The organism is Methylosinus sp. sav-2, from assembly GCF_004366495.1.
Taxonomy (GTDB): Bacteria; Pseudomonadota; Alphaproteobacteria; order Rhizobiales; family Beijerinckiaceae; genus Methylosinus.
Map to the genome: position 1 here is coordinate 337,540 of NZ_SOEJ01000002.1, position 107,886 is coordinate 445,425.

A 107,886-nucleotide genomic window follows, 5' to 3' on the forward strand; every position below is an offset into this window, starting at 1 on the left:
TGAGATTTTGCGCCGCCGCGTCGCGCGGCTGGCGCTGCAGGTCGCCGCCGCCGGAGAAGAGGGCGGCGCTTCTGGACAATTGCTGGAGCCGGCGCAATGACTGACGAGCATTGGGGCTATATTCTGCTGGCCTATGGCCTGACCGCCGCCACCATCCTCATCATGGCCTTTCGCATTCTGCTGGAGCATAGACGCCTTGCCGCCGAGCTCGCGCGGCTCGAGAAGAACGGCTCCGGCGAGAGAGGGGAGGCGCTATGAGCGCCGAGGAGTCCGCGCCGCGCAGCCGTCTGGCGCTATTCCTGCCGCTCGCCGTCTTTGCGGCGCTCGCCGGTCTCTTTCTCGTGCGGCTGTTCTCGGGCGACGCCTCGCGCCTGCCTTCGGCGCTCATCGGCAAGCAGGCGCCGCAATTTACGCTTCCCGCTTTGCCGGGGCTCGCGGGCGTCGGCGGCCTTTCCGGCGACGATCTGCGCAAGGGCCGCGTCAGCGTCGTCAATGTCTTCGCCTCCTGGTGCTCGCCCTGCCGGGCGGAGCATGCGCAATTGCTCGCCCTCGCCAAGGATCCAGCGCTCGCGCAAAAGGGCGTCGCGCTCGTCGGCCTCGCCTATAAGGACGAGCCGGCCAATTCGCTGCGCTTCCTCGCCGAGGTCGGCAATCCCTTCGTGGCGGTCGGCGTCGATCTTCCCGGACGCGTCGCGATCGACTTCGGCGTCTACGGCGTGCCGGAGACTTTCATCATCCGTGGCGACGGCGCCATCGCCTATAAGTTCGTCGGGCCTTTGACCCGGCAGGCTCTGGAAGAGACCTTGCTTCCCGAGATCGAGAAGGCGCTCGCCAATACGCGCGCCGCAGCGCTCGCCGACGCGCAGAAGTAGGTTTCTATTAACCTTAACTTAACGTCGGCTGAGCCATTTTAGCTTCTGGCGGCGGTTCAGGATTCTCAGTCGTCCGGGCCTCGTCGCGCGGGGCGGGCGGTCGATCGGCCGCGTCTGCGCGCGCTTCCGGCGCGTCGCGAATTATTGCTTGCGGATAGGCGCAAATTAAAAGGGTGATCGGCTTGCGCGCTATTGTTCCGACGGGGTTGCGAATGCGGTCGGCCGTGCTGCTGTCCATCATCGCCGCCATCGCATTCGCGCAGGCCGTCGTGAGCTGGCTTCTGTTCGCCGGCGGCCTGGACACGACGCGCGATCCGAGATTGGCGGCGCTCTTCGTCGGGCCGGTCCTCATCGCGCTTCTCTGCATTCTCGGCGCCGTGGCCGTGCGCACGCGCATTGTCCGGCCGCTCGTCGCCGTGACCGAGGCGGTCCGCCACCTCGCTGATGGCGACACTTCCTATCGGCTCGAGATCGAAGACTGTTCCGAGAGCGTGCGGCGCCTCGCCGACGCTTTCGTGAATCTTCGGCAGGTCATCCTCGCGCATCGCGCCGATGAGCATCTGATCGCCGAGGCCAACGCCACTCAGGCGCGCATCGTCCAACTGCTCGGCGACGGTCTGGCCAAGGTCGCCGAGAAGGATTTGACCTATCGGTTGACCGACGAGGTTCCCGGCTCCTATCGCCGGCTGCAGACGGATTTCAACACCGCTGTCGGCCAATTGTCGGAAGCGATCGGCGAGATGGCCGACAGCACGCGGCTGCTGGGCTCCGGCATGCAGGAGACCGTCGCCGCGGCCGATGATCTGTCGCGGCGCACGGAGAGCCAGGCCTCCAATCTCGAGGAGACGGCGGCCGCGCTCGCGCAGATCACCGAGACGGTCACACGGACCGCCGAGGACGCCGGCAATGCGCGGCAGATCGTCTCCAATATGAGCTCGGAGGCGCAGGCGAGCGGCGGCATCGTGCGGCAGGCCATCGGCGCCATGGGCGATATCGAGCAATCGTCGAAGAAGATCGCGCAGATCATCGGCGTCATCGACTCGATCGCGACGCAGACGAATCTTCTTGCGCTGAATGCGGGGGTGGAAGCGGCCCGCGCCGGCGAGGCGGGACGCGGCTTCGCCGTGGTGGCGGCGGAGATTCGCGATCTCGCGCGCCGCAGCGCCAAGGCCGCCAAGGAGATCGACACATTGATCTCGGTCTCCAACGCGCAGATCGGCCGCGGCGTCTCGCTCGTCGGCGATACGGGCGAAGCCTTGTCGCATATCGTCGAGGAGATCGCCCGCGTCAATGGCGTGGTGGCGGAGATCGCCGATCGCGCGCGCCAGCAGGCCGCGGCGCTGAACGAGGTGAATGGCACCGTCCGCCAGATGGATATGATCACGCAGCAGAACGCTGCAATGGCGGAGCAGACCACCGCCGTCAGCCATGGGCTGAGCGAGAAGACGCGGCGGCTGATCGAGCTGGTCTCGCGCTTCCGCATCGCCCGCGATCTCGACGCCGCCGCGCGCGCGGCCGGGCCGCGCCTCGTCGCCTCGGGCGGCGAAAGCTTCTACGAGCCGCGCCGTGTCGGAGCGCCCGACCGGCGGCTCGGCGCGAGCGACCGTCGCAGCAGAGCCTGGACGGATTTTTGAACGCGCATGACAATGAGAGCGAAGCAATTCACCCGCATCCTTCCGCGCCGCGCCGTCTTGGCGCTGGCGGCCGCGCTCGGCCTTTCGGCCTGCGCCAAGACAACATGGGACATAGAGCCCGCGCCGGTCGATCCTGCGCTCTTCGTCGGGACCGATTGCGCGCATCTCGTGGCGCGGCGCGCCCGCATCTCGCAGGCGCTGATCTTCGCCGGCTCGGCGCAGGACCAGCTCGCCGCGGACGATCGCATGCGCACGCTCGGCGTTCCGACGCCGATGGGCACGCCCTTCGGCGACGATCGCGAGCCGCAGATCGCGCGGCTCAAAGGCGAGCTGCACGCCGTCAACGCGCAGATGGACGCGCAGCGCTGCGGGCCGGACTTCCGATGACGCAAGACGCGAATCGGCGGCGTCGCCGCAACGACGGGTTGTCCCGTGGATTGATTATGGTGGGGCCTTGCTATAGGGCTCGAAGAGAGCGGCTGTCGCAGGTCAGCGTTTGGAGGTCGCCGTGACGCGTGTCGATCCACCGTCCTCGCCGGGCGGTGACGCAGGGTCGCCCTCCCAGGGCGGACTTGGACCTATTTCTATCGCCGAATGCCGCGAGCTCACGCCGCAGCTGCGTCGTGATTTGGAGACGCTCGATTACGAGCTGCGCGGCGCCGCCAATCGCTTGCTGGCCGAGGTGGACGACGCCAAGGGAGACGCGGCGACCTTCCTGCGCGCGGCGACGACCGTGCTGCTGTCCGTCGCCGCAGGGCTGATGGAGACGGCCTCCGAACGCGCGCATGAGCCCGTCGACGTCGCCGCGTTCAAGAACGCCGCCGAGGATGCGGCGCAATGGGCGAAGAGCCGCAAGCTGCGCGATCTGCTCGCCGACGATGAATGAGCGCGCGATCGGCGCTCAGAAGAATTCCAGCTCGCCGGCGGGGTGATCCGTTCGCCCGTCGTCGTCATGATCGCCGAGGCGCGCCGCCAGCTCCGCGAGCTTGACGCTGCGCGCCGCCGCGCCGCCGCAGACCTGCCAATCTGCCGGCGCCAGCTCTGCGAGCGCGCAGACGAAATCCGATAGTCCCGAGAGCGTCTGCTCGATCGAGTCGATCGCCTGCGCCGAGTGGATGAGCTCGTGCTTCTCCTCCACATTGCTCCATTCGACGCCGTCGACCAGGCAATGAAGGCGGTCCGTCTCCTTGGCCGCGTTGCGCAGCTCTGCGGCCAGCCGCGAGAGGACCTCGACCAGCGGTTGGGATCGCTCATGCGCGCCGCAGGGCGAGGTCGTCTTCGGCTCCGTCATCAGAACAGCTCCAGTGAGCCCGCGGCCGGCAGCTTCGGCATGACGACCGGCGCCGGAGCGGCGTGCGGCGTCGGACCGGAGAGAAGGCTCTGCCGCGCGCGTCCGGACACGGGCTCGTATTCGACGCGCCGCCCTCTGTCGCCGCCGAGATGCTCGGCGACGAGGCGAATGCCTTCGTTCCTCAGAAAGCGCTTCGCGAATTCGGCGTTGCGCGCGCCAATGTCCGAGAGGCCTTCCATCATGCGCGCGCCGCCGAACAGCTTCCCTTCGAGACGGTCGCGGCGCGCGCCTTTCTTCAGTAGGCCGTTGACGAGCAGCTCCATGAGATGCACGCCGTAACGCTCGGCCTCGCCATTGCGCGACGAGGTGAAGTCGCCGGGCAGCAGGAAGTGGTTCATCCCTCCGACGCCGGCGCCGGCGTCGCGGAGGCAAGCGGCGACACAGGAGCCGAGCACCGTCGCGAGGACGGTGGTGGGATCGTCGACCACCCGATACTCGCCTTGGATGATGTGGACTCGTTTCATGGCTGCGTTCATTTGCGTCACGCGATTTTGCCGATGATCGCTTCGAGCGCTTTTTTGAGAGCCGGAACGGTGAAGGGCTTGGTGAGGAAGTTGTTGACGCCGAGCTTCACCGCATTCTCGAGCAGCGCCTTGTCGGCGCGTCCCGTGAGCATGATGAAGGGGACTTTCTTGGTCGGATTGTAATTGCGGATCGCCTTCAGCAGGCCGAGCCCGTCGAGCTTGGGCATGTTGAAGTCGGAAATGACGAGATGCGCGGGAGTGGCCATCATGAATTGCAGGGCCTGCTCGCCGTCGCCGGCAAAAAAAATGTTGCGAACGCCGAGTTCCTCGAGACCGTCGCGAATGAGCATCCGGCTCGTGCTCGTGTCGTCCACGATCAAGACTCTCAACTGGTCGGCGATGGACATGGAATTCCCCCGTACTGTTACTGGTTCGTCGAAGTGAGGATATGGGCGGCGATGCGCTGCAGCGTGAGCTGCTTGCCGACGCCGCCGATCTCGAAGGCCGCTTTCGGCATGCCGTAGACGAGCGAGCTCGCTTCGTCCTGGCCGATCGTCTCCGCGCCGATCTTGCGCATGGCCAGCAGGCCTTGCGCGCCATCGCGGCCCATGCCGGTGAGGATCACGCCGAGCGCGTTGCGACCCGCGCTCTGTGCGACCGAATTGAACAGGACATCCACCGACGGACGATGCCCGTTCACCGCTTCCGCATTGGTGAGGCGGCAACGGTATCCGCCGGCGCTTTTCACCACCTCGAGATGCGCGGCGCCGCCGGGCGCGAGATAGACGCGGCCGGGCAGGATCGGCGCGCCATCCGTGGCCTCGGCGACCTGCGGCTTGCACATGCGGTCGAGCCGCGCGGCGAAGCTCGCCGTGAACACCGGCGGCATGTGCTGGGTGACGATGGTCGGCGGACAATTTTCCGGAAAATGCGAGAGAATGGTGAGCAGCGCCTCGACGCCTCCGGTGGAGGAGCCGATGGCGACGAGACGTCCGTCCGGCGCATAGCGCGACGTGGCTGTCGGCGCCTCGCGTCGCGCCGCCGCGGCGGGCTCGACGCGGATCGGCTCGCCGCGCAGCGGCTCGTGGCGGCCGATGGGCGAGGCGGCGATCGCCTTGATCTTCGCGGGCAGCTCGTCGAAAGAGCGCGGATCCTTGGACGACGGCTTGGCGACGCAATCGAAGGCGCCGATCTCGAGCGCCTTGATCGTCGTCGAAGCGCCGCGCTCCGTCATGGTGGAGACCATGATCACGCGCGTCGGACGCAGCCGCATGATCTTCTCGAGAAATTCGAGCCCGTTCATGTTCGGCATCTCGACGTCGAGCGTCACCACATCGGGATCGAGCGTCTTGATGGCCTGGCGCGCCTCCAGCGGATCGGCGGCCTCGCCGACGACCGAGATGGCGGGATCACGACAGAGGGTCGCTGCGATGAGGCCGCGCATGGTTGCGGAATCGTCGACGATCAGCACACGAACAGGCATCTTACGAAATTCCTCTGGAACGAAGCCGATAAGTGGTGACGCCGTCATATTCGAAGGCGGATGTGGCCGCGCCGGACACGCGCTCGGAATGGCCGATGTAGAGACGCCCCTCCGGATTGAGGAGAGGAACGAAGCGGCTCCATATGTTCTCTTGCGTCTTCTCCTCGAAATAGATCACCACGTTTCGGCAGAAGATCGCATCGAAGCGGCCGCTCATCGGCCAATGGCCGATGAGATTGAGCTCGCGGAAGGAGACGAGCGAGGCGAGCTCCTCCGTCACGCCCCATTCGTCGCGGCCGCCGCCGAGCGGCGTGAACCAGCGGCTGCGCAGATGCGGCGGCACCGCTTCCATGATCTCGCGGCCATAGACGCCATTGGCGCCGGCGGCGACCATGTTCGGATCGATATCGGTGGCGAGAACCTTGACGTCGAGATCGGCCGCGTCCGGTATGACGGAGAGGATCGACATGGCGATCGAATAGGGCTCCTGGCCGTTGGAGCAGGCCGCCGACCAGATGCGCAGCCGAGCGCCCTTGCGCACGGCGGCGGCGTGCTTGGCCAGCACATTCTCCTCGAGATGCTTGAAGTGATGCGGCTCGCGGAAGAAGCGCGTCACATTTGTGGTGAGCGCCGCCATCATCTTCTGCCGCTCATCGACGCCATCCGCGCTGACGATGAGCGCGCAATAGTCGCGGAAGCTCTCGAGGCCGAGGCTGCGCAGCCGCTTGGCCAGACGCGAATAGACGAGCGTGGCTTTCGAGTCCGGAAGATAGATGCCGGCGTCCTCGTGCAGGATCGAGGCGATGCGCCGGAAATCATCCTGCGTCAGCAGAAATTCCCCAGGGACGAGCGGAGCCGTGGCGAGGTGGCGGGTTTTCATTCGGCTGCTTGCGATTCTATCTGGAGTGGCGCCCCACGCGAGGCGGGGCGCGATGTTGGCGTCGAGGCGGCCTATTCCGCCGCCGCCGGCATTTCCGCGACGATCATATCGGCGCGTGGCCGCGCGACGATCGCATCGACGTCGAGAATGAGAGCGACGCGGCCGTCGCCGAGGATCGTCGCGGCGGCGATGCCATGCACATGGCCGTAATTGGTCTCGAGGCTCTTGATGACGACCTGGCGCTGACCCTGGATCGCATCGACGAGCAGCGCGCATTTGGCGCCGCTCTCGGACTCGACGAGAAGCGCGACTTGCGACGTCGGCTCGATCGGCTCGTCACGATAGAGCAGCACGGCCCCGACATCGATCAGCGGCGTGAAAGTGTTACGGGTGGCGATCACGCGCGAGCCGGTGCCGAGCTCGTGCACGCTCTCCTTCTTGGGCTGCAGCGTCTCGATGATCGCCGTCAGCGGAATGACCAGCGTCTGTCCGCCGACAGTGACGACCATGCCGTCGAGAACCGCGAGGGTGAGCGGCAGGCTCATCGAGAAGGTGGAGCCGCGGCCGGGAACGGAGGAGATGGAGATGCGGCCGCCGAGCGCCTGAATCGCGCGCTTGACCACATCCATGCCGACGCCGCGCCCGGAGATGTTGGAGACGGAGGAGGCGGTGGAGAAGCCGGGCAGGAAGATGAGATTGTCGATCTCATCGTCGGTGAGATTGGCTTCCGCCGGTATGAGCCCCTTGGAGACCGCGATCTGCCGCACGCGCGCGCGATTGATGCCCGCGCCGTCGTCGGCGACCTCTATGACGATACGCCCCGAGCGATGCGTCGCCGAAAGTCGCAGCGAGCCTTCCTCCGGCTTGCCGGCGGCGATCCTGTCTTCCGCCTTCTCGATGCCGTGATCGACGGCGTTGCGGATCATATGGGTGAGCGGATCGGTCAGGCGCTCGATGACGGTCTTGTCGACCTCGGTCGTCTCGCCGTCCATGACGAGGCGCACGGCTTTTCCGGTCATCGACGCGACCTCGCGCACCGTGCGCGACATGCGTTGGAACACCGGCTTCACCGGCTGCGCGCGAATCGCCATCACGCTGTCTTGAATGTCGCGCGTCAGCTGCTCGAGCTCGTCGAGGCCGATCACGACAGAGGAGGCGCGCGAGAGGCCAGCCTCCGAAACGCGCTGCGACAGCATCGCCTGATTGATGACCAGCTCGCCGACGAGATTGATGAGGCGATCGACGCGATCGAGATCGACGCGGATCGTCGCCTGCACGGAGCCAGAGCCTTCGCCCTTCGCCGATTCCGCCTTAGCTGCGGCAGGATGCTCGTCGCTCGGCGCGGCGAAGGACGCCGGCGCGGGATCGATGGCGACGCTCGTCTGCTTGGGCTCCGCGACGGCGACGGGCGCCTCGGGCGCCTCATGCGGCTCGAGCGACTCCTGCAGAGCCTCGAGCAGCTTGCCGACATCGGCCGTCTCGACCGATAGCTCGCAATCCCATTCGACGAACTCGAACACCTCGCGCACCTCCGCTTCGGAAGCGGTCGTCGTCAGACGAATCGTCCAGCACAGATAGGCGCCTTCCGGATCGAGCTCCGTCAGCTGCGGGATCTCCGATATGTCGCATTCGACGCTCATCTCGCCGAGGCTGCCGAGCTCGCGCAGCAGGCGCAGCGACTCGTTGGCCTTGGCGTAGAGCCCTGCGCTCGGCTTGAACCGAACGATGAAATCCTGCGTCGCCGGCGCCTCCGGCTCGCCGATGTCGAAGATCGAATCGAGCGAGATGCAGACCGGCTGGAAATCGAGCGCCTCGACGCTGACCTTGCCATCATCGTCGCCATGTCGCGGGGCGCCGCCGAGCAGAGCGCTGAGCTCGTCCGCGATGACCTTCACCGCGCCGGCGTCGGCGCTGCCGTCTTCACGCGCGGCGCGAACGAGATCGGCGAGCACGTCGGAAGCGCGCAGCAGCGTCTTGGTGACGGCCGGCGTCGCGGCGAGCTTGGCGGATCTTATGAGATCGAGCGTGGTCTCGAAGACATGGACGAATTCCACGAGCTCGTCGAAGCCGAATGCGCCCGCGCCCCCCTTGATCGAGTGAACGGCGCGAAACACGGCGTTGACGGTTTCGAGGTCGTCGTCTCCATCCTCCATTCGGAGCAGCCCGCTCTCCAGCTCGACGAGCTGCTCCTCACATTCTTGAAAGAATGTCTGCTTGATGGCGGCCATCGGATCCACGGGCGATCTCCCTTGCAACGCTACGCTTTACACAGCCACGCGGCGAATCGCGTCCACGAGCTTCACGGGATTGAACGGCTTGACGATCCAGCCCGTGGCGCCGGCGCGGCGCGCGCGGTCCTTCTTCTCGCCGTCGCTCTCTGTCGTCAGCACCAGAATCGGCACGCCGCGATGCTTCTCGTGCCGGCGCACGCCTTCGATGAAGCCGAAGCCATCCATGCGCGGCATGTTGATGTCGGTGACGATCACATCGGGCGTCGCCTTCTCGAGCACTTCCAGCCCATGCACTCCGTCTTCGGCCTGCACGACGCTGAAGCCGGCGTCGGACAGTGCGAGCATCAGCATCTCGCGCATGGTTCGGGAATCGTCGACGGTCAGAATAGTCTTGCTCATTTCGTGCTTTCCTGTTCGGAAATATCGGTGAAGGGAATGCCGAGCGTCTCCAGGGCGTCGAGGAGAGGCTCGGACGGATGGACGACATTCAGGGGCAATCCATCCGCCGTCCAGGTCGCATGCGCGGACAGCAGGACTTGGATGCATTGCGCGCCGACCTTGGCGACGCTCGAGGCGTCGATCATCAGCGGATTGCCGCGCGCTTGCAGAAGCTCCGTGGCGAGCGGAGAGGCCGCGCGAATGTCGAGGATCTCGGGTAGGCTGACAGTGACCATCGGCTCGTCTCTATGTCGTTGCGGGGGAGGGCGAGGCTATGGCTCAAGCCGCGTCGAGAACCGGCTCCGGCAACAGATTCTGGATGGTCAGCACGCTGATCATCTCGTCGCCCGCGGCGACGACTCCCTTCACGAATGTCCGCGCGATCTCGGAGGCGACCTCCGGCGTCGGCTGAATCGCGTCCTGCGTCAGCGTCAAAATATTCGACACCGCATCGACGAGGAGGCCGACGACCTGTCCGGCCGATTGCACGACGATGACCGCATGACGCGCCGTCGGCTCGCTCTGCATCAGTCCGAGGCGCGTGGCGAGATCGATGACCGGCAGCACGGCGCCGCGCAGATTGATGACGCCGCGCACGAAAGTCGGCGCATGCGGCAATGGCGTCGCCGGCGTCCAGCCGCGAATTTCGCGCACCGCCATTATGTCGATGCAGAATGTCTGGGCGCCGATGTGAAAGGCGATGAACTCCTTCGCCTCACTCGTCGCCACGCGGGAAATCGTCTCGGCCATGATCAGAACTCCTCCCAGCCTTCCTCGACCTGCGCAGGCTGCTCTTTCGGAAGCGCGCCGCCACGCGTCGTGACGCGCCGCGGCTGCGGCGGCGCTTTGTTCGTCGAAAGCGGCTTTTGCCGCTTGGGCGCGAAAGCCGCGGCCTCGCCACGCTCGCCGAGATCGAAGGCGGCGACGGATGTAGCCAGCCGCTCGATGTCGCTCTTCAAGCCATGGCTCGCGGCGGTCGTCTCCTCGACCATTGCGGCGTTCTGCTGCGTGAACTGATCCATTTGCGCGACGGCCGTGTTGACCTCGGCGAGGCCGGTCGCCTGCTCGCGCGCGCCATTGGCGATCTCGACCACCACCTTGTTCGCCTCGACCACCTGGTCGACGATACGACCGAGCGACTTGCCGGTCTGCGCGACCAGCGCCACGCCATCCTCGACTTGCGAGGAGGATGTCGAGATGAGGCTTTTGATCTCGCGCGCGGCTTCCGCCGAGCGCTGCGCGAGCGCGCGCACCTCGGAGGCGACGACGGCGAAGCCGCGTCCCGCCTCACCCGCGCGCGCGGCCTCGACTCCTGCATTGAGCGCGAGAAGATTGGTCTGAAAGGCGATCTCGTCGATCACGCCGATGATCTGCCCGATTTGGCGCGAGGAGGTCTCGATGCGCCCCATCGCCTCGATCGCATTGCGCACGATCTCGCTGCTGCGCGTCGCGTCGGCCTGCGCCTCTGAGACGACGCCGGCTGCGCGCTGCGCGCCATCCGACGTCTTGTGAACTGTCGCGGTGATCTCCTCGAGCGCCGCGGACGTCTGCTCGAGGCTCGCCGCCTGCTGCTCCGTGCGCTGCGCCAGCGCATCCGCCGCTCCCGCGATCTCGCCGGTCCGTGAGGTGAGGCCGTCGATATGGCCGAGCATATCCGCGAAGGCGCCGCGCAGCTTGTCGAGCGCGACATTGTAGCAATGCCGAATCTTCTCGTAATCGGACGAGAAAGGATCGTTCAGCCTGTGCTTCAGATTTCCGGCCGCGAGCCGCTCCAGCCCTTCCGTGAAGGACTTCATGAAGAATTCGTGCGCCTCGACATAGCCGCGCGACTCGGCGTCCTGCGATGCGCGGCGCTGGGCCGCCGCGCGCTGCTCCGCGCTCGCGGCGTCGGCGCGACGACGGACATCGCTCTGCAATGTGGCGCGAAGATTTTCCAGCGCGTCGAAGACGGCGCTCAGCTCGCCGCTCTTGCCGCTTTTCACCACCGGAGTCTCGAGATCGCCATTGCGAATGCGATCGAGCGTCGCGACGAGAGACGTCGCCGGGCGAGACACGCGGCTCGAGATTACGCGATAGGCGGCGATCGCGCCGATGAGCGAGACGCTCGCTCCGGCGGCTCCCCATAATGGATCGAAGGAGGCTCCGCCTTGCAGCAGATGCGGACCGAGGGATAGGAGCGGTCCGACCGCGATCCCGATGACGGGCGCAAGAAGTGTCGCGTATGTTTTCACCGCTCTGCCCCCGCTGCTGATGTAACGAAGATCGGGTTCCGCCACGGCGGACGACCTCGCGATCACTGAGGCAGGCGAAAGGACGCGAGGTCCCGTCACGCGCGCAGGGCTCTCGCGCAGAGAGCGGCGTCGCGTTGGTTCGACTGATCGTGCGGAAGGAGGCGCCCCCACGGGGACATGCCGGATCGCCGGCATATCGAGGCAGCTTCATGCTTTTGACCGACGTTTGAACGGTCAACCCGATATGCTTCGAGCCTAGCGATGGGCGGTTAAATCTTCATTAGCGGGCAATAGAGGCGCCCGCCGCGGGCGGACGCCGTGATTCGAGACAATGGACACGCCGCTGCGCCGAAGAATAGGCGCATCGCTCCACGCCTGGATCAGGCCACGCGATGCGCGGGAATATAAGGCGTGACGCGCGGGGAAGAGGCCCCAATGTCGCTCTTGTGACGATTGTCGAGCGCCGACACTGTCGGCTTGTGCATGGGAGACTCGCTCGCTTGACCGTTGGAGCTGTCATAGATGCTCGACAGCTCGCCGATGAACCGCTCCATGGCCTTCAACGCCTGATACTCGGGAATCTGCGTGAGCTGTTCGATCATCTGCTCGCGAAGCTGCTTCAATTCATTGATCGGGTGCATTGTGGGGTCTCCCAGGAACGGCGGGTCGTTAAGAATTTAGTAATCAAATCTGGTGCGAGCCTTGCGCCGATCCCGCGCTACTCATTGAAGTGAATAGTACGGGCCGCTCATCCGCAGGAGCAATTTCTCATTGTGCGGCCAGCGGCCCTTCATTCGACAGCCGGCGTCGACGCCATTCTGCCATATCACATTGGCGGACAGCAGAGCCCCTTGCTGATCGTCGTAGAGAATGATGGAGCGCGGCAGCGGCACACGCTGCGCGAGGCGCAGCCTGATGCCGCCGCCAGTCTTGTTCTTATAGAGAAACTCCGTCAGGAAGCGCTCGCCGCCGTCGAGGATCTTGCCGGACTGCAAATGCACCGGACGCCGCGCCTCTCGACGACGCTCGATGAACGACGGCGGCTCCTCCACGACGACAGAATAAGTGACCACGCCCTCGCGCGGAAGCATGCGCGACGTGACCGAGCGAAGCCAGGCGCCCGCGCCCATGTCCCGCGCCTTCATGCCGTTCAAAAGCGGCTTGATCGCATCTCGTCTCGTCAACTCCAACGCCCCTCTATCGATCGCGCCGAACATTTCGAGAAGTCGAGCCTCTCGTCGGCGTGTCAAAGATAGGAGCGCGATATTATTTCAAGGTTAACCGTTTTCACCGAAAGCTTCATTCGCGCGCAGTCGACAGCCTCACGCAAGCCTGGAGACTTCTAATCCCGGCGTCTCACGGATATGAAGGAATGACAGATGACGGCGAGCGCGCTTTTCAACACGTCGGTTATGGGCATGTCGGCGCAGACCACGGCGCTCAGCGCGGTCGCGGAGAACATCTCGAACTCGAACACGGTCGGCTATAAAGAGGCGACCACGCAATTCCAGACTCTGTTGACGAGCTATCAGGGCGGCAATAACGCCGACGGCGGCGTCAGCGCGAGCAACGTCATCGAAGTCACCAAATCCGGTAGCACGCTCACCACGACGTCGGCGACCGATCTCGCCATTCAGGGTGACGGATTTTTTGTCGTCAGCGACGCGGCCGGCAACACTTATCTGACGCGCGCCGGTTCGTTCCTTCCCGACTCGCAAGGTCGACTCGTCAACACGGCCGGCTATTATCTCATGGGCTACAGCTCATCGGCCGCCTCCGCGCCGACGGATCCGTCCGAACTCAGCACCGTCACCATTCCCTATGGCAAGGAGATCGGCACGGCTTCGACGGAGGGCTCGCTGACCGCCAATCTTCCCTCCACCGCCGACGTGATCGCGGCGGCCGACCTGCCGTCCGCGAATTCCTCGACGTCGACCTACACCGACAAGACCTCCGTCACCGCCTATGACAATCTCGGCAATGCGGTGACGCTGGACGTCTATTTCTCCAAGACGTCTTCCAACAATTGGGAAATGTCGGTTTACAACGCCGCGGATGCGACGAGTGGCGGCTTCCCATATTCGTCTGGCCCGCTCACCACTCAGTCGCTCACCTTCTCCGCCACCGACGGCAGCATAAGCAGCGGCTCCAGCGCTTCGATCGCCGTGCCCGATGGCTCCACGCTCGCGCTCGATCTCAGCGGGTTGACGCAGCTCGGCTCTTCCTTCTCCGTCTCCAATCCGACGATCAACGGCAATGCGGCATCGCAGGTCAGCAGCGTCAGCATCGCGAAGGACGGCACGCTCAGCTATGTGCTCGGCAATGGACAGTCGGTGTCCGCCTATAAGATTCCGCTCGGCACGGTCGCGAGCCCGAGCAATCTGCAGGCGCTCTCCGGCAACACATTCGCCGTCACCAAGGAATCCGGCGCGGCCTATCTCGGCGACGCCAATTCCGGAAGCATGGGCGCGATCGCATCCGATCAGCTCGAGGGCTCGACGGTCGATCTCGCGACGCAATTGTCGAACATGATCGTCGCCCAGCGCTCCTTCAGCGCGAACAGCCAGGTCTTCCAGGTCGCGTCGGAAGTGATGCAAGTGCTGAACAATCTGAAGTAAACGACACAAAGATAGGCGGTCGCCATGTCACTCACGAATGCCGGAGCGATCGCCAATCAATCGCTCGGAACGATCGCCGCGCAAATAAATGTCGTATCACGCAACATAGCCGGAGTGAATGTCTCCGGCTATGCGACCAAGACGGCGCTCGTTTCCACGAGCTCCAATGGCGGAACGCAGATCGATGGCGTCGCGCGCGCCACCAACGCCGCGCTCGTTCAGAACTCCCTGCAGGCGACCGCGACGCAAGCCTCGGCGGCGGCGCTGTCTTCTGGTTTCGACCAGATCGATCAGGCGCTCGGGCTATCCTCCGGCACAGCGTCCGACACGAGCACAAATCGCTCGCCGGCGTCCCTGCTCTCGGCGCTGAAAAGCGCGTTGCAGAGCTATAGTGCGTCGCCTTCGAGCACGACGGTCGCGCAAAACGTGCTTTCGAGCGCCAAGGCGGTGGCGCAGGCGCTCAACACGGCGGATTCGACCGTGCAGCAATTGCGCACGCAGGCCGATGGCGAGATCGCATCCTCTGTCGCGAATATCAACTCGATCCTGTCGCAATTTCAGCAGGTGAACGCCGAAGTCGTCGCCGGAACGCAGGTCGGGCGCGACGTCTCATCCGCTCTCGACCAGCGCGAATCTCTTCTCAAATCGCTCTCGTCCGAGATTGGCGTGACCACGGTCACGCGCGCCAATAACGATATGGTGATCTACGCCGACGGCGGCGCCACGCTCTTCGAGACGACGGCGCGATCGGTGACCTTTCAGGCGACCGGCGCCTACGCGGCCTCGACTACCGGAAACGCGGTCTATGTGGATGGCGTGCCAGTGACCGGCGCCTCCGCCTCCATGGCGATTCAGTCCGGCAAGCTGCAAGGCCTCACGCAGCTTCGTGACGTCGTCGCGCCGCAATATCAAAATCAGCTCGATGAAACCGCACGCGGACTGATCACTGCTTTCGCGGAAAGCGATCAATCCGGTTTTGGAACGACGGCGCCGGGATTGTTCACCTATTCCGGCGCAACATCAGTGCCGGGGGCGAGCGTCGTGCCCGGTCTCGCCGGCCAGATCATCGTCAATCCCAACGCCGATCCGAGCCAGGGCGGCGATCTCACTCGGCTGCGCGACGGCGGCATTTCTGATCCGACCAACTCCGCCTATCTCTATAATACGACTGGCGCCGCGGGCTTTACGGATCGCATAAACCAGCTCGTCGACTCTTTCTCGACAGCGCAGAGCTTCGATCCCTCCGCAGGCCTCGGCTCCAGCCTGTCTCTCACAGACTATGCGACATCCTCGCTCGGTTGGTTCGAGGCCCAGCGTCAACAGGCGACGGATACCGAATCCTATCAGTCGACGCTGCTGTCGCAGACGACCGACGCGCTCTCCAGCGCCACCGGCGTCAATCTCGATGAGCAAATGTCGAAAATGCTCGATCTCGAAAACTCCTATCAAGCGTCGGCAAAGCTCATCTCGGCCATAGACGCCATGTATACCGCGCTCTTCCAGGCGCTCTGACGAACGGACGGACAAATGGTCTCGATCACCTCGACCCAATCGCTCACCAATGCGCTGCGACGGTCTGTCCTCGACGTTCAGACGCAATTGTCGAAGACTCAGGCGGAAGTCTCGACCGGACGCCTCGCCGATATCGGGCTCGGCCTCGGCGCCGCGATACAGCAGGATTATTCCTACGGCTTTCACGCCGATGATCTCGCCGCGCTGACAGCGAGCAATAATGTCATCACGACTCGTCTCAGCGCGACGGATACGGCGCTGAGCTCGATCGCCAGCACGGCTCAGAACTTTCTGCAGACGCTGGTCAGCGCGCAATCGGGCGCCGGCAGCGATCCCGGCGCCATCAAGGGCTATGCCGAGACTGGACTGAAATCGCTGATCTCCGCGCTCGACACCAGCGTCGACGGCGTGCAGATTTTCGGCGGCGTCAACACCGCCGTCGCGCCGCTCGCTGACTACTTCTCCACTACTCCGTCGACCGCGAAGCAGTCGGTCGATCAGGCGTTCTTCGGCGCCTTCGGGGTCGCGCAAGGCGACGCCGGCGCGAGCGCCATCACAGATCAGCAGATGGCGACCTTCCTCTCGGGCTCATTCGCCGATCTGTTCTCTTCGTCCGGGTGGAGCAGCAATTGGTCTAGCGCGACCGATGAGACGGCGACGAACAGAATCTCCTTGTCGCAGACTTCCGAGACCTCTGTGTCCGCAAATGAGACATCGCTGCGTCAGCTCGCTCAGGCTTACACAATGGTCGCCGATCTCGGCGTCGAATCTTTGAGCAGCTCCGCATATCAACAGATTCTCAAGACTGCATCTGCCACAATGTCTGACGCTATATCGGGGTTGACCAATCTGCGAGCGACAGTCGGCGTGATGCAGAAGGGCGTCTCGGATGCGAATGAATCGCTTTCGGCGCAGAGTGACATGATCAAGACGCAGATCGGCTCGCTCGAAAACGTCGACCCATATGAAGCGTCGACGCGGCTGAACAACCTGACCACTCAGCTCGAGACGTCGTACACGCTGACCGGAAAGATTCAACAGCTGACGCTGTCGAAATATATCTGAGCGCACGAATGATCCGAAGAGAATCGCATGTATCGTAATGTCTATGCTCAGACGGTCGAAGACTCCCCCGCTGTGGCCCGCGGCCGAGAGCGCGCCGTGCTCGAGAGGGCGATCCGGCTGCTCGCGGTGGCCAAGGTCAAAGGGGTTCGAAGCAGCGAGTCGTTCGAGGCGACCGGGAACATGCGCCGAATCTGGACCGTGTTCATCGAGGACCTCGGCAGCGACGGAAACGCGCTTCCCGAAGCGTTGCGAGCTTCGCTCATCTCGATCGGCCTGTGGATTCTTCGTGAGCTCGAGGCGATCGACTGCGGCAGGTCGGACAATTTCGACGGCGTCATCGAGATCAATCAGATGATTGCCGATGGACTGAGCTGAGGGCGGCATGAATATTTCGTTACGGCGGGGCGAGAAGCTCTATCTCAACGGCGCGGTGATCCGCGCCGACCGAAAAGTCTGCATCGAGCTGCTCAACGACGTGACGTTCCTGCTCGAGAATCACGTCATGCAGGCGAAAGACGCGACGTCGCCTTTGCGACAGCTCTACTTCGTCGTGCAGCTGATGCTGATGTCGCCGAACGACACAGCGGCGGCATCGGACATGTGCCGCGGCATGCTGGCCTCGCTCAACACCGCCTTTCCCGATCCGCGAATTCTCAATGGGCTGGCGTTGGCTGCGAAATATGTCGAGGACAAGCGAATGTTCGATGCGTTGAAGACGATTCGTACGCTTTTCCCATTCGAGTCCGAAATACTGGCGCCGAGCGCGGCGCAGGACAGCGGCAAAGCAGCCTGAGGAGGCGATACAGTGACTGTGACCTCGACGACCTCCGTCACCAATGCGACCGCGACCTCGAGCACGAGCTCGACGTCGTCTTCCAGCAGCTCGACGCAGACGCTCGGCTACGACCAGTTTCTGACGCTTCTCGTCACCGAGATGAAGTACCAGGATCCGACAAAGCCGATGGATCCGACCGAGACGGTTTCCCAGCTCGCCTCGTTTTCGTCGGTCGAGCAAGCGGTCAAGACGAACACGACGCTGACCTCGATCCTGAATTCCAATCTGCTCACGCAAGCCAGCTCGTTCATCGGCAAGACAGTGTCGTCTTCCGACGGCTCGACCTCCGGCGTCGTCGCCTCGGTCTCGACATCGAGTTCCGGCGTGACTGCGACGCTCACTGACGGCAAGACCATCTCTCTCGGGTCGGGCGTCACGGTGAGCGAATGAACGAGGCGGACGCGCTCGAGATCATGCAGCGCGCGATCTTCACCGTGCTCATTGTCTCGAGCCCGGTGGTCGGCGCCGCAATGGCGGTCGGCATCGTCATCGCGCTGCTTCAGGCCCTCACGCAGGTTCAGGAAATGACCTTGACCTTCGTGCCGAAGATCATCGTGATCTTCGTCGCGCTCGGGCTCTCTGCGCCGTTTCTCGGCGCGCAGATTCAAGCGTTCACTGATTATGCGTATTCGCGTATCGAAAAGGGATTCTGAAGGCGGCAGCGCCCGCGACGTCGCGGGGTGCGAGGAGCCGCTGGGAGCGAGAGATGACCGACGTCGCATTGGCTGGGGGCGCGCCCGAGGGACGCGTGAAGGACGTCGGATTCGCTCTGGCGATCATTTTCATCCTCTGCATTTTCTTTCTGCCGATTCCACCCTTCCTCATCGACATCGGCCTCGCATTCTCTATCGCGCTCGCCGTGCTGATATTGATGGTGTCGCTCTGGATCCAGAAACCGCTCGAATTTTCGGCCTTTCCGACGATTCTCCTCGTTGCGACGATATTGCGTCTCTCGCTCAACATAGCGACGACCCGCCTCATTCTCGGACATGGCGCGGAGGGAACCGCCGCGGCAGGCTATATCATCGCCGGCTTTTCCAAATTGGTGATGAGCGGCGACTTCGTCATCGGTCTGACGGTCTTCGCTATCATCGTAACGGTTAATTTTTTGGTCATCACCAAGGGCGCGACGCGTATCGCCGAAGTTGGCGCGCGTTTCACGCTCGACTCGATTCCCGGCAAGCAGATGGCGATCGACGCCGATCTCTCGGCCGGGCTGATCGACGAGAAGCAGGCGCAGCTGCGCCGCCGTGAGCTGGAAGAGGAGAGCTCCTTCTTCGGCTCCATGGACGGCGCGTCGAAATTCGTGCGAGGCGACGCAATCGCGGGCCTCGTGATCCTCGCGGTCAATATTTTCGGCGGCATCGTCATCGGCGTCACGCGCCATGGCATGCCTTTGTCGAACGCCGCCGATGTGTTCACCAAGCTCTCGGTGGGCGAAGGTCTCGTCTCGCAAATTCCCGCGCTCATCGTGTCGCTGGCTGCAGGCCTTCTGGTGTCGAAGGGCGGCACACGGGGCTCGACAGAGCAAAACATCGTTCGGCAGCTCGGCAATTACCCGAAGGCGCTCTATGTCGCCTCGTCTCTGCTGTTCGTGCTGGCGATGATGCCGGGTCTGCCGCTCACTCCGTTCATGATGCTCGGCGGCGCCATGGCGTTCGTCGCCTATTCCACGCCGAAGCAGGCGGCAAAGCTCCGCGCCAGCGAGCAAGCCAAGAAGGCCGAGGACGACAGGCGCGCGCAGGCGGAAGCCAAGGATTCGATCCGAGAATATTTGAAGACGCCGGGCGTCGAGCTTTGTCTCGGCAAGCAGCTGTCCGCCCGTCTCCTGATGTCGCAGGACGAGCTCGCGCATCGCGTCGGCAAGATGCGGCGCAATTTCGCTCGTCAGTATGGATTTGTGATTCCGGAGATCAAGCTCACCGACGATCTCGCGCTGAAGCAGAAGAGCTATCAGATCAAGATCCACGGCACAGTCGTCACCACGCAGGAATTGCAGCTCGGGCAGCATCTCATCATCGTCGGGCAGGGCCGCCAGCCCGATCTTCCGGGCGATGAGACGGTCGATCCCGCCTTCGGTCTCAAGTCGTTCTGGATTCCCGATGCGCTCGTCGCCGAGGCGCGGCGCGAAGGATTCGAGCCCGTCGATCCGATTTCCGTGCTGCTCACGCATCTTTCGGAAGTGCTGCGCAATAATCTCTCCCAGCTCTTGTCCTATCGCGACGCGCGCATGCTGCTCGATCGTCTCGAGCCCGAATATCGCAAGCTCATCGACGAGATGGTGCCGAATCTCATCTCCAATTCCGGCCTCCATTCCGTGCTCAAGCTGCTGCTCGCCGAACGTGTGTCGATCCGCAATCTCGATCTCGTTCTCGAGGCGGTCAGCGAGGTGGTTCCCTATGCGCGACGCGCGGAGCCGATCGTGGAGCATGTGCGGACGCGGTTGGCGCCACAAATTTGCGGCGAGATTGCAGTGAACGGGACGCTCGGCGTGCTGCGGCTCGGCGCGCGTTGGGACCTGTTCTTCCATGAGAGTCTCCGCCGTGACGCGAAGGGCGAGATCGTCGAGTTCAACGCCGATCCGTCGCTCATCGAGCAGTTTGGCCAGGAGGCGGGGACTGCGATTCGCGAGCGCATAGAGCGCGGCGATGTATTTGCGGTGGTGACGACGCCAGAAGCGCGGCCTTATGTAAAAATGATCGTCGGCCGTCTCTTTTCGGCGCTTCCCATTCTTTCGCATCTCGAGATCGCTCGCGGCGTCGAGATCAAATCGCTCGGGACGATTTCGTGACGGCGGGGCTGACGAGCGTCGTCACGACGCTCTTCGTGCTGTTCTGCAGGATCGGCGGCTGCATCATGACGATACCTGGCTTCGCGAGCCAACGGGTGCCGGTGCGCGCGCGGCTGTTTATCGCCATCGGATTGACGGTCGCTTTGGCGCCGGCGCTCGCGGATGTCGTCACGCCAGTGGTGGCGAACGCTACGCCGGGCGGCGTGCTCTTCGTCGTAATCGGGGAGCTTGTCATCGGCGTGCTCATCGGCTCGATGGCGCGTCTTTTCTTCTTCGCGCTGGAGACGATGACGACAGCGGCGGCGATGACGACCGGGCTCGGAAATATATTGGGGTCGGCTGTGGAGGAGGCGGAGCCGCTTCCCGCCATGAGCTCGTTCATCATGCTCGGCGCGACGACTTTGGTCTTCGTGCTCGATCAGCATTGGGAGATGATTCGCGGCCTCTTCGCATCCTATTCCGCGATTCCTGTAAGGGATGGAATGCCCGCGGACGGAATGTTGCGGGAATATTCGAATGTGCTGTCCCAATCGTTTCTGCTCGCGCTGCGCATCAGCAGTCCGTTTCTTTTGTTCGGCTTCATCGTCAATCTCGCCTTCGGCTTTCTCAATCGCATGACGCCGTCGGTCCCCGTCTATTTTGTTTCGACTCCGCTGCTGATCGGGCTCGGCATCTATTGGTTCTATGTGATGGCCGATGATTTCTTCACGGCTTTTTCCTCGGCGTTCGGCGCTTGGCTCTTGTCGGGATAATGGCGATGAATTGGAAAAATCAGCGGCGGATTCTCGCAGTCCATGAGCAATTGCATCGCATCGAGGTGGGGCGCCTGTCTCAGCTCGAGCGAAGGGCGCGCGAATTGAAGGAGGAGGAGACGCGAATCGTCGAATGTCTCGACGGAAATCGCAATTTGATCACGCTCTTTCCGGAAGTGGTGCTGCAAAGGCTGAAAGCCAATATTCGCCAGCAGCAGGAGCTTCGCAAGGAGGTCGATCGGCAGACGAATGTGACCTTGGAGCAGGCCAAGCGCGTGAAGCAGGCGGAACGGCTTGTCGCCGACGCTCAGATGGAGCGAGACCGCGCGATGGAGCTGGAGGCGTTGCGCGAGGTGATCGAGCATTGCACGACGCCGCGCGACTTCAGCGCGCCGTAAGTCTGCTCATGTAGAAAATTCGCTGTCGAAGGATTGGAGACCGATGTCGATCTTTCCCGCTACCGATCTCGTCACCGAAGTCGCCAGAGCCGCGGATCCTGTTCGTCGCAATGCGGCGGTCACGCGCCTCAGCGAAGTTTCTAACGCTACGCCGAGCAATGTCGATGGCTTTGCTGCGGTCGTCGCGGACAATGGCAAGGCGTCGCCCTCCGCGAAGCTCGCTGTCGCGGCGCCTGTCGTCTGGGATGGGACGGCAGCCGCGACGCGGGCGCCAATTCGGCCTGGCGAGGCGACGCAAAAGTTCGAGGCCTTCATCATTCAATCGTCACTGGAGACGATGCTTCCGAAATCGGAAAACGGCTATTTCGGTCATGGGACCGCGGGCGATGTGTGGCGCTCGATGATCGCCGAGCAGATCGGCGATCAGATCGCGAAAGCGGGCGGCCTGGGGCTGCGCAAGCTGCTCGATCACAATTTGTCTTCGAGCAATGAGCGCACAAAGACGTCGTGAGGTCGTCGGCGTTATCCGCGACTGTGATTGGAACCGGTTCGAATGGATATGGGACATGGCTGCGCATCGATATAGCGATGAGAGAATGAGTGGAGCGCCGTTCCGGAGCGATCATGCACAGGAGGCGCGGCGTGCGGCTTTCGTCGGCTGCGTCGATCGATTGACGCGGCTGATCGAGCGCGAGACCGAGGCGCTGCGATCACGCGCCAATGTGGACTTCGAGGATTTCAACGCGCGCAAGACTCATGCGCTGCTCGAATTTTCGCGCGCCTCGCGGGCCTATGCGGCGCCGCGTTCGTCCGCGATCGAAGCGAAGGTCGAACTATTGCGCGCCACTCTGGTCGAAAATGGAAAGCTGCTGGAACGGCGCCTTCGCGCGATGCGAGAGATTGCCGGCATCATGATCTGCACGATCGAGATGGCGGAGTCCGACGGAACCTATTCCACGAGAGCATCGGTGGAACGTTGATTTTGGAGCCCTATCGATGATGCGCATGGTTTTGATCGGGATCTGGGCCTGCGTGGTGACGTTGGGCTCGACCTTCGGCGCGTCCTATTGGAAATCGCATCGCAGCGCGCCGGGGGAAGCGGCGCAGCATGCGGAAAAGCTCGAGGTGAAGAAGGTCAAGCCGATCACCGTTCCGATCATCTCGGAAGGGACGCTGAAGGGCTATATTTCGGCGGAATTCGCTTATGTCGTCGAGGCGTCCAACAAGGGAGGCCATGGCGGCGGCGGCGCGCCGGTCGATGCGGACAGCTATGTGATGGATGAGGCGTTTCGTCGGCTCTATGCCGACAACAACCTCGATTTTCGGCGAATCGAAAAATACGATCTCAATTCGCTGACGAAGGAGCTCACCAAGAGCATCAACGAGAGGCTGGGCGGCGAGCTCGTGCGCGAGACATTGGTCAAGAGCTTCGCCTTCGTCCCGAAGGACGATATCCCACACTGAAAAAAGGCCGGCCGGCGTAACGCCGGCCAGAGCCTTTCTCTCAATTATCGAAGCTTAGAACGCTTTTCAGCCGACCATCATATAGCCGAGGAAGCGTTGCGAATCGATCGGGTCATAGCCGAGGCGCGCACGCAGCTTCTTACGCAGCTTGCTCACATGGCTCTCGACGACATTCTCCTCGACCACATCGTCGAAGAGACCGTAGACCGCGTTGAAGATTTGCGACTTGGTCAGACGGCGCCCGCGATTCATCACGAAATATTCGAGAATCCTGCGCTCGCGTCGCGGCAGGTTGAAGGGCTCTCCGCGCACCAGTGGATCGCGGCCGTCGAAGAACACCTGCATCGGCCCGACCACCGCATGATCGCGACGTGTCTCCGCACGGCGACGAATAGCGTAGACGCGCGCGAGAATCTCTTTCACGTGAATCGGCTTGCGGACGACGTCGTCGACGCCGGCCGTGAACAGCCCGAGCGTCTGCTCGAGAGACGGCGCCTCGTTCATCGCGATGACGGGCGCCTGAGACCGCTTGCGAATGAGCTTCGGCAGCTCTTCGCGCTCCGGGCACTCCCCGATCAAAAAGGCCTCCACGGCGAGCATATCCGTCTCGACCGCGGAGTCGACCCAATCGATGAACTGCCCGGAACAGAACCCCGCCGAGGAGATTCCCTCCTGGCCGAAGTGGCGCGCATACCCACTCGTCACCAGTTCACGCTCATCGACGATTATGAACATTGCCGTCCCCTTGACATCTGTCTCGCCCTGGCAATCTGCGCGAATCACTATACGGACTACTTAGCCGCATCGATTCCGCGGCGTCAACGAAATAGTAACCAAATAAAGTAATGCTTTCTTTACCAGCCTGTGTCCGCGGTGTTCGCCGCGCGCTGCGTCTCGAGCAAGCCACACGCAAGGCGGATCGGTCAGCCTATGGTTCGTCGAACATAGACGTCGAGCCAGACCCCGGGCCAGATCCAATGTCAAATTTGCGAAAGGCGCTTCCGCTCGTCGCCGCGGCGGCGTTCGTCTCATGCGCCTTCGCCGTCGGAGCGGAGCAGAAGAAGGCGGAGCCTGTCGCCAAGGAGGAGCCTCCGCGGGCGCGAGAGGCGCGCGCCGCGCCGCCGCCTCCCGATGCGCGCCAATATTGCGCCGATATAGCCGCCGCCGCCGGCGCCGCTCGCAATGCGCGGCAGGAGAAGGAGCTGCTGGATATCGAGCAGCGAATCGCCAAGCGCACCGCGGAGCTCGAAGCCAAGCGCGCGGAGCTGCAGGATGTGCTCGATCGCTACGACACGCTGCTGAAGCAGACCGACGAACGGCTCGTCTCTATCTATGGACGCATGCGGCCGGAAGCCGCCGCCGCGCAATTCGCGAATATGGAGGAGGACATGGCGGCGGCCATGCTCATGCGGCTGCAGCCAAAGCAGTCCAGCGCGATTCTCAACGAGATGGAGGCCTCCCGCGCCGTCGTGCTGACCAAGAAGGTCGCCGCTCTGTCGAGCCTCGTCGGCGGCGGAAAGAAGCAATGAAGCGGCTTGCTATAGCGATCGGCTCGGCGCTGGCGCTCGCCGGATGCGCCACGGACCCGCGCGACATCGGGCGCGAGCCACATATGAGTCCCGTCGGCAGCGGATTGTCCGCTTATGACGATCAGCTGCCGACCGGCTCGACGCGTCCGCCGGCGCTCGGGCCGCAGATGCGGCTGGACGAGAACAGGGTCAATCTCTATCGCGATGTGCGCGCGATGACCGTCGGCGATGTCGTCACCGTGAACATATCTATGGACGACAAGGCGGTGCTCGGCAATTCGACCGATCGCTCGCGCGATTCGAAGGTCAAGACGACCTGGTCGTTTCTGTTCGATTTCCTCGCTGGCGCGTCATCCGCTCCGCCGGAGCGCAAATGGACAGGCACGGTCAATAATGATCTGCAGTCGAGCAGCTCGACGCAGGGGCAGGGGTCGATCAACCGCTCGGAGCAGATTCGGCTTTCGGTCGCCGCCGTCGTCACCGCGGTTCTGCCCAATGGCAATCTCATGCTGCGCGGGTCGCAGGAGATCCGCGTGAATTACGAGCTGCGCGTGCTGACGATCGCCGGCATCGCGCGGCCGCGCGACATCGGCAAGGACAATATGATCTCCTACGACAAGATCGCCGAGGCGCGCGTCTCCTATGGCGGACGTGGGCGATTGACGGAGGTGCAGCAGCCCGCATGGGGCCAGCAGGCCTACGACATATTCGCGCCGTTCTGAGATAGGAAGGGGAAGGAACGTGGCCGCGCCGTCTGGCACCACCACCGCCGCCGAAACGCATTCGTCGTCCTCCGGTCAGCTGGCGCTCGCGCTCATCGTCGCGACGGTTCTCGGCGCCGGAGGCGGGGGCTTCCTCGGCTTCACGCTGACCGGCGATCCGTCCACGGCCGCCAAACCCGCCGAGCCGGCGCCGGCCGAGAGCGCGGCGCCGAAAAAAAGCGCGGAGTCCGCCGATAAGGGGCATGGCGCGCAGGGACATGGCGGGCAGGCGCATGGCGGACATGGCGCCGCCGCGCCGAGCGAAGGCGCGAAGGATGCGCCGCAGGCGAAGATGAAGCTCAAGGAGCTCGCGCCGATCGTCACCAATCTCGCCCTGCCGGAGACCGGATGGGTGCGCCTTCAGGCGTCGATCGTCTATGATTCCCAAGCCGTGCCGCAGCCGGACATATTGATCTCGCAAGTGACCGCGGACATCGTCGCCTTTCTGCGGACGATGACGCTTTCCTCGCTCGAGGGCTCGGACGGGCTGCGGCGCCTGCACGAGGATCTGACGGATCGGGCGGCGACACGTTCGGAAGGTCACATTCAGGAGGTCATCATTCAAGCCCTGGTCGTTCAATGAAGCGCGCAGCCGCGATCCTTCTCCTCCTCCTCCTTGCGCCGACCGCCGCTCTGGCGCAGGGGTTCGACCTCAACGCACTGCTGCCCGCAGGAGGCGGCGCGGCCAGTGGCAGGATCGTGCAGATCCTCGTCCTGTTGACGGTCCTCTCCATCGCGCCGGGCCTGCTCATCATGGTGACGAGCTTCACCCGCTTCGCCATAGCGCTGTCGTTTCTGCGCAGCGGCTTGGGGCTGCAGAGCACGCCGGCTAATCTCGTGCTCATCAGCCTCGCTTTGTTCATGACCTTCTATGTGATGGCGCCGACTTTCGACGCGGCCTGGAAGGATGGGCTGAAGCCGTTGATGGACAATAAGATCACCGAGGTGGAGGCGTTCGACAAAATCTCGCAGCCGTTCCGCAAGTTCATGATCGCCAATGTGCGCGACAAGGACATCAAGCTGTTCGAGAATTTGACCAAGGACAAAGGGACGACCGGAGATTACGAGAAGCTCGGTCTCCAGGTTCTCGCCCCCGCCTTCATGATCTCCGAGCTGCGTCGCGGCTTCGAGATCGGCTTTCTCATCGTGCTGCCCTTTCTCGTCATCGACATGGTCGTTGCGGTGATCACAATGTCGATGGGCATGATGATGCTGCCCCCGACCGCGATCTCCTTGCCGATCAAAGTGCTGTTCTTCATCCTCATCGATGGGTGGAATCTCCTCGTCGGCAGCCTCATCCGCTCCTACGGCTGAACCAGCGTCCCAGGGAGCGCCAAGCCGGCAGCGCGGCTCCAAATCCCTGTTAGCCCTTCATTAATCGCATTTTCCGCGATTTGTGGCGATCCTGCGCCCTACGTGTAATATCCGATTGTCCGGCGCGGCTATGCGAGACAGCAGGCGCGCCGTCGACAGAGTTCTTCGGATAGGGCAGGGCGCCCAAGGCATGATGCCGCTTCCGTCGAGCCGGTGAGTTTCCGGGATGTCGCGTTCACCTCATCCAAGGATCGACGAGTCATGACCAGCATTTTGACCAACGCCTCCGCCATCACCGCTCTGCAATCGCTGCGCTCGGTCCAGTCGTCTCTCGCTTCCACGCAGAAGGAGATTTCGACGGGCCTGAAGATTTCTTCGGCCACTGACAACGCCTCGACCTGGTCGATCGCTCAGACGATGAAATCCGATCAGGGCGTTCTCTCGACGATCAGCGACTCGCTGTCGGTCAGCTCCTCTGTGCTCAACGTCGCTACGGCCGCGGTGACCAACGCCATTTCGGTCGTCAACAACATCAAATCCGCCGTCGCGCAGGCCGCTCAGCCCGGCGCGGATCTGGCCAAGATCGGCACGAGCCTCACCGGTCTCAGCGATCAGCTCAAGAGCATTGTCAGCTCGGCGAATTTCAATGGCTTGAATCTGCTCGACGGCTCGCGCAGCACCTTCAACTCCATCGCCTCCTATAGCGACGGCACCGGCACTTCGGCCTCGGCGCTGAACACGATCAACCTGTCGGTCTCCGCCCTGATCGGCGGCGGCGGCGCTTCTCCGGCGGTCGCGGCCGGCGCGGGCATATTGGAGGCCGCTCAGGCCACCGGCGCCACCGCCGCGACGAATTTCACGAGCCTGTCGTCCTCCGACGTCGCTTCGAGCTCGACGATCACCGACACTCTCTCGAACGCCGACAAGGTGATCGCGGATCTGACGCAATATGCGTCGAAGATCGGCGCGACGCAGACCAGCGTCAACGGCCAGGCCGCCTTCGTCAAGACGCTGAACGAAGGTCTGACGGCGGGCGTCAGCTCGCTGGTCGACGCCGACATGAACGAAGCTTCGACCCGCCTGCAGGCCTTGCAGACGCAGCAGCAGCTCGGCGTCCAGTCGCTGTCGATCGCCAATCAGAACAGCCAGATCATCCTGCGCCTGTTCCAGTAATACGCCACTCTCCAAATCCGAAAAGAAGCCGCGCCCTTCGGGGCGCGGCTTTTTTTTGTCGCGCGCGCCAAGACGGCGCGCCCTCCGGGGCGCGGCTTTTTTTGTCGCGCGTGCGCGGCGGACGCTTTGCCCGTTTAGACCTTTATTAAGGTTATCTAGTTAGGTTAACCACCGTGCAGGCTGTGCTGTAACCGTCGAGACCGGAACGGTTTCGACGGGTCGTCGAGTGGATTGGCTCCCGCGATGTGGCGCTCCGCCGATGATTGCTTCGGATAGGGCTCCCGAGCCCAAAGGCATGATGCCGTTTCCGTCGAGCCGGTGAAATTCCGGGATGCCTTTCGTCACTAGTTTCACCCCAAAAGGGATCGATGAGTCATGTCCAGCATTCTCACTAACCCCTCGGCTATCACGGCCCTTCAGTCGCTGCGGGCGACGCAGCAGGCGCTTGCGAGCACCCAGAAGGAAGTTTCGACCGGCCTCAAGATTTCGAGCGCCACCGACAACGCCTCGACCTGGTCGATCGCCGAGACGATGAAGTCCGATCAAGGCGTGCTGTCGACGATCGGCGATTCGATGACGGTGAGCTCATCGCTCCTCAACATCGCCCAGACCGCCGTCACAAATGCGATCTCGGTGCTCAACAATATCAAATCGGCGGTCGCGCAGGCGGCGCAGCCCGGCGCCGACACGGCGAAGATCGGCACGAGCCTGACCGGCCTCAGCAATCAGCTGAAGAGCATCGTCGCCTCGGCGAGCTTCAACGGCCTCAACATTCTGGACGGCTCGCAGTCTTCCTTCGCCTTTATCGCCTCTTACACGGATGGCGGCGGCTCGACGGCTTCGGCGCTCAACACGATCAATCTTACGGCGACCGCGCTGATCGGCGGCGGCGGCGCGTCGCCTGCGGTTGCGGCCGGCTCGGGCATTTTGGAAGCTGCGCAGGGAACGGGCGCGACCGCGGCGACCGATTTCACCAATCTGTCGACGACGGACGTCTCCTCGAGCTCGGTCATCACCGATTCGCTGACCAACGCCGACAAGGCGATCTCCGATCTCACCAAATATGCGGCGCAGATCGGCGCGACGCAGACGACGATCACCGGTCAGGCCGCCTTCGTCAAGACGCTGAACGAAGCCCTCACCAATGGCGTCAGCTCGCTCGTCGACGCCGATATGAACGAGGCCTCGACGCGCCTGCAGGCTCTGCAGACCCAGCAGCAGCTCGGCGTCCAGTCGCTGTCGATCGCCAACCAGAACAGCCAGATCATCCTCAAGCTGTTCCAGTGACGATTTCGACGATCCGAGCAAGGGTCTCGCCGCCGACGGCGAGGCCCTTCCTCGTCTGAGCCGAGACGATCGGCAAAGTTCGCGCAAGCCACCGCCTGCACATTGGGGAACCGCATCGCGTCAACCCGATGAAACGCCCCCGATGGATCGCCTTATTCAGCTGCGAGACAATCTGCTCGGACTTGGTCCCCGCAAGCTTGCCGCACTCGCTATGATCTTTGTCCTCGTCCTGGCGGTGACCGGGGTCGCGGCCTATTATCTCTCACGTCCGAACTTCGAGGTGCTCTACGCCGGCCTCGATCGAGAGGATGTGAGCCGCATCGGCGCCGCGTTGAAATCGAACGGGACTCCATTCGATATCAATCCCGAGGGCAACGCCGTCTCGGTCCACTACGGCCAGACCGCGCAAGCGCGCATGATGCTCGCCGAAAGAGGCCTGCCTCAGAGCGCCAACGCCGGCTACGAGCTGTTCGACAAGGTCGGCTCGCTCGGCCTCACCTCCTTCATGCAGGAGGTGACGCGCATACGCGCGCTGGAAGGCGAGCTGGCGCGAACCATTCAGCTGATTCGCGGCGTGAAGGCCGCACGCGTGCATATCGTGCTCGCCGACGAAGGCTCGTTCCGCCGCGCCAAGCAGCCGCCCTCCGCCTCCGTCGTCATTCGCACGGAGAGCCCCGACGACTCCAAAGCGGCACATGCGATCCGCCATCTCGTCGCCGCATCCATTCCCGGCATGACGGTCGATCAAGTCACAGTGCTCAATACCGACGGCATGCTGCTCACGACCTCCGAAGGCGATGAGAATGACGCCGTGCCCGGCAAGACGCTGACGCTCGAGCGCACCGTCGCCAAGGATATTCAGGACAATATCCGCCGTACCCTCACGCCCTATCTGCGCTTGTCGAATTTCCAGGTGAGCGTGCGAACGCGGATAAACACGGATCGCAAGCAGACCAATGAGACGATCTTCGATCCCGAGTCGCGGGTCGAGAGATCGGTGCGCGTCGTCAAGGAGAATTCGACGTCGCAGAACAACAGCACCACCGGATCCACCGGCTCGGACCGCAATATTCCGCAGGACAATAAGCCGTCCGCATCCGAGGGCAAGCAGTCCAACGACGAGAACAAGAAGAACGAGGAGCTCACCAATTTCGAGCTCTCGTCCAAGACGATCACCACGGTCAGCGGCGGCTATACGGTCGAGAACATCTCCATCGCCGTTCTGGTCAATCGCGCCAGCCTCGGCGGTCCCGGCAAGGATGCGCCGAAGCCCGATGCGGTCGAGCGGCAGATCAAGGAGATCGAGCAATTGGTTTCGACGGCCGCGGGCCTGCACAAGGAGCGCGGCGATACAGTGAAGGTTTCGGCTGTCGAATTCATGCCCAATGAAAACGATATGGGTCCGGTCGAGGCGCCGGGCTGGGCCGACGCGCTCACGCATCAGCTCGGCTCGGTCATCAATGCTCTGGCGCTGATCGCCGTCACTGTGATGCTCGTCATCTTCGGCCTGCGTCCCGCGACCCGTGCGCTGCTCGCGGAGACTCCGAGCGCGGCGCTCGCCGAGAATGCCTCGCCGATGCTCGACCTCGATGGAGGCATAGAGCTGCCCTTCACTCCGCTCGAGGCGCCAGAATTCACAATGGCGGCGGCGATCGATACGGGGCTGATCGAGGATATCGCCGATCAGGAGACGTTCACCCAGCAGAAGCGGCTCGAGCAGCTGATCGAGGCCGATGAGATGCAGGCCGTGGCGATTCTGAAGCAATGGATGTATGCGGAGGGACGCGTTTGATGGCGCGCTCGGTCGCCTTCTATCTTCCTTGTTTCGACGAGCAGCCGAAAATCCTCGCGCCCGAGCCGTCCCCGCTCGCCATCGAATTCGACGAGCCGGAGCCGGAGCCGGCGATCGATCTCCCAGAGCCCGAGTCGGAAGATATCCGACCCGTTCTCACCGATGAGCTGCGCGAGCAATTGCTCGAGGAAGGGCGCGCCGCCGCCAAGGCCGAATGCGACGAGATGATCGCGCGCGAGCGCGCGGCCGTCGCGCAGCGGCTAGAGGAGGAGCGGTGTCGCTGGTCGCGCGAAGAAGGCGAGCGGCTCGGTCGTGAATTTCGCGACTCGCTCGGCCGCTACTCCGCGCGCATCGGCGAAGACGTCGAGCGCATTCTCGAGCCCTTCGTGGTGCGAGAGATCAGAGAGAAGATGCTCGTCGCCCTCATGGACACTCTGCGCATTCTCATCGCCGATCGGGAAAATCCGGTGATTCATCTCAGCGGACCCGTGGATCTGCTCGAGGCGGTCTGCGCCAAGCTCAATGGCGAGGATATCGCCACGAAGATCGAGGATGTCGGCGGCGTCGACGTGCGTGCGCGTCTCGACGCCACGACGATCGAGACGCGTCTCGGCGAATGGATGGCGCAGCTGCGCGAAGGGGATGACGCCGCATGAGCGATCACGAGGAAAGCGAGATCATCTTCATTCGCAAGAAGCATGGCGATGAAGAGGAAGCGCATCATGGCGGCGTCTGGAAGCTCGCCTTCGCCGACTTCATGACAGCTATGATGGCCTTCTTTCTGGTGATGTGGCTCATCAATTCCACATCGAAGGAGACCAAGGCGGCGATCGTTCAATATTTCAATCCCGTGCAGCTCATCGACTCTAACCCCGCGCATAAGGGGCTGCGTGATCCAGCCGAAGCGGGGCAGGGAAAGAGCCAGCAATCCAACACTGCGCCGGACAAGGGCGCGCCGGCCTCGGCGCCGCCGGCTTCCGCGGAGAAGGACAGCCCACAGCGCGAGGCCGCGCTCCTTTACGACCCGATGTCGACTCTCGACGAGATCGACAAAAAATCGGCGCAGCCTTCGTCCTTCGGCGACCCCTTCGATCGCAGCGCCCATGGCGTCGGCTATGTGGACGAGCGTATCGAGGACAGCGGCTCGCCGGACAAATCGACGACGGCCGAGCCGCTGGAAGCTCCGCGCGCAAAGCCCGCGCCATCGACGCCGCAGAGCAAATCTGCGGCGCAGCCTCCGCGCGGGGCGGCTTCGGCGCAAGGCGAGGACAAGAAGGGCGACGCAACGGCCGCCAGTGTGAAGGCCGCAGTGGAGAAGGTCGTGAAAGCCGAGCTCGCCGCATTGCGCGCGGCTCCGCATGTCGAGGTTGCGGAGACGTCCGAAGGGCTGCTCATCAGCCTCACGGACGACGCCGCATTCTCGATGTTCGCCGTCGGCTCCGTCGAGCCGCGGCCGCAGGCCGTCCGCATTATCGGCCAAATCGGCCACCTCCTCGCCAAGCAGAGCGGCGAGATCGAGCTGCGCGGACACACGGACGGTCGATCTTACAAATCGGCGACCTATGACAATTGGCGTCTCTCTTCCGATCGCGCCAACATGGCCTATTACATGCTCGTGCGCGGCGGGCTTCCCGAGAAGCGCGTGGTGAAGATCGCCGGCTATGCCGATCGTCGGCCGAAGACTCCCAAAGAGCCGCTCGCGGCGGTCAATCGCCGCATCGAAATCTTGCTGCGCAGGAGCGATCGGTGAGGATATTCGCGCGAGCCGTCATTCTCGCCGCTGGCCTGAGCTTCGGTCCGGCATATTGCGCCGAAGCGGGCGAGCTCACCGAGCAGGTGCGCGCGCTCAACACTTTGCAAGGGTCGATGGTGCAGGGCGCGGCCGGCGCCCGTGGCGCGATTCCTGCGCAGATCGAGCGCATAGAGCAGGTCGTCGCTTCGCTCGAAGCCGACGCCTGGAAGGAAAAGAGCAATTCTGTCGCCGCAGCGATCTTCCTGTTCTGCGGCGGCCCATCCCGCTCGATCCGCAAAATTCTCGACGCCCATCTCATCCCCGATGCCGAAACGCCGCTCGTCGCCGGCGCCGTCGCCTATGCGGAAGGCCATAATGACGAGGCCGCCAAGCTGCTGGCGCCGATCGATGCGCGAACGCAGTCCGACACGCTCGCCGCGCATCTCGCATTGATCCAAGGCGGATTGCTGATCGGCTCCGATAGAGCGAAGGCGCGCGAGCTGTTCGATCTCGCGCGTTTGCTGATGCCGAGCTCCCTTGTCGAGGAGGCCGCCCTGCGACGCGAGATGTCGATCGTCGATGTGACGCAGGATCCCACAAAATTTCTCGTGCTCGGCCGTCGCTATGGCTCGCAATACGCAAGATCGCCTTTCTCCCGCAATTATTGGGACGAAATGCGCGCCGCGACGCTGCGCGCGGCCGCCAATGGCGACAATTCCCGCTTGAGCGAATTCCGCGGTCTGCTGAAAGGCGCCTCGCCAGGATTGCGTTTCGAGACGCATATGGGCGTCGCGCGGCAAGCGATTCTGAGCGGCCGTGTCGCCCTGGCGACGACGGAGACGCAATATGCAGGGCCTCTCGCAGACACGCCCGCCGCCCGCGCGCGCGTAGAGCTCTATCGCGCTGCGATCGCCGGGCTCACTGGTGAGTTCGAGACGGCGGAAGCGGAGTTCCAAAAAATCGATCCGAGAATTCTGCCTTCGGCCGATGTCGAAGTTCGCAACATCGTGACCGCCGCGATCAGCCGTCTTCAGGGCGTGACCGACGGCGTCTCTTCCGCCGCGGCGACCACGCCGGCCCAAGAGGCGACGCGTCCCGATTCGACGGTCGAGCGCTCTGCGCAGCAGGCGTTGAGCGACGCCGACGCGCTGCTGCAGCGGGCGACACGCAGATGACTCTCGACGCTCTTTTTCCCAATCTTCAGACCGCACGTCTTCTTGCTCGTCAGACCGACGCGGCTTCGTCCGGGCAGCGTGATTCTGACGGCGCGGACGCCGATCAATTCGCTTCGCTGCTCTCCGATCTCGACGATCGAAGCACTGTCTCTGCGCGCCTCCCTGCCGCGGAAGCGATGGCAGATCATAGGGTGTCGGATTCCGAGGAAGCTGCGGCCGCTGAGGCGACGAGCAATGCGGCGCCGCAGATGCTGGCTTTCGTCGCGGTCCCGGCATTCGACATGAGCTGGCGGCCCGCTGTCGATGCGCAATCGGCGCCGGCTCCATCCGATGGCGCATCCATCGATGAGACAGCGGCGCCGATGCGCGAGGAAGCGGGTGGATCACGAGCGGATAGTGGCGCGAACGAGGTTGCGCGCCGTTTCTCCGCGCCCATGTCTTCACCGCGACCGAGCACGATCGAGTCCGGCAGGCGTATCGCGGACAGCGCTGGTCCTGACGCTTCGCCGCCGGCGCGGACGTCGGATGCGGCGCCCTCGTTGCAGCAGGCCGACAAAATCGATCAGGCCGTCGAGCCGCGCGTCTGGTCTTCCGGCGTTGTGTCGACGATCCCATCGACAACTGGCGCTTCCAGCGGACTCTCCGACATGGCTTCTCAGTCGACGCCAGCGGCGTCCGCGCAAGCCTCCGTGGAGCGGCAGAGCGAAGCTCCGCTTGCATCCGCATCGCGGCCCGCCTCTTCTTTGCGCTCCGACTCGACAGCCGGGCGGAGCGTCATCGCTTCGGCGGCCAATGTCATGATGTCGCGCAATCTCAGCGGCCGCGCATCAGACGACGAAAAAGCTGTTGTCGCCACGACGCCCGATCCACGCAGCGCTCCGGTTGCGGCTGTCTCGTCGGGGCTAGCGCCCGCCGCGGCCGCGCCGCAGCGAGACTCGTCCATGGTTGGTGCGACGAATTCGCAAACGCCGCCGATCGAAGCGCCTCCGTCGGTCCAATCTGCCGCGCGAGAGGCCACCGGGCCGCAACCGGTCGCTGCTTCGGCAGTCGCGACTTTGGTCGCCGAATCCCTGCGCGTGGAAGCCTCCTCGCGTGCGAATTTCGTCCACGTCGATGCGATTGTTTCGGCGCCGTCCACGGGCGAGGTGAGCGCAGAGCAAGGAACCGACAATCGTGTGTCGGCGCGCCTCATCGGTATCGATCCCGAGATCCCGGATTCATCGGCGCCGACAGAAACTATCGACATTCGACGTGCGAGCCGGCCGGTATCGGGCGATAAGATGTCCGCCACTTCGCTCGGTGCGTCGATCGCTCAGCTAGGCGTATCACCCACAGCGACGCCGCAAGCGACATCCGTAAGATTTGCTTCGCTGAACGACTCGCCGTCATTTTCGACGCCCATCGTGACACTCGGGGCCGGGCGCTCATCGGCAATAGAAGCGCCTGCCGTGTCGGAGCTCGCCGCTTCCGCGCCCGTCCCGAATGACATTTCGGCGTCGCTCGACGAGAATGAAGCGACGACGCAGAGACAGGCGCTTCCGGCCTCCGCATCGCCGTCCGCGGAAACGTCGTTCGCGCCGCGAGCCGCCGCCGTGGATGCGCGCCTGGATTCGGTCGCATCGTATGATCTGGATCGTGCTCCCGTGCGGTCGGCGTCGTCTGCGCTCGAGATGCAGACGCAGACCCAGTCGCTCGCGCGAAGCTCGGACGAGAGCGCTCTGGAGGCGCCGATCGCTTGCACGAGCGCATTCGCGCCGTTCGATTTGCGTGCTCCCGCGCGTCCATCGGCTCCCGCGTCTTCGCAAACCAATACGCCAACTCCGACGGCGGACCTCGCTCCATCGCTTTCCTCGGCGCAAATCGATTCCGCTAGAGGCGAGAACGCTTACGCGCCATCCGTGTCATCGAGCCCCGCCTCGGCGCCTCGCTCGGCGCAGACATCCTCGGATGACAGCGCTCTTGCAGCCGCTGATCGATCTTCGGTCGCGCAGGGACGGCGCGCCGCGGTTGCGCTCTCGTCCGTCGATTTGCAGGGAGACGCTTTCGCAGCGGCTGCTCCGCGTTCACCAGATGTCGCGATCGAGGAGAGATCGTCCGACTCTCCAGAATCGACGCCTTCAGTCGCCTCCAATTTTGGCGCTCGGTCGTTCGCGCCCTTCGAGCTTCGCGGCGATGTGGCGCCGTCGGCTTCCGATCTCCTTCCGCAGGCTCGATCGACGAGCGTTTCTTCGCAATCCGAGCTCGCGCCCTCGACGTTCTATGCGGCTCCTGCTCCTGATATGCGCGGGAGTCCGTCCGACGATCTCGGCGGCGTCTCAGTCGCGCAAGCAGACAAAACGAGTGTCGTCGCTCCGTCGGCGCGCATCGAGATCGGTCCCTCGGCCTCAGCTGTTTCGCCATACGAAACGCCAACGACGTTGACGCCGTTCGATCCGCGTGACCCCGTGGTTGAAGCTATTCCGACTTCGACGCGCGCTTATACGCGCGCTGCTTCGCCGAGCACGGAAATCGCCGCCGACATCGGCGCACGCTCTACCTCGGACAGCGCCGAGCCGACTGTGCAGGACACATCAACGCGCGCGGCGGCGTTCAAATCGCGCGCCTATGGCGAGGTGACGACCGCGGACGCTTCCGCCCGTCGGCAGGCGACGTCTTTCGAAACCTCTGATCGTAGCCGAAGCGATGTTCCTGCGACATTGGTCGATGTCGATGATCGGCGCTCGGACTGGATGGGGACGACGAGCGCCACATCGACGCGCGCGTCCAGTTTCACCGGCGGAACGTTGGATCGAAGCGCGCAAGTCGACCGAACCGCTCGCGCCGCGACCGAGGCGCCGGTTGCGGATACGTCGAGCCCGTCGCTGTCGATGCTGCAGCAGGATGCGGCGACCGCCGACACGGCCGCGTCGCAGCGAAATGTCGCGACCGCAGCTACCACACCCGATTCGCAGATTTCGAGCGAAAGGCGCCGTTCGACGCCTGCCGCGGACGTCGCTCGGTCCGTCGCCGCCGCATCGCGCGCCGCGCCATCCCCTGCTGCGAGCGCCGCAGACCCCAGCGTTCCGCAGCAGGTTGTGCGGCGATCGTCGGATGCCGGCGCCTCGCAGTCCGCGCCGACTCCCGCCTCGAGCGCGCCTGCCGATCGTGGGCGAGCGCGAGATCTTTCTTTCATAGAGTCGATCGACGATCGCGCGCCCGCATCGGCGCTGGCGGATCACATCCAGAGCGATGATCGAGCGCCGGCCGCATCGACAGGCGCGGCGCAGATCCAATCCTCTTCGACTCCCGCCAGTGGCGATGCGCCGCGCGCGGCCATCGTTGCGTCGGGCGCCGCGCCGACCGCATCCGCGCCACAGCGCGATCGTATGAGCGCCGTTCGGTCGAGCGATCGAATCTCGGCGAATGATCGGCGCGCGAGCGCATCGACCGTGGCGGAGACCGTCGATCCCACCACTGTCACAACTTCATTCGGCGATGCGCGTAGCGTCGAAGCCGGCTCATCCAGCGGCGACGGAAGTTCGGATCGCCGCCCCGCGGCGGCGACCGCCGATCGGCCGGCGCCGTCCGTCGATATGAGATCCGCGACATTCGACGCGCGTGACAATGTGGCGACGCCGACGATAGCGTCTGCTGTGACGGGCGATGCGCCGAATGTCTCCGCAGCGCCGAGCGCGGCGACGGTCGATGACGGAGCAGGCGCCGCTGCGCCGGAGCCGATCGGAACGCTCGCCATTCTCGCGCCTGCGACACAATTGCCGACGGCTTTCGCCGAGCTGCTCGCGCCGCAAGCGCGCAGCCTGATCGCTTCTGCTTCTCTGGCGCCTTCGGCTACGGTAACGGCGGCGCCGGCCGCGAACGTCGGCGAAGCGCAGCGACAGAGCGTCGCGCCCAAAATTCTGACCATAGAGCTCGAGCCTGCGGCGCTCGGCGCGGTCACTGTGAAGATGAAGCTGGCGCATTCGGGAATAGACATGCGCATCAGCGTCGAGTCCACCGAGGCGCTGCACCGGCTCGATGCGACGCGCGAGAAGCTCGTCGAGGCGATGCAGTCGTCCGGCTGCACCATCGACTCCTGCACCATTCAGATCGGCCAGAGCGTCGCCGACGCCGCCAATGCGCATGCCGCGTCCGATAATGGCGGCGCCTTTGCGCAATCGGGCGGAGCCGGACGCGAGGAGCAGAGCGTCGGTCGACAGGGAGCGGGCTATGGGGGATCGGGCGGTGAGCGCAGGCAAGGCGCGGGCGCGGAGAATGGCGAGCGGGGGCCGAATGGCGAGCCTCGCCGCGTCGCTGATCGCCGTGGCGGCGACGTCTATCTGTGAGGCGCACGCCGAGGGCCGGCCGACATCGAGCAATATTTGCGAAAGGGAGATGATCCGCTCCTCCAATGAGAATGCGGTTCCTCTCGCAGTGCTCTATGCGGTGGCGCTCACCGAGACCGGGCAAAAGGGCGCGCTCAACGCTTTCGCGATGAATGTCGAAGGGCGCGCGGTGTTCAGCGCCGATTTCCGCGAGGCAATGATGCGATTTCTCGCGGCGAAGCGTTCCGGCGCCGTGCTCATCGATATCGGCTGCATGCAGGTCAATCATCACTATCACGGCGCGCGCTTCGCCAGCGTCGAGGCGATGTTCGATCCGCGCGCAAACGTCGATTATGCGGCGCGCTTTCTCAAGGATCTTCACAAGCGGGAAGGGACATGGACCTCCGCCGTCGCGCGCTATCACGCAGGGCCGAAGAATGCGCCGGCGCAGAAGAGCTATGTGTGCGCGGTGATCGCCAATATGATCGCCAGCGGCTTCGGCGCCTGGACCGACGCCTCGCGCGATTTCTGCCGCCCGCGGCGTGAGGCCGCGTCGCGCTGAGCGGGGCCGGCGCTCAGCGTCGCTCGCCCTCGACCGCGGCGCGATGCAGATAGGACGCGAAAGCGTCGAATATCTTGCGCATCTGCGGCGGCTTGTAAGGGAACACGTCTACGGGGTCCATGTCGTGGACCAGCAGCGTGTGATCGACCTTGAAGACGACCAGCTCGCCGCTCTCCGTCTCTGCGCAATCCACGCCGAAATAGGTGAGGCCGACGCATTCGACCAGCGCCTCGAAGGCGCCGGAATGGCGCGTCACGAAGTCGGTGTCGAAGGTCGCGAAGAAATGCTCCTCCTCGCGCCGGCGCCGCAGGTCCGCTTCCATTCGCGCATCGACATAGGAGCCGTTCCAGCCTTCGGAGACCGCGAGATGGCAGGCGTAGGGGCGCCGGTCGATAAACAGCAGGCGAATTTTTCGATAGAGACCGTCCTGTCCACGGCAATCCACGAATGGCGACACGAGATAGGCCCGGTCCGAGCGCTTCCCGAGATAGAGGCCGAGGCCGAGCGCCGTGTCGACTTTCTCGGCGCCGCGCTCATTGCGCTGCTCGATCGCGCGGATGACGATCGGAAAGCTTCCGTCGGCCTCGCTCGCCTCCGCGACGTCGCGCAGCTCGTTGTGCAGCATGCGACGCAGAATAGGCGTGCGCAGCCCGGCTTCCGTCAGATTGGCGGCGAGCTCGATCGGCTCCAGCATGGAGACGCGGCCGGGAAGGTTGACGACCGGCGTCGGCCAATAGGCGAGCAGATCCTCGAGCTCGGCGAGCAGGCGACGATTGAGGCTCGTCGCCGCGATCGCGACAAAGGCGAGATCATGATCCGGCAGGACGGTGGGCAGCTCGCGGCCGGGCATCACATAGACCATCGTCAAGGCGATGTCGGAGCCTTCCAGCAGAAATTCGAGCGGCGTGTTGGCGCCTATGTCGGCGGCGGCGACGAATGCGAGAACGCGCAATCTCGGATTGGCGCCGCAGCAGGTGCTGCGGAACACGCGCTGCTTGCTCAGCGCCATGGCCTGCCGCTTCAATCCGGTCGCGAGATTGCCCTCGAGCTGATCGATGACCGCGAGATCCATCAGCGCGCCGGCGTGGTTCGGGTCGCGCTCGCACATGCCGAGCAGGCGGCCGGCGACACGGCTCAGATCGACGCCGGCGAAAGCCAGCCGCGTCAGCTTGGCGAGGCCGATCGGCAGCGCATTCATGGGATCCGACGATTGCTCGATACGCATAAATTCACCGTCTGTCCGCTCCGATCGCTCAACGGAACTCGGCGCATCCTTCGCCATCGACGCGCCTCGCGTCCGATGCGATAGCTAACGATCCAAGATTTCCCGAAGCTTGTCGAAATTTCGAAGCTCGATTCAACTTTGCTCGATTTTGAGCTATCCATTTCTAGTTCATCGATTCGAGGAACGATCGCATGGTTGACGCTCCGACATATCGCTCCGATGGCCCGCGCCGCGCGTCGCCGCTCGGCAAGCCGAAGGTCGCGCCGCCGCATCTCTTCGCGGAGCGCCGCACGCCGCCGACGCGCCCGACGCGCGATATCGGCGAGCTCGCCTTGCGCACTGTCGGGGTCGCTCTCGCGGTCGTGTCGACGGCCTTCGCCGGCTATATGATTTCGGATGCGGAGCGGCGGCCGCAATTCGCCGGTCTCGAGCATCTCGCCATCTACAGCCGCCCCACGGTCATCGCCTCCAAGCGCATTCAGACACAGATCGCCGATCAGCGCGGCAAGGTCGACTTCACGCCCGTCGGCTCGATCGGCGAGCCGCAATCGGAGGCGGGCGTTCCCGGATTCACGCTGCTCAGCGTGCGATCGGGAGTCGCTCTGCTGCAGACTCCGAATGCGATCATCAAAGTATCGCCGGGCGATCTCGTGGAGGGGCTCGGCCGCGTCACTGCGCTGGAGCGTCGTGGCGAGAAATGGGCGCTGGTCTCCAGCGCCGGAGTCGTCATCGGCGAGTGATCAGCGCCGCGCGGCGCGCGCATTGGCGCGCGCGACGGCCTGATCGATCTGCGCGTTGAACTCCGCGAGCAGGCGCTCCGCTTGCCGCGCGCGCAATTTCTCCTGCCGATCCGGGTGGCAGGCCCAGGCGAGCCGCCGCCGTAGTGCGCCGAGCTTCGCAATCGAGCCTTCGGCGCGCAAGAGCTCGACGAGAACCTCCTCACGCTCCGGCAGCCGCGCGGCTTTCGGCTGCGGCGGCGCGGGCGGAGGCTCCTGCGGTATTGCGGGATCGGCTCCATAAGCGCGGGATATTCGCGCCGCGCGATCTTCCTGCGATAGCGGCGATGGCGCCGCCTTCTCGCGCAGCAGCGTTCCCATCGGCGGGGGACGCACAGGCCCGGCGTCTCGCTCCGTGGGGCGGGGCGTTTTTTCCAGGCTATCGAGGATCGTCGCGAAATTCGTCATGGTCCCGAGCCGCAAGTAGGGCCGGGATCATGACCGCGAAGGAGTGAAAGATTGGTTGATCGGGCGAGCGCGCAGCGCCGTTCAGCCGTGCGTCGCGTGCTGCAGCCTGTCGGCCACCTCGCGGAAGGGGTCGACGCTCGGCGGCGATTGCGGCGACTGCGTCAGCGCCTCATAGAGCTTGGGAACGAGCTGCACGGCCTGGTCCAGCTCCATGTCGGCGCCGCGCTGATAGCCACCGAGCATGCGCAGATCGCGCGTGTCCTCATAGCGCGACACGAGCGCGCGCAGCTTCTGGATGAGATGCCGTTGCTCCGGCTTCCAGGCGTGATGCGCGAGGCGCGAGATCGAGGCCTTGAGATCGATCGCCGGATAGCGCCCTTGCTCGGCGATGGCGCGGTCGAGCACGATATGGCCGTCCAGCGTGCCGCGCACGCAATCGGCGATCGGATCATTGTGATTGTCGCCGTCGACCAGCACGGAATAGACGCCGGTGATCGATCCGCGCCCTTCCTCGCCGGGGCCGGCGCGCTCGAGCAGGCGCGGAATATCGGCGAATATGCTCGGCGTGTAGCCATGCGCGACCGGCGGCTCGCCAGCGGCCAAGGCCACCTCGCGCGAGGCATGCGCGAAGCGGGTCACCGAATCGACGATCAGCAGGACGTTGCGGCCGATGTCGCGAAAATATTCAGCTATGGTGGTCGCGGTCAGCGGCGCGAGACGCCGCATCATCGGGCTCTCGTCGCCGGTGGCGACGACGACGATCGATTCGCTCGCCTGTCCGGCCAGCACCTCGTCCAGAAATTCCCGTACCTCGCGACCGCGCTCGCCGACGAGGCAGATCACCACCGTGTCGAAGCCCGGCGCCCGCGCCAGCATGGCCAGCAAGGTGGATTTGCCGACGCCGGAGCCGGCGAAAATGCCAATTCGCTGGCCGGCGCAGATCGGCGTGAAGCAATCGACGGCTTTGACGCCGGTGCGCACGGGCACGCTCACACGGCCGCGGCGCATCGCCTTTGGCGCGGAGGCGTCGACGTCGAAGGCGGTGTCGCCGTCGGAGAGCGCGCCGCGCTCGTCGATGGGGTGCGCAAAAGCGTCGAGAACGCGCCCCGCCCAATCGGGGCTGGGCGCGACCGCGATCGGCCCCGTGCGATAGGCCGGCGAGTTGAGGCCGATGCGCACGCGATTGTCGAAGGATTTGACGATCGCGCCGTCCTTGCCGACGCGCACCACCTGTCCCAGCGCGCCGTCCGGCGGCGCGCCGATGCGCACGCATTCGCCGAGCTCGACGAAATCGGAGAGGCCGCTGACGCGGCAATGCGACGGCGTCACCTCGGTCACGAGGCCGAAGACGCGAATGTGATCGGCGCGGCGCTGGTCGCGCTCGACCGCGGCGCGCAGGCGCTGTAGCGAGGTCATGAGCCCCCGAGCGTGCGAATGGCCTCACGCTGCGAGCTGTCGAGCATGTCGTTCATCGAGCTCACGCTGTCGAAAGCGCGCGATGTGGCGATCAGCTTGGCCATCTCGTGAATCGGATTGACGTTGGAGCCCTCGATAAAACCCTGCTGCACGCCATTGCGGACGAAATCGAGCACCGCTGTCGCTGGCTTGGAGGGAATGAGGCTGGCGTTGGGGCCGCGGGTCAAATCCGCGGACTCGTCGAGGGTGAAAAGGCCGACGGCGCCCACCTGGCGACCGCTCTGCGTGATCATGCCGTCGCGCGAGATCATCGGCGGGCCGCCATTGGGATCGAGCACGACGGCCGAATTGCCCGCGTCGAGAAACGGAAACCCCGAGACCGTCTGCAGATCGCCCGTTTCCGTCATGCGCATGCGGCCGTCGCGCGTGTAGGCGGTCCCGTTCGGCGTCCGTATGGCGAAATAGCCATTGCCCACTATGCCGATATCATAAGGATCGCCGGTCTTGGTGAGCTCGCCGACGGCGCGCGAGACGAAATCCTTGCCGGCCGACACATAGGCGGTCTTGCTCGTGTCCGTTTGGGAGACGACCTGCTGAAAGCTCACGCCATCGGCGCGATAGCCCGGCGTCGCTGCGTTGGCGATGTTGTTGGCGAGTGTCTCCAGCCGCTTGTCGACGGAGACTTGCGCCGAAAGCGACACGTAAAAGGCCGATTGCATGTTGTCGAGGTCCGTGCCTGCGCTGCGGCCGCATCGCGCCGCTCCGTCATGAAGCTGCCCGGTTTTGCTTGCGTGAAGCTGAAAGAAAATGTCAGCCTCGCGCAAGGGAGGGTGACTAATTCGTTAATACGAATTTCCATCGGGAGACTGGCGTCATGGGCTTTCTCGTCGGGCTGATCATCACGATGGGCTGCATGTTCGGAGGCTTCGCCGCGCTGGGCGGTCATTTGATCGTCCTATGGCAGCCATGGGAGTTCGTGATCATCATGGGCTCCTCGCTCGGCACTTTCGTCGTCGCCAATCCGACCAAGGTGATCATGGACACGGGCAAAGCGCTCGGCCAGGCGGTCATGGACAAAGGTCCGAAGCATCGCGACTTTCTCGACATACTCGGTCTGCTGCACGCTCTGATGCGCGAATTGCGCAGCAAGCCGCGCAACGAGGTCGAGGCGCATGTCGACAATCCGGCGGAATCGAAGATATTCACGGCGTTTCCGAAGGTGCTCGCCAATAAGGAAATGACCACCTTCATCTGCGATTACTGCCGTCTCTTCATCATCGGCAATGTCCGCACCTTCGAGATCGAGGCGCTGATGGACGAGGAGATCGCCGCCATTCGCTACGATCGGCTGAAGCCGTATCATGCGCTGACCTCGGTCGGCGACGGCCTGCCGGCGCTGGGTATCGTGGCGGCCGTGCTCGGCGTCATCAAGGCGATGGGCGCGCTGGATCAATCGCCGGAGCTGCTCGGCGGCCTCATCGGCGCCGCCATGGTCGGCACATTCGCCGGCATCTTCGTTTCCTACGGCATCGTCACGCCGCTCGCCTTCAAGGTGAAGGTCGCGCGCAGCAAGGAATGCCACCTTTATGTCATCGTCAAGCAGACGCTGCTCGCCTTCATGAATGGCGCGATGCCGCAGGTGGCGGTCGAGCATGGACGCAAATCCATTCCCGCCTATGAGCGTCCCTCGATCGACGAAGTCGAGAATGAGACGCTCTCCGGCGGCGCCGCCGCCGAGGCGGCGTGATCGATATGAGCATGGACAGCGTCGTCGAATTCGCCTCGCAGGGAGTGAGGGAGCGTCTGCTCTCGGGCGGTGGCCCCTCGCTCGATCGCATGCCGCTGTTGCGCGCGGTGTTCGACGCCATGGCGTCGCAGATGCAAGATTCGATGCGTGGTCTCGCCGAAGGCGCGATGCAATTCGCCGTCGAGACGATGACGATCGCGCGGGCCGGCGAGATAGCGCTCGAGACGGAGCGCGCCGCGCTCGCCGCGGCCTATGCCGCGGGCGTCGATCCAGAAGCCAAGACGATCATCGCCGCCGACCGGCGCTTCGTGTTCACGCTGCTCGAGGGATTGTTCGGCTCCGACGGTTCAGAGCCGCCTTATGACGCGGAGCGCGAGCTCACGGCGATCGAGACGCGCGTCGGCATGCTGGCCTTCTCGCGCATCACCAATTCATTGCAGGCGGCTTTCGCCGCGCTCGTCGGAGCGCGCTTCACGCTCGAGCCGGCGGAGGCTCGGGCCGAACCCGCAGGAGCCGCGCGCAAGAGCAACGGCTTCAGCGTCGTTTGCCGGTGCCGGCTGCGCGCCTTCGGAACCGAGGGCGCGCTGCTCATCGCCATTCCGCAGGCGACGCTCGATCCGATGCGTGACGCCTTGTCGCAAGAAGCGCCGACTTCGGCGCCGGCGACGGATCCGCAATGGGCGAAGCGGATGAAAGAGCGTGTGACCGAGACCGAGGTAACGCTGAGCGCAGTGATGGAGAAGGCCGATCTCACGCTCGCCGATGTCGCGCGCTTCGAGGTCGGCCAGGTCATCGAGCTGCCGGTGTCGCCGACCGGCCTCGTCGCGCTGATGTGCGAAGGCCAGTCGCTGTTCTGGTGTGAGATCGGCCAGAAAGACGGCTCCTACACGATACGCATCGACGATTTCGTCGATCAGCAGCAGGAATTCATCGACGACGTGCTGCGCGGATGAGCGCTGGCGCGATTGCGGCGTCGACAATGGAGAGATCGACATGGGTGAGTTCGATTTGGAGAGCTCCAAGAGCGAGGAGCTCGAGAGGCTGATCGGCGGCTCGCGCGCGATCGGCGAAGATCTGATGATGGAGGAGCGTGCGCGCGAGCCCGAGATCGACGCGCGCAAGTTCGAATCGATTCTGCGCATTCCGGTCGTCATGCAGGTGGTGATCGGCTCCGTGACCATGCCGGTCTCCAATCTGCTGAAGCTCGGGCGCGGCGCCATCGTGCCGCTGGACCAGAAGATCGGCGAGCCGGTCGATGTCGTCGTCAACGGGCGTCTCATCGCGCGCGGCGAGGTGGTCGTCGTCGAGGACGACAATACGCGCTTCGGGGTCTCGCTCACCGAGATCATCGAGCCCGGGAGCGGCGCGCGGCGCATGTGACGGAGGCGGGAGCCCGCGATGACGAATCTGATTGCGGCCGATGTAGGCCGCACGCTCAACGGCCCGGAAAAAGTCGCGGCGCTGCTGTTGTCGGTCGACAAGGATGTGGCGCAGCGCGTTCTCAAGCATTTCGATCGGAACGAGCTGCGGCAGATCACCAAATTCGCGGCCGGCCTCGGCGCGGTCCCGGCGAGCACGATCGAGCCGCTCATCGAAGATTTCATGTCGCAGCTCGAGAGCGGGGGCTCTGATCTGCGTGGCACGGCGGGCGAGGCGGAAAAGCTGCTGGCCGGCGTGATACCGCCCGATCAGATCGCCGAGATCATGTCGGATGTGCTCGGCAGCTCCAACAGCGCCGTGTGGGATCGTGTCGGCGCCGCGCCGGAGGCGACCTTCATCGAATATCTGGCCATGGAGCATCCGCAAACGGCTGCGTTGACGCTGTCGCGGATCGATCCGACGCGCGCCGCCAAGACGCTGTCCGTGCTGCCTCCCGATTTCCGCGACGATGTGATGCGCCGCATGCTGTCGTCCAAGCCCGTCACCGATGAGGCGCTCCGGCTGGTGGAGACGACATTGCAGGAGGATCTCCTGCAGAATTCGGCGGCGACCGCCTCGGCGGCGAAGAACGCCAAGCTCGCGGCGATCATCAACAAGATGGAGCGCGAGCATGCCGAAGGCGTGCTGCGCAGCCTCTCCGAGCGCCGCCCGCGCGACGCCGAAGCGCTGAAGGGCATGCTGTTCAACTTCGAGGACATCACCAAGCTCAATGTCCGCGCCCGCATGATTCTGTTCGACGCCATTCCCGCCGATCGCGTCATTCTGGCGCTGCGCGGCGCAGAGGTGGACGTTCGCGACTTCGTGCTCGCGGCGCTCTCCGCGCGCACGCGGCGCATGGTGGAGGCCGAGCTCTCTAGCGGCGCGTCGCCGCCGCGTCGTGACATCATGGAGGCGCGCCGCGTCATCGCCGACACGGTCCTGCGGCTCGCCGAGCAGGGCAAGATCGATTTGTCCAACGCCGCTCCGGAGGAGGCCGCCGAATGACGGCCTCTGATCGATGAGCGATACGGAAGACGACGAATCACGAACAGAAGAGGCGTCAGAGAAGAAGATTCTCGACGCGCTCGAGCAAGGCAAGACTCCCGTATCGCGCGATCTCTCGGTCGCCACGCTCTTTCTCACCTTTCTGCTCTGTTCCGTCTTCGTCGTTCAAACGGTCGGCCCGCAGCTCGCCAGCGCGCTGGGGCTGATGCTCGGCAATGTCGGCCAATTCGCGGTCGCCAATGGCGCCGACGCGTATATGCAATCGCGGGTGGTGGTGCTGGAGACCGCGCGATTTCTGACGCCGATTCTCGGGATGTTCATCGTCTCGGCGCTTGTCGCCGCTTTCATTCAGGGCTCGCCGCGCCTCGTCTTTCAGCGTATCGAGCCCGATCTCTCGCGCATCTCGCCGCGTGAGGGGCTGAAGCGCATCTTCAGCGTCACGGGCCTCGTCGAGCTCGCCAAATCGGTGGCGAAAATCATCATCATCGCAGGCGCGGTCATCTTTTCGCTCAATGTCGACCGCGGGCTCATCACCGATGCGATGCGCGTCGAGCCCGGCCAGGTGCCCGGCCTGCTGCTCAAGCTCGTCATTCGCCTCACCAGCGTCGTTTGCATTCCGGTCGTCCTGCTGGCCATGGCGGATTTCGCCTGGAGCCGCATGAAGTGGCGTCGCGACATGCGCATGAGCCGCCAGGAGCTCAAGGAGGAGCATCGGCAATCGGAAGGCGATCCGATGATGAAGGCGCGCCTGCGCTCCATCGCGCTGGATCGCTCGCGCAAGCGCATGATGGCGGCGGTTCCGCGCGCGACCTTCGTCATCGCCAATCCGACCCATTACGCGATCGCTCTGCGCTATGTGCGCGAGGAGGGCGGCGCGCCGCTCGTCGTCGCCAAGGGAACCGATCTCGTCGCGCTCAAGATCAGAGAGATCGCCGAGGCGAACGGCGTTCCCGTGCTCGAGCGTCAGGCGCTCACGCGCGCGATGTACGATCATGTCGATGTCGATAAGATGATCCCGTCGGAATTCTATCGTCCGATCGCGGAGCTCATTCATTTTCTGCACAACAGTGGCCAGGCGTCGCGTCCTGCGTCTCGCTGATTGCTGGCGAAAGTCCAGCTTGACGCAAGACCGAACGGCTAATTTTCCGTTACCAAATCTGCGCGAGGCATCATGGTCGAGCCTGTTTATCTCTTCGATCTCGTCGAAAAGCAGCGGAGCTGGCTTTCTGCGCGTCAATCGGTGGTCGCTCAGAACATCGCCAACGCGAACACGCCCGGCTACAAGGCGGTCGATGTCGCGCCTTTCTCCAAGGTTCTGGATCATAGCGCATTGGAGCTCGCGGGCACCAATGGTCTGCATATTCAGACAGCGGCTTTCGATCCACGCGCGTCCTCGCCGAAGGAAGGCGCGAATTGGGAGACGAGCCTCTCCGGCAATTCGGTCAGCCTCGAGCAGGAAATGATGAAGGCGGGCCAGATTCGTGGCGCCTTCTCGCTCAGCACCAGCATCATGAAGTCGTTCCACGGAATGTGGATGGCGACGTTGAAGGGATAATGCGAGATGGACGCTCTCGAAGCCTCCATGAAAATCTCCGGCGCGGGTCTCGAGGCGCAGTCCTCGCGCCTGCGCGTCGTCGCGGAGAATATGGCCAATGCGCGTTCCACGGGCCAGACCGCGGGCGCGAATCCTTATGTGCGCAAGACTGTCACCTTCGCCAATGAGCTGGATCGCGCGAGCGGCGCCGAGCTTGTTCATGTCGGCGCGGTCGGCGTCGATCGCACGCCGTTTCGCGTCGAGCATGATCCGGGCAATCCGGCTGCAGACAAGGACGGCAATGTGAAGTTTCCGAATGTGAATATTCTCACCGAAGTCGCCGATATGCGCGAGGCCAATCGCGCCTATGAGGCCAATCTCCAAGTCATGAAGCAGACGCGCGAGCTGCTCTCCATGACGATCGATCTGCTGAAGGGAAGCCAATGATCGGACTCGTCCCCGGAATCGTCGCCTCCGTCGCTTCCAACGCCGGCGTCTCGGCGCTGAGCGGCGCGACGAAGAGTGCAGCCGCTTCGTCTGTCGACGGAGCGTCCTTCTCGCAAGTGCTCGATCAGCTCACGACGGATGTCGTCGACAAGGTGAAGTCGAGCGAGGCGACCTCCATCGCCGGCGTGCAGGGCAAAGCCTCTGTGCAGCAGGTCGTGGATGAGATCATGTCCGCCGAGCGCGCCTTGCAGACGGCGATCGCGGTGCGCGACAAGGCGGTCGGCGCCTATCAGGAAATCAGCCGGATGACGATTTGAACAAGGATCGGTAGAACCATGCGAGCGCTCGCCATCGCGGCCACGGGCATGAACGCCCAGCAGCAGAATATCGAAGTTCTCTCCAACAATATCGCCAATATCAACACGACCGCGTTCAAGCGCTCCCGCGCGGAATTCACCGATCTGCTCTATCAGGCGGACCGGCTTCAAGGCGTGTCCAACCGCGGCCGTGACGCGACGATTCCGGAAGGCTCGCAGACCGGCCTCGGCGTGCGCCTCGCGGCGATCCGCAGCCTGCAGACGCAAGGCTCGCTGTCGCAGACGGGCAATCAGCTCGATCTCGCGCTGCAAGGCCGCGGCTGGTTCCAGATCGTCGGCGCCGACAGCGAGACTGTGTATACCCGCGCCGGCTCGTTCAGCACCAACGCCAATGGACAATTGGTGACGGGCGACGGCTATCTGGTGACGCCGACCATCGTCATTCCCAATAACGCCACCGCGATCACCGTCAATCAATCGGGCATTGTCTCGGCGACCATCGGCGGGCAGACGACTCCGCAGCAGCTCGGCCAATTGACGATCGCCAATTTCGCCAATGAATCGGGCCTCGAGGCGTTGGGCGGCAATCTCTTCCGCCAGACGGTCGCCTCCGGCGCGCCGGTCGTCGGCGTGCCGGGCGATCCTGGCTTCGGCACGATCAGCCAATATTATCTCGAGAGCTCGAATGTCGATCCGGTCAAGGAGCTCGTCAATCTCATCTCCGCGCAGCGCGCCTTCGAGCTCAGCTCCAAGGTGATCCAAGCGGTGGACGAGATGGAAGGCACTGTCTCGAAGGGAATCAGATGATGCGGCCGCCGCGGCTCGTCGTTCTCGTGCTGGCCGCGGTCGCCTGCGGCCTCTCGCCGCTCGGCGCGGAGGAGCGCATGCTCCCCGTGCCGCTGGGCGTCATCTATCCCGGCGACGTCATTCGTGAATCCATGCTCGGCGAGCGCGCCTTCGGCTTCGGCGGCGGCGCCGATGGCTCGGTCGCGGAGACCAAAGGCGCGCTCATCGGCAAGGTCGCGCGGCGCACGCTGCTGCCGGACCGTCCGGTTCCGACGATCGCCGTCGATGCGCCCAAGGTCGTCACAATAAATGCGTCGGTGAAGATCGTCTTCAATGAAGGCGGCATGGTCATCATCGCTTACGGCTCGGCTCTGCAGGCCGGCTCCGTCGGCGATCTCATCCGCGTGCGCAATCAGGACAGCGGGCTCGTCGTCACCGGCCGCGTGCAGGCGGATGGCTCCATCCGCGTGAGCGAGGGCTGATGCGCAGGCTCGTCGCGATCGCTCTGCTCGTGCTGATGAGCGCGCCGGCGCTCGCTTCGGTGCGGCTCAAGGACATCACCTTTCCGCGCGGCGTGCGGGAATATCAGCTGCTCGGCTATGGCCTCGTCGTCGGCCTGCAAGGCACGGGCGACACGCTGCGCAATGCGCCTTTCACCGAGCAATCCGTTTCCTCCATGCTGGATCGCCTCGGAGTCAATGTGCGCAACAGCTCGCTGCGCACGCGCAATCTCGCCGCGGTGATGGTGACGGCGGCGCTGCCGCCCTTCGTCGGCTGGGGCTCGACGATCGACATCACCGTTTCCGCAATGGGCGACGCGACGTCATTGATGGGCGGGACGCTGCTGCTCACCTCGCTCACCGGCATAGACGGCAATGTCTATGCGATTGCGCAAGGGCCGATCGCGGTCTCGGGCTTCGCCGTCGGCGGCCAGAACGAGACGTTGACGCATGGCGTCGCGACTGTGGGGCGCGTGCCCAATGGCGCGACGATCGAGCGTGAGGCGCCGCGTCCCTCCGGCGAGGATGGCGCGCTGATGCTGGAGCTGCGCAATCCGGATTTCCAGACGGCGGTGCAAATCGTCGATGCGATCAACCGCTACTCGCAGGCGAAATATCATCAGCGCATCGCGCGCGAGCGCGACAATCGCACCATCGCGCTGACGACGACGCGCGGCGGCGCGACGCGCCTGCTTGCCGAGATCGGCGAATTGCGCGTCGAGCCGAGCACGCCTGCGCGCGTCGTCATAGACGAGCGCACCGGCACTGTGGTGATCGGCCAGGATGTGAAGATCTCGCCCGTCGCATTGACGCATGGCGGCCTCACCGTGCGCATCAACGAGACGCCGGAAGTCTCGCAGCCGGCGCCTTTCTCCAATGGCAGGACGACTGTGACCACCCAGACGCGCATCACTGCGACCGAGGAGGTCGGCGGCGTCGCCACGCTGGAAGGGCCGACATTGCGCACGCTGGTGCGCGGGCTCAATCAGATCGGGCTGAAGCCGACAGGGATCATCTCGATCCTGCAGGCGATCAAGACGGCCGGCGCCTTGCAGGCGGACCTCATCATTCAGTGATGGAGGCTCAGTGCGGGCGGCTCGCGCGCAAGGCGCTCTCCAGCGCCATTATGACTGGGATGATGGCGCTCTTCTCACGTTGCGCCGCGGAATAGAGCTCGGCGCCATCTGTGTGCTCGATCTTCTGCAGAGCCTCTAGCTGACGCTCGAGGCTCTCGAGCAGCGTCGCTGCGTCGATGCGCTCGAGCGTGAGCGAAAGCTCGATCTGATCGCCCATATTCTCCTCCGCTATGCGATCGGCCGCCACGCCTCATTTGGGCGCGGAGCCCGTCCCGCGGTAGGGGCGTCAATGCGCGCGTTGATGGCCGGCTAGGAGGGCGTCAGCGGGAGGTCGCGCTCGCGCGTGTGACCGTTGTTGCGCTTTCCCGAGGCCATGGGCCTGAAATAGCCCGGCCGCGGCGGCGAGGCCGCAGCGAGCGAATGTCATGGGAGGTCCTGGTCGGGAATAGGCGAGAACGCGACAGTCGCGACGCAACGCGTTGAATCGTCGAGAGCGAATCTATCGATGCGTCGCCGCTTCGCCATTGGGGGATTTGCGCAGCGCTGCGCCTAGATCACCTAATAGATTCAATCGATTGTGCAATAATCATACGCTAGCGACGTGGCGTCGCCGAGTGGCCGCCGCGTAGCTTTCGAAGGGCTCTGCGGCCGGATTGCGGATCGGCGAAACTTCAAAGATAATCGCCATGACGCTCGAGCGTGAGCGTTCGAAAGAACCGAGGGGCCTCGGATGCAGGCCCGACCGGCGAATCTGATTGAGGCCCGCAAAGGGAATTCGAGCGTTGTTTTCGCTCCCGCTCTCAGGCTCGCCCAAGCGAGTGAGAGAGCAAGAAAATGGCAAAGAATTCCCTGATCGCTCTGTTGCAGGAAAAGCTCGATTCGGCGCGCCGCGAATTGCGGGCGGCTTCGGTCGATTTCGAGGTTTCGGACGAGCAGCTGCTGGATCTGCGGGCGAGCGCGCGGCAGATCTTCCTCGAGCTCAAGGAGCAGGATCGCCAGGTCACGCAAAAAGGTCTGCTCGCCGCGTTGAAATTCTGGTGAGCGGCGAGGGGCGGCGGAAAATCCTACTGATGGGCTAGCAAGGCGCCCCCATTTGCATTTAAATGCAGGACACGATCATCGGCGGCCGCGATAAATCGATACGTTCAGTGACGATGCGCGCGCCGCCGGATCATGAGGAAACGACCATGAAGCTCAAAACCGCCGCTCTCACGCTCGCTTTCGGCGGCGCGCTTTTCGCCTCGACAATGGCCCGCGCCGATGACCGGCTCGACCGGGCGTCCACCCACGTCGAGGAAGCGATCACTCAGATCAAGCTGAAGGATACCGGGCTTCTCGCCTATCATGCCGATCTCGCGCTGGAGAAGGCCGAGTCGCTGCAGAAGTTCAAGCCCGACGCGCATCTCGCCGCTGCGATCGACCATCTGAAGGCCACCATCGACGAGGCCCGCCAGAACCATCTCGCTCAGGCCGCCGAGCATGTGAAGGCCGCCGATGCGGAGCTCAAGCAGGTCGCGAAGTAATTTCTCGCCCCTGGTCGGCGCGCCCCCTCTTCGGGGGCGCGCTGCTGATTTTTCATGCCTTTCCGCCCCGATAGAGCACCAGCTCCGGCCGTCCCGACGCGGCGGGACGCACCACGCGGCGACCGACCGGCTCCGACAGACGAAAATGCGCCTCGCTCGGCGCGATCACGCGAAAAGACGTCAGCCGCAGCGGATTGGCGGGCGCGACGCCGAGCCAGCGCGGACGGCGCGCGGGCGCGATGGCGCCGAGAACCCGGGAATGCGTCTTGCCGAAATGACGCAACGGCAGCAGCAGCAGCTCGAGCTCCAAGACGTCGCCCTCGTCGCCGGCGCGTCCCTCGACTCCAGCGACAACCGGAGCCACGCCGTCGATGACGGTCAGCATGACCGAGGCGAGCGTGCGGCGGTCCTCGGGGGACCACAGATCGAGAAAGGACTTCCCCTTCTGCTCGTCGAGCCAGAGCGCGTTCAGCCGTGTGCCGCAGAGGCGGATCGGAAAGCGGCCCGCTTCGTCGATCTCGATGATGAAGGAATCGGGCAGCGCCTCGCGAATTTCCGCCGGGTCGATCTCGGACCGCTCGGGCGCCGATCGCGCCCCTTTCAAGCGGCTCCAATAGGCGTAGAGTTGCTGGTTGACCTTGTGTCTCATTTTGTTTCCAAAACGGCGTATCGTGAAGGACTTTGCGTCGAATCGGCGCGCCCTGCCGCCCGCCCCCGAGCGGCGAGAGCTGAAGAGCAGACCGCATGCCAGCGGCAAGAAATCGGTAACCACGCGCAATGGCTCCGGCGAGCCTGAAGGACGGCGCTGAGATGAACGATCGTTTCGAGGCGAGGCCACAGAGGGAGAAAATCCTCAATCTGCCCGGCGAGGTCACGGCGCTGCTCGCCGCGCTGGCGGCGATCCAATTCGCGCTCGGCGCTCTGCCCGGCGCGACGGTCTCCGAGATCTTCTCCGCGCTGGCTTTCGTTCCGGGACGAATCTCGATCGTTTTGGCGCCGGACGCCTTCATGCGCTCCATTGCGGGGCAGCTCGCTCCGGGCGTCGAGGCCGGCGATATCGCCGAGGCTCTGGGCGCGGAGCGCCTGCCCTGGTGGACCTTCGTCACCTATGCGCTGCTGCACGCCAATTGGACGCATCTCGCCGTCAATGGCGTGACGCTCGCGGCCTTCGGCTCGCCGCTGGCCCGCCGTTTCGGCGCGGCGCGCTTCCTCGCCTTTCTGGCGCTGACGGCGGCGGCGGGCGCGGCGGCGCATTTTGCGATCCATCCTTTCGATCTCGGCCCGGTCGTCGGCGCCTCGGCGGCCATATCGGGAACCATGGCGGCGAGCGCGCGTTTCGCTTTCGCCCAGGATTCGCGGATCGGGGCGCCCTATGCGTCGCGGCGCGCGTCGAGCCTCGCCGAGCTCTGGTCCAACCGGCGCGCGCTCGCCTTCGTCGGTCTCTGGTTCGCGGCCAATCTGATCTTCGGTCTATTTCCCGGCGCGGCGGGGTCGACGGAGCAGATCGCCTGGGAGGCGCATGTCGGAGGCTTTGTGGCGGGGCTTCTCCTTTTCGGCGCCTTCGACCGTCGGCGCGAGGGAGGCCGTGAGTAACCGCAACAACTAGCGGCAAGTCGAGAGCGATAGATAAACTAGCGAGAGGGGAGGGATTTCATATGAATGTCGCCCGCATACTCGCCCGCAAGGGGGCCGAGGTCGTCACCATCGCGCCTGGACGGACATTGCTGCAAGTGGCGGAGGAGCTGACCCGCCGCGGCATTGGCGCGCTCGTCGTGGTCGACGCCAATGACGAGGTCGTCGGCCTCATCACCGAGCGCGACATCGTCGGCGCCATTGCGCGCGGCGGCGTCGAGGCGCTCCGCGACGAGGTCGCGCGCTTCATGACCGCCGATCCCATGTCGATCGCCGAGGATCATTCGCTGGAAGCGACGATGGAGGCGATGACGGTGGAGCGCCGCCGTCATCTGCCGGTTCTGCGCGACGGGCGTCTCGCCGGCCTCGTCTCGATCGGCGACGTCGTCAAATGTCGGATCGACGAGATCGAGTCCGAGCGCCAGGAGCTTCGCGCTTATATAGCGACCGCCTGAGAGCCGCCGCTCCGCGAGGGTGACGCCGGAGCCGCTTGTCAGCGGCTCACGGCGTCGCGCCGATGAGCGGTATGTGGGCGAAGATGTTGGGCAGCGAGCGCTTGGTCGCCTCATGGCCGAGCTCGATCAATTCCTCGGCGCGGTGGAAGTCGAACATGCCGACATCCTCATGGCGGGCGTGGATGGTCGCGTCGGGCGGATCGCCGGCCATGCGCGAGCGCAATATGCGATCCTGGATGATGTTGAAGGCGTCGATCATCGAGGCCGCGACATTGGGCGCGGCGCCGGGGCGGCGTTGGAAATAGCGCGGCAGCAGATGCGCCGCGAGGCCGGGCTCCGAGGCGTCGGCGAAGGGCGCGCTTTCTTTCGCGCGGCCGCCGCCGGCATGGGCGTGATGATCGTGGATCACATGGGAGCGATACATCGTATCGGCCGTGACGTTCACCGCTATCACGAAATCGGCGCCCAGCGCCCGGCAGACGGTGATCGGAATCGGATTGACGAGCGCGCCGTCGAAGAGCCAACGGTCGCCGATGCGCACGGGCTCGAAAATGCCGGGCAGAGCGTAGGAGGCGCGCACGGCCGGCGCCAGCGCTCCGCGCTTCAGCCAGACCTCGTGTCCCGTGCCGACTTCGGTGGCGACGGCGGCGAAGCGGACCGGCAGATCCTCGATCGTGAGGTCGGTCAGCTCTTTCTCGAGCGCCGCGCGCAGCCGCTCGCCGCCGATGAGGCTCATGCCGGAGAAGGACAGGTCCATGAAGGTGAAGACGCGCCTTTTGGTCATCGAGCGCGCGAAGGCTTCCACGGCGTCCAGCTTGCCGGCGGCGTAGCAGCTGCCGACCACGGCGCCGATGGAGGTGCCGGCGACCACATCGGGCACGATCCCATGCGCCGCCAATTCGCGCAGCACGCCGATATGCGACCAGCCGCGCGCCGCGCCGGCGCCGAGCGCCAGGCCGATCTTGGGCCGTGCAATAGGCGGAGCGGGCTCGCGCGCAATGGGCGGCGCATCGACCCCGCCGCCGCCATCCGGCGCCCATCTGTCGAAGGGATTGCGAAAAAAGGCCGTCATCGCGCCTCTCCTGCCTGCCGTCTCCGCCCGTCTTGATCTTTCTTATATTGGGCGGAAGGCTGCGCGCTGAAAGTAGCGGGGCGGTTAACGGCGCCGCCGCAGCGGTGAGGGGCCGGATCGCGGCTTCGGCTCAGGCCGGCTCGGTTCCGAAGATCGACCAGCCCATGCGCCGCGCGAGCTTCTCCAGCGCGATGCGGCCGAGATGGGAATTGCCATTGGCGTCGAGGCCCGGCGACCAGACCGCGATGGACGCCTTGCCGGGCGCGACGGCCAGAATGCCGCCGCCGACGCCGCTCTTGCCGGGCAGGCCGACGCGATAGGCGAATTCGCCGGAGCCGTCATAATGGCCGCAGGTCAGCATCAGCGCGTTGATGCGGCGGGCGCGCTCGGGCGAGACCACCGACGATCCGGTCGAGGGCGATCCGGTAGAGGGAACACGGCCCGAATGGGCGAGATAGCGCCCCGCCATCGCCAGCTGCCGGCAGGTCATGGCGATCGCGCAATGGTGGAAATAGACGCCGAGCGTGAAATCCACCGGATTGGCGATCACGCCGAAGGATTTCATATAATTGGCGAGCGCGATATTGCGAAAGCCGGTGCGTTTCTCCGATTCCGCCACGGCCCGGTCGACATAGATCGTATCGTCCTGGGCCAAAAACTGCAGAAAGCGCAAAATCTCGCCCAGAGCCTCGCGCGGCTGATGGCCGGACAAGATCACATCCGTCACCGCTATGGCGCCGGCGTTGATGAAGGGATTGCGCGGCACGCCGCGCTCGCGCTCCAGCTGCACGATCGAGTTGAACGGATTGCCGGAGGGCTCGCGGCCGACGCGCCGCCAGAGAAGATCGCCCACCATGCCGAGCGCCAGCGTCAGCGTGAAGACTTTCGATATGCTCTGGATCGAGAAGGGCAGATCGGCGTCGCCGCCAGCGGCGACGCGGCCTTCGGCGTCGATCGCCACCATGCCGAAAGCGCCGGGATCGACGCCCGCGAGCTCGGGAATATAGCTCGCGACCTCGCCGCGGTCCGGCCGCGCCGCCATTTCGGCGGCGATCTCCTGCACGGCTGTTTCGAGCTCGGTCACTTATGCCTCACCAGAGCGCGACGTCGCGGCTTTTAGCTCTCGAGAACGAGGCGGGGAGCGGCGCCGCTCTCGCCCAAATTCTCGACATGGCGATAGAAGCAGGATTTGCGGCCCGTATGGCAGGCCTTGCCGTCGCCGCCGGGCTCGACGGCGAGCAGCAGCGCGTCCTGGTCGCAATCGACCTTCAGCGACACCACTTTCTGCACCTGGCCGGAGGTGTCGCCCTTGCGCCACAGGCTCTGCCGGGAGCGCGACCAATAATGCGCGACGCCCGTCTCCAGCGTCTTCTCGAGCGCCAGAGCGTTCATATAGGCGACCATCAGCACCTCATTCGTCGCCGCCTCGACGGTGACGCAGACGATGAGCCCCTGGGCGTCATAGCGCGGCGCGAGGGCGAGCCCTTCCTCGAGCGCATGAGCCTCGGCCGGCGGCAGAGCGGACATTGGATTTCCCCTGGGAAGCGGTCAGCGGGCGCCGCGGAGCAGCGTGTAGAAATGCACCTGCTCGGCCGGATCGTCGCGGAACACGCCCGAGAACTGCACCGTCACCGTGGAGGAGCCCTGCTTCATCACGCCGCGCATGGACATGCACATATGCTCCGCCTCCACCAGCACGGCGACGCCGCGCGGCGTCAGATGCTGGTTGATCGCGGTGGCGATCTGCGCCGTCATCGCTTCCTGCGTCTGCAACCTGCGGGCGTAGACGTCGACGAGCCGCGCCAGCTTGGAGAGGCCGACAACGCCGCCGGTCGGATAATAGGCGATATGCGCTTTTCCGACAAAAGGAACGACGTGATGCTCGCAATGCGAGAAAAACGGTATGTCGCGGACCAGCACGAGGTCGTCATAGCCCTCGACCTCCTCGAAGACGCGGGCCAGCTCCTCGCCGGCGTCCTCCTGATAGCCGCGGAAGAACTCCTCATAGGCCTTCACGACGCGGCGGGGCGTCTCCTTGAGACCCTCCCTTTCGGGATTGTCGCCCGCCCAGCGCAGCAGCACGCGCACTGCCGCCTCCGCTTCCTCGCGGGTCGGGCGCTCGACGGGAGTCTCGGCCGTCTCGTTACGGTCGAGCAAGGACTTAACCACGGCATCCATGTGGCGCCTCCAGATAGACGATTGGCCCGACCACTTCGGGGAAGACGGCCGCTTTCAACGCGGCCTGCGGAATTATATACTCAGTGGAAGGATTCCACGTAACCCCCCGCTAGCAACTTATCGGCCACAATGCTCGATCAAGTGTACAACCAGCGCATACTGGAGCTCGCCGCGCAGATACCGCGCGTCGGTCGTCTCAAAGCTCCAGATGCAAGCGCCACCGCCCATTCCAAGCTGTGCGGATCGACCGTCACGATCGATCTCACCCTATCGGATGGAAAAGTGGCGGATTTCGCACATGAGGTCAAAGCCTGCGCTCTCGGCCAGGCGGCCTCCTCGATCATGGCGCGCCATATTGTCGGCTCCACGCCGCAAGAATTGCGCGCCCTGCGCGAGACCGTCCGCAAAATGTTGAAGGAGAATGGCGCTCCCCCCGATGGAAAATGGGAGGAAATCGCCATTCTGGAGCCGGTGCGCGATTTCAAATCGCGTCACGCCTCGACGCTCCTGACCTTCGACGCCGTCGTGGACGCGATCGGGCAGATCGAGAAACGACAGGGCTGAGAGGGGCGCTTCGGCGCTCCTCTCATCCGGCGATGAGGCCCTGCATGGGCGCGACGCCGGCGGAGTCGGGAAAAGCCTTCTCCGCCAGCGCTTGCGCCGTGAGGCCGAATTGCTCGGTCAAAAGGCCCTTCAGCACGGCGCGCAAATCATGGGTCGGGGCGAGATCTCGCTCCTGAAAGAGACGGCTCGTCTTCAATCCGGGCCAGTCGGCGATGACGCGCGCGCCTTTCACCGCGCCGCCGGCCAGAAATGCGACGCTCGCCGTCCCATGATCGGTTCCGCCAGTGCCATTGACGCGCGCCGTGCGGCCGAATTCGGTGATGGCGACGACGGCGGTGTCCTTCCAGGCCTCGCCGAGGCCTTTCTCGAATTCCTCCAGCGCGCCGTCGAGGCCCGTAAGGCGCGTCGCCAGCAGGCCGTTCTCATTGGCGTGCGTGTCCCAGCCGTCGAAGGCGAGGGCGGCGACGCGCGGTCCGTCCGGCGTCGCCAGCAGCCGCGCCGCGCCCATGGCGGCCTGACGCATGCCATTGGGCTGGTCCATGCCGCCGCGCGACTTGGCCATATCGCCGGTGAGCCCGCCCGAGGTCGCGATTCTATCGGCGTCCAATCCGGCCCGCAGCGCGGCGGCGAGCGTCGGATCGCTATGCGTGTAGAGATCGAGCACGCGCTGAGCGAGGTCTTCGCCAGCCGGCGGCAGCACTTGCGGCGCCCAGCCGAGCGCCGGCGCCGGCCCGCGCATCACAAGCGGCGGCGCCGCGCCGACGCCGAGCCCGCGACGCCGCGCCGGCTCCGAGGATTGCAGCGCGAAGACGGCGCGATTGAGCCAGCCGGATTCGGTGTGCCCCGGGCCGGCGAAGCCGCTCTCCAGCACATCCTGCCCGTCGAAATGCGAGCGCTCGCGATAGCTCGTCGCCACCGCATGAACGACGCTCGCTTTTCCTTCCTTATACAGACGCGCGAAGACCGGCATTGCGGGATTGAGCGCGAAAAATCCGTCGAGCGGCAGAGCGGGCTTGTCGCCGATCGGCGAGAGAGCGAGCGACCCGCGCAGCGCCGCGTAATCGGGATCGCCGATCGGCGCGACGGCCGAGAGTCCGTCCAGCGCGCCGCGCAGCACGATGACGACGAGGCGTGGATCGCGCGCCGCCGCGGCGCTCGCCGCTTTCGGAAAATGCGCCAATGCGAGAGAGACGCCGCCGAGCGCGAGGAGGCGGCGGCGCGAGAGAGTGGAGGAAGAGGGAATGCGCATCGTCACCTCCGTTGAAATTCGGGGGACATGAAGAGAATTGCGAGCGCCTGCGGGCGCGATTCCGCGCGCGACGCCGCTTCCCGCGTCTCGCGGGAGGCGGCGAGGCCGGCGGCGGTGTCGAGCACGCTCAGCGGATGGCCGATGTCCTTCAGCCTCTGCGCCATCTGCCAGGCGACGTCGAGGCGCAGCTTCATCGCCTCGGGCGAGGCCCAAGCGTCGAGACTGTCGGGATAGCCATTGGGGCCGGGCGGCTGCCACAAGGGCATGCCCATGGCGTTCAGCATGTTGAGATATTGGCCGGGATCATTGGGCAGGACGCCCGTCGCCCGCGCCACCGCCATGAGATATTCGTCCGGCGTGCGGATTTTCGCGAGAGGCTCGCTCCAGGCGAGATCGCTCGCGATCAGCGCCTCCGCCACGGCGGAGAGATCGCCCTCCGTGTCGCGGAAGGTTTTCGCCAGCGTCTCGACGATCGGCTTCGGCGGCGCGTCGGCGATGAAATGCCGCGCGAGCTTGGTCGCTATATGCGTCGCCGTCGCCGGATGGCGGGCGATGTCGGCGAGCGCCGCCGCGCCTTGCTCGCGTCCCGTTTGCGGATAGTCCTTGCCGAGCAGAGCGGGCGCGCCCGGCTCGTGCCAATTGGCCTTGAACACGAAGCCGCCCGGCTCGCCGATCTCGCTCTCGGCTTCCGCGAAGCTCCAACCGGTGATGATGCGCGCCAGCGCTGTCACATCGGCCTGCGAATAGCCGCCGCCGACGCCGAGCGTATGCAGCTCGAGGATCTCGCGCGCGAGATTTTCATTGAGGCCCTTGCCGGCGAAGCGCCCCGCCGCCGAGCCCGGCCCGATGGAGCGCTGATTGTCGAGATAGTAGAGCATGGCCGGATGGCTCTCGACCGCCGCCAGCAGATCGGCGAAGCGGCCGAGCGCATACGGCCGGATCGCCTCGCGCTCGAAGGGGCCGGCGGCGACGCGGAGGATTTGTCCCTTGGCGACCGAAACGGCGAAATGATTGGACCAGAAAGCGACGAGACGCTCGACGAAGCCGGCCGGCGCGCTCGCCTGTTTCTCGAAACGCGCCATCGCCTCGGCGCGAAACAATTTCTGCTCGACAGGCGGCTCTTGCGGCTTGGGCTTGCCGTCGGCGCCTTGCGGCGGCGCGGCGGGGCCGGGCGCGGCCATCGCCGCTCCGGGACCGGTCATGGAGACGCGCGTCGCCTCCGTGGCCATGGCGCGCTCGCGCTCCATGCGCTTTTCCTGCTGATCGGCGAACAGCGCCTGCAGGGCGACATTGGACGGGGCGAGCGAAGCATTTTCCAGCCGGCCGACATTGGGCCGGCGCAGCTCTTCCAAGAGAAAACCGCGCGGATCGGCGGCCGCTGCGGCGAGATCGCCGGGCTTGGCTCCGAGGCCGAATCTGCAGAGAGCGATCAGCGCGCCGCGAGGATCTGGACCGATGGCCATGTTCCCCCCTCGATCGTGAGCCGCAAAATAGCGGCGCTCGCTCTATGCCCCCGCGCAGATGACCAGGGGATGAACCGCGAGCGGAGCGACCTATAATTTTCGGGAGGCGGCGTCGCCATCTCTTACGGTGTAAGAGTCGGCGCGCGATTCTCGAGGAGGAGAAGCCGAGCGTGCCGACGACCTATCTCCCGCGCGTCACTGCGGCCGATCACGAGCTTTTGCGTCACAGCGTCGATAATTATCCGGCCGACACGCACGACAAATGGCTTCGCCTGCAAGCGAAGGAAATCGCCAATTGGCGCGCGAGCGGCTGGGATGTCGTCATGATCGACGTCAGCGCCGAGGATTTCGACCGCTATTGCCGCGAAACCAGAGCGAGCCCCAATTTCCACACTTTCCGCGCAATCGCCTCCGCCAAGGCGATCGGCAAATTCGCATGAGCGCCGCGCAATCCTCGAAGGACCCGCGATGATTATTTCCTCCGCCGCCGATTATCGCGAGGCCGCAAGGCGGCGCCTGCCGCGCTTTTTGTTCGACTATATAGACGGCGGCGCCGGCGCCGAGCGCACGCTCGCCGCCAATATGGCCGACCTTCAGAGCGTCACTCTGCGCCAGCGCGTGATGCAGGGCGTCGCCGGCGTCGATCTTTCCACGCAGTGGCTCGGCGTCGCGGCGGATTTGCCGGTGCTGATCGCGCCCATCGGCATGTCCGGCATGTTCGCGCGGCGGGGCGAGGTTCAGGGCGCGCGGGCGGCGGCGAAAAAGGGCGTTCCCTTCATTCTCTCCACTCTTTCCGTCTGCCCGCTGGAGGAGGTGGTCGCGGCGAGCGCGCGGCCGATCTGGCTGCAGCTCTATATGCTGAAAGATCGCGGCTTCATGGAGAATATGCTGGCGCGGGCGCGAGCGGCGGGGATAGAGCATCTCGTCTTCACCGTCGATCTGCCGGCGCTGGGGCTGCGCTATCGCGACGCGCATTCCGGCATGGCCGGGCCATTCGCGCCGCAGCGACGCCTGTCGCAGGCGCTGGCCAAGCCGGCCTGGGCCTATGATGTCGGCCTCATGGGCCGGCCGCATGCTCTCGGCAATGTCGCGGCCTATCTCGGCGGCGCGATGAAGCAGAAGAATTATCTGCGCGACATCGCCGCCAATGTCGATCCGACGCTCGACTGGTCCACGCTGGATTGGGTGCGCGCGCGCTGGCCGGGCCGCATCATTCTGAAAGGCGTGCTGGACGAGGCCGACGCGCGCGACGCCGTGCGCTGCGGCGTGGAGGCGATCATCGTCTCCAATCACGGCGGCCGCCAGCTCGACGGCGCGCCCTCCGTCGCCCGCATGCTGCCGCGCATCGCCGATGCGGTGGGCGACGATCTTCTGCTCCTCGCCGATTCCGGCGCCCGCTCCGGTCTCGACGTCCTGCGCCTGCTGGCGCTGGGCGCGAAGGGCGTGGCTTTAGGCCGCGCCTACGCCTATGCGCTGGCCGCGGCGGGGCAGGGGGGCGTGGAGAACATGCTGGATATTTTCGCGGCGGAGCTGCGGGTGGGGATGATGTTGTGTGGGGTGGGGGAGGCGAAGGGCGTGGGGAGGGGGATTTTGATTCCGAAAATAGATGGCAGCGCCCCGTAGACGATGTGCGTTGCACATTTCCTTCAGCAAGGGTTTTATACACCGTTTGGCTATGTGAGGTTGGTTATGAATGATAAGCGCCGTCTCGTAGAAGAAGTCGAGAAATTCGCGAATGAGACGTTTTCTCGGCCCTACGTCGATACCTTCCTTCGCGATCTGTCGAAACCAATGCGAACGCATGCGATCAAGGAGTTATTTATTCGTCTTGGGAGGACGAATAATTTTAAATCGCAGGCAGGCGGAATGAGTACATTGGGAATCGGTGGCGAGTGGTTATACGATCTAATATGGTATGAGGATGAGATTGTTGATGGAAATTATTTCATGACAAATCTGCCGCTTGCTCTGGAATGCGAGTGGGGCGTTTCTGTTTCTAGCAGCGGTGACGTCGATGGCGATTTTCAGAAATTGGTCCAAGCGCGCGCGGAGGTGCGTGTGTGGGTCACCGCGATCGCGAACGAGGAACTGGCAGAGAAGCACATCAGAAATGCCCAAATGCAGGCTAGCCGATTCAAGCTGTCTCAAGTTGATGATCAATATGTTCTCATCATTTTTGTTTGGAGTTCACGGGAGGCCTTGATTAGGAAATTCGCTGTTGGCATCCATGATATGCTATGTGCGCCTCGTTTGGCGTATTAATCTAGCCGCGGGCGGACGCAGGATTTTCTTGACCGGCTTCTGGCTTCTGCAATACGGCTCGCGGCTTTCCCGTCGCTTGCGGTGCCAGTGTTCGCATTCCTGGCCGCCCACCCTCCCCTTTAGGGGGAGGGTCGGACCGTGGAGCGGTCCGGGGTGGGGTCAGCGCCCGAGACTCTGGGAGCACCCCCTCCCGCTCGCCTTCGGCGATCGACCTCCCCCCTCGAGGGGCAGGGGGCGCGCGCCCGACGCGAGAGACGCCGCTACCCCTCGCCGCCCTTTCCCCCTAACCTCCCGCCATGACGGAAGAGACGATTCGCATTCTCGGCATAGACCCGGGCCTTCGCAACACGGGCTGGGGGCTCGTCGAGGCGTCGCGCGGCTCGCGGCTCTCCTTTGTCGCTTGCGGCTCGCTGCATTCGGACGGCGACGCCTCCATGGGCGAGCGGCTCGCGCAATTGCAGCGCGGCCTCGCGCGCATCATCGAGGATTATGCGCCGCATGAGGCGGCGATCGAGGAGACTTTCGTCAATCGCGATCCGCAATCGGCGTTGAAGCTCGGACAGGCGCGGGGCGTCGCGCTGGCGGCGCCGGCGCTCGCCGGGCTCGAGGTGGAGGAATATGCCGCCAATGTCGTCAAAAAGACCGTGGTCGGCAATGGCCACGCCGATAAGGCGCAGATCGGCATGATGGTGCGCGTGCTGCTGCCGCTGAGCCGGGCCGAGAGTCCCGACGCCGCCGATGCGCTGGCCGTCGCCATCTGCCACGCCCATCATCGCGCCGGCCGCGCCGCCGCGCGCAAGCTCGCTGCGGGGGCGCGATGAGCGTCTCGCGCGGGGCGATGTGCGAGCCTGAAGGCTCGTGGTCCGGGCGCGGCTCGGCCATGGACAATCATCCTCGCCCTCATGCTGAGGAGGTCGCGAAGCGACCGTCTCGAAGCACGAGGGCGAGCTCCATTGGGCGCCGCGTGACGCTTCCCTCGTCCTTCGAGACGCGGCCTGCGGCCGCTCCTCAGGATGAGGGAAGCGTCATCCCATCGCTCGGGGGACGCATCGGATCGGCCTTCATCGCGGGGGCGAGATGATCGGCAAGCTCAAGGGAATCGTCGATTCCTATGGCGAGGATTACGTCATTCTCGACGTGCATGGCGTCGGCTATGTGGTGAATTGCTCGGCGCGCACGTTGCAAAAGCTCGCGCCTGTGGGCGAGGCGGCGGCGCTCTCCATAGAGACGCAGGTGCGCGAGGACGCCATACGGCTGTTCGGCTTCTCGTCGGAGGCCGAGCGCGATTGGTTCCGCCTGCTGCAGAGCGTGCAGGGGGTGGGCTCGAAAGTGGCGCTCGCCATTTTGTCCATTCTCTCGCCGGGCGAGCTGGCCTCGGCCATTGCGGGGCAGGACAAGGCGATGGTGGCGCGCGCCTCCGGCGTCGGCCCCAAGCTGGCGGCGCGCATCGTCGCCGAGCTGAAGGACAAGGCCCCGGCCTTCGCCGGAATCGATCCGGTGATGGCGCGGCTCTCGGGCGAGGAGCCGGCGGCGGCGCCCCAGGCGGCGCAGGACGCCATTTCGGCGCTGGTCAATCTCGGCTATGGGCGCCCGCAGGCGGCGGCGGCCGTCGCCAAGAGCCTCGAGGCGATCGGCGAGGGGGCCGACACCGGCGCGCTCATCCGCCGTGGGCTGAAGGAGCTGGCGAGCTGACGGCCGCGCCGCTCACCTTTGCGCCGGCGCGATCTGATTGCGCGGATCGTCCTTGGCATTGACGTAATCTATGCTCCAAGGCCCCATGGCGTCGATTTGGAGCACGGTCTCCGCATCGAAGAAGGCGTAATGCGCCACGCCCGGCGGCATGATGGAGAAGGCGCCCGCCGGCAGCTCCTCGACGCTGGCCCGATCCGCCGCCTGTCCGAGGCCGAGCCGCATGCGCCCGGAAACGATAGAGACGACCTCCGCCTTGGGATGCGTATGCGGGGGAATGCGGTAGCCCTTGGGCGCCTTCAGCCGCATCACGAACATGCCCTCCTTGGCGGGGTCGCCATAGAGGATAGCGGCCTCCGCCCCGGCGGGCAGCGACGGCGGTCCGGCCGTAAAGGGAATGTCGCCAGGCAGGAGGACCTTATGCGTCCCCACATGATCGGCGCCCGACGGCGCCGCCGAAAGGAGCGCGGCGATCCCGGCCGCCGCAATGACTGCATGGGCGCGTCTCATCTCCGCCTCCTCTCCGTGCCAGAAACCTCAGGACGGGCTTCGTCCGCGGCGATCTATATAGGGCGCGGCTCCGACTGGCCGAGTGGGATGATTGAAATTACGGCGCTTTTTTGTTTGGCCGGCAGAAACGTCGGGCAGTAACACTCGAGCAACCTCCTTGCGCCATATTTCCGCTCGTCTCGCGGAAAAGCGATTGTGTTCGCATGCGTCGTAAGTAACTTGTGCCGGAGAGTAGTGTCATGAAGTCGCGAGATGCCTTGGTTCGGCTGAAACGTTTTCACGCCGAAGAGTGCCGGCGCCGCGTGGCGCAGCTGCAGACGATGATCGCCGAATTCACCCGCATGACGGGCGATCTCGATCGCGAGATCGCTCATGAGGAGCAGCGGGCCAATATCACCGACCCCAATCACTTCGCCTATCCGACCTATGCTCAGGCCGCGCGCACCCGTCGCGACAATCTCCTGCGTTCTGTCGCCGATCTCAAGGACCAGCTGGTCGAGGCGGAGACGCATATGAAGGACGCGGCCGAGGAGCTGGGCAAGGCGCAGGGCCAGGAAGCCCGCGACCGTGGCGGCGATCGCGTCATCGATCTCGTCGCCGAACGGCGCGTCTGAGGTCTTTCTGGCTCAGGCCAGAAAATAGAACAGGCGGGAGCCGAAAAGCCGCAGCCAGACGCCGACGCTGGGACGCCTCGCCGCGCCCGGCGCAGCGCCGCATGCGAGCTGCGCCGCGATCTCGGCGACCGGATAGCGGAAGAATCTCAGCGCAAAACAATTGTGGCGCGCGCCCGCCTCGACGAAGGCCAGCTCGAAACGCGCGAGATCGCCGATCCAGGCGGGCTCGGCGCGCGCGAGGCGCCCTGCGAGCGCCTCCGCATCGGCGCGATGGCGCCCTGGCCGCGGCGGGCCGGAGACAGCGGCGAAAAGCGCGCGATCGAAACGCGCGCCCAGCGCTCTATAGGTCAGCGGCAGCGTCTTGCGCGCGTCGAGCGTCCGTTTTCCCTTCAGGCAATCGGCGAAGCGCGCGACGGCGGCGGGATCGATGCGGGCGAAGCTCTCGGCCTCCGCCTCGCCGAGCCCGAATTGCCGCGCGCGCTCGAGCGGCGCGCGGAAGAAGGCCTCGCGGAACGTCTCGTCCGTATAGAGAAGAGCCAGCAGCGCCTGCGTCTCCTTCAGCGGCATAGGCGGCCGATCGCGCGCGCATGCGCGACCTCCTCGAGGAGATCGCGGAAGGGCGGCAGATTTTCGTCCCGCTCCAGCACCACCGCCCGCGCATTCGGCGCGCGGGGTAGGATTTTCTCGAGCAGGCTCCAGATTTCCGGCGGCGCCGGGGCGTCATGGCTGTCCATCAGCAGGCCGCGCAGCCGCCGCCCGCCGGCGATGTGGAATTGGACCACGCGCTCGAAGGGCCAGCGGTCGAGCTCGGCCTCGAGATCGACGCCCTGATTGACGGCGTTGGTGTAGAGATTGGTGACGTCGCAGAGCCAGCCGCAGCCGGTCAGCTCCAGCACGCGGGTGAGGAAACCCGCCTCGTCCATCTCGCCGCCGGGGACGAGCGCGATGACGGTCGGATTTTCGAGGATCAGCGGAGTGGGTATCGCCCGGCGCACGGTCTCGACATTGCGCGCCACCGCCTCCGCCGCCTCCTGCGTGTAGGGCAGGGCGGCGAGATGGCCGATGGAGATTCCGCCCGCCTTGGTGAAGGCGAGATGCTCGCTCCACCAGGGCGGATCGAGCCGGGCGACGAGGGCCGCCAGCTTTCGCAAATAGGAGGGATCGACGCCCTCCGCGGAGCCGAGCGAGAGATCGAGCCCATGCGGCACGATGGGGAAATGATCGGCGAGGAGATCGAGCTCGGCGCGCTTTTCCCGCGAGGCGTCGAGATAATGGTCGGCGATGATCTCGACGATCTCGATCTTTTCGCGATTGGCGAAGAGATCGGCGCAGAATTGCGGCCGATAGCCGAGGCCGGCGCGCAGCCCTGCGGGCTCCCCCATGCGGCTCAGTCGCCGCCGCCGCAACCGCCGCAACCGCCCCCGCCGTCTCCGCTGCAGGACGAGCCGCAGGAGCCGGAGGAATCGCTCGCCGATTTCTTGAACAGGCTGACGAATTCCGGCTCTAAGGCGCCCTTCAGCGCCTCATAGCCGAAGATCGAGACGAGGAAGAGCGAGCCGGCGTCGAAAGCCGCTGCTCCGGCGGGGCGCGATTTCGCCTGGCCGAGCTTTTCGGAGAGGCGGCGCCCATAGGCGCGCTTGATCGCCGCGAGATAGGCTGTCCCGCGCGCGCTGGCGATGCGCTTGCGGGCGGCGGATGTCAGTATCCAGAGGAAGATTTCGGCGGCCGCCGCCAGGCAGATGAGAAAGATCACATTGCGATGGCCGGCGAGGAGCGCCGCCGCCAGCTTGCTGGCCGCAAGGCCGAGGAGGACGATCGAGCCGAGGATAAAGGCCGTGCCGGCGGTCTGGCCGACGCCGAGCGGCGCGAGCAGGTCATTCTCGACGAGGCGCCGCCGCTCTGGCGCGCAGAGCCGTTCTATATCGGCCGCCAGCGCTGCATCGGCGAAGAGCTCGGCCGGCGTCGGCCGCGCCGAAAGCGCCATCAGCACGCGCGCCGAGCGGGCGTCCAGCACGCGGCCGGACTGGGGGCCGGCGGCCCGCTCCAGCCGCCCGTCGGTTATGCCCACATAGCCTTGCTGGCGCAGATCGAACAAAAGCGTGCGGATGACATTATTGACGCCGCCCGAGAGATAGGCGAGCGCGATGGCGTCGGGCTCGCTCGGCACTTTCAGCCGGGCCATGTCGCGCGTCGGATCTGCCGCGCGGATGAAGAGAAAGGAAAGGCCGAGCGTTACCCCCGCCACGCCCGCATAGAGGGCCAAAAACTCCGGCCCCGGAAGGCCGAGGATCGAAAAACCGGCCATAATCGTCCCCGCCACTCGCTCACTGAAATAACCGCGCGAGATTAGCAGCCCCTGCGCGGCGGACAAGCTACAGCCGACCGCCACAGCCGGCATTCAGGCTTGCGGTCGCGGCGTGGCCATGCCAGTGAGAGCGCGCGCTCCGCACCGGGAGCGCCGAACCCGCAGCGCCCCATGAAAAAAATTTTGGAATATGTCTGGCCCCTCGTCGGGCTGGCGGCGGTCATCGCCTCTTTCTATCTTCTCTATGGCGAATTTCGCGGGGAGTCGGTCGGCGAGGAGGTCTGGGCCGATCTTCGGGCCATTTCCGTCTCCCATTGGATCGCGGCCGGCTTCTGCTCTCTGCTCGCCTATGCGGCGCTCGCCTGGTACGATCGGATCGCGCTGCTGCACCTCGGCGTGAAGCACATCTCCATGGTGTTCATCTCGCTGTGCTCATTCACCACCTACGCGCTCTCGCACAACATCGGCGCCTCGGTGTTCTCCGGCGCCGTGGTGCGCTACCGGGCCTATTCCACCAAGGGCCTGACGGCCGGTCAGGTGGCGGTGCTGGTGGTGCTGTGCTCCTACACTTTCGGCCTGGGCACAGTGCTGCTCACCGGCATATTGCTCACCTATCAGCCCAGCCTGCTCGGCCGCCTTTCCGGCATGCTGCCGGAGATGCTCACAAACGAGCATACGGCGCTGATCATCGGCCTCTCCTGCCTCGGCGCCGTGGCGCTCTATGTCATCGGCTCGCTGATGCACTTCAAGCCGATCGATCTGGGCAAGATCCATGTGATGTATCCGCGGCCCGAGGTGATGATCCGGCAGATGTTCGCCGCGCCTCTGGAACTGATCGGCGCCGCCGGCATTATTTATTTCGCTCTGCCGGAGGGCAGCGGCACGCCCTATATCGTCGTGCTCGGCACTTTCCTCTTGTCCTTCTCGGCGGCGCTGGTTTCCCACGCGCCCGGCGGGCTCGGCGTGTTCGAGCTCATCTTCATCAAGGCCATGCCGGATGTGCCGCGGCTCAAGGTGCTGACGGCGCTCCTGGTGTTCCGCCTGCTCTATCTCATCGTCCCGCTGCTGTTCGCGCTCGTCGTCGTGCTGGTGTTCGAGCGCGGACGTCTCGCCGAGACATTGCGCGGCCGCGCCGATAGCGAGAGCTGACGGCCGAGAGCGTTTTCAGCCGAAGTGGACACCGGTTCGGCGTTGGAAACGCGGTCAAAACAAAGGCCGAGAGTCTTTCCGTGTTTCAATGAAACCCGGAAAGACTCGAGCGGGCGAAAAAGGCCCTGAAACGACGAAGAGCCGGCGGCCTCGAAGGCGCGCCGGCTCTGCGTTTTTAAAGAGGCGCCGCGATCGGGCGCCGAAATCACATGCGATATTGCTGAAGGCGGGTCGTCCGCAATCCGGCGAGACCATGCTGGTCGATCGACATCTGCCAGCTCAGAAACTCGTCCACCGTCAGCGTGTAGCGGGTGCAAGCCTCCTCGAGGGAGAGGAGCCCGCCGCGCACCGCCGCGACCACTTCGGCCTTGCGGCGTATCACCCAACGCTTGGTCGTGGGCGGCGGCAGATCCGCGACGGTCAATGGGCTGCCATCGGGACCGATGACATATTTGACACGCGGACGATGCGTCTCGGTCATTTTGTTACTCGCATACTCTCACGATCACTCGACCCTCCTTCTATAGGCGAGGCGATTTAACATTTGCCTAAGCCAAACTCCTGTGTTTGCGGCCAATTGAGAAATCGCCGTTTACCATAGCTCACGGTCGGCGAGAGGGACGGCGTCGCTCCAGACGATCGCGCGGCGAGCGATCGGAAATCCCGAGCGATAGCGCGTCTATAGCTCGGGATTTCCCGCCGGGAACGACGGCGTCTCTGCGTGGGGCCGAAGCTACTCGCCCGCGACCCGCTCCACCTTCACACGGGCGACGCCCGCCGAACGGAAACCGAGGCTCTCCGCCGCATGGGTGGAGACGTCGATCACCCGCCCATGCACGAAGGGACCGCGATCATTGATCGTGACGACCACAGAACGGCCATTGCCGAGATTGGTCACGCGCGCTCGCGAGCCGAAGGGAAGGCTGCGATGGGCCGCCGTCAGCGCCCCCACATGGCCCCCGCTCGCCGTCCGGCCATGATAGCCGTAGTAGGAGGCCTTCCCCACCCAGGATTGGCCCGCCGCCGTCGCTGTCGAACCTGCAAAAATCGCCGCTCCGATGATCCATTGTTTCAATGCGCTATCCCCCTTGCCGTTTCTCTCCCGACAGCCGACCGAGCTCGGTCGAGACTGTCGAGTAGACCCGCGGTAAGGGTGAGTTGTGATCAAATAGTGGCGAGAGCGCCAGCGCCGGATTTTGCCTAGTTCCGCGCCGGGGCGCCAAGTATGCCGCATCAATATTTCGATGTAATCTATACTAAAGTCTCAAATAAACGTTTATGTATTTTGCAATATATTTGTCACAGAATTACTTTTCTGTGACTGAAATGACACAGGTTGCGAGAATCTGTCGCCTAGCTGTCAAGCCCCCTCATGAACGGATCGATCCAGGGCGAAGCGGCCGGGGCCGGCGAGTGCGAAAAGCGCAAAGACGACGCCATAGACGAGCGCCAGCTCGCCGCCATTGTGGATCGGCAGAGCGCCGCGGGCGGCGTGGCCGACGACATAAGCGACGACCATTTCCGCCGCGAGCACGATCGCCGTCGGCCGGGTGAAGAGGCCGAGCAGAAGCAGCAGGCCGCCGAGAATTTCGATCGCGCCGGCGAGGCCGAGCAGAGAGACGAGCTTCAGCCCATCGAACATGGCCACATGCGGAAAGCCGAGGAGCTTGGCTGTTCCATGCTGAAGGAACAGCAGAGCGACGAAAATGCGCGCGAGACCGAGCAGCGCTTGCGCTCGGCCCGGCGAAACCAGCGAAACCATGGGCGTTTCCTCATTTGTCGAGGATCGCGCCTCACAGGATCGAGGCGACCTCCTCGAAGGCGAAACGCGGACCCCGCGGATAGAGTTTCGCCGGATCGCCATAGCCGATGTTGATGAGGAAATTGGATTTCACCGTCCCGCCAGGGAAGAATTCGGCATCCACCTTCGCATTGTCGAAGCCGCTCATCGGCCCGGCGTCGAGCCCGACGGCGCGCAGCGCCAGCAGGAAATAGGCGCCCTGCAGCGTGCCGTTGCGAAAAGCGGTCGTCTCGATGAGCGGGGCGTTGCCGACGAACCAGGCGCGCGCGTCGGTCGCGGGATAGAGGCGCGGCAGATGCTCGTAGAATTGCGTGTCATGGGCGACGATCGCCGTCGCCGGCGCGGCGAGCGTCTTGTCGAGATTGCCGGGGGACAGCGCCGGCGCCAGCCGCGCCTTGGCCTCCGCCGAACGTATAAAGAGGAAGCGCGCCGGCAGGCAATTGGCGCTGGTCGGCCCAAAGAGCGCGAGCCGTAGCGCCTGCTGGAGCAGGGCGTCGGGAACCTCGCGATCCGCCCAGCCGTTGTGGGTGCGCGCCTCGGTGAAGAGCTGCGCGAGCGCCTCCGCGCTCAAAGCTTCCTGCGAAATCTCGTTTTGCGCCATATCATCGCTCCTCGGCTCGCTCGCGTCACGGCTCGGCGGGGGGAACGCGCGCGCCGCTCAGATGTCGCGGCCCTCGACTTCCAATCGCAGCCGCTCCTCCGCCTTGCGCCATTCCTCGCGGCGCGGATCGAGCGCGCGGGCGCGGCGATAGGCCTCGAGCGCGCGCGCCGCGGCGCCGGCCCGCTCACGCAGCGCGCCCAATGCGCCGAGCGCATCGAAACGGCGCGGCTCCAGCCGCAGGGCGGATTCGAGATCGCGCTCCGCCCCGTCGAGATCGCCGAGCGCGATGCGGATATTGGCGCGGCCGACCAGCGCCTCCGCCCATTCCGGCTCGAGAATGACGATGCGGTCGAAGAGATCGAGCGCCAGCGAATCCGCGCCAATGCCGACCGCGACCAGCGCGCGGCGCATCAAGAGATCGACGGTGGGGGAGGCGGAGCGCGCCCATAGCCGGCCGATCGCCTGGGCGAGGGCGCTCTCCTCCTCCTCGCTCTCGGCGAGGGAGAGGCGGCGGATGAGATCGTCGAGCGAGTCGCGCGCCGTCTGCGGCGCCCGCTCGGGCGCGAGCTCTGGCTCGACCGGGGCTGTGGGCCGACGCTGCGGCGAGAACACGCGCGCGCCCGGCGGCAGTGGGATCGGCACGCGGCCTATGCCGGGAATGTCGAGATATTGCTGCTCGGTGAGCGGACGCTCCGCCCCGGCGGCGAGCGCCCCGGGAGCGGCGAGCAACGCGGCCGCGAGCATGGCGGCGAGAATGCGGGACGAAGGCGCGAGGCGCATAGGCGCGACTGTAGCAAAGGCGCCGGCCTCGAGACAAGAACGCCTCGAGAGAAGAACCATGCAAAATGCAAAAGGGTCGCCGCGGAGCGACGACCCTCTCGTTCAAAGGTTCAGATCAATGGCTCAGAGCGCCTTGAGCTGGTCCGCGGAGGACTTGCCGGTGCGGCGGTCCTGAGCGATCTCGAAGCTCACCTTCTGGCCTTCGCGCAGATCGCGCAGGCCGGCGCGCTCCACCGCGCTGATGTGGACGAACACGTCCTTGTCGTCGCCATCCGGCTGAATGAAGCCATAGCCCTTCTGGGCGTTGAACCACTTAACCGTTCCAGTCGCCATTTGTCTCTCCAGACATAGAGGAGAAGGCCCGCCTGCGCGGGGCCGGGTCGATCGATGTAGGGAGAGGTCGTCAGCGGCTCCGTCTCCGAAGCGCGCCCAAGTCGCCGGCCGAAAATCGATGCAGGGGAACATAGAGGGCCGAACCGCGCCGGGCAATGGCGGATCACGCTATAGGCCATAAGTAATTCCCGAAAAAGAAAGGATTTCCTAACCTACACAATTGGAGGGGCCGCCCGGTTCACGCCACATTCATCCAAACGGCGCGATCTTAGCGTTGGGTTTACGATCATCGCGTCGAATTGTCGCCGAATGATCGTGATCTGCGACGGCGGGGGGCGGCCCCCGCGCGCAGCGAGAAGCGGAGAGTAAAAGTGATCGACCTCGTTCGGCAAGCGATCGACGAGAATGGACGCCTGCCCGTGCCGGCCCGCGACATTGCGGCCAACGCCGACCTCTATGAGCTCGGCCTCACCTCGTTTGCGGCAGTCAGGATCATGCTCGCGCTCGAGGACGCTTTCGGCGTCCAGTTCCCGGAGCATATGCTGCGCCGTCGCAATTTCGCCTCCATCGGCGCCATCGTCTCCTGCCTGCATGCGCTGGAGCGCAAGGCGGCCTGAGCCGAAGCTCTCACAGCCGCGCGCCCGAGGGACAATAGCGCGCCTTGCGATCGGCCCCGGCCGAGAGCGCCGCCGGAAAGGCGTCCTGCCGCGGGCCGAAGGCCAGCAGCGCCGGCGTCACCGGCCGCGTCGAGGCCGCCCAGCTCTGGAAGGCGGCGGAGCGTCCCTCGCGCGTCACGCGCGCGGCCAGCTTCTCCGTCCCCGGCTCGGGCGTCAGCCCCTCGAGCCCGCATTGGGCGAAGAGCGGAATGCGATAGGCCGGCGGCGGCGCGGCGCAGGCGCGCTCCATCAGCGCCACTATCGTGAAGAAGACCAGCGCCGAGAACGCGACGAAAAGCGCGCCGATCTGACGCGCGCCCAAATCTGCTCGTGACATTTTGGACCCCCTTGGCCGCAAAACCGGCCGAAAGGGTCAAATGGAGCGCCGTCCTCGTCCCTCCAGCGCGAGCGTGGGACATGATTAGCAGGGAGTGACCGGCGGCTCAGGCCGGCTGCTCGTCCAGCGCCTTCTCCTTGCGGTCCGCCCCGCCGAGGCGGCGATAGACGAAAGCCGGCGCCGGCAGCAGCGACTCGTTCTGCCCGAGCGCGGCGAATTCCTCGTGATGGGCCGAGCGATGGCAGGCCGGATCGGTCGCCGCCGCGTCGCCGGTGACGGCCAGCGCCTGGCAGCGGCAGCCGCCATAGTCGATCTCGCGCTTGTCGCAGCTGCGGCAGGGCTCCTGCATCCACTCCTCGCCGCGGAAGGCCTCGAAGGCCGCGCCATTGCGCCAAATGTCGCCGAGCGGGCGCTGGCGCACATTGTCGAAGGAAAGGCCCGGCAGGGTCTGCGCGGCGTGGCAGGGCAGGGCCTTGCCGGAGGGCGTCACCACCATGATGCTGCGACCCCAGCCGCCCGTGCAGGCCTTGGGGCGCGAGGCGTAATGGTCGTGGATCACGAAATCGAAATTGAGCACGCCCTGCAGGCGCTTCTTCGCCTCTTCCACGATCCCGACCGTGGCGAGGAATTTCTCGCGCGTCGGGATCAGCGCGGCGCGGTTCACTTCCGCCCAGGCGTAATATTGAATATGCGCCACCTCGAGCCGCTGCGCGCCGACCTCGACCGCGAAATCGATGATCTGCGGCAGATGGTCGATGTTCTGGCGATGGATCGGCGCATTGATGGTGAGGCCGAGGCCCAATTCCCGCGCCCAGCGCGCGACGTCGCGCTTCTTGGCGACGCCGCCCTCATAGCCGGAAATATGGTCGGAGCTTTCCGGGACCACATCCTGCACCGAGACCTGCACATGATCGAGGCCGATCTCGGCGAGATGCGCCAAACGCTCGCGCGTCAGCAGCACGGCGGATGTCACGAGATTGGTATAGAGGCCGGCGTCGACGGCGTGGGCGAGAATCTCCTCGAGATCACGGCGAATGGTCGGCTCGCCGCCGGAGAGATGCAGTTGCAGCGCGCCGATGGAGGCGGCCTGTCGGAACACGTCGCCCCATTCGCCGGAGGTGAGCTCCGTATTGGCGCGCTCGAGATCGAGCGGATTGGAGCAATAGGGGCATTGCAGCGGACAGCGATGCGTCAGCTCGGCGAGCAGGCCCGCCGGGCCGCGCTCGAAAGGCGCATAGGATTTCGCTGTCTGCGAGAGGGGAGGGGGCGAAAATGCGTCCGGCCCGTCGCGCAGCAGGCGCTTGTCGGCGAGGCCTTGCAGCAGCTTGACCACATCCGTCTGGATCACATCGACGGGCGCCGAATAGGTCTGCGCGAGACGCTGCGAAATCTCGGCGACGCTGGCGACGCCATCCACATGGCCGAGCACGGCGAGGCCGATCGGGTCGAGCTCATAGGCGCGTTCGGGCGCGAGGATTACCTTGCGCTGCCGCACGACATCCTCGTGCAGGCGCGAATAGCGCGTGAAGGCCGGCTTCGACTCCGGCGCCACAATGAAACGCGCTTCGCTCATTCTCTCGTCCTTCACTTCTCTCCCGGCGTAAACGCGCCGGGCGGGATGAGGCCGGTCACATAGGCCTGATGCAGCGCGTCGAGCTGCGCCCAGAGCACGTCGCATTTGAAGCGCACGGCGCCGACGCAGGCTTCCTGCTCCGCCCGCGTATAGGCGTGCTGGAGAATATACGACAGAGCGAAATCGCTGTCGCGCGGCGCCTGGGCGAGGCGGCGCTTGAAATAGGCCATCACGGAATCGTCGACGAAATCGTAATTCTCGAGCATTCCGGCGATGCGCTCGCGATGGATCGCCGGCGCGAACAGCTCCGTCAGCGATGACGCGACCGCTATGACGAGCGGCTGCTCGACGACGAAGCGCACATAGGCCTCGACGGCGAATTTGGTCGCCGGCAACGCGCCCTTGCGCGAGGTGACGTAGTCGCGCGAGAGGCCGAGTCCATCGGTGAGCACGAGCCAGCGCTCTATGCCGCCGCCTTCCTCGCCCAATCCGTCGTGATCGTGGATGCGGTGAATCCATTCGCGCCGCAATTCGCGGTCGTGGACGCGGCTCATGAAGGCGGCGTCCTTGCGCGGCACCGCCTCCTGATAGCAATAGCGGTTGAGCGCCCAGGCCTGCACCTGGCCTTTGTTCAGCTTTCCGCCATGCAGCATTTTGTGGAACGGATGCTTGTCGTGATAGCGCTCCTCGCCCACGGCGCGGATCGCGGCCTCGAAGGCCTCCTTCGACAAGGGCGGCGCGTCATGCCACTCGGCCGTCGAGAAGTCGTTCATAGCGTCACCTCCATGCCGTCCGCGCCGATCTCCCATCCGGCCGCATTCACGATCGCGCGTTCCTTCGACGATGCGTCGAGAGTCGGATTGGAGTTGTTGATGTGCACATAGATCTTGCGCGCGACGGACAGATCCTCGAAGGCTTTCATCGAGCCGTCATCGCCGCTCATATTGACATGGCCCATGCGCGAGCCGGTCTTGCCGAGCAATCCTTGCTCGATCATTTCATTCTCGTGGAACAAAGTTCCATCGAAGAAGACGAGGCTGGCGCCGCGCAGACGTTCCTTCAGCGGCTCGTCGATGTTCGCACAGCCGGGAATATAGAAGCAGCTCTTGCCCGTCGCCGTCTCGATGATCTCGACGCCGAGCGTGTCGCCTACTTGCGTGCCGAAACCCGCGACGCTCTTGTCCTCGAGCCAGAGCGCGATCTTGCCATGCACGGGAAACGCCTTCACCGCGAGGCCGAGATCGACGCCGGCGCCATGCAAGGGGATCGCCTCGTCGAAGGGAAATTCGACGCGCGTCACCAATTCGGGGACCAGAATGTCGAAGATGCGATTGCCGGCGAGCACATTCAAAATGCGCCCTGAGGAATAGATGGAGAATGCCTGCGCCTCGCGCAGATTGAGCAGGCCGGCGACGTGGTCCACGTCGCCATTGGTCAGCACGACGGATTTGATCGGGCTCGCGCGCAGGCCGTCATGCGGGCCGGGCGAGAGTTGCGGCGCATGCGCGATCTGCTGGCGCAAATCAGGGGAGGCGTTGAGCAGCACGAAATCGACGCCATTGGCGCTGACCGCGAGCGAGGATTGCGTGCGCGCCGAGAAGCCGGGCTTGCCCTCGCGCACGGCTCGGCAATTGGCGCAATTGCAGTTCCATTGCGGGAAGCCGCCGCCGGCGCCCGATCCGAGTATTTTGATGAACATGACGCGAACCGCGACGGCGCCGTTTTTTAAAGGCGCAGTCTCTCCTCTCGAGCCGACGTTCTAGAGCGAAACCGCCTCTCTTCGAAGCGCTGTTTCGCTCCCCTCCCGATCTTTGTTTATTTTTCCCGACGCTCGCGCGTCGGAAGGCGGCTTTTTCGGCCGCGCGCCACTATGTCCAGGCGGCGGCGGGACGGCAAGCGCCAGATGGTCGCACGCCCTGCTCTAGCCAGCGGCCCGCATCGGTGGCGCGCTCGCCCGCAGCGCGCGCGCCAGGGAGTCGTAGATGCGCGGATCGTCCGATTGCGAGACGTTGAAGCGCAGATAGTCGCGGGCCGTCTGGCCGAGGCTGAAGGCGTTGCCGGGCGCGAGCACGATTCCCTCCGCGAGGCATAGCCGCGCGATCTGCGAGGCGTCGGCCTCGCCCGGCAGGCGCGCCCAGACGAACATGCCGGCCTTGGGCTCGACGAAGGGCGTGATCCCGAGCGCTTCGAGACGGCGGATCGTCGCCGTCATGGCCCCGGTGAGCCGCGCGCGCAGCGCCTCGAGATGGCGGCGATAGCCGCCGTCCTTCAGCAGCGTCAGCGCGATCTCGGCCGAGAGGCGCGGGCTGCCGAATTGCGTGGCGAGGCCGATATCGGCGATCTGCTCGATCCAATCGGGGCGGGCGGCGATATAGCCGCAACGCGCCGCGGCGGAGAGAGTCTTGGAGAAGCTGCCGATCTGAATGACGTTGCGAAGTCCGTCGAAAGCGGCGAGGCGAGGCGTCGGCGCGGTTTCGAAATCGGCGAAAATATCGTCCTCGACGATGATGAGGCCGGCGGGCTCGGCGAGCGCCATCAGCCGATGCGCCGTCGTCGAGGAGATGGCGGCGCCGGTCGGATTGTGGACGGCGGCATTGGTGAGATAGAGGCGCGGCCGCTTTTGCGCGAGGCTTTGCGCGAAAATCTCGAGATCGGGGCCGTTCGGCGTCATCGGCACGCCGACGATGTCGGCGCGATGCGCCTGCAGCAGAGCGCGGAAGTTGAAATAGCAGGGATCGTCGATCAGCACCGTGTCGCCGGGCTCGATCAGAAAACGGCAGACGAGGTCGATCGCCTGTGTCCCCGAGCCGGTCAGCAGAATCTGATCGGGCGCGGCGGCTATGTCCCGCTCGCCGAGGCGGCGGGCGATAAAGCCGCGCAGCGGAGCGAGGCCGAGCGGTTCGGAATAATCGGCGAGGGAGGCGGCGCTCCCCCGCGCCACGGCTTTCAGCGCCCGGCGCAGCGCCGCCTCGGGCATCCATTCGGCCGGCAGCCAGCCGCAGCCGGGGCGGAGCATTCCCTCGCCGGCCTCCAGCGATTGACGCGACATCCAGAGCGGATCGACCTCGCGATCGAGGCGCGGGCCGATCTTGCCCAGCGCCAGCGGCGCGAGTGGCGCTGAGACATAGAAGCCGGAGCCGGGGCGGGACCTTATGACGCCCTCGGCGGCGAGCCGCTCATAGGCCTCGACCACTGTGGAGACGGAAACGCCCATCGACCGCGCCGCCTGCCGCACCGAGGGGAGGCGCGCGCCGGGCGTCAGCTGGCGCGCCGCGATCCGCTCGCGGATCGTCGTCATCACCAGCTCGATCCGTCTGGGTTCGATCCGTTTCGGCGCCGAGGATGTTTCGGTCAAGCGTATTGCCTCCAAAGGCAGCACAGTTCACGGATATTGTCGAAACAGTTTATGAAAATTGTATCCGTCTGTCTCTGGCCGAGCAAGAGGCTCCGTCCGATCCTTCGCCGATGAGGAAAGGATGTTTCGATATGGATAGGACGACGGAAGGCTGGCTGAACGGCGCGATCGGGGTCTTGATCTTCAGCGGATCGCTGCCGGCGACGCGCGTCGCCGTCGGGGGCTTCGATCCCTTGTTTCTGACCGGCGCGCGCGCCTCCATCGCCGGGCTGATCGCGCTCTGCCTGTTGACGCTTTTCCGCGAGAGCAGGCCGAGCCGTAGCGAGCTTCTCTCGCTCGTCGGCGTGGCTTTGGGCGTGGTGGTCGGCTTTCCGCTGCTCAGTGCGCTGGCGCTGACGCGCATGACCTCGGCGCATTCGCTGGTCTTCGTCGGGCTGCTGCCCTTGGCGACGGCGGCTTTCGGCGTGCTGCGCGGCGGCGAGCGGCCGCGGCCGGGCTTTTGGCTCTGTGCGCTCGCCGGCGGCGCGCTCGTCGCCGGCTTCGCCGGGATGCGGAGCGACGGCGCGATTTCCTCGGGCGATCTTCTGATGCTCGGCGCGATCTTCGTCGCGGGCTTCGGCTATGCCGAAGGAGGGCTGCTGTCACGCCGGCTCGGCGGCTGGCGGGTGATTTGCTGGGCGCTGGCGCTCTCGCTGCCGGCGATGCTCGTCTGGACCGCCGTCAGCGCGCCGGAGGGGCTGCTCGCCACGCCGCCGCGCGCCTGGGTCGCGCTCGCCTATGTGGCGCTGTTCAGCATGTTGATCGGCTTCGTCTTCTGGTATCGCGGGCTGGCGCTGGGCGGCATCGCCGCCGTAGGGCAGTTGCAACTGCTCCAGCCTTTGCTCGGCCTCGGTCTCGCCGCTCTGTTTCTCGGCGAGACCGTGGAGCTCCCGCTCGTTTTCGTCACTGTCGGCGTTATCGCCGCAGTGGCGGGCGCGAAGGCCTTCGCGAAATAGCCCGCTCAGGCGCCGCGCGTCTTCTCCGCCTCCTGCCGCTCCAGCTCCTTATAGCGCTTCACGCCGAAGGGGATGGCGACGAGATAGGCGAGGCTCGCCAGCACCAAGGTCTCCATCGGATAGATGGCGAGCAGCAGCGCCGTCACGCCGACGCAGAACAGCACGAGAATGACATATTCACGCGGAATGCGGCCGATGCGCTTGCCGGAGAAATGCGGAATGCGGCTCGCCATCAGAAAGGCGATTCCCAGCACATAGACGATGAACAGCGGCACCAGCGCCTTGGAGCCGGGCAGGTCGACGACCGAGAGATTGAGATAGAGCGGCAGCAGAACCGCGACCGCGCCAGCCGGCGCCGGCATGCCGACGAAGAAGTCCGAATGCCAAGCCGGGCGTCCGGGATCGTCCACGGTGACGTTGAAGCGGGCGAGGCGCAGCGCGCAGGCGATGGCGAAGACGAGCGCCGCGAACCAGCCCAATCCTTTGATCTCGTGCAGCGACCAGAGATAGAGCAGAAGCGCCGGCGCGACGCCGAAATCGACGAAATCGGCGAGCGAGTCGAGCTCTGCGCCGAAACGCGACGTGCCTTTGAGCGCGCGCGCGATGCGCCCGTCGAGACCGTCCAGCACGGCGGCGGCGATGACGGCGGTGACGGCCGTGTCGAACTTGCCTTCCGTGGCGTAGCGTATGGCGGTGAGGCCCATGGCGAGCGCCAGCAGCGTGACCAGATTGGGCAGCACCACGCGGATCGGAATGTTGCGGAAGCGCAGGCGGCGCCGTTCCGAGGGCGACAATTGCGCGTCGCGGCCCTCGGGGCCGGCGTCGAAGGACGAAGGTTCGGTCATTGGGGAGGCCTTTGTCGCGGCGACGGCTCAGCCGGCCTTGAAGCTCAGAGGGGCGGCGGTGGAGTTCACATCCGCCAGAATGGTCTCGCCGGCGATGGCGCGCGAGCCCACGGCGATGCGGGGCTTGGCCCCGGTCGGCATATAGACGTCGACGCGCGAGCCGAAACGGATGAGGCCGAAACGGTCGCCGACGCCGATCGGCTCGCCATCCTGCACGAAGCAGACGATGCGCCGGGCCACGAGGCCGGCGATCTGCACCACGCCATAACGGCCCGAGGGCGCGTCGATGACGATGCCGTTGCGCTCATTGTCCTCGCTCGCCTTGTCGAGATCGGCGTTGAGGAAGATGCCGGGCTTATAGGCGACCTTGCTGATGCGGCCGGTGATGGGGGCGCGGTTCACATGCACGTCGAAAACGCTCATGAAGATGGAGACGCGCTGCATCGGCTCCGCGCCGAGGCCGAGCTCGGCCGGCGGCAGGAAGAAGCCGATGGAGCAGACGACGCCATCCGCCGGCGACACCACGAGTCCCTCGCGCAAAGGCGTGAGGCGCTGCGGATCGCGGAAGAAATAGACGCACCAGGCGGTGGCGATGAAGCCGACCCAGCCGAGCGTCGAGGAAATCCAATGCAGCAGCAGGGCGGCGATGGCGAAGGCGGCGATGAAGATATAGCCTTCAGGATGGATCGGGACGAGCGATTTGCGGACCGATTCGAGGATCGACATGGATGAGAGGCTCCGAATGCGGCCCGTCGCCGCAGGCGGGGCGAGTTCTGCCATTTTGCGGCGCGAAAGTCACGCGGGCGAGCCGTCTGCGCCCTTGCCCCTGCGGCGGATTCACGACAGATAGGCGCGGTCGAAGCCCAAAGAGGCCGACACCCCTCGGGGAGGAAACATGAAAGACAATATTCGCAACGGAACGGCCCTGGCCATAGCGGCCGTCTCTCTCGCGCTCGCCGGCGCCGTGACGACCGCCATCGCGGCGACTCCCGGCAAGGTGCAATGCATCGGCGCCAACAGCTGCAAAGGCAAGAGCGACTGCCACAGCCCCAAGAACGCCTGCAAGGGCATGAACGCTTGCAAAGGCAAGGGCTGGGCCTTCGTCGAGTCCGAGGAGGCCTGCAAGGCCGCCGGCGGCAAGACGCTGAACTGACGTTCGCGGGACCGGCGGAGCGCGCCGGTCCCTTCTTCTCGCCGAAATAATGGGGCGTCTGTCTGCGCCGCGCCGGCCGCGCGGCGACGCGTGGCATGGGCGGAAATCGGAGGCCGCGCCGTGGCGACGGCCGAAATCGCCCCTTCTCGACAAATCGCCTCTTTGGCTTCATGAGGGGGCGCATGTTCCGCCCCTTCATCGACGATTTCCTCGCCTGCCTGCGCTTCTACTCCCGCCTGCCGGTTCCTGCGCCGCGGGGGCATGAGATGCCGGACTTTCGCACCGCGGTGCGGGCGCTGCCGCTCGCCGGCGCGCTGATCGCCCTCGCGCCGGCCTGGACGCTGCTCGCCGCCCATGCGCTCGGCCTGCCGCCGTTCCTCGCCGCCACGCTGGCGCTGGCGGCGCTGGTCGTCGTCACCGGCGCATTGCATGAGGACGGCCTCGCCGATCTCGCCGATGGTTGCGGCGGCGGCGTGACGCGGGAGGAGAAGCTCGAGATCATGCGCGACAGCCGGCTGGGCTCCTACGGCGCCCTCGCGCTGATGCTCTCGCTGGCGCTGCGCCTCGGCGCGCTGACGACGATCGCGCAGCGCGGAGTCTTCGAGGCGGCCGCCATTCTCATTTTCGCAGCGTCGCTCTCGCGCACCGCCGGGCTGCTGCCGATCATGATCCTCGCGCCCGCGCGTGCGGACGGGGCCGGACACGCCGCCATGCGGCCGTTCAAGGAAGCGCTGCAGACGGCGGCGCTGCTGGCGAGCGCCTTCTCCATTCTGCCGATCGCGCTCGGAGTCTCGCCGGTCGCGGCTGTGCTCGCCGGCGCGCTGTCCATCGCCGCGGCCTATGCGACGGCCAAGCTCGCCGAGCGGCAGATCGGCGGCCTCACGGGCGATGTGCTCGGCGGCGCGCAGCAGGCGGCGGAGATCGCGGCGCTGCTCGTGTTCGCGAGCGGCGGCTGAGAGGCGTCAGGCGCTCGCCGCCTCCGCCATGCGCGCCGTCGCGCGCCGCACCTCGTCGACGGCGGAGAGCAGCGTCTCGACGCCGGCGCCGGGCCTCACCGCCTCGCCCGCGAGGCGTCGGCGAAAGGCGCGTGCGCCGGGCCTGCCGGCGAAGAGGCCGAGCATATGCCGCGTCATGTTGGAGAGACGCTCGCCACACTGCAGCTGCGCCTCGATATAGGGAATGAAGGCTTCCACCGCGGCGAAGCCGTCCGCGAGCGGAGCCGCCTCGCCGAATAGCTCTGGATCGACGCGAAGCAGAAGCTCCGGCTCGTGATAGGCCGCGCGGCCGATCATCACGCCATCGACATGGGCGAGATGCAAACGCATATCCTCGAGCGTCGCAATGCCGCCGTTGATCGCGATCGGCAGGTTCGGATAGGCGCGCTTCAGCTCATAGACGAGGCCGTAGTCGAGCGGCGGAACGTCGCGATTCTCCTTGGGCGAGAGGCCCGAGAGCCAAGCCTTGCGGGCGTGGACGACGAGCGCGTCGCAGCCGGCGGCGACGGCGCGCTCGGCGAGGCCGAACAGCGCGGGTTTCGGCTCCTGATCATCGACGCCGATGCGGCATTTGACGGTGACGGGAAGCGCGACCGCATCCTTCATCGCCTTCACGCATTCGGCGACGAGATCGGGACGCAGCATGAGACAGGCGCCGAAAGCGCCGTTCTGCACGCGATCCGATGGGCAGCCGACATTGAGATTGATCTCGTCGAAACCATAGGGCTCGGCGATGCGCGCAGCCTTGGCCAGCTCGCCCGGATCGGACCCGCCGAGCTGCAGCGCGAGCGGGCGCTCGGCCGCGTCGAAGCCGAGCAGCCGATCGCGATCGCCGAAGATCACAGCGCCGGTGGTGAGCATCTCCGTATAGAGCCGCGCGCGGCGCGACATCAGCCGATGGAAGAACCGGCAGTGACGGTCCGTCCAGTCCATCATGGGCGCCACGGAGAATCTAATCTCTTGATTTATAGGCGATGTCATCCTGGTCTCTAGGCCGTAGGTCGGATCGTGTGCACTCTCCCGGACGCCTCGATACGACACTTTTCGCTCCTTTTCGACTTCTCAGTGCACACAGGCCGCACACGAAATGCGACCTTCACGAGGCTCAAATCCGGCTCCTGGCGCGCATGAGTTCAACGCAAGGGGAAATAACGTCAACGAGACGTTTCTCCGCCGGCGCGACGCCGAGGAGTGGGCGCTCGACATAGAGCGCCGGATCGACCGCGGCGAGTCGCCGTCGAAGCGCGCGCGAAAGGGAGCTCGAACATTCGGCGATCTCGTCCGGCTCCATAGAGACGATCTCGCGGAGGTCGGAAAGCGGATCGGCCGGTCGAATGCCGCGAGCCTCAAATCTCTCGAGCGTCGCCTCGGGCGATTGAAGATTTCGGAGCTCGATCGAGAGCGGCTCATTCAATTCGGTCGCGATAGAGCGAAGGAAGGAGCCGGTCCCGTCACGCTCGGCATCGACCTCGGCTACATCAAGACGATTTTGCCGCATGCGGCGGCGGTTCACGGCATTCAGCTTTCAACGGAGCCGACCGACCTCGCACGCATTGCGCTGAACCGTTTGGGATTGGTCGGGAAGGGAAACGAGCGTGATCGTCGGCCGACGCAGGACGAAATCGATCGCATCATCGCGCGATCCGATTTGACGCCGCAGCTGACAATTCCGTTGGGACGGATTGTACGCTTCGCGATCGCGACTGCGATGCGGCTCGATGAAATTTGCCGCGTCGCTTGGGAGGATTTCGATCCTCGATCCTGGAAGTTGGAACGGATCACCCGTGAAAGCGGATAGCCGTCCGGACCGGTTTTGGGCGACGGGCCGAGGTGGGACAAGCCGCGGCCAGTTTCCGCGGCGGCGACCGCGGGCGTCGTTCCGGCGCCGGAGCTGCATGACTCGGCAGGTGGCGAGCGATGTCACACTCGATGCGACGCGCATTAGCTGGGCAACTCATGTCGCGCCACGGAAATCGGGCCGCGATGATCGAGCCACTGCGTCTCACGAGTGTAGGGCTTTGGAGATTCACGAGCCGTTCATCTGCGGAGCGCGATGCTGGCTCATGTCGTCGCCGGGTCGAGCAAGTCCGCATGATGGAGTAGCGGGAATCGCGTGACCGTAACACGGGAGAGAATGTTCATGGACAAGAAGACCGTCGGGCTGGTCGGCGTAATTTCGGCGTTGCCACTCACCGCGGCGCCCGCGGCCGACGCGAGAACGCTCGATCAAGTGATGTCACCCCGCTCCTATGCGGAGCTTCTGCAACCGATACCGAATGCGGCGGCGCTCCTGCGGGAGGCCGAGGCGCGGAAGGCCGTACAATCCGAGCCGCGCATCCAGACGGCGCAATATTATGGCAATCCTTACTACGACGGTTACGGCTACACCTACTATCCGTACCGACGGTGGCGCCACCACCATCACCACCATCACCACCATCATCATGGCTGGGGTTGGGGCGGCTGGGGCTACTACGGCCCGCCGCGCTATCACCACCACCACCACCATCATCATCACCACTGGAATGATGGGCGCTGGTGAGAACACAAGCCGCACCGTCATTCACGACGCGGCTTTTTCTGCTTCTCTTCGGCCGAATGTGCTGCGCCATGCATGCGGCGATAGGTGCCGTCGAAAACCGTGTCGCTCGTCGATAGCCATTGCGAGTCGACGCCGAGCGTTTCACGGCTCGCGTAGACGCGTCGCGCTTGCAATTCGCGTTCGGCCGCCTCGTCGAAGCTCATCGGCTCGAGCTCGATATCACTTTCCGCCGGAATCATGGTGAACTGAGCCATCGGCGTGCCGGTCCGGAAGATATGCGTTTGTCCTTCCATCGGCGATTTGAAAACGAGGAAATAGATCATCGGCCACCATTCGCGGATGATCGCCGGCACTGCGATCGGCGCGGCGCCGGCGCTGTCGGTATAAAAGCTCGGATGAGTCTCGACCTTGATCGCATAGCCGGCTTCTGGCTTGAGATCGAGCAGGAGCTGGTAGGTGTAGAAGCTGCCCCCAAAATCACGAAAGGGCGGCCAGCTGCGGCCAGGACTCGGCGGGGCGCCGAAGTCGCCGTCGAGCATCAGTCGGCCGTCCTTCTTCGAGACGTGCAGCTCGTTCTCGTAGGGGTAGAAAATTTCGACGCCATATTTAGCGTATTCGGAAAACGGCACGCAGTGCCAAGCGTGTTCATGCGAGCCATCCGTGCGCTTCTCCGGCTGCCCTGCCCAGCCGGGGATTTCCATGCGCGTGCGGCGGGGCGCGAGATCGTCGCCGTTCATCCGGAACTTGATTTTTTTCATGAGGATTTCCTTTCGTTCGGAGGCCGCTCCGGCAGCGCGCTCTGCTCGAATTGCCGCGGCGTTCTAGACGGCGGCGTCGGAAGTCTAATGATTCCGGCGGAACGCGGGCGCATCCGAGCAGTCGACGATACACAATTACCTGGGCGTCATTACGGCGACGAAATCGTGGATCGTGAGGGTCGCGACCATGCCCGGTCGCAGCAGCAGATCGGGATTGAACGCCTCTATGACGACACGATACGTCGAAGCGTGGTCGGCATCCGGGGTCGAACGTGAAACTTGCTCGACGATTCCCGAGAATGCGCGCCCTGGCAGAGAAAGCACTCTGAAAGCGACCTGACTGCCGATCCTCGGTTGCCTCAGCTCGCTCGAATGTATCGTGACGACGATCTCGACGACGCTAAGATCGGTCGCGACTTGGAATAGCCGGGCAGGCGCGTCGCGCTCCTCGATCGTAAGGCCCACTTTCACTTCGCGCGCGATCACCGTCCCGTCGACCGGCACGGCCACGGCGGTTTGCGCCAAATGCTCCGCGGCTTCGCTCACGCGATCTCGGCGCAGCGTGCGCAACGCCTCTTCCTGATCCGCCCGCGCTCGCGCGCGGGAAAGAGCGATCTCGGATTGGGCGAGCGTTTTTTTCGACAGAGCCCCGTGATCCGCCTCGGCTCGTTGGCGCTCGAGCCGCTTTTCCATCCGGGCGAGGGCCGCTCTGGCTGTTTCGAGGCGGGCGTCGGCGAGAGCGAGATCGGCTTTTGCTTGCTCGACGGCGGCGCGGTAAGGCTGCGGATCGATCTCGGCGCAAACCTGGCCTGCCGTCACCTTTGTCCCGACGTCACAATAAACCGCTCGGATGGTCCCCGATAGGCGTGTGGAGATCGGCGTGGCGCTCGCCGCCTCGATGACGCCCGTCGCCGTCACGCCGTCTCGCGGCGCATTGCGCTCCCATCGGAAATAGAGCCATCCGCATCCCAGAAGGACCGCGAGAGCCGCCAGCGTCGCGAAAGCCGTTCGTCGAAGGCGCTGTGCGCCAGACGCCGCGCTTATGGCGCGATCGAAAGCCGACGCCGCTTCGGATTTGCGCGTCTGCGGCTCTCGGAGCGATCCGCTTCCGCTGAATTCCGACGCGGCCTGCTCATAGACGTCCTCCTCCTGAGCATTATGGACTCGGACGAGCGTCTCGATCGCTTCGATGATCCGTTGCGCGTCCCGGATCAGATATTTGTCGGGCTCGTGCGAGCGTTGCCCCTCGGCGAGGCGCGCCAGCAGTCGCGCCTGATGGCGAATCTCTCGGTGCGCTCGGCTCATGGCGCCGAGTCCTTGCCCGCTCGGAAGATAATGCGAGATGCGCGGATAAATTTCGCTCTCGTCGTCGCGCTCGTGCGCCAATATGACGTCCGCGACCAGACGATCGGCTTCGTCTATATATTCGCACGCGCGTCGCGGAGACGCCGCGTCCAACGCATCGGCGATCTGCCGCAAGCGATCGAGGCTCTGCTCGATCTTCTCGTGGTCTTCGCGCAACGCCCGTGTCGCTGTCTCCGGCAGAGGGCGCCGAAGGAAGGTCGATCCGCCGCCGAGCGCCCGCAGAGCGTTCAGGATGACGGCGATGTCGATCGCCTCTTGTATCAGCGCGCCGCCCACCGGGCCGATCCAACCGAAGGCCGCCGCTCCCATCGTCGCGAAGGACAGAGTCATTCCGGCGATGATGCTCTGCAGGGCGATGAGGCGGGTCCGGCGCGCGATCGCCACCGCCTCCGAGACGCGGTCCAGCCGATCGACGAGAATGACGACATCCGCCGCCTCGGAGGAGGCGCTCGCGCCGCGCGCGCCCATGGCGACGCCGACATTCGCTGCGGCGAGGGCAGGGGCGTCATTGATTCCGTCGCCGACCATCAGCGTCGGATGCAGGCGTCGCTCGATGGCGACGGCGTCGACCTTGTCGGAAGGGATTCTGTCGGCGAGCACCGCATCGAGATCGAGCGCCGCGCCGATCGTTTCGGCGGCGTCGGCGCGATCGCCTGTGACCATGACGATTCGACCGACGCCCGCATCGCGTAGCGCCTGGATCGCGCGCGGCGTCTCGCGCCGGAGCTCGTCGGCGAGAAGGAGGACTGCGATGAGGCGCCCGTTCGACGAGATGAAGACCGTGAGCGCGGAGCGCCAGGAGGCGCGGCGAGCGGCGCGTGCGGCCCAATCCTCGAGGCCTTCATCGCCCTGCACGAATTGCAGCGCGCCGACGCGCATGTCGCGCCCGTCGACCTTTCCCTCGATCCCGGTTCCGAATGTCTCGCGGACATCGGTGGGAATGTGCAGAGAGAGGCCTCTCTCCGACGCCGCGGCGACGATGGCGGCGGCGACGACATGATGGGACGCTTGCTCGAGCGATGCGGCGAGCCGCAGGGCTTCGTTCGCGTCTCGATCCGGACCCGTCTCTATCGCGACGAGCCGCGCGCCGCCGACCGTGAGCGTGCCGGTCTTGTCGAACATCACCGTATGCGTCCGAGCAAGCGCCTCGAGCGGTCCGCCGCCTTTAATCAGGATGCCGCGTCGCGCCGCCCGCGACGCGCCCGCGACGAATGCGGCCGGCGCCGCGAGAATCAACGGGCAGGGCGTGGCGGCGACCAGCACCGCCAATCCGCGAATAGGATCCTGCGAAAGCGCCCAGGCGGCTCCTGCGGCCAGCAGGGCCACGGGCAAGAACAGCAGCGCATAGCGATCCGCCATTCTGATGAAAGGAGCTTTCGCTGTCTGCGCGGCGGTCGCGAGCTCGACGATTCCGGCGTAGGTGCTGTCGCCCGACGCGGCGCTCGCCCGCATTTCGAATGTCTCGCCGGCGTTGACTGTTCCGCTCGAGGCTGCTTCTCCCCTGCGTCTCGCGACAGGAAGCGGCTCGCCGGTCACCGCGGACTCATCGAGCAGCGCATTCGGTTCGACGATCAGGCCATCCGTCGGCACGACCTCGCCGGCCCGAACCAGCAATAGATCCCCGACCGCGACATCGTCGATCGGTATGTCCTCGATCCGATCGTCGATCCGTCGATGAGCGGTGCGCGGCGCGCGATCGATCAGCGCTTTCAGGTCGCGTTCGGCGCGACCGACCGCGATATCTTCGATGACGCTGCCGCCGGCATACATCACCGCTACGATCACTGCCGCCAAAGCTTCGCCGAGCGCCAGCGCCGCCGACATGGAGAGAAGCGCGATCACGTCGACGCCGGCGCGTCCAGCGAGCAGATCGCGCGCGATCGAGACAGCGAGGCTCGCGGCGACCGGAACCGTTCCCGCCGCCCAAATCCATTTGGCTAGATCTTGGTGGCTGAAAAAAGCTGCGCAAAGCCCCGCCGCGAGAGCGGTGGAGGCGAGCAGAATCAGTGCTCGGCGCCAGATCCGCCCTTTTGCCGTCGGACTCATCCTCGTTCCGCTCTCGATGCCCTCGGCGCGGGAGGGGAGGTGCAGACGTTCGGTCTTCGATCAATGATCGTGTCGGTGATGCGTGTCGGGCATATGAGGATGCGCGTGCAGCAGCGGCTCATGCGCGTGCCAATGTGTGTGCGGCTGGCCGTTCTCATGATCGGAGTGGTCTCCGTGCCGATGATGCTCGTCGTGAACATGCGAATGCGAATGTTCGACGGCTTCGTGCGAATGCTCGTGCTCATGGCGTTCGGTCAGATGCAGCCAGACGCCCGCGGCCATCAGCGCCGCTCCGGCGACGAGCTGCAGGGTCAAAGGCTCGCGCAGCGCCACGACGGAGACGGCCGCGCCGAGGAAGGGCGCAGTGGAGAAATAGGCGCCGGTGCGCGCCGTGCCGAGATGGCGGAGAGCCAGCACGAACAGCGCCAGGCTGACGCCATAGCCGAGGAAGCCGACGACGCTCGCGGCGCCGATCAGCGGGATGGCGGGCATGCGAGCGCCGGCGAATAGCCCAATTCCGAGATTGACCGAGCCGGCGACGATTCCCTTGATCTCGACGATTTGCAGCGGATCGGAGAGCGAGACTCTGCGTGTGAGGTTATTGTCGACGGCCCAGGCGAGGCAGGCCGCGGCAATCGCGAGAGGCCCGAGCGCTCCAGAAAGGCTCGGCGCTCCCGACCAGGCGAGGCAGAGCGATCCTGCGACGATGAAAGCCATGCCGAGGGCGATGCGACGATCGAAAGGCTCGCGAAACACGAACCATGCGATGGCCGCAGTGAAGACGCCCTCGAGCGTGAGCAGCAATGAGGCCGTCGCGGCTTCCGCATGGGCGAGGCCGAACATCAGCAGCAATGGGCCGGCGACGCCGCCCGCCAGCGTCGCCGCTCCCATCCACGGCCAATCCGATCCAGTAAGCGTCGCCTCTTCTGCGCGGATCGCGAAGCCGAGCCGAAGCGGGAGACGGCGCAGCAGGGCGACTCCGACGCCGGCGCCGCTATAGAGCAGGCCGGCGAGGATGCGCTGATCTATATCCGCGAGGAGCAGCTTGGCGGCTGGCGTCGAGACCCCGAACAGAGCCGCCGAGAGCAGCGCATAGGAGATGGCTTTTGCTTTCATGTTTGGCGCGTGCATTCAGTGAGTCACTGCGAGCGCGACGATCCGCGCGAGAACGAGGCCTCCCGCGAGCAGTAGATAGCAGCGTAGCACGCTCATCCATATGCGGCTCGTCATCGAGAGCTTCGCCGGCGGCAGCGCATGTAGCGGCGGCATGCGCCAGCTGTCGCGGGCGTGACGGCCGATAGCGCCCCGCGCCGTGCGCCGCCTCGTGCGGAGAGCGCCCGTCGCGACGGCGATGGCCGCAGTTGCAATCGAGCCGCCGCCGAGGATCGACAGAATGACGGTCTCGTTTGTCTGCTCCGGGAACAAGACGGAAGCGGTCAAAATGATCGACAACATCACTAGGACCGCGACGATCACGCCTGTGAACAGATTCATGCCCCAGCCATTGACCCAGGGGCCGAGAACCGCCTCGTCATTGCAGAGAAGCAGCAGAAACACGGTCGCGCTCGGTAGCAGGACGCCGGCTAGCGTCTGCACGGCGTTGGTCAGCAGGCCGAGCGGCGCGCCCGGCGTCAGCACGAGGCCCGCCGAAACGACGATGAGCGCGAAATAAACGCCGTAGAAGCCCTTGGCGTCGGACGGCTTGCGATGTAGCGAATGCTTCAACGACAGCACGTCGCCGAGCGCATAGGCCGTGGACAGCGACACCGCCGCGGCGCCGATGACGCTCGCGTCGATCAGCGCCAGAGCGAATAATATGCCCGGCAAGCGCCCGGCATATCGGCCCAAGCCCTCCGCTACGGCGCCGGCGTCGGTGAAGTTTCCAGCTTCGGGACGTCCGGCGAAGGCCGCCGCCGTGAAGGCCATCATCGCCGCCGCGCCGATGACGACGAGCGCTATGCCGAGCCAGAGGTCGATGCGCTCATAGCGAATGAAACGCGGCGTGATGCGCTTGTCGATCACATAGCTCTGCTGGAAGAAGAGCTGCCAGGGCGCGATGGTCGTGCCGACGATCGCTATGATGAGCAGCATGACATCGCTGAGTTTGCCATCCTTGGGCAGCTGCACGAGGAACATATCGCGTGCGACCTCCGCTATCGGCGGATGAATCATCACGAAGATCGGAATGAGAACGAGACTGCCTGCGCAGAGCGCCAGAGCGAAGCGCTCGAAGCGACGGAAGTCGCCCGTGCCGACAGCCGCCATGATGACGACGGCCGACAGCGCCACGCCGAGCTCCCGCGAGACGCCGAGATAGGAGAGCGCGAGAGATATTCCGATGAATTCGGTGACGATGGTCAGCGCGTTGAGCAGAAACAGATCGATGACGCTGAAGGCGCCCCAGAATTTGCCGAAACGCTCAACGATGAGCCGGGCGTGTCCGACGCCGGTGACGGCGCCGAGCCGCAACACCATCTCCTGATTGACGTAGAGCACGGGAACGAGCAGCAGCAGCGTCCACAGCAGGCTCGTGCCGTAGTTCTGGCCCGCCTGAGTGTAGGTCCCGAAGGCGCCCGCGTCATTGTCGCCCACCATGACGATGAGACCAGGACCGACAATCGCGAGAAGCGTCTGGAGGCGGCGCTTGAAGCCGATGCGCGGACCGTGATCGGCATGATGGATCGTGCCTAGCGCGCCACGAATATGGCCGATATGGGCCTCGTCGAGAACGGCGCTTTCGGTGGTTTCAGTCGGATTGAAATGCAGCGTCATGGCTCGCCTCTTCTCCGGCGGCAGGCGAGCCCTCGCGAGAGCTCACGCCCTCTGGAGCGCCCGCGCTCTCGCGCCCGGGCAAATTCGGATCGGGATGGATTTCGACGCGCCCGCCGGACGGAGCTCGCGCTCGCCGGCGGGCCTGGTTGGGCCGGGGTTCATTCGATCTCTCCGATCAGCCGGCGAGGCGCGAAGGGGGCGGCTCGCCATTGTCCTGCGTGAGGCGAGCGTCGGCCTCCGCCTCGTCGGTCCACACGCACAGAAGACGTCCCGAGGCGGCGTCGAGCGTCCAGACGCAAAGCGGCGCCCGCCGCGCGCGACGGCGAAACGCGACGATCTGCGCCTCGGCGCGGAACGAAGGCGCGCTCCGAGCGAACGGGCGCGCGAATGCGATTGCGGTGAGCTTGTTCATCGCTCATCTCCTTCTTGGCCGTTGTGATCCACGGCCCGGAGCATGAGCGGCAGGCAGGAGCCTCTAGGCCCTCGCGACGCCTCTCACGCGGTCTCCGAGACCGCGGATGGTTTCGATGTCGAGTGGCGTCGCGAGCGCAGACGAGGCTGCGGGCGCGGCGCCGAAGCGGCTACTGCCCATGTTTCTTTCTTGGGTTGTCGGAGTCGACGGCGGGGGCGAAGCCCAGCCATCCGACGGCGATATCGTTCCCGAAACTGTGGTTGTCAAGCACAAATCGCAGGATAGCGCGACCGCCATTACCAATCGGTGAAGCGAGTAGCCGAAGGAGCGCGCTCGGAGGATGTTCGAGGCTCGCGTCCGGTCGCGTCGACAAGCGCGGATCGATCGGCTAAGCCGAGACAGCGGGGCGTTCGCCGGACCGCGACATGTTTCGAACCGATGACGGAAGGTCGAATGAGGCGATCATACCTGAAAGCGAAGTTGCTCGATCTCATTTTTGCGAGCCCCGTGGTCGCATGGTTCTCCCTCGGAGTTTATGGCTCGTCTCAGATGATGGGCTCGTCCGAAGGACTTCTCGTGAATGTCTCTCTCGCGGCCAATATCGTGCTTCTCTGTCTCATAATGCTCGCGATTTTGCTGCGGCCTCCGTCTCTGCGGACCGCGAAAGGCGTTCTGCCGAAATTGGCTGGAGCCGCCGGCTTTCTCTTGCCGAGCTTTATCGTCGCTGTTCCGGCAGTCGATTTGTCGCCTTCGACGAAGGCGGTTTCCGTCGGCCTGGTCCTCCTCGGAACGCTCGTCTCCATCGCGGCTACAATTTGGCTCGGCCGCAGTTTCAGCATTCTTCCGCAAGCTCGCGCTCTGGTGACAGAAGGACCGTATAGGCTCGTGCGTCATCCGCTCTATGCTGGAGAATTATTGGCTCTGATCGGCATCATGTTTCGATATCAGCAGCCGTGGGCGCTGTGTTTGACGCTGCTTTCGATCGCTATTCAATTTCCGCGCATGAATTTCGAGGAGCGCGTGCTGGCAGAAGCATTCCCATCATACAAGGAATATGCGGGCCGCACCGCGAGGCTGATCCCCGGCGTTTACTGACCCTTCGCTCACGATTACGACGTGGGAAACAATCGCTGCCGCCATGCGGGTGGTTCCGACCGTCGCGTCACCCGCCCCGCTTTTCGGAGCTGCGATCAAAGACGCCCGCGCCGGACCGTCCGGTTTCCAACGCGCCTTTCCTTCTCGAGCCTTGCCGCAATAGCAGGCCCAATGCGACATTGTATGGGACGATGCTGGCGGCCGAACCAAGAGCGCCGGCTCTCGTTACCCGAATGCGCGAGCCAGACCGAAGGCCGCCGAGGCGGCAAGTCCCCCCACGGCCAGTGTCTGAATTGCAGCGCGCACTCGATCGACGCCGGTGAAATGCCCTTTCGCCGCGCCGAACGCCAGCAACGCCACACCTGTGGCGAGAACGGACCTTAGAAGCGCGGTTTCGACGCTGTCTGTCGTCATGTAGGGAATGAGTGGCGTGAGCCCGCCAACAACATAGGCGAGTCCAATGGTCAGCGCGCTCGCCAGCGCTCGTCGCGGATCAGGCTTCTCCAGCCCGACCTCGAAGCGCATCATGAAATCGATCCACCGTTCCTTGTCGGCTGATATGGCGGCGACAAGCGATTTCAGCGGATCGCCGGTCAGGCCGTATCCTTGGAGAAGCTGCTCGATCTCGTGAATTTCATGGTCGCGCATGAGGTCGATCTCTCGACCTTCCCGCGCCGCCTCCGAGAGATAGTGTTGTGCGTCGGTCCGTGCGGCCAGAAAGCCTCCGAGACCCATTGCGATGGCGCCCGCGGCAATTTCGGCAAGACCGGCTGTCACGATCACGTCGGTGTTTGCGACCGCGGCCGACAGGCCCGCGGCAAGAGCGAAGGGCACGGTCAAGCCGTCCGCCATGCCGATCACGATATCGCGGACCATTTCCGTGGCGGTGAAGTGCTTTTCAACATGGGGCGTTATAGGCATCGATCGAGTTCCCGAGACAGCGCCAGCTTCGAGTAAGGGGCGATTATGACAGCAGATCAACGGCGATCGCATAGGATGCCTCGTCGAGAGACGAGGGCGCGATCTAGAGCCGCGGACTCTTGTCAGTCCGCCGAATTGCATTTACCGACCATTGAGTAGGAAGCGATCGGACCACTTGTCGCTGACTTCTCCGAAATGGGTTCCGGGGTCGTGTTCTTCGACGTTCAAAGCGAGGGAGCCCGCAGACAGTCGACCCGCGGCCGCGAGAACCGCATATGAAGCGACAACGCGATCCCTCTGGGCGACAATGAGTCCGATACGTGCGCTCAGCAATTCCCGCTGGGCGTTGCGAATATCGAGCGTGGCTCGCATGCCCGCCTTCGCCTCCTCCCGGACGCCGAATAGAGCGCGTTCCGCGGCTGCGATCTGTGCGCGAGCCGCGACGATCTGAGCTAATGCAGATTGTAGAGCGCCCCAATTCGAACGCATGGACGCCGTCAGCTCCGCGCGCGTCACATCCACGTCGAACCGTTTCTGTCCGGCGCTCTCCTTCGCTTGACGGACCCGAGCGGAGGTCGCACCGCCTGCGTAAATTGGAACCGACAGCCGACCGAGCACTTGCACGCCGACGGCTTGGTTGCTCCGCCCATCGACATCGGACTGCGTGAAGACATTCGCGACCATCGAGATGCTGGGCAAGAATTCCGCTTCAGCGATCCTGATAGCGAGATCGGCCACATCGGCATCACGCGCGGCGGCGAGAACGAGTGGATGCTCGCTCTGCGCCGCACGCTCCGCCTCCGCGAGCGACTTCGGCAATAAGCGATCGGCGGATCTCGCTGGGGCGAGCTCTTTCGGCTCACTCCCGATCACTTGCCTATAGGTCGCGATACTGGTGTCGAGCGTTGTGCGAGAGATCGCCGCCTGTGAGCGACCAGCGGCCAACCGCGCCTCGGCTTGTGCGATATCGGTCACAGTGACTTGGCCGGCGGCCGCGCGCTCCTTCGTTTGGCGCAATTGCTCGTCGAGCACCGCCACATTGTTCCGATGGAGACCGAGAACAGCGGTATCTCGCAACACATTCGTATAGGCGATGACGCCGTCGAGCAGAACGCGTTGCTCCGTGAACCGCAGACGCTGGCGAGCGGCGAACACGCCTGCTTCCGCGGCGTGGGTCGCATTGGTCGCCCTGAACCCGTCGAAAAGCAGCTGCTCGACGCTCAGCGTCGCAGAACGGGGTAAAGAATGCCCGGCCTGAATGCTCTGGACGTAACTCGGATCCCAGACATTGCCGTTGTTCACGTCGATCGCACTCGAAACGGATCCCCGCTTTCCACCCAGTCTCCGATGTTCTTGCGCAATTCGGCGACCGTGCCGACCACCTTAGCGGCGATATGCCCGACTCGGTCGGTGTCAGCCGAAGCAAGCGCAGGGACGTTGATGCGTCTCGTCAGGACGCCGCCGTGCACTGGTTGAATGGCGAATTCCGCCGCCGCGAACTGCTCCTCCGTCAATTTGATGAGTCCGTCGACCGGGTCCGACGCCTTTTGGGCGTCGATCACGGGCGATTTCGGCGCAAGAAGGTAACGGAGAGGTTCCGAGATCTGCGGAAAGTGAGAGCCGACGAATGCGCTCGCGACACCGACAGAAACGAGGGCGATCTTGCCTGGGGCGCGGGGCTCGGCGCGTCGTCGCCCGTGGATGCGGGATGTTCATGCTCTGGCCCGCCGACCCGCGCAGAACAGCATGAACGCAGCGAGGCGACGTTTGAACAACAGCATGTAGCTCGCGTGTGCGATGACGAAGCCGAGCAGGAATTTCGCCGACGCTTCGTGGACCTCGGTGATCCAGGATTCGTTTTTGTTGCTTTCACGGCGGTCACGGTTCGCGATCGACGACGGCCCGACGTCGTGATTGCTTGACGTGCGCCGTTCCGAAGCTGAGGAAAAAGTGGTTTCTGCTCGGCGAGAGGGGGGAGACGAAGGCGGGCGATCCGCCAACACTCCGGTCACGACTGTCGAGACCAGCGCAAGAGCCACTCCCGAGAGGAGAAGCTTGCTCACCGCGGGGTGATCGAACCAGCGGACGTGGCCGAGTTCCGTGAACCCCGGAAAAAACCGAGAGATTCCGAGCTGGCGAGCCTCGACGACGCCCCAGATAATGCGGACGATCAGGATGAACGTCACGCCATAGCCGAGCCATTCGTGAATGGGGCCGAGTTCCCCGCTGACATAAGCCGATAGCGCCAGCCCTGCCAGGGCGGCATGATAAAGACGGATTTTTTCGGGAAGGGTCATTTCGGACTCCGTTCGAGGACGCCAATCGCAGGCCAAAGCCAGTTTCAACAGCTCTTGGGCTGCCGTGTTCGCGTCTCGCGTCGACCTTCGGGTTCGACGCCCAAAAGCCGTGGCGGCGCTGGGAGGAATTCCACCGTCGGCGCAGAGTGCGTTACGCGGTCTCGACTTGGCGCTGTGAAGGTGTGACGCATTGTCGTATTTTCTCACGGGGTCGAGGAGGGGCAGATCTGCGTCGACGGGGCGTGTTCTTACAGGACGAGACCTGTCGATCCGCTGTCGAGACCTGTCAGGGATTTGTCAGCTATCTCGCGCGATACAGGGTTCATGGGACGAGGAATCGGACATAGCTGTGCGGCCGCGCTGCTCCTGGGAACGGCCGTCGCCATGGGCGCTGGCGACGCCTTCGCTGTGGAGGAGCGCCTTCGGCGCGAAGATCACGACGTGGCTCGAGCAGCGCTCGAAAGGGGCGAAATTCTGCCGCTCGAGAAGATACTCGCCAGGGTGCGGGAGAGCGTTCGCGGTGACGTCGTCGGAGTCGAGCTGGAGCGAGACCGCGGCGCCTGGATATACGAAATCAAAATCATCGGCCCCGGCAGCGCTATGATCGAAGCGCGCGTCGATGCTCAAACGGGTAAAATCGTCAGGAGAGGCGACTGATGCGCGTCCTGCTCGCGGAGGACGACGAGCGCATCGCGCGAAACGTGAGCGCATCGCTGAACGAAGCGGGATATGTGGTCGATTGGGAAGCCGATGGCCAAGAAGCCTGGTTCAAACGCCGCGGTCATCCTCGATCTGGGCCTACCGAGCATGGACGGCCTCTCGATTCTCAAGAAATGGCGAGGCGGTGGACGCTCCATGCCGATTCTCATACTCACGTCTCGAGACAGCTGGCTCGAGCGCGTGGACGGGATCAATTCGGGAGCCGACGATTATTTGCCGAAGCCTTTCCGAATGGAAGAATTGCTGGCGCGACTGCGAGCCATCGTGCGTCGATCCACCGGCTTGTTTGCGCCCATCGTCACAGTAGGAGATCTGAATCTAGACACGCGTCAGATGCGGGTCAGCCTGAACGGGAAGCTGGTATCTCTCACGCCGCAGGAATACAGGCTGCTCAGCTATTTGATGCATCACTCCGGCCGAGTGGTGCCGAATGCGGAGTTGTTGGATCAGCTTTTTTCCCATGACAGCGACAAGACCGAGAACGCGGTCGAGGTCTTGGTCGGACGCGTGCACAAAAAAGTCGGTTCGGAGCGCATCGAGACGCGGCGTGGATTCGGCTACATTGTCGGCGGCGGCAAATGAGGGCGAAATCGCTTCGGCTGAGGTTGTCGATCACCGCATCCCTCTCTCTTTGCGTTGCTCTGGTTCTGGCGGGCGTCGCGCTGGTGGCATTGTTCGAACGATATGTGATACGTCGCGTCGGCGTCGAGCTCGACACTTACATTCGGCAATTGGCGGCGAATGTGTCATTGGGTCCCGATGGAGCTCTGCAACTCGGCAGACCGCTCGCGGATCCACGCTTCGACCAGCCGCTCAGTGGTCTCTATTGGCAAATCGTCGAGGATGGGGCCGGCGTCAAACTGCGGTCGCGGTCCCTATGGGACCACGTCATCGATCTGCCGAATGACGAGATCGAATCTGGAATCGCCCACCATCACGACCTCCCCAGGCCGAATGGCGAGACTCTATTTCTCGGGGAACGCCGCGTGAATTACGCGACGGAGGGAGGCAGTCGGCGCTTGCGGATCACCGCCGCCGTCGACCGGAATGAAATCCTCGAGGCGAGAACGGAGTTTGCTGGCGATGTCGCTGTTTCGCTCGCGGTGCTGGCGCTCATTCTGTTGGCGTCGTCATGGGGACAGATCGCGGTTGGCCTGAGGCCGTTAGAGGCGCTCCGGCGGAACGTCAACGCGGTTCGAGCAGGAGAGAAGAAATCGATTACAGTCGATGGCCCCGAAGAGATCATGCCTCTGGTGGCCGAAGTGAACTCCCTGCTAGAAGCGAAAGCGAAAGCGGTCGAAAGCGCCAAGGCGCGCGCCGCCAATCTGGCGCACGCCTTGAAGACGCCTCTCGCCATTCTCGCGACGGATGCGGAACGGCTCCGGAAGGATGGTCGAGATGAGATCGCCGACGAGCTCCATGAGCTTGCGTTCGGCATGCGGCGTCACATAAATCGAGAGCTGTCGCGGGCGCGGTTGCAGTCGCTCGCTGGGTCGCCTGTCCAATCGACGCCTCTTCGAAACGTGGTGGAAAGCTTGACGAGAGCGTTCATGCGAACGCCGCGTGGCGGCGCTCTGTCCTGGCGATTGGACATTCCTGCGGATGTGACGATCGGCATGGGCGTCGAAGAAGCCACGGAGCTGTTTGGCGCGCTCCTGGAAAATGCGGTCAAATGGGCGGCCACGGAAGTCCACGTATCGGCGGAACGCGAACGCGTGTTGTCGATCCTCGTCGAGGGACGACGGCCTAGGAATTCCCCCCGAAAAGCTCGTCGAGCTCGGACAACGTGGCGTTCGACTCGACCAAAAGACCGAGGGCGCCGGGCTCGGGCTCTCGATCTCGTCGGACATCGTCGACGCCTATGGCGGACAAATTCGCTTTGGGACGCGCAGCCCTCATGGGTTTCAGGCGATCATCACACTGCCGGCATGATGGCGCTCAGAAGCATTTGTTCGCCTTCAGCTCGTAGACCCAGGCGGCGCACTCGTTCTGGCGCCCGCCGTGCTGCCTCATGCAATTATTGTAATTCGTTTCGATCGCCAGACACAATGCGACTTTGGGATCGGCCTGCGGAACGAAGCGGCGCCTGTTTTGGTCTTCATCGTAATCACGCGGCCCTTCTTGGCTTCGGCGCCATTCTTCATACTCGCGCCGGCGGTGTCGCTCGCGCCATTCCTCGCGCATCTCGTCGAGGCGGGCGCAAGCTTCTTCGTCGCCATGCTCGCAATCCTCGTGAAGGCGATGCATATAGTCTCTTCGGCGGTCCTCCTCTTCCTCTTGGGCGCGTGCCAGAGTAGGGGCCATCGTTACGATCAACCCGACGACAATCGCTTGTGTCCATTTCATGGATCGGCCTTTTCCACCGTACTGAAGGGACCACGCGACCCTCCTTTGAAACCATATAGATGGTGTCCAATTGACGAGTTATTAACGATCTCATCGTCGGGCTTTTTACGTCTATCATTACAATTGCTGTCGATTTCCGTCGAGATTTGACCCAGGATTTCCATTGAGAAGTGACCCGGGTTGAAGATGGCTTGCGGGTCAGTCGGTCGTCATGTTTTGGTCTTCTACTTTGCTGGCTTGTCCGCCTTCGCCGAGCTGTTCTTAAACCGGAAGCTGTCGTTCCCGGTTTCGAGGATGTGGCAGCGGTGAGTGAGGCGATCGAGCAGAGTCGTCGTCACCTTGGCGTCGCGTCACCTTGGCGTCGCCGGAGACGGCGGCCCATTCGCCGAAGCTCAGATTCGTCGTGATGATGACGCTGGTCCGCTCGTAGAGCTTGCTCAGCAGATGGAACAGCAGCGCCCCCTGGAGCCGCTGAACGGCAGGTAGCCGAGCGCGAAGCCGCCGCCGCAATCTGACACGATGATTTTTTGAGCGGGCGAAGGATTTGACCCCTCGACCCCAATCTTGACCAGGTTGCGTGCCGCGTTTGGCGTAGCCAGCGGAACAATCCAATGTCGCCGATCTTGTATTGGCCGTACATTGTGGCGAGGAGAAAAAGGTCATGACGGACGCCGCATCCAGACTTGGTGGGAGACGCACCCGAGCAGAGCGATTGGAGGCCCGTGTCACCGCCGAGCAAAAGAACCTGATCGAGCGAGCGGCGGCCCTGCAAGGACGGTGCGTCACCGATTTCGTGCTGACCAGCGTCCAGGACGCCGCCCGGAGAGCTATCGAGGAACATGATCAGCTGTCGCTCTCGGTTCGTGACAGCGAAGCATTCGTCGATGCGCTGCTCAACCCGAAGCCGGTCAATGATCGTCTTCGTGATACGGTACGCCGCTATCGCGAGCGAACCGGCTTTTGACGCGTGCCTGCCGGAAAAGACGAGAAGCTCTACGTGGAGCCGCTGGCTTCTGGCCATGACAGATCGGGATTCGAGAGCGCCGTGGAGGTGCTCGACCGATATTTTCGGACACAGTCCGGTCAGGACGCGCGAAAGAACATGGCCGCGCCCTTCGTTCTGGCGCTGCCCGACGGGACGATCGCGGGCTACTACACGCTTTCGTCGACCTCCGTGCAACTCGCCGAGCTGCCGGAGCAGCCCCTGCGGAAGCTGCCGAAATATCCGCGCGTGCCGGCGACGCTCATGGGCCGGCTCGCGGTCGATCGGCGGCTACAAGGGAAGGGATACGGCCGGCTTCTACTCGCCGACGCTCTCTACCGATCTGCCCGGAGCGAGATCGCCTCGTTCGCGCTGATCGTGGATGCGAAGGACGATAGCGCCCGCCGCTTCTACGAACGAGAGAGCTTTCTGCCGTTCTCCGAACAGCCCATGAAGCTGTTTCGGGCGATGGCGGACGTAAAGCGGCTTTTCGCATGAGCGGCGACGGGAGTGAACGGCAGTCGGCGGACGAAATCGCATGCCGATGGGCGCCCGAAATTCGCGCCAAGGAGAGGAGCGGCGTGTTCCAGTGCGGCCTGGCGAGCAGGAAGAAAAAGAGAACAATCCCTGCACACGGTGTGCATGCGGCGCATATTACCTATTTGAAAATACGGATATATTAGTCCAGTCTAGCATAGGCGCCACGGAGAATCTAATATCTTGATTTATAGGCGATATCATCCTGGTCTCTAGGCCGTGGCGGCTGTGCGCGCATTCTGCGACGCCTCGATACGACATTTTCGTCCTTTTTCGACAGCGTCGTCTCATTGGCGCTGCGCGCCGCGCGAGCTGATCCTTATGCGGCCCTTACGCCCGACGGGGCAAATCCGAATAGCCTCCTTACGCGCTCTGCAGGCATATCCCGAGCATTGTCGAAAGGGAGACTGACCATGCTCGACCTCGTCTATCTCGGCCTCGGCGCCTTTCTCTTCGCGCTGATGGGCCTTTATGCGCGCGCCTGCGGGCGGCTCTGAAACGGGAGCGAATGATGTTCGAACCGATCATCGGCCTGGGCGTCGCCGTGCTGCTCGGCGCCTATCTCCTCTACACGCTCCTTCATCCCGAGCAGTTCTGAGCCGAGCGTCTCGGGCTCCGCAAAGGAAACGATCATGAACGCCATTGGCTTGGCGCAAATCGCCGTCGTGCTGGCAACCGTCGTCTTCGCCGCCGTGCCGCTCAGCGCCTTCATCGCTCGCGTGCTCGCTGGCGAGCGCAATGTTCTGACGCCCGTTCTGCTGCCCGTGGAGCGTGTCTTCTACAAGCTTTCCGGCGTCGATCCGGCGCGTGAGCAGAGCTGGCTCGTCTATACGAGCGCCATGCTCGCCTTCAGCGTCGTCGGCTTCGCATCGCTCTATGCGTTGCAGCGCCTGCAGAATGTGTTGCCGCTCGATCCGCAGGGCTTCGATCCTGTCCCGGCCGATCTCGCCTTCAACACCTCGATCAGCTTCATCACCAACACCAATTGGCAGAACTACTCCGGTGAGACGACGATGAGCCATCTCGTGCAGATGCTCGGGCTCACCGTTCATAACTTCCTCTCCGCTGCGACTGGCCTCGCAATGGCCTTCGCGCTGGTGCGCGGCTTCGCGCGCGCGGAATCGCCGACGGTCGGCAATTTCTGGGTCGATCTGACCCGCGGGACGCTCTATGTGCTGCTGCCGCTGTCGATCGTCGTCGCGCTCGCGCTGGTCGCGCTCGGCGTTCCGCAGACGCTTTCAGGCTCGGTTGAAGCGACGACGCTCGAGGGCGCCAAGCAGGTGATCTCGATCGGCCCGGTCGCGAGCCAGGAAGCGATCAAGGAGCTCGGCACCAATGGCGGCGGCTTCTTCAACGCAAATTCGGCGCATCCATTCGAAAGCCCGAACGCGATTTCCAATCTCCTCGAAATATGGGCGCTGCTCGTCATTCCCTTCGCGCTCGCCTTCGCCTTCGGCCGCGCCGTGCTGGATTTTCGGCAAGGCCGCGCGATCGCCATCGCTATGCTCATCGTGCTCGTCTGCGGCGTGCTCATCGCCTATTGGGCGGAGGCCGCCGGCAATCCGCTGCTGACGTCGATCGGCGTCGATCCTTCGCCCGGCAATATGGAAGGCAAGGAGGTGCGCTTCGGCGTCGCCACCAGCGCGCTCTTCGCCGCAGCGACGACAGGCACCAGCACCGGCGCTGTCAATTCGATGCATGACTCCTTCATGCCGATCGGCGGCCTCGTGCCCTTGTTCAACATGCTGATGGGCTCGATCGCGCCGGGCGGCGTCGGCGCCGGTCTCTATGGCTTCCTCGTGCTCGCGGTCGTCGCGGTCTTCGTCGCCGGCCTCATGGTCGGCCGCACGCCGGAATATCTCGGCAAGAAGATCGAGGCGCGCGAGATGAAGCTCGCCATGCTCGCCGTGCTGATCTATCCGCTCTGCGTGCTCGGATTCTCCGCGGCTTCCGCGCTGCTGCCGGGCGCGCTCGCGAGCTTGAACAACGCCGGCCCGCACGGCCTGTCGGAGATCGTCTACGCCTTCGCCTCGACGACCGACAATAACGGCTCGGCCTTCGCGGGCCTTTCCGGCAACACGCCTTGGTACAACACGACGCTCGGCATTGCGATGACGCTCGGACGTTTCGCCTATGTCATTCCCGTGTTGGCGATGGCCGGCTCCTTCGCCGCGAAGAAAAAGGCGCCGGCGTCGCGCGGCACATTCCCGACGCATGGGCCGCTGTTCATCGGCCTGCTGCTCGGCGTCATCGTCGTGCTCTATCTGCTGCAATATTTCCCGGCGCTCGCGCTCGGTCCCGTCGTCGAGCATCTTCTGCTCGCCGCCGGCAAGACCTTCTGATCCGGAGATCAACGCAAATGTCGTCCAAAGTCGCTGCTCCTGGCCTGCTCGATCGGGCCATCATCGGCCGCGCGGCGATCGACGCTCTCATCAAGCTCGATCCGCGCCGGCTGGCGCGCAATCCGGTGATCTTCGTCACCGAGGCGGTTTCGGCCGTCGTCACCCTCTTGTTCATTCGCGATCTAATCGCGAATGACGGAAGCGCGCTCTTCTCCGGCCAGATCGCCGCCTGGCTGTGGTTCACAGTCCTCTTCGCCAATTTCGCGGAGGCCGTGGCGGAAGGCCGCGGCAAGGCGCAGGCCGATGCGTTGCGACGCACGCGCACGGACACGAAAGCCAAGCGAACCAAAGGCGGATCGCGCGACTACGACATCGTCTCCGCGCTGGAGCTGAAGCTCGGCGATGTCGTGCTCGTCGAAGCCGGAGACCTCATTCCCGGCGACGGCGAGGTCGTCGAGGGCGTCGCTTCCGTCAACGAGTCGGCGATTACCGGCGAGTCGGCGCCGGTCATTCGCGAGGCGGGCGGCGATCGTTCCGCCGTCACCGGCGGCACCACTGTGTTGTCCGATTGGGTGCGGGTGAAGATCACCGCCGCGCCCGGCTCGACCTTCATCGACCGCATGATCGCGCTCGTCGAAGGCGCCGAGCGGCAGAAGACGCCGAATGAGCTCGCTTTGTCGATCCTGCTGTCGGGCCTGACGATCATCTTTCTGATCGTCTGCACGACGCTGTGGCCGCTCGCCAATTATTCGGGAACCGTGCTGTCGCTCACCGTGCTCATCGCTCTGCTCGTCTGCCTCATACCGACGACGATCGGCGGCCTCCTGTCGGCGATCGGCATTGCAGGAATGGATCGCCTCATCCGCTTCAATGTCATCGCGACGTCCGGTCGCGCGGTGGAGGCGGCGGGCGACGTGGACACGCTGCTGCTCGACAAGACAGGCACGATCACATTCGGCAATCGCATGGCGGATGAGCTCATTCCTGTCGGCGGCGTCGGCGAGCATGAGCTCGCGGAGGCCGTGCTGCTCGCCTCCCTCGCCGATGAGACGCCGGAGGGACGCTCCATCGTCGCGCTCGCCAAGAGCCGCTATGGCCTCGCCGCTCCCGCTCCCGGCGCCGATGCGCGCGTCGTTCCTTTCTCGGCGCATTCCCGGATCTCTGGTCTCGATCTACCGGGCCGCTCGCTGCGCAAGGGCGCCGTCGACGCAATTCTCGCGCAGACCCAATCGATCGTGGACCGTGCCGATATCGGCGGCGCAGGGGCGAACGGCGCTATCGCCGAAATTCTCCAGCGCGCCGCCGTCTCGCCAATACGCGCGCCGGAGGATTTCACGCGCGCGGTGGAGCGCATCTCGCGCGCCGGCGGCACGCCGCTCGCCGTCAGCGAGAACGGACGCTTGCTCGGAGTCGTGCATCTGAAGGACATCATCAAGCCAGACATAAAGGCGCGCTTCGCCGAGCTGCGCGCCATGGGGATAAAGACGGTGATGGTGACGGGCGATAATCCGGTCACGGCGGCGGCCATCGCCTCGGAAGCGGGCGTCGATGATTTCATCGCGCAGGCGACGCCAGAGGACAAGCTGACCTATATTCGCAAGGAGCAGCAGGGCGGCCGCCTCATCGCAATGTGCGGCGACGGCACCAATGACGCGCCGGCGCTCGCGCAGGCCGATGTCGGCGTCGCCATGCAGACCGGCACGCAAGCGGCGCGCGAGGCTGGCAATATGGTCGATCTCGACAGCGATCCGACCAAGCTTATCGAGATCGTCGCCATCGGCAAGCAGCTGCTGATGACGCGCGGCTCGCTGACGACCTTCTCCATCGCCAATGACGTCGCCAAATATTTCGCCATCATCCCAGCGCTGTTCGTCGTGACCTATCCAGAGCTCGGCGCGCTCAATGTGATGAAGCTCGTCTCGCCGCAATCGGCGATCCTCTCCGCGGTGATCTTCAATGCGCTGATCATCATCGCGCTGATACCGCTGGCGCTGAAAGGCGTCGCCTATCGGCCGATCGGCGCCGCCGCCTTGTTGCGGCGGAATCTGCTGATCTACGGTCTCGGCGGCGTCATTATTCCCTTCGTCGGCATCAAGCTGATCGACATGATCGTGTCGATCCTGCATCTCGCGTGAAGGAGCTTCTCATGCTCACCCAAATTCGTCCTGCGATCGTGATGATCGTTCTCTTCACCCTTCTGACCGGCCTCGCCTATCCTCTGGCGATCACCGGAATCGCGCAGCTCGCTTTCCACGACGCGGCCAATGGCAGCCTCATCGAGCGCAAAGGCGTCATCGTCGGCTCGCGTCTGATCGGTCAAAGCTTCGTCGCCGATAATTACTTCCACGGCCGTCCTTCGGCGACGAGCGCGCCAGATCCGAATGACGCGAGCAAGACGATCGACGCGCCTTACAATGCGGCGAATTCCGGCGGCTCCAATCTCGGCCCGACCTCGCAAAAGCTCGTAGAACGCGTGAACGCGGCGATCGAGGCGGAGTTCGCCGCCGGGCGCATCGATGTGGTCGCGGCGGATGCGGTGACGACATCGGCCTCCGGTCTCGATCCGCACATCTCGCCGCAATATGCGCTGGCGCAGGCGGCCGCAGTCGCCGCGGCGCGCAAGCTGCCCGAGAGCCGCGTGCGCGCCTTGGTCGAAAGTCGGATCGAGCAGCGCGCCGCCGGCTTTATCGGCGAACCGCGCGTCAATGTGCTGGAGCTCAATCTGGCCTTGGACGAGTTGCATTGACGGCGTCGGCGACCTCGGTCGTCGGGTTCCCGTCTATCCGAGGCGCGGCGGCTCGTCGCGCCTCGCGCATTTTTCGCATTGGCTTCGTCAAAGTCGGCGGTTCATCATGCGACGGCGGAAAGTCGCGAGCGCACAGACGTGAGCGGCCGATAGCGCGCCGGCCTCAGCGTCTGCGAGACTTCGTCGGAACGCGCTTTTTAGACGGCGTCTTCGCCACCGGCGCCTTTTTCGGCGCCGTTCGGCGAGGAGCTTTCGCTGGACCCTCCTTTTTCGGCTCCGGCGCGGCGCTCGGCTCGTCGGCGAGGCAGGCCGCGAGAACCCGTGCGATCAAGGGCCGCGTCTTGGCGCTATTGGCGTCCTGCAGCGCTTGCGCTCCCAAGACTTCGCGAAAGATCGCCATTCCGACGAGGCAGGCGTTGAACAAGGTTGCGCGCTCGATCGTCGATGCTCCCTCGAGAGCGGCGGCGACCGGGCCGATGAACTCGGTCAAGCTGCGGGCGCGCAATACCTCCCGCGCTTGTGGATTGGTCAGCGAGCGCACGACGATCTGAAGCGTTTCGTTCTGGCTCGCGCTGAAAAACCCGTCCGTGAAATCCTCGCTGAGGCGGCCGGCGT

At 64.6% G+C, this 107,886-nt stretch carries 125 protein-coding genes and 3 pseudogenes (2 of these 128 cut by a window edge); 70 read left to right on the forward strand and 58 right to left on the reverse strand.

All coding sequences use genetic code 11. The annotated features are described in order from the left end of the window. The 6 genes from EDE12_RS07780 to EDE12_RS07805 all read left to right on the forward strand — a co-directional run. On the forward strand, window positions 1-100 hold the 3' portion of the coding sequence (locus tag EDE12_RS07780) for a heme ABC transporter permease (RefSeq protein ID WP_026597998.1). It extends 674 nt beyond the left edge of the window; the window shows 100 of its 774 coding nt (coding positions 675-774); the start codon falls outside the window, past its left edge; it ends in the stop codon at window positions 98-100. Further along, window positions 97-258, forward strand: a complete 162-nt coding sequence (ccmD, locus tag EDE12_RS07785; RefSeq protein ID WP_026597999.1) for a heme exporter protein CcmD — start codon at window positions 97-99, stop codon at window positions 256-258. Before EDE12_RS07780 ends, ccmD begins: the two co-directional genes overlap by 4 nt. Further along, complete coding sequence (locus EDE12_RS07790; protein WP_024879067.1) at window positions 255-872, forward strand: DsbE family thiol:disulfide interchange protein; 618 nt, start codon at window positions 255-257, stop codon at window positions 870-872. Before ccmD ends, EDE12_RS07790 begins: the two co-directional genes overlap by 4 nt. A gap of 212 nt (window positions 873-1,084) precedes the next feature. Beyond that, the gene (locus tag EDE12_RS07795; RefSeq protein ID WP_051592356.1) at window positions 1,085-2,506 is read left to right on the forward strand and encodes a methyl-accepting chemotaxis protein; all 1,422 of its coding nucleotides are present in this window, start codon (window positions 1,085-1,087) and stop codon (window positions 2,504-2,506) included. Between the two features lie 12 nt (window positions 2,507-2,518). Next, the gene (locus EDE12_RS07800) at window positions 2,519-2,893 is read left to right on the forward strand and encodes a hypothetical protein (RefSeq protein ID WP_245275709.1); all 375 of its coding nucleotides are present in this window, start codon (window positions 2,519-2,521) and stop codon (window positions 2,891-2,893) included. Window positions 2,894-3,014: 121 nt separating this feature from the next. Next, window positions 3,015-3,392 (forward strand): hypothetical protein, encoded by a 378-nt coding sequence (locus EDE12_RS07805; RefSeq protein WP_134188030.1) that lies wholly within the window; start codon window positions 3,015-3,017, stop codon window positions 3,390-3,392. 15 nt (window positions 3,393-3,407) lie between these two features. Here the strand turns inward: EDE12_RS07805 and EDE12_RS07810 are convergent, their stop codons facing one another. The 12 genes from EDE12_RS07810 to EDE12_RS07865 all read right to left on the reverse strand — a co-directional run bounded on the left by EDE12_RS07810 (window position 3,408) and on the right by EDE12_RS07865 (window position 12,768). Then, window positions 3,408-3,797, reverse strand: coding sequence for a hypothetical protein (locus tag EDE12_RS07810; protein ID WP_024879071.1), 390 nt, complete (start codon window positions 3,795-3,797; stop codon window positions 3,408-3,410). Continuing rightward, window positions 3,797-4,333, reverse strand: a complete 537-nt coding sequence (locus EDE12_RS07815; RefSeq protein WP_024879072.1) for a chemotaxis protein CheD — start codon at window positions 4,331-4,333, stop codon at window positions 3,797-3,799. The genes EDE12_RS07810 and EDE12_RS07815 overlap by 1 nt, the downstream gene beginning before the upstream one ends. Before the next feature lie 5 nt (window positions 4,334-4,338). Continuing rightward, the gene (locus EDE12_RS07820) at window positions 4,339-4,728 is read right to left on the reverse strand and encodes a response regulator (RefSeq protein WP_018264542.1); all 390 of its coding nucleotides are present in this window, start codon (window positions 4,726-4,728) and stop codon (window positions 4,339-4,341) included. Between the two features lie 17 nt (window positions 4,729-4,745). After that, complete coding sequence (locus EDE12_RS07825) at window positions 4,746-5,804, reverse strand: chemotaxis response regulator protein-glutamate methylesterase (protein WP_026598001.1); 1,059 nt, start codon at window positions 5,802-5,804, stop codon at window positions 4,746-4,748. A gap of 1 nt (window position 5,805) precedes the next feature. Beyond that, window positions 5,806-6,684, reverse strand: a complete 879-nt coding sequence (locus tag EDE12_RS07830) for a protein-glutamate O-methyltransferase (RefSeq protein ID WP_026598002.1) — start codon at window positions 6,682-6,684, stop codon at window positions 5,806-5,808. 71 nt (window positions 6,685-6,755) lie between these two features. Next, complete coding sequence (locus EDE12_RS07835) at window positions 6,756-8,912, reverse strand: chemotaxis protein CheA (RefSeq protein ID WP_036290258.1); 2,157 nt, start codon at window positions 8,910-8,912, stop codon at window positions 6,756-6,758. A 36-nt stretch (window positions 8,913-8,948) separates the two neighbouring features. After that, window positions 8,949-9,314: a response regulator gene (locus EDE12_RS07840; RefSeq protein ID WP_024879076.1), complete on the reverse strand. Its 366-nt coding sequence runs from the start codon at window positions 9,312-9,314 to the stop codon at window positions 8,949-8,951. Next, entirely contained in the window at window positions 9,311-9,589 is a 279-nt protein-coding gene (locus EDE12_RS07845) for an STAS domain-containing protein (RefSeq protein ID WP_024879077.1), read from the reverse strand. Before EDE12_RS07845 ends, EDE12_RS07840 begins: the two co-directional genes overlap by 4 nt. A 43-nt stretch (window positions 9,590-9,632) precedes the next feature. Further along, complete coding sequence (locus EDE12_RS07850; RefSeq protein WP_024879078.1) at window positions 9,633-10,103, reverse strand: chemotaxis protein CheW; 471 nt, start codon at window positions 10,101-10,103, stop codon at window positions 9,633-9,635. Between the two features lie 2 nt (window positions 10,104-10,105). Next, window positions 10,106-11,584 (reverse strand): methyl-accepting chemotaxis protein, encoded by a 1,479-nt coding sequence (locus tag EDE12_RS07855; RefSeq protein ID WP_026598003.1) that lies wholly within the window; start codon window positions 11,582-11,584, stop codon window positions 10,106-10,108. A 380-nt stretch (window positions 11,585-11,964) separates the two neighbouring features. After that, window positions 11,965-12,225 (reverse strand): hypothetical protein, encoded by a 261-nt coding sequence (locus EDE12_RS07860; RefSeq protein ID WP_024879080.1) that lies wholly within the window; start codon window positions 12,223-12,225, stop codon window positions 11,965-11,967. Between the two features lie 81 nt (window positions 12,226-12,306). After that, window positions 12,307-12,768, reverse strand: coding sequence for a hypothetical protein (locus EDE12_RS07865; RefSeq protein WP_064032922.1), 462 nt, complete (start codon window positions 12,766-12,768; stop codon window positions 12,307-12,309). Between the two features lie 195 nt (window positions 12,769-12,963). Here EDE12_RS07865 and EDE12_RS07870 point away from each other — a divergent pair, with 195 nt between their 5' ends. The 13 genes from EDE12_RS07870 (at window position 12,964) to EDE12_RS07930 (ending at window position 23,019) form a co-directional block, all read left to right on the forward strand. Next, on the forward strand, window positions 12,964-14,202 hold the full coding sequence (locus EDE12_RS07870) for a flagellar hook protein FlgE (RefSeq protein WP_024879082.1): 1,239 nt from the start codon (window positions 12,964-12,966) through the stop codon (window positions 14,200-14,202). Window positions 14,203-14,226: 24 nt separating this feature from the next. Further along, complete coding sequence (flgK, locus tag EDE12_RS07875) at window positions 14,227-15,714, forward strand: flagellar hook-associated protein FlgK (protein ID WP_024879083.1); 1,488 nt, start codon at window positions 14,227-14,229, stop codon at window positions 15,712-15,714. A gap of 15 nt (window positions 15,715-15,729) precedes the next feature. Then, on the forward strand, window positions 15,730-16,779 hold the full coding sequence (locus EDE12_RS07880) for a flagellar hook-associated family protein (RefSeq protein WP_024879084.1): 1,050 nt from the start codon (window positions 15,730-15,732) through the stop codon (window positions 16,777-16,779). A gap of 27 nt (window positions 16,780-16,806) precedes the next feature. After that, on the forward strand, window positions 16,807-17,154 hold the full coding sequence (gene flaF / locus EDE12_RS07885) for a flagellar biosynthesis regulator FlaF (protein WP_024879085.1): 348 nt from the start codon (window positions 16,807-16,809) through the stop codon (window positions 17,152-17,154). Window positions 17,155-17,161: 7 nt separating this feature from the next. Beyond that, window positions 17,162-17,572, forward strand: a complete 411-nt coding sequence (gene flbT, locus EDE12_RS07890) for a flagellar biosynthesis repressor FlbT (protein WP_024879086.1) — start codon at window positions 17,162-17,164, stop codon at window positions 17,570-17,572. Between the two features lie 18 nt (window positions 17,573-17,590). Continuing rightward, window positions 17,591-18,004 carry a flagellar hook assembly protein FlgD gene (flgD, locus tag EDE12_RS07895; protein ID WP_024879087.1) on the forward strand — a complete coding sequence of 138 codons (414 nt, stop codon included), beginning with the start codon at window positions 17,591-17,593 and terminating at the stop codon, window positions 18,002-18,004. Then, window positions 18,001-18,267 carry a flagellar biosynthesis protein FliQ gene (gene fliQ, locus EDE12_RS07900; protein WP_024879088.1) on the forward strand — a complete coding sequence of 89 codons (267 nt, stop codon included), beginning with the start codon at window positions 18,001-18,003 and terminating at the stop codon, window positions 18,265-18,267. Before flgD ends, fliQ begins: the two co-directional genes overlap by 4 nt. A 53-nt stretch (window positions 18,268-18,320) precedes the next feature. Further along, window positions 18,321-20,405 (forward strand): flagellar biosynthesis protein FlhA, encoded by a 2,085-nt coding sequence (gene flhA, locus EDE12_RS07905; RefSeq protein ID WP_026598004.1) that lies wholly within the window; start codon window positions 18,321-18,323, stop codon window positions 20,403-20,405. Then, complete coding sequence (locus EDE12_RS07910; RefSeq protein ID WP_024879090.1) at window positions 20,402-21,157, forward strand: flagellar biosynthetic protein FliR; 756 nt, start codon at window positions 20,402-20,404, stop codon at window positions 21,155-21,157. The genes flhA and EDE12_RS07910 overlap by 4 nt, the downstream gene beginning before the upstream one ends. Window positions 21,158-21,162: 5 nt before the next feature. Beyond that, complete coding sequence (locus EDE12_RS07915; RefSeq protein ID WP_245267235.1) at window positions 21,163-21,555, forward strand: hypothetical protein; 393 nt, start codon at window positions 21,163-21,165, stop codon at window positions 21,553-21,555. Between the two features lie 43 nt (window positions 21,556-21,598). Further along, on the forward strand, window positions 21,599-22,066 hold the full coding sequence (locus EDE12_RS07920) for a rod-binding protein (protein WP_024879092.1): 468 nt from the start codon (window positions 21,599-21,601) through the stop codon (window positions 22,064-22,066). A gap of 85 nt (window positions 22,067-22,151) precedes the next feature. Further along, window positions 22,152-22,535 (forward strand): hypothetical protein, encoded by a 384-nt coding sequence (locus EDE12_RS07925; RefSeq protein ID WP_026598005.1) that lies wholly within the window; start codon window positions 22,152-22,154, stop codon window positions 22,533-22,535. Between the two features lie 16 nt (window positions 22,536-22,551). Next, window positions 22,552-23,019, forward strand: coding sequence for a flagellar basal body-associated protein FliL (locus tag EDE12_RS07930; RefSeq protein ID WP_245275710.1), 468 nt, complete (start codon window positions 22,552-22,554; stop codon window positions 23,017-23,019). A gap of 66 nt (window positions 23,020-23,085) precedes the next feature. On the opposite strand, the gene EDE12_RS07935 is transcribed toward EDE12_RS07930, so the two are convergent. Then, on the reverse strand, window positions 23,086-23,754 hold the full coding sequence (locus EDE12_RS07935; RefSeq protein WP_024879095.1) for a response regulator transcription factor: 669 nt from the start codon (window positions 23,752-23,754) through the stop codon (window positions 23,086-23,088). Window positions 23,755-23,996: 242 nt separating this feature from the next. Between EDE12_RS07935 and EDE12_RS07940 the strand changes: the two genes are divergently transcribed. From EDE12_RS07940 to EDE12_RS07985, 10 genes are all read left to right on the forward strand, one after another. Beyond that, complete coding sequence (locus tag EDE12_RS07940) at window positions 23,997-24,548, forward strand: hypothetical protein (protein ID WP_024879096.1); 552 nt, start codon at window positions 23,997-23,999, stop codon at window positions 24,546-24,548. After that, the gene (flgH, locus tag EDE12_RS07945) at window positions 24,545-25,270 is read left to right on the forward strand and encodes a flagellar basal body L-ring protein FlgH (RefSeq protein ID WP_024879097.1); all 726 of its coding nucleotides are present in this window, start codon (window positions 24,545-24,547) and stop codon (window positions 25,268-25,270) included. Before EDE12_RS07940 ends, flgH begins: the two co-directional genes overlap by 4 nt. 19 nt (window positions 25,271-25,289) lie before the next feature. Then, window positions 25,290-25,892: a flagellar basal body-associated FliL family protein gene (locus tag EDE12_RS07950; protein ID WP_026598007.1), complete on the forward strand. Its 603-nt coding sequence runs from the start codon at window positions 25,290-25,292 to the stop codon at window positions 25,890-25,892. After that, window positions 25,889-26,623, forward strand: a complete 735-nt coding sequence (gene fliP, locus EDE12_RS07955) for a flagellar type III secretion system pore protein FliP (protein ID WP_024879099.1) — start codon at window positions 25,889-25,891, stop codon at window positions 26,621-26,623. Before EDE12_RS07950 ends, fliP begins: the two co-directional genes overlap by 4 nt. 261 nt (window positions 26,624-26,884) lie before the next feature. Beyond that, window positions 26,885-27,796 (forward strand): flagellin, encoded by a 912-nt coding sequence (locus EDE12_RS07960; protein ID WP_024879100.1) that lies wholly within the window; start codon window positions 26,885-26,887, stop codon window positions 27,794-27,796. A gap of 375 nt (window positions 27,797-28,171) precedes the next feature. After that, on the forward strand, window positions 28,172-29,083 hold the full coding sequence (locus EDE12_RS07965; protein ID WP_024879101.1) for a flagellin: 912 nt from the start codon (window positions 28,172-28,174) through the stop codon (window positions 29,081-29,083). 142 nt (window positions 29,084-29,225) lie between these two features. Then, window positions 29,226-30,875: a flagellar basal-body MS-ring/collar protein FliF gene (gene fliF, locus EDE12_RS07970; RefSeq protein ID WP_024879102.1), complete on the forward strand. Its 1,650-nt coding sequence runs from the start codon at window positions 29,226-29,228 to the stop codon at window positions 30,873-30,875. After that, window positions 30,875-31,531: a hypothetical protein gene (locus EDE12_RS07975; RefSeq protein ID WP_026598008.1), complete on the forward strand. Its 657-nt coding sequence runs from the start codon at window positions 30,875-30,877 to the stop codon at window positions 31,529-31,531. The genes fliF and EDE12_RS07975 overlap by 1 nt, the downstream gene beginning before the upstream one ends. Beyond that, the gene (locus EDE12_RS07980; RefSeq protein ID WP_026598009.1) at window positions 31,528-32,625 is read left to right on the forward strand and encodes a flagellar motor protein MotB; all 1,098 of its coding nucleotides are present in this window, start codon (window positions 31,528-31,530) and stop codon (window positions 32,623-32,625) included. The genes EDE12_RS07975 and EDE12_RS07980 overlap by 4 nt, the downstream gene beginning before the upstream one ends. Further along, entirely contained in the window at window positions 32,622-33,782 is a 1,161-nt protein-coding gene (locus EDE12_RS07985; protein WP_024879105.1) for a hypothetical protein, read from the forward strand. The genes EDE12_RS07980 and EDE12_RS07985 overlap by 4 nt, the downstream gene beginning before the upstream one ends. 655 nt (window positions 33,783-34,437) lie before the next feature. Here EDE12_RS07985 and EDE12_RS21805 read toward each other — a convergent pair. Continuing rightward, window positions 34,438-34,920, reverse strand: a complete 483-nt coding sequence (locus tag EDE12_RS21805; RefSeq protein WP_166671837.1) for a hypothetical protein — start codon at window positions 34,918-34,920, stop codon at window positions 34,438-34,440. 1,420 nt (window positions 34,921-36,340) lie between these two features. Between EDE12_RS21805 and EDE12_RS21810 the strand changes: the two genes are divergently transcribed. Beyond that, on the forward strand, window positions 36,341-38,104 hold the full coding sequence (locus tag EDE12_RS21810; protein ID WP_166671838.1) for a flagellar hook-length control protein FliK: 1,764 nt from the start codon (window positions 36,341-36,343) through the stop codon (window positions 38,102-38,104). Further along, window positions 38,052-38,645, forward strand: a complete 594-nt coding sequence (locus tag EDE12_RS07995; RefSeq protein ID WP_026598011.1) for a transglycosylase SLT domain-containing protein — start codon at window positions 38,052-38,054, stop codon at window positions 38,643-38,645. Before EDE12_RS21810 ends, EDE12_RS07995 begins: the two co-directional genes overlap by 53 nt. A 13-nt stretch (window positions 38,646-38,658) precedes the next feature. On the opposite strand, the gene EDE12_RS08000 is transcribed toward EDE12_RS07995, so the two are convergent. Next, on the reverse strand, window positions 38,659-39,843 hold the full coding sequence (locus EDE12_RS08000) for a hypothetical protein (RefSeq protein WP_026598012.1): 1,185 nt from the start codon (window positions 39,841-39,843) through the stop codon (window positions 38,659-38,661). 218 nt (window positions 39,844-40,061) lie between these two features. On the opposite strand from EDE12_RS08000, the gene EDE12_RS08005 reads away from it, so the two are divergent. Next, window positions 40,062-40,610 carry a hypothetical protein gene (locus EDE12_RS08005; protein ID WP_024879109.1) on the forward strand — a complete coding sequence of 183 codons (549 nt, stop codon included), beginning with the start codon at window positions 40,062-40,064 and terminating at the stop codon, window positions 40,608-40,610. Here EDE12_RS08005 and EDE12_RS08010 read toward each other — a convergent pair whose 3' ends face one another. The 3 genes from EDE12_RS08010 to flgF form a co-directional block, all read right to left on the reverse strand. Then, complete coding sequence (locus tag EDE12_RS08010; protein WP_026598013.1) at window positions 40,611-41,054, reverse strand: hypothetical protein; 444 nt, start codon at window positions 41,052-41,054, stop codon at window positions 40,611-40,613. A gap of 81 nt (window positions 41,055-41,135) precedes the next feature. Continuing rightward, the gene (gene fliI, locus EDE12_RS08015) at window positions 41,136-42,470 is read right to left on the reverse strand and encodes a flagellar protein export ATPase FliI (protein ID WP_024879111.1); all 1,335 of its coding nucleotides are present in this window, start codon (window positions 42,468-42,470) and stop codon (window positions 41,136-41,138) included. Further along, window positions 42,467-43,189 (reverse strand): flagellar basal-body rod protein FlgF, encoded by a 723-nt coding sequence (flgF, locus tag EDE12_RS08020; protein ID WP_026598014.1) that lies wholly within the window; start codon window positions 43,187-43,189, stop codon window positions 42,467-42,469. The genes fliI and flgF overlap by 4 nt, the downstream gene beginning before the upstream one ends. A 155-nt stretch (window positions 43,190-43,344) precedes the next feature. Between flgF and motA the strand changes: the two genes are divergently transcribed. From motA to flgI, 11 genes are all read left to right on the forward strand, one after another. Further along, entirely contained in the window at window positions 43,345-44,217 is an 873-nt protein-coding gene (gene motA / locus EDE12_RS08025) for a flagellar motor stator protein MotA (protein WP_024879113.1), read from the forward strand. A gap of 5 nt (window positions 44,218-44,222) precedes the next feature. Continuing rightward, the gene (locus EDE12_RS08030) at window positions 44,223-45,170 is read left to right on the forward strand and encodes a FliM/FliN family flagellar motor switch protein (RefSeq protein WP_026598015.1); all 948 of its coding nucleotides are present in this window, start codon (window positions 44,223-44,225) and stop codon (window positions 45,168-45,170) included. Window positions 45,171-45,294: 124 nt separating this feature from the next. Further along, a complete protein-coding gene (gene fliN, locus EDE12_RS08035) occupies window positions 45,295-45,597 on the forward strand; it encodes a flagellar motor switch protein FliN (protein WP_036290220.1) in 303 nt (100 codons plus the stop codon). Window positions 45,598-45,615: 18 nt separating this feature from the next. Then, window positions 45,616-46,641, forward strand: coding sequence for a FliG C-terminal domain-containing protein (locus EDE12_RS08040; protein ID WP_026598017.1), 1,026 nt, complete (start codon window positions 45,616-45,618; stop codon window positions 46,639-46,641). A 13-nt stretch (window positions 46,642-46,654) separates the two neighbouring features. Next, a complete protein-coding gene (locus tag EDE12_RS08045) occupies window positions 46,655-47,740 on the forward strand; it encodes an EscU/YscU/HrcU family type III secretion system export apparatus switch protein (RefSeq protein WP_026598018.1) in 1,086 nt (361 codons plus the stop codon). Between the two features lie 72 nt (window positions 47,741-47,812). After that, entirely contained in the window at window positions 47,813-48,196 is a 384-nt protein-coding gene (gene flgB / locus EDE12_RS08050) for a flagellar basal body rod protein FlgB (RefSeq protein WP_024879118.1), read from the forward strand. A 6-nt stretch (window positions 48,197-48,202) separates the two neighbouring features. Then, window positions 48,203-48,622 (forward strand): flagellar basal body rod protein FlgC, encoded by a 420-nt coding sequence (gene flgC / locus EDE12_RS08055; protein WP_026598019.1) that lies wholly within the window; start codon window positions 48,203-48,205, stop codon window positions 48,620-48,622. Next, window positions 48,619-48,939: a flagellar hook-basal body complex protein FliE gene (locus EDE12_RS08060; RefSeq protein WP_026598020.1), complete on the forward strand. Its 321-nt coding sequence runs from the start codon at window positions 48,619-48,621 to the stop codon at window positions 48,937-48,939. Before flgC ends, EDE12_RS08060 begins: the two co-directional genes overlap by 4 nt. A gap of 18 nt (window positions 48,940-48,957) precedes the next feature. Then, the gene (gene flgG / locus EDE12_RS08065; protein WP_024879121.1) at window positions 48,958-49,746 is read left to right on the forward strand and encodes a flagellar basal-body rod protein FlgG; all 789 of its coding nucleotides are present in this window, start codon (window positions 48,958-48,960) and stop codon (window positions 49,744-49,746) included. Then, entirely contained in the window at window positions 49,743-50,207 is a 465-nt protein-coding gene (gene flgA, locus EDE12_RS08070; RefSeq protein WP_024879122.1) for a flagellar basal body P-ring formation chaperone FlgA, read from the forward strand. Before flgG ends, flgA begins: the two co-directional genes overlap by 4 nt. After that, the gene (gene flgI, locus EDE12_RS08075; RefSeq protein ID WP_036290264.1) at window positions 50,207-51,301 is read left to right on the forward strand and encodes a flagellar basal body P-ring protein FlgI; all 1,095 of its coding nucleotides are present in this window, start codon (window positions 50,207-50,209) and stop codon (window positions 51,299-51,301) included. Before flgA ends, flgI begins: the two co-directional genes overlap by 1 nt. A gap of 7 nt (window positions 51,302-51,308) precedes the next feature. Here the strand turns inward: flgI and EDE12_RS08080 are convergent, their stop codons facing one another. Beyond that, window positions 51,309-51,548 carry a hypothetical protein gene (locus EDE12_RS08080; RefSeq protein ID WP_024879124.1) on the reverse strand — a complete coding sequence of 80 codons (240 nt, stop codon included), beginning with the start codon at window positions 51,546-51,548 and terminating at the stop codon, window positions 51,309-51,311. Between the two features lie 587 nt (window positions 51,549-52,135). On the opposite strand from EDE12_RS08080, the gene EDE12_RS08085 reads away from it, so the two are divergent. Continuing rightward, on the forward strand, window positions 52,136-52,342 hold the full coding sequence (locus tag EDE12_RS08085) for a hypothetical protein (protein WP_024879125.1): 207 nt from the start codon (window positions 52,136-52,138) through the stop codon (window positions 52,340-52,342). A 146-nt stretch (window positions 52,343-52,488) separates the two neighbouring features. Continuing rightward, a complete protein-coding gene (smbP, locus tag EDE12_RS08090) occupies window positions 52,489-52,824 on the forward strand; it encodes a small metal-binding protein SmbP (protein ID WP_024879126.1) in 336 nt (111 codons plus the stop codon). A gap of 52 nt (window positions 52,825-52,876) precedes the next feature. Here the strand turns inward: smbP and EDE12_RS08095 are convergent, their stop codons facing one another. Continuing rightward, window positions 52,877-53,473 carry a PAS domain-containing protein gene (locus EDE12_RS08095; protein WP_024879127.1) on the reverse strand — a complete coding sequence of 199 codons (597 nt, stop codon included), beginning with the start codon at window positions 53,471-53,473 and terminating at the stop codon, window positions 52,877-52,879. 161 nt (window positions 53,474-53,634) lie between these two features. Between EDE12_RS08095 and EDE12_RS08100 the strand changes: the two genes are divergently transcribed. Together EDE12_RS08100 and EDE12_RS08105 are read left to right on the forward strand one after the other, a co-directional pair. Beyond that, complete coding sequence (locus EDE12_RS08100; RefSeq protein WP_036290438.1) at window positions 53,635-54,417, forward strand: rhomboid family intramembrane serine protease; 783 nt, start codon at window positions 53,635-53,637, stop codon at window positions 54,415-54,417. 62 nt (window positions 54,418-54,479) lie between these two features. Continuing rightward, window positions 54,480-54,911 (forward strand): CBS domain-containing protein, encoded by a 432-nt coding sequence (locus EDE12_RS08105; protein WP_026598022.1) that lies wholly within the window; start codon window positions 54,480-54,482, stop codon window positions 54,909-54,911. A gap of 46 nt (window positions 54,912-54,957) precedes the next feature. Here the strand turns inward: EDE12_RS08105 and EDE12_RS08110 are convergent, their stop codons facing one another. From EDE12_RS08110 to folE, 4 genes are all read right to left on the reverse strand, one after another. Then, on the reverse strand, window positions 54,958-55,983 hold the full coding sequence (locus EDE12_RS08110; protein WP_026598023.1) for a patatin-like phospholipase family protein: 1,026 nt from the start codon (window positions 55,981-55,983) through the stop codon (window positions 54,958-54,960). 130 nt (window positions 55,984-56,113) lie between these two features. After that, entirely contained in the window at window positions 56,114-57,067 is a 954-nt protein-coding gene (locus EDE12_RS08115; protein ID WP_024879131.1) for a glutaminase, read from the reverse strand. Window positions 57,068-57,099: 32 nt separating this feature from the next. Continuing rightward, window positions 57,100-57,510, reverse strand: a complete 411-nt coding sequence (hisI, locus tag EDE12_RS08120; RefSeq protein ID WP_026598024.1) for a phosphoribosyl-AMP cyclohydrolase — start codon at window positions 57,508-57,510, stop codon at window positions 57,100-57,102. Window positions 57,511-57,531: 21 nt separating this feature from the next. Further along, window positions 57,532-58,161, reverse strand: coding sequence for a GTP cyclohydrolase I FolE (gene folE / locus EDE12_RS08125; protein WP_018264614.1), 630 nt, complete (start codon window positions 58,159-58,161; stop codon window positions 57,532-57,534). 129 nt (window positions 58,162-58,290) lie between these two features. Here folE and EDE12_RS08130 point away from each other — a divergent pair, with 129 nt between their 5' ends. Then, window positions 58,291-58,725, forward strand: coding sequence for an iron-sulfur cluster assembly scaffold protein (locus EDE12_RS08130; RefSeq protein ID WP_024879133.1), 435 nt, complete (start codon window positions 58,291-58,293; stop codon window positions 58,723-58,725). Between the two features lie 22 nt (window positions 58,726-58,747). Here EDE12_RS08130 and EDE12_RS08135 read toward each other — a convergent pair whose 3' ends face one another. Both EDE12_RS08135 and EDE12_RS08140 read right to left on the reverse strand, forming a co-directional pair. After that, on the reverse strand, window positions 58,748-59,974 hold the full coding sequence (locus EDE12_RS08135) for a DUF1501 domain-containing protein (RefSeq protein ID WP_036290441.1): 1,227 nt from the start codon (window positions 59,972-59,974) through the stop codon (window positions 58,748-58,750). Between the two features lie 2 nt (window positions 59,975-59,976). Continuing rightward, window positions 59,977-61,437 carry a DUF1800 family protein gene (locus EDE12_RS08140; RefSeq protein WP_134188033.1) on the reverse strand — a complete coding sequence of 487 codons (1,461 nt, stop codon included), beginning with the start codon at window positions 61,435-61,437 and terminating at the stop codon, window positions 59,977-59,979. A gap of 170 nt (window positions 61,438-61,607) precedes the next feature. On the opposite strand from EDE12_RS08140, the gene EDE12_RS08145 reads away from it, so the two are divergent. The 5 genes from EDE12_RS08145 to ruvA all read left to right on the forward strand — a co-directional run bounded on the left by EDE12_RS08145 (window position 61,608) and on the right by ruvA (window position 65,391). Then, complete coding sequence (locus tag EDE12_RS08145; protein WP_026598026.1) at window positions 61,608-61,877, forward strand: hypothetical protein; 270 nt, start codon at window positions 61,608-61,610, stop codon at window positions 61,875-61,877. 28 nt (window positions 61,878-61,905) lie between these two features. Next, window positions 61,906-63,060 (forward strand): L-lactate dehydrogenase, encoded by a 1,155-nt coding sequence (locus EDE12_RS08150; protein ID WP_026598027.1) that lies wholly within the window; start codon window positions 61,906-61,908, stop codon window positions 63,058-63,060. 66 nt (window positions 63,061-63,126) lie between these two features. Beyond that, window positions 63,127-63,699: a hypothetical protein gene (locus tag EDE12_RS08155; protein ID WP_134188034.1), complete on the forward strand. Its 573-nt coding sequence runs from the start codon at window positions 63,127-63,129 to the stop codon at window positions 63,697-63,699. 296 nt (window positions 63,700-63,995) lie between these two features. Then, the gene (gene ruvC / locus EDE12_RS08160; protein ID WP_026598029.1) at window positions 63,996-64,520 is read left to right on the forward strand and encodes a crossover junction endodeoxyribonuclease RuvC; all 525 of its coding nucleotides are present in this window, start codon (window positions 63,996-63,998) and stop codon (window positions 64,518-64,520) included. A 256-nt stretch (window positions 64,521-64,776) separates the two neighbouring features. Continuing rightward, complete coding sequence (gene ruvA / locus EDE12_RS08170; RefSeq protein WP_026598030.1) at window positions 64,777-65,391, forward strand: Holliday junction branch migration protein RuvA; 615 nt, start codon at window positions 64,777-64,779, stop codon at window positions 65,389-65,391. Window positions 65,392-65,403: 12 nt separating this feature from the next. Here the strand turns inward: ruvA and EDE12_RS08175 are convergent, their stop codons facing one another. Then, entirely contained in the window at window positions 65,404-65,898 is a 495-nt protein-coding gene (locus EDE12_RS08175; protein WP_026598031.1) for a cupin domain-containing protein, read from the reverse strand. A gap of 239 nt (window positions 65,899-66,137) precedes the next feature. On the opposite strand from EDE12_RS08175, the gene EDE12_RS08180 reads away from it, so the two are divergent. Next, on the forward strand, window positions 66,138-66,512 hold the full coding sequence (locus EDE12_RS08180; protein WP_024879142.1) for a flagellar export protein FliJ: 375 nt from the start codon (window positions 66,138-66,140) through the stop codon (window positions 66,510-66,512). 12 nt (window positions 66,513-66,524) lie between these two features. On the opposite strand, the gene EDE12_RS08185 is transcribed toward EDE12_RS08180, so the two are convergent. From EDE12_RS08185 to EDE12_RS08195, 3 genes are read right to left on the reverse strand one after another with little or no spacing between them, the layout of a single operon-like run. Further along, window positions 66,525-67,079 carry a hypothetical protein gene (locus tag EDE12_RS08185; protein WP_026598032.1) on the reverse strand — a complete coding sequence of 185 codons (555 nt, stop codon included), beginning with the start codon at window positions 67,077-67,079 and terminating at the stop codon, window positions 66,525-66,527. Further along, the gene (locus EDE12_RS08190) at window positions 67,070-67,894 is read right to left on the reverse strand and encodes a DUF692 domain-containing protein (RefSeq protein WP_026598033.1); all 825 of its coding nucleotides are present in this window, start codon (window positions 67,892-67,894) and stop codon (window positions 67,070-67,072) included. The genes EDE12_RS08185 and EDE12_RS08190 overlap by 10 nt, the downstream gene beginning before the upstream one ends. Before the next feature lie 5 nt (window positions 67,895-67,899). Continuing rightward, on the reverse strand, window positions 67,900-68,817 hold the full coding sequence (locus EDE12_RS08195; protein ID WP_166671839.1) for a TIGR04222 domain-containing membrane protein: 918 nt from the start codon (window positions 68,815-68,817) through the stop codon (window positions 67,900-67,902). Window positions 68,818-68,988: 171 nt separating this feature from the next. Here EDE12_RS08195 and EDE12_RS08200 point away from each other — a divergent pair, with 171 nt between their 5' ends. Next, window positions 68,989-69,966, forward strand: a complete 978-nt coding sequence (locus EDE12_RS08200; protein ID WP_026598034.1) for a UPF0104 family protein — start codon at window positions 68,989-68,991, stop codon at window positions 69,964-69,966. A 205-nt stretch (window positions 69,967-70,171) separates the two neighbouring features. On the opposite strand, the gene EDE12_RS08205 is transcribed toward EDE12_RS08200, so the two are convergent. The 6 genes from EDE12_RS08205 to EDE12_RS08230 all read right to left on the reverse strand — a co-directional run bounded on the left by EDE12_RS08205 (window position 70,172) and on the right by EDE12_RS08230 (window position 73,481). Beyond that, window positions 70,172-70,447: a DUF1153 domain-containing protein gene (locus tag EDE12_RS08205; protein ID WP_018264629.1), complete on the reverse strand. Its 276-nt coding sequence runs from the start codon at window positions 70,445-70,447 to the stop codon at window positions 70,172-70,174. A 252-nt stretch (window positions 70,448-70,699) separates the two neighbouring features. Next, window positions 70,700-71,041: a septal ring lytic transglycosylase RlpA family protein gene (locus EDE12_RS08210; protein WP_024879147.1), complete on the reverse strand. Its 342-nt coding sequence runs from the start codon at window positions 71,039-71,041 to the stop codon at window positions 70,700-70,702. Between the two features lie 285 nt (window positions 71,042-71,326). Then, complete coding sequence (locus EDE12_RS08215) at window positions 71,327-71,728, reverse strand: DoxX family protein (RefSeq protein WP_026598035.1); 402 nt, start codon at window positions 71,726-71,728, stop codon at window positions 71,327-71,329. A gap of 31 nt (window positions 71,729-71,759) precedes the next feature. Further along, complete coding sequence (locus EDE12_RS08220) at window positions 71,760-72,368, reverse strand: malonic semialdehyde reductase (protein ID WP_026598036.1); 609 nt, start codon at window positions 72,366-72,368, stop codon at window positions 71,760-71,762. Window positions 72,369-72,425: 57 nt separating this feature from the next. Continuing rightward, window positions 72,426-73,208, reverse strand: a complete 783-nt coding sequence (locus tag EDE12_RS08225) for a hypothetical protein (RefSeq protein ID WP_166671840.1) — start codon at window positions 73,206-73,208, stop codon at window positions 72,426-72,428. Window positions 73,209-73,271: 63 nt separating this feature from the next. Continuing rightward, window positions 73,272-73,481, reverse strand: coding sequence for a cold-shock protein (locus EDE12_RS08230; protein WP_018264633.1), 210 nt, complete (start codon window positions 73,479-73,481; stop codon window positions 73,272-73,274). A 371-nt stretch (window positions 73,482-73,852) separates the two neighbouring features. Between EDE12_RS08230 and EDE12_RS08235 the strand changes: the two genes are divergently transcribed. Beyond that, a complete protein-coding gene (locus tag EDE12_RS08235) occupies window positions 73,853-74,098 on the forward strand; it encodes an acyl carrier protein (RefSeq protein WP_024879151.1) in 246 nt (81 codons plus the stop codon). A 10-nt stretch (window positions 74,099-74,108) separates the two neighbouring features. Here the strand turns inward: EDE12_RS08235 and EDE12_RS08240 are convergent, their stop codons facing one another. The 5 genes from EDE12_RS08240 to EDE12_RS08260 all read right to left on the reverse strand — a co-directional run bounded on the left by EDE12_RS08240 (window position 74,109) and on the right by EDE12_RS08260 (window position 79,345). Continuing rightward, window positions 74,109-74,474 (reverse strand): hypothetical protein, encoded by a 366-nt coding sequence (locus tag EDE12_RS08240; RefSeq protein WP_134188036.1) that lies wholly within the window; start codon window positions 74,472-74,474, stop codon window positions 74,109-74,111. Window positions 74,475-74,580: 106 nt separating this feature from the next. Further along, window positions 74,581-76,047 (reverse strand): pyrroloquinoline quinone biosynthesis protein PqqE, encoded by a 1,467-nt coding sequence (gene pqqE, locus EDE12_RS08245; RefSeq protein WP_026598037.1) that lies wholly within the window; start codon window positions 76,045-76,047, stop codon window positions 74,581-74,583. A gap of 11 nt (window positions 76,048-76,058) precedes the next feature. After that, a complete protein-coding gene (gene pqqC / locus EDE12_RS08250; protein WP_024879154.1) occupies window positions 76,059-76,820 on the reverse strand; it encodes a pyrroloquinoline-quinone synthase PqqC in 762 nt (253 codons plus the stop codon). Then, on the reverse strand, window positions 76,817-77,746 hold the full coding sequence (pqqB, locus tag EDE12_RS08255; RefSeq protein ID WP_026598038.1) for a pyrroloquinoline quinone biosynthesis protein PqqB: 930 nt from the start codon (window positions 77,744-77,746) through the stop codon (window positions 76,817-76,819). Before pqqB ends, pqqC begins: the two co-directional genes overlap by 4 nt. Before the next feature lie 222 nt (window positions 77,747-77,968). Next, the gene (locus EDE12_RS08260; protein WP_051465502.1) at window positions 77,969-79,345 is read right to left on the reverse strand and encodes a PLP-dependent aminotransferase family protein; all 1,377 of its coding nucleotides are present in this window, start codon (window positions 79,343-79,345) and stop codon (window positions 77,969-77,971) included. Between the two features lie 188 nt (window positions 79,346-79,533). On the opposite strand from EDE12_RS08260, the gene EDE12_RS08265 reads away from it, so the two are divergent. Continuing rightward, complete coding sequence (locus EDE12_RS08265; RefSeq protein ID WP_026598040.1) at window positions 79,534-80,397, forward strand: DMT family transporter; 864 nt, start codon at window positions 79,534-79,536, stop codon at window positions 80,395-80,397. Between the two features lie 5 nt (window positions 80,398-80,402). On the opposite strand, the gene pssA is transcribed toward EDE12_RS08265, so the two are convergent. Together pssA and EDE12_RS08275 are read right to left on the reverse strand one after the other, a co-directional pair. Then, on the reverse strand, window positions 80,403-81,242 hold the full coding sequence (pssA, locus tag EDE12_RS08270; RefSeq protein ID WP_051592358.1) for a CDP-diacylglycerol--serine O-phosphatidyltransferase: 840 nt from the start codon (window positions 81,240-81,242) through the stop codon (window positions 80,403-80,405). 27 nt (window positions 81,243-81,269) lie between these two features. Beyond that, window positions 81,270-81,968: a phosphatidylserine decarboxylase gene (locus EDE12_RS08275; protein WP_026598042.1), complete on the reverse strand. Its 699-nt coding sequence runs from the start codon at window positions 81,966-81,968 to the stop codon at window positions 81,270-81,272. A gap of 169 nt (window positions 81,969-82,137) precedes the next feature. On the opposite strand from EDE12_RS08275, the gene EDE12_RS08280 reads away from it, so the two are divergent. After that, window positions 82,138-82,395: a hypothetical protein gene (locus EDE12_RS08280; RefSeq protein WP_024879160.1), complete on the forward strand. Its 258-nt coding sequence runs from the start codon at window positions 82,138-82,140 to the stop codon at window positions 82,393-82,395. Window positions 82,396-82,577: 182 nt separating this feature from the next. Next, window positions 82,578-83,351: an adenosylcobinamide-GDP ribazoletransferase gene (gene cobS / locus EDE12_RS08285; protein ID WP_134188037.1), complete on the forward strand. Its 774-nt coding sequence runs from the start codon at window positions 82,578-82,580 to the stop codon at window positions 83,349-83,351. A 6-nt stretch (window positions 83,352-83,357) separates the two neighbouring features. Here the strand turns inward: cobS and dusA are convergent, their stop codons facing one another. Beyond that, complete coding sequence (gene dusA / locus EDE12_RS08290; protein WP_084768370.1) at window positions 83,358-84,371, reverse strand: tRNA dihydrouridine(20/20a) synthase DusA; 1,014 nt, start codon at window positions 84,369-84,371, stop codon at window positions 83,358-83,360. A 508-nt stretch (window positions 84,372-84,879) separates the two neighbouring features. On the opposite strand from dusA, the gene EDE12_RS22085 reads away from it, so the two are divergent. Next, on the forward strand, window positions 84,880-85,188 hold the full coding sequence (locus tag EDE12_RS22085) for a hypothetical protein (protein ID WP_198022751.1): 309 nt from the start codon (window positions 84,880-84,882) through the stop codon (window positions 85,186-85,188). A 432-nt stretch (window positions 85,189-85,620) separates the two neighbouring features. Then, a complete protein-coding gene (locus tag EDE12_RS08300; RefSeq protein WP_348630678.1) occupies window positions 85,621-85,932 on the forward strand; it encodes a hypothetical protein in 312 nt (103 codons plus the stop codon). A 17-nt stretch (window positions 85,933-85,949) separates the two neighbouring features. On the opposite strand, the gene EDE12_RS08305 is transcribed toward EDE12_RS08300, so the two are convergent. The 6 genes and pseudogenes from EDE12_RS08305 to EDE12_RS08325 form a co-directional block, all read right to left on the reverse strand. Continuing rightward, window positions 85,950-86,690: a hypothetical protein gene (locus EDE12_RS08305; protein WP_026598045.1), complete on the reverse strand. Its 741-nt coding sequence runs from the start codon at window positions 86,688-86,690 to the stop codon at window positions 85,950-85,952. 135 nt (window positions 86,691-86,825) lie between these two features. Continuing rightward, window positions 86,826-87,608, reverse strand: coding sequence for an efflux RND transporter periplasmic adaptor subunit (locus EDE12_RS22205; protein ID WP_245275720.1), 783 nt, complete (start codon window positions 87,606-87,608; stop codon window positions 86,826-86,828). 201 nt (window positions 87,609-87,809) lie between these two features. Further along, window positions 87,810-90,101 (reverse strand): annotated as a pseudogene (locus EDE12_RS08310) (heavy metal translocating P-type ATPase); the annotation flags it as partial. 60 nt (window positions 90,102-90,161) lie between these two features. Continuing rightward, window positions 90,162-91,217 carry a DMT family transporter gene (locus tag EDE12_RS08315; RefSeq protein ID WP_026598046.1) on the reverse strand — a complete coding sequence of 352 codons (1,056 nt, stop codon included), beginning with the start codon at window positions 91,215-91,217 and terminating at the stop codon, window positions 90,162-90,164. A 15-nt stretch (window positions 91,218-91,232) separates the two neighbouring features. Continuing rightward, window positions 91,233-92,873 carry an NRAMP family divalent metal transporter gene (locus tag EDE12_RS08320; RefSeq protein ID WP_026598047.1) on the reverse strand — a complete coding sequence of 547 codons (1,641 nt, stop codon included), beginning with the start codon at window positions 92,871-92,873 and terminating at the stop codon, window positions 91,233-91,235. Window positions 92,874-93,048: 175 nt separating this feature from the next. Then, window positions 93,049-93,285 carry a hypothetical protein gene (locus EDE12_RS08325; RefSeq protein WP_024879262.1) on the reverse strand — a complete coding sequence of 79 codons (237 nt, stop codon included), beginning with the start codon at window positions 93,283-93,285 and terminating at the stop codon, window positions 93,049-93,051. 681 nt (window positions 93,286-93,966) lie between these two features. On the opposite strand from EDE12_RS08325, the gene EDE12_RS21815 reads away from it, so the two are divergent. Next, window positions 93,967-94,380 carry an isoprenylcysteine carboxylmethyltransferase family protein gene (locus EDE12_RS21815; protein ID WP_166671841.1) on the forward strand — a complete coding sequence of 138 codons (414 nt, stop codon included), beginning with the start codon at window positions 93,967-93,969 and terminating at the stop codon, window positions 94,378-94,380. 225 nt (window positions 94,381-94,605) lie between these two features. On the opposite strand, the gene EDE12_RS08335 is transcribed toward EDE12_RS21815, so the two are convergent. The 4 genes from EDE12_RS08335 to EDE12_RS08350 all read right to left on the reverse strand — a co-directional run bounded on the left by EDE12_RS08335 (window position 94,606) and on the right by EDE12_RS08350 (window position 97,598). Then, a complete protein-coding gene (locus EDE12_RS08335; RefSeq protein WP_026598048.1) occupies window positions 94,606-95,301 on the reverse strand; it encodes a VIT1/CCC1 transporter family protein in 696 nt (231 codons plus the stop codon). A 141-nt stretch (window positions 95,302-95,442) separates the two neighbouring features. Beyond that, complete coding sequence (locus tag EDE12_RS08340; protein WP_051592361.1) at window positions 95,443-96,603, reverse strand: TolC family outer membrane protein; 1,161 nt, start codon at window positions 96,601-96,603, stop codon at window positions 95,443-95,445. After that, window positions 96,600-96,863, reverse strand: a complete 264-nt coding sequence (locus EDE12_RS08345) for a hypothetical protein (protein WP_024879267.1) — start codon at window positions 96,861-96,863, stop codon at window positions 96,600-96,602. The genes EDE12_RS08340 and EDE12_RS08345 overlap by 4 nt, the downstream gene beginning before the upstream one ends. Window positions 96,864-97,013: 150 nt before the next feature. Continuing rightward, window positions 97,014-97,598 carry a cytochrome b/b6 domain-containing protein gene (locus tag EDE12_RS08350; protein ID WP_024879268.1) on the reverse strand — a complete coding sequence of 195 codons (585 nt, stop codon included), beginning with the start codon at window positions 97,596-97,598 and terminating at the stop codon, window positions 97,014-97,016. 384 nt (window positions 97,599-97,982) lie between these two features. Here EDE12_RS08350 and EDE12_RS08355 point away from each other — a divergent pair, with 384 nt between their 5' ends. Both EDE12_RS08355 and EDE12_RS08360 read left to right on the forward strand, forming a co-directional pair. Beyond that, entirely contained in the window at window positions 97,983-98,255 is a 273-nt protein-coding gene (locus EDE12_RS08355) for a PepSY domain-containing protein (RefSeq protein WP_245267240.1), read from the forward strand. Further along, window positions 98,255-98,900 (forward strand): annotated as a pseudogene (locus EDE12_RS08360) (response regulator transcription factor). Before EDE12_RS08355 ends, EDE12_RS08360 begins: the two are co-directional and overlap by 1 nt. Before the next feature lie 692 nt (window positions 98,901-99,592). Here the strand turns inward: EDE12_RS08360 and EDE12_RS22210 are convergent. The 3 genes and pseudogenes from EDE12_RS22210 to EDE12_RS08380 all read right to left on the reverse strand — a co-directional run. Beyond that, window positions 99,593-100,168, reverse strand: a complete 576-nt coding sequence (locus EDE12_RS22210) for a hypothetical protein (RefSeq protein ID WP_245267241.1) — start codon at window positions 100,166-100,168, stop codon at window positions 99,593-99,595. An 88-nt stretch (window positions 100,169-100,256) separates the two neighbouring features. Further along, on the reverse strand, window positions 100,257-100,664 hold the full coding sequence (locus EDE12_RS08375) for a hypothetical protein (protein WP_134188039.1): 408 nt from the start codon (window positions 100,662-100,664) through the stop codon (window positions 100,257-100,259). Window positions 100,665-100,888: 224 nt separating this feature from the next. Beyond that, window positions 100,889-101,155, reverse strand: a pseudogene (locus EDE12_RS08380) (ATP-binding protein); the annotation flags it as partial. Window positions 101,156-101,325: 170 nt separating this feature from the next. Here EDE12_RS08380 and EDE12_RS08385 point away from each other — a divergent pair. From EDE12_RS08385 to kdpC, 6 genes are all read left to right on the forward strand, one after another. Beyond that, window positions 101,326-101,628, forward strand: coding sequence for a DUF1778 domain-containing protein (locus EDE12_RS08385; protein WP_026598049.1), 303 nt, complete (start codon window positions 101,326-101,328; stop codon window positions 101,626-101,628). A 3-nt stretch (window positions 101,629-101,631) separates the two neighbouring features. Further along, window positions 101,632-102,144 (forward strand): GNAT family N-acetyltransferase, encoded by a 513-nt coding sequence (locus EDE12_RS08390; protein ID WP_026598050.1) that lies wholly within the window; start codon window positions 101,632-101,634, stop codon window positions 102,142-102,144. Between the two features lie 547 nt (window positions 102,145-102,691). Then, window positions 102,692-102,781 carry a K(+)-transporting ATPase subunit F gene (gene kdpF, locus EDE12_RS08395; RefSeq protein ID WP_084768379.1) on the forward strand — a complete coding sequence of 30 codons (90 nt, stop codon included), beginning with the start codon at window positions 102,692-102,694 and terminating at the stop codon, window positions 102,779-102,781. A gap of 34 nt (window positions 102,782-102,815) precedes the next feature. Continuing rightward, window positions 102,816-104,525, forward strand: coding sequence for a potassium-transporting ATPase subunit KdpA (kdpA, locus tag EDE12_RS08400; RefSeq protein ID WP_026598051.1), 1,710 nt, complete (start codon window positions 102,816-102,818; stop codon window positions 104,523-104,525). Between the two features lie 17 nt (window positions 104,526-104,542). After that, window positions 104,543-106,660 (forward strand): potassium-transporting ATPase subunit KdpB, encoded by a 2,118-nt coding sequence (gene kdpB, locus EDE12_RS08405; protein WP_026598052.1) that lies wholly within the window; start codon window positions 104,543-104,545, stop codon window positions 106,658-106,660. An 11-nt stretch (window positions 106,661-106,671) separates the two neighbouring features. Then, window positions 106,672-107,271 carry a potassium-transporting ATPase subunit KdpC gene (kdpC, locus tag EDE12_RS08410; protein WP_026598053.1) on the forward strand — a complete coding sequence of 200 codons (600 nt, stop codon included), beginning with the start codon at window positions 106,672-106,674 and terminating at the stop codon, window positions 107,269-107,271. 163 nt (window positions 107,272-107,434) lie between these two features. On the opposite strand, the gene EDE12_RS08415 is transcribed toward kdpC, so the two are convergent. Then, window positions 107,435-107,886, reverse strand: the 3' portion of a protein-coding gene (locus EDE12_RS08415) for a TetR/AcrR family transcriptional regulator (protein ID WP_024879275.1). 238 nt of this gene lie beyond the right edge of the window; the window shows 452 of its 690 coding nt (coding positions 239-690); its start codon lies off the right edge, out of view; its stop codon occupies window positions 107,435-107,437.

Excerpts from the sequence above, each read along its gene's own strand:
- EDE12_RS07975 (WP_026598008.1), top strand. The coding sequence starts at position 30,875 with ATGGCGCGCTCGGTCGCCTTCTATCTTCCTTGTTTCGACGAGCAGCCG.
- flbT (WP_024879086.1), top strand. The coding sequence starts at position 17,162 with ATGAATATTTCGTTACGGCGGGGCGAGAAGCTCTATCTCAACGGCGCG.
- EDE12_RS08205 (WP_018264629.1), bottom strand. The coding sequence starts at position 70,447 with ATGACCGAGACGCATCGTCCGCGTGTCAAATATGTCATCGGTCCCGAT.
- fliQ (WP_024879088.1), top strand. The coding sequence starts at position 18,001 with ATGAACGAGGCGGACGCGCTCGAGATCATGCAGCGCGCGATCTTCACC.
- EDE12_RS08275 (WP_026598042.1), bottom strand. The coding sequence starts at position 81,968 with ATGTCGATCCTCGAATCGGTCCGCAAATCGCTCGTCCCGATCCATCCT.
- EDE12_RS08220 (WP_026598036.1), bottom strand. The coding sequence starts at position 72,368 with ATGGCGCAAAACGAGATTTCGCAGGAAGCTTTGAGCGCGGAGGCGCTC.
- EDE12_RS08240 (WP_134188036.1), bottom strand. The coding sequence starts at position 74,474 with ATGTCACGAGCAGATTTGGGCGCGCGTCAGATCGGCGCGCTTTTCGTC.
- flgF (WP_026598014.1), bottom strand. The coding sequence starts at position 43,189 with ATGCAATCGGCCTTTTACGTGTCGCTTTCGGCGCAAGTCTCCGTCGAC.
- pqqE (WP_026598037.1), bottom strand. The coding sequence starts at position 76,047 with ATGAGCGAAGCGCGTTTCATTGTGGCGCCGGAGTCGAAGCCGGCCTTC.
- fliP (WP_024879099.1), top strand. The coding sequence starts at position 25,889 with ATGAAGCGCGCAGCCGCGATCCTTCTCCTCCTCCTCCTTGCGCCGACC.
- EDE12_RS08155 (WP_134188034.1), top strand. The coding sequence starts at position 63,127 with ATGAATGATAAGCGCCGTCTCGTAGAAGAAGTCGAGAAATTCGCGAAT.
- EDE12_RS08375 (WP_134188039.1), bottom strand. The coding sequence starts at position 100,664 with ATGAAATGGACACAAGCGATTGTCGTCGGGTTGATCGTAACGATGGCC.
- flgI (WP_036290264.1), top strand. The coding sequence starts at position 50,207 with ATGCGCAGGCTCGTCGCGATCGCTCTGCTCGTGCTGATGAGCGCGCCG.
- fliF (WP_024879102.1), top strand. The coding sequence starts at position 29,226 with ATGGATCGCCTTATTCAGCTGCGAGACAATCTGCTCGGACTTGGTCCC.
- flaF (WP_024879085.1), top strand. The coding sequence starts at position 16,807 with ATGTATCGTAATGTCTATGCTCAGACGGTCGAAGACTCCCCCGCTGTG.
- folE (WP_018264614.1), bottom strand. The coding sequence starts at position 58,161 with ATGGATGCCGTGGTTAAGTCCTTGCTCGACCGTAACGAGACGGCCGAG.
- EDE12_RS08085 (WP_024879125.1), top strand. The coding sequence starts at position 52,136 with ATGGCAAAGAATTCCCTGATCGCTCTGTTGCAGGAAAAGCTCGATTCG.
- EDE12_RS07920 (WP_024879092.1), top strand. The coding sequence starts at position 21,599 with ATGTCGATCTTTCCCGCTACCGATCTCGTCACCGAAGTCGCCAGAGCC.
- EDE12_RS08280 (WP_024879160.1), top strand. The coding sequence starts at position 82,138 with ATGAAAGACAATATTCGCAACGGAACGGCCCTGGCCATAGCGGCCGTC.
- EDE12_RS07835 (WP_036290258.1), bottom strand. The coding sequence starts at position 8,912 with ATGGCCGCCATCAAGCAGACATTCTTTCAAGAATGTGAGGAGCAGCTC.
- EDE12_RS08355 (WP_245267240.1), top strand. The coding sequence starts at position 97,983 with ATGGGCGCTGGCGACGCCTTCGCTGTGGAGGAGCGCCTTCGGCGCGAA.
- EDE12_RS08030 (WP_026598015.1), top strand. The coding sequence starts at position 44,223 with ATGAGCATGGACAGCGTCGTCGAATTCGCCTCGCAGGGAGTGAGGGAG.
- pqqB (WP_026598038.1), bottom strand. The coding sequence starts at position 77,746 with ATGTTCATCAAAATACTCGGATCGGGCGCCGGCGGCGGCTTCCCGCAA.
- EDE12_RS07980 (WP_026598009.1), top strand. The coding sequence starts at position 31,528 with ATGAGCGATCACGAGGAAAGCGAGATCATCTTCATTCGCAAGAAGCAT.
- kdpA (WP_026598051.1), top strand. The coding sequence starts at position 102,816 with ATGAACGCCATTGGCTTGGCGCAAATCGCCGTCGTGCTGGCAACCGTC.
- cobS (WP_134188037.1), top strand. The coding sequence starts at position 82,578 with ATGTTCCGCCCCTTCATCGACGATTTCCTCGCCTGCCTGCGCTTCTAC.
- EDE12_RS08185 (WP_026598032.1), bottom strand. The coding sequence starts at position 67,079 with ATGCCGCTGAAGGAGACGCAGGCGCTGCTGGCTCTTCTCTATACGGAC.
- EDE12_RS08150 (WP_026598027.1), top strand. The coding sequence starts at position 61,906 with ATGATTATTTCCTCCGCCGCCGATTATCGCGAGGCCGCAAGGCGGCGC.
- EDE12_RS07820 (WP_018264542.1), bottom strand. The coding sequence starts at position 4,728 with ATGTCCATCGCCGACCAGTTGAGAGTCTTGATCGTGGACGACACGAGC.
- EDE12_RS07830 (WP_026598002.1), bottom strand. The coding sequence starts at position 6,684 with ATGAAAACCCGCCACCTCGCCACGGCTCCGCTCGTCCCTGGGGAATTT.
- fliN (WP_036290220.1), top strand. The coding sequence starts at position 45,295 with ATGATGGAGGAGCGTGCGCGCGAGCCCGAGATCGACGCGCGCAAGTTC.
- EDE12_RS08045 (WP_026598018.1), top strand. The coding sequence starts at position 46,655 with ATGAGCGATACGGAAGACGACGAATCACGAACAGAAGAGGCGTCAGAG.
- EDE12_RS07915 (WP_245267235.1), top strand. The coding sequence starts at position 21,163 with ATGAATTGGAAAAATCAGCGGCGGATTCTCGCAGTCCATGAGCAATTG.
- EDE12_RS07850 (WP_024879078.1), bottom strand. The coding sequence starts at position 10,103 with ATGGCCGAGACGATTTCCCGCGTGGCGACGAGTGAGGCGAAGGAGTTC.
- EDE12_RS08195 (WP_166671839.1), bottom strand. The coding sequence starts at position 68,817 with ATGGCCGGTTTTTCGATCCTCGGCCTTCCGGGGCCGGAGTTTTTGGCC.
- EDE12_RS08350 (WP_024879268.1), bottom strand. The coding sequence starts at position 97,598 with ATGACCCTTCCCGAAAAAATCCGTCTTTATCATGCCGCCCTGGCAGGG.
- flgH (WP_024879097.1), top strand. The coding sequence starts at position 24,545 with ATGAAGCGGCTTGCTATAGCGATCGGCTCGGCGCTGGCGCTCGCCGGA.
- EDE12_RS07795 (WP_051592356.1), top strand. The coding sequence starts at position 1,085 with ATGCGGTCGGCCGTGCTGCTGTCCATCATCGCCGCCATCGCATTCGCG.
- EDE12_RS08320 (WP_026598047.1), bottom strand. The coding sequence starts at position 92,873 with ATGACGCTGCATTTCAATCCGACTGAAACCACCGAAAGCGCCGTTCTC.
- EDE12_RS08105 (WP_026598022.1), top strand. The coding sequence starts at position 54,480 with ATGAATGTCGCCCGCATACTCGCCCGCAAGGGGGCCGAGGTCGTCACC.
- pssA (WP_051592358.1), bottom strand. The coding sequence starts at position 81,242 with ATGACCGAACCTTCGTCCTTCGACGCCGGCCCCGAGGGCCGCGACGCG.
- EDE12_RS08230 (WP_018264633.1), bottom strand. The coding sequence starts at position 73,481 with ATGGCGACTGGAACGGTTAAGTGGTTCAACGCCCAGAAGGGCTATGGC.
- flgA (WP_024879122.1), top strand. The coding sequence starts at position 49,743 with ATGATGCGGCCGCCGCGGCTCGTCGTTCTCGTGCTGGCCGCGGTCGCC.
- EDE12_RS07790 (WP_024879067.1), top strand. The coding sequence starts at position 255 with ATGAGCGCCGAGGAGTCCGCGCCGCGCAGCCGTCTGGCGCTATTCCTG.
- EDE12_RS07880 (WP_024879084.1), top strand. The coding sequence starts at position 15,730 with ATGGTCTCGATCACCTCGACCCAATCGCTCACCAATGCGCTGCGACGG.
- EDE12_RS08110 (WP_026598023.1), bottom strand. The coding sequence starts at position 55,983 with ATGACGGCCTTTTTTCGCAATCCCTTCGACAGATGGGCGCCGGATGGC.
- EDE12_RS08315 (WP_026598046.1), bottom strand. The coding sequence starts at position 91,217 with ATGAAAGCAAAAGCCATCTCCTATGCGCTGCTCTCGGCGGCTCTGTTC.
- pqqC (WP_024879154.1), bottom strand. The coding sequence starts at position 76,820 with ATGAACGACTTCTCGACGGCCGAGTGGCATGACGCGCCGCCCTTGTCG.
- flhA (WP_026598004.1), top strand. The coding sequence starts at position 18,321 with ATGACCGACGTCGCATTGGCTGGGGGCGCGCCCGAGGGACGCGTGAAG.
- EDE12_RS07930 (WP_245275710.1), top strand. The coding sequence starts at position 22,552 with ATGATGCGCATGGTTTTGATCGGGATCTGGGCCTGCGTGGTGACGTTG.
- hisI (WP_026598024.1), bottom strand. The coding sequence starts at position 57,510 with ATGTCCGCTCTGCCGCCGGCCGAGGCTCATGCGCTCGAGGAAGGGCTC.
- EDE12_RS07935 (WP_024879095.1), bottom strand. The coding sequence starts at position 23,754 with ATGTTCATAATCGTCGATGAGCGTGAACTGGTGACGAGTGGGTATGCG.
- flgB (WP_024879118.1), top strand. The coding sequence starts at position 47,813 with ATGGTCGAGCCTGTTTATCTCTTCGATCTCGTCGAAAAGCAGCGGAGC.
- dusA (WP_084768370.1), bottom strand. The coding sequence starts at position 84,371 with ATGACATCGCCTATAAATCAAGAGATTAGATTCTCCGTGGCGCCCATG.
- ccmD (WP_026597999.1), top strand. The coding sequence starts at position 97 with ATGACTGACGAGCATTGGGGCTATATTCTGCTGGCCTATGGCCTGACC.
- EDE12_RS07840 (WP_024879076.1), bottom strand. The coding sequence starts at position 9,314 with ATGAGCAAGACTATTCTGACCGTCGACGATTCCCGAACCATGCGCGAG.
- EDE12_RS08305 (WP_026598045.1), bottom strand. The coding sequence starts at position 86,690 with ATGAAAAAAATCAAGTTCCGGATGAACGGCGACGATCTCGCGCCCCGC.
- EDE12_RS07810 (WP_024879071.1), bottom strand. The coding sequence starts at position 3,797 with ATGACGGAGCCGAAGACGACCTCGCCCTGCGGCGCGCATGAGCGATCC.
- EDE12_RS07960 (WP_024879100.1), top strand. The coding sequence starts at position 26,885 with ATGACCAGCATTTTGACCAACGCCTCCGCCATCACCGCTCTGCAATCG.
- fliI (WP_024879111.1), bottom strand. The coding sequence starts at position 42,470 with ATGACCTCGCTACAGCGCCTGCGCGCCGCGGTCGAGCGCGACCAGCGC.
- EDE12_RS08040 (WP_026598017.1), top strand. The coding sequence starts at position 45,616 with ATGACGAATCTGATTGCGGCCGATGTAGGCCGCACGCTCAACGGCCCG.
- EDE12_RS08100 (WP_036290438.1), top strand. The coding sequence starts at position 53,635 with ATGAACGATCGTTTCGAGGCGAGGCCACAGAGGGAGAAAATCCTCAAT.
- flgG (WP_024879121.1), top strand. The coding sequence starts at position 48,958 with ATGCGAGCGCTCGCCATCGCGGCCACGGGCATGAACGCCCAGCAGCAG.
- EDE12_RS08385 (WP_026598049.1), top strand. The coding sequence starts at position 101,326 with ATGACGGACGCCGCATCCAGACTTGGTGGGAGACGCACCCGAGCAGAG.
- EDE12_RS08335 (WP_026598048.1), bottom strand. The coding sequence starts at position 95,301 with ATGCCTATAACGCCCCATGTTGAAAAGCACTTCACCGCCACGGAAATG.
- EDE12_RS08215 (WP_026598035.1), bottom strand. The coding sequence starts at position 71,728 with ATGGTTTCGCTGGTTTCGCCGGGCCGAGCGCAAGCGCTGCTCGGTCTC.
- EDE12_RS07815 (WP_024879072.1), bottom strand. The coding sequence starts at position 4,333 with ATGAACGCAGCCATGAAACGAGTCCACATCATCCAAGGCGAGTATCGG.
- EDE12_RS07800 (WP_245275709.1), top strand. The coding sequence starts at position 2,519 with ATGAGAGCGAAGCAATTCACCCGCATCCTTCCGCGCCGCGCCGTCTTG.
- EDE12_RS08225 (WP_166671840.1), bottom strand. The coding sequence starts at position 73,208 with ATGGTTCTTCTCTCGAGGCGTTCTTGTCTCGAGGCCGGCGCCTTTGCT.
- ruvA (WP_026598030.1), top strand. The coding sequence starts at position 64,777 with ATGATCGGCAAGCTCAAGGGAATCGTCGATTCCTATGGCGAGGATTAC.
- EDE12_RS07940 (WP_024879096.1), top strand. The coding sequence starts at position 23,997 with ATGTCAAATTTGCGAAAGGCGCTTCCGCTCGTCGCCGCGGCGGCGTTC.
- EDE12_RS08010 (WP_026598013.1), bottom strand. The coding sequence starts at position 41,054 with ATGACGAATTTCGCGACGATCCTCGATAGCCTGGAAAAAACGCCCCGC.
- EDE12_RS08200 (WP_026598034.1), top strand. The coding sequence starts at position 68,989 with ATGAAAAAAATTTTGGAATATGTCTGGCCCCTCGTCGGGCTGGCGGCG.
- EDE12_RS08190 (WP_026598033.1), bottom strand. The coding sequence starts at position 67,894 with ATGGGGGAGCCCGCAGGGCTGCGCGCCGGCCTCGGCTATCGGCCGCAA.
- EDE12_RS08000 (WP_026598012.1), bottom strand. The coding sequence starts at position 39,843 with ATGAATGCGCTGCCGATCGGCCTCGCCAAGCTGACGCGGCTGGCTTTC.
- EDE12_RS08260 (WP_051465502.1), bottom strand. The coding sequence starts at position 79,345 with ATGACGACGATCCGCGAGCGGATCGCGGCGCGCCAGCTGACGCCCGGC.
- EDE12_RS07925 (WP_026598005.1), top strand. The coding sequence starts at position 22,152 with ATGAGTGGAGCGCCGTTCCGGAGCGATCATGCACAGGAGGCGCGGCGT.
- EDE12_RS08095 (WP_024879127.1), bottom strand. The coding sequence starts at position 53,473 with ATGAGACACAAGGTCAACCAGCAACTCTACGCCTATTGGAGCCGCTTG.
- EDE12_RS07860 (WP_024879080.1), bottom strand. The coding sequence starts at position 12,225 with ATGCACCCGATCAATGAATTGAAGCAGCTTCGCGAGCAGATGATCGAA.
- EDE12_RS08265 (WP_026598040.1), top strand. The coding sequence starts at position 79,534 with ATGGATAGGACGACGGAAGGCTGGCTGAACGGCGCGATCGGGGTCTTG.
- kdpF (WP_084768379.1), top strand. The coding sequence starts at position 102,692 with ATGATGTTCGAACCGATCATCGGCCTGGGCGTCGCCGTGCTGCTCGGC.
- EDE12_RS08175 (WP_026598031.1), bottom strand. The coding sequence starts at position 65,898 with ATGAGACGCGCCCATGCAGTCATTGCGGCGGCCGGGATCGCCGCGCTC.
- flgC (WP_026598019.1), top strand. The coding sequence starts at position 48,203 with ATGGACGCTCTCGAAGCCTCCATGAAAATCTCCGGCGCGGGTCTCGAG.
- EDE12_RS08325 (WP_024879262.1), bottom strand. The coding sequence starts at position 93,285 with ATGAACAAGCTCACCGCAATCGCATTCGCGCGCCCGTTCGCTCGGAGC.
- EDE12_RS08005 (WP_024879109.1), top strand. The coding sequence starts at position 40,062 with ATGGTTGACGCTCCGACATATCGCTCCGATGGCCCGCGCCGCGCGTCG.
- kdpC (WP_026598053.1), top strand. The coding sequence starts at position 106,672 with ATGCTCACCCAAATTCGTCCTGCGATCGTGATGATCGTTCTCTTCACC.
- EDE12_RS07870 (WP_024879082.1), top strand. The coding sequence starts at position 12,964 with ATGACGGCGAGCGCGCTTTTCAACACGTCGGTTATGGGCATGTCGGCG.
- kdpB (WP_026598052.1), top strand. The coding sequence starts at position 104,543 with ATGTCGTCCAAAGTCGCTGCTCCTGGCCTGCTCGATCGGGCCATCATC.
- EDE12_RS08180 (WP_024879142.1), top strand. The coding sequence starts at position 66,138 with ATGAAGTCGCGAGATGCCTTGGTTCGGCTGAAACGTTTTCACGCCGAA.
- EDE12_RS08130 (WP_024879133.1), top strand. The coding sequence starts at position 58,291 with ATGCTCGATCAAGTGTACAACCAGCGCATACTGGAGCTCGCCGCGCAG.
- flgK (WP_024879083.1), top strand. The coding sequence starts at position 14,227 with ATGTCACTCACGAATGCCGGAGCGATCGCCAATCAATCGCTCGGAACG.
- EDE12_RS07845 (WP_024879077.1), bottom strand. The coding sequence starts at position 9,589 with ATGGTCACTGTCAGCCTACCCGAGATCCTCGACATTCGCGCGGCCTCT.
- EDE12_RS22210 (WP_245267241.1), bottom strand. The coding sequence starts at position 100,168 with ATGTCCGACGAGATCGAGAGCCCGAGCCCGGCGCCCTCGGTCTTTTGG.
- EDE12_RS07995 (WP_026598011.1), top strand. The coding sequence starts at position 38,052 with ATGGCGAGCCTCGCCGCGTCGCTGATCGCCGTGGCGGCGACGTCTATC.
- smbP (WP_024879126.1), top strand. The coding sequence starts at position 52,489 with ATGAAGCTCAAAACCGCCGCTCTCACGCTCGCTTTCGGCGGCGCGCTT.
- motA (WP_024879113.1), top strand. The coding sequence starts at position 43,345 with ATGGGCTTTCTCGTCGGGCTGATCATCACGATGGGCTGCATGTTCGGA.
- EDE12_RS07965 (WP_024879101.1), top strand. The coding sequence starts at position 28,172 with ATGTCCAGCATTCTCACTAACCCCTCGGCTATCACGGCCCTTCAGTCG.
- EDE12_RS08140 (WP_134188033.1), bottom strand. The coding sequence starts at position 61,437 with ATGGCCATCGGTCCAGATCCTCGCGGCGCGCTGATCGCTCTCTGCAGA.
- EDE12_RS07825 (WP_026598001.1), bottom strand. The coding sequence starts at position 5,804 with ATGCCTGTTCGTGTGCTGATCGTCGACGATTCCGCAACCATGCGCGGC.
- ruvC (WP_026598029.1), top strand. The coding sequence starts at position 63,996 with ATGACGGAAGAGACGATTCGCATTCTCGGCATAGACCCGGGCCTTCGC.
- EDE12_RS08135 (WP_036290441.1), bottom strand. The coding sequence starts at position 59,974 with ATGCGCATTCCCTCTTCCTCCACTCTCTCGCGCCGCCGCCTCCTCGCG.
- EDE12_RS08060 (WP_026598020.1), top strand. The coding sequence starts at position 48,619 with ATGATCGGACTCGTCCCCGGAATCGTCGCCTCCGTCGCTTCCAACGCC.